The 102,322-nt window shown below is 77.1% G+C and carries 86 protein-coding genes (1 of these 86 only partly in view); 58 read left to right on the top strand and 28 right to left on the bottom strand.

Annotated elements, in window-relative coordinates; all coding sequences use genetic code 11:
* Together LO771_RS16065 and LO771_RS16060 are read left to right on the top strand one after the other, a co-directional pair.
* Nucleotides 1–1,756: 1-deoxy-D-xylulose-5-phosphate synthase N-terminal domain-containing protein (locus tag LO771_RS16065; protein ID WP_230652917.1), on the top strand; the 1,756-nt coding region annotated here is incomplete at its 5' end.
* Nucleotides 1,757–1,898: 142 nt separating this feature from the next.
* Nucleotides 1,899–3,257 carry an aspartate aminotransferase family protein gene (locus LO771_RS16060; RefSeq protein WP_230652958.1) on the top strand — a complete coding sequence of 453 codons (1,359 nt, stop codon included), beginning with the start codon at nt 1,899–1,901 and terminating at the stop codon, nt 3,255–3,257.
* 140 nt (nt 3,258–3,397) lie between these two features.
* Here the strand turns inward: LO771_RS16060 and LO771_RS16055 are convergent, their stop codons facing one another.
* Nucleotides 3,398–3,772, bottom strand: coding sequence for a hypothetical protein (locus LO771_RS16055; RefSeq protein WP_230652915.1), 375 nt, complete (start codon nt 3,770–3,772; stop codon nt 3,398–3,400).
* A gap of 403 nt (nt 3,773–4,175) precedes the next feature.
* A complete protein-coding gene (locus LO771_RS16050) occupies nt 4,176–4,646 on the bottom strand; it encodes a hypothetical protein (protein ID WP_230652913.1) in 471 nt (156 codons plus the stop codon).
* A 395-nt stretch (nt 4,647–5,041) separates the two neighbouring features.
* Between LO771_RS16050 and LO771_RS16045 the strand changes: the two genes are divergently transcribed.
* The 3 genes from LO771_RS16045 (at nt 5,042) to LO771_RS16035 (ending at nt 7,395) form a co-directional block, all read left to right on the top strand.
* Nucleotides 5,042–5,938: a glycosyltransferase family 2 protein gene (locus LO771_RS16045; protein ID WP_230652911.1), complete on the top strand. Its 897-nt coding sequence runs from the start codon at nt 5,042–5,044 to the stop codon at nt 5,936–5,938.
* Nucleotides 5,939–6,020: 82 nt separating this feature from the next.
* Nucleotides 6,021–6,449, top strand: a complete 429-nt coding sequence (locus tag LO771_RS16040; RefSeq protein WP_230652909.1) for an Hsp20/alpha crystallin family protein — start codon at nt 6,021–6,023, stop codon at nt 6,447–6,449.
* Nucleotides 6,450–6,804: 355 nt separating this feature from the next.
* The gene (locus tag LO771_RS16035; protein WP_230652907.1) at nt 6,805–7,395 is read left to right on the top strand and encodes a TIGR03086 family metal-binding protein; all 591 of its coding nucleotides are present in this window, start codon (nt 6,805–6,807) and stop codon (nt 7,393–7,395) included.
* Nucleotides 7,396–7,683: 288 nt separating this feature from the next.
* On the opposite strand, the gene LO771_RS16030 is transcribed toward LO771_RS16035, so the two are convergent.
* Complete coding sequence (locus tag LO771_RS16030) at nt 7,684–8,958, bottom strand: N-acetylglucosamine kinase (RefSeq protein WP_230652905.1); 1,275 nt, start codon at nt 8,956–8,958, stop codon at nt 7,684–7,686.
* Between the two features lie 477 nt (nt 8,959–9,435).
* On the opposite strand from LO771_RS16030, the gene LO771_RS16025 reads away from it, so the two are divergent.
* Nucleotides 9,436–9,654, top strand: coding sequence for an I78 family peptidase inhibitor (locus tag LO771_RS16025; RefSeq protein WP_230652903.1), 219 nt, complete (start codon nt 9,436–9,438; stop codon nt 9,652–9,654).
* Nucleotides 9,655–9,720: 66 nt separating this feature from the next.
* On the opposite strand, the gene LO771_RS16020 is transcribed toward LO771_RS16025, so the two are convergent.
* From LO771_RS16020 to LO771_RS16005, 4 genes are all read right to left on the bottom strand, one after another.
* Nucleotides 9,721–10,644: a phosphatase PAP2 family protein gene (locus LO771_RS16020; protein ID WP_230652901.1), complete on the bottom strand. Its 924-nt coding sequence runs from the start codon at nt 10,642–10,644 to the stop codon at nt 9,721–9,723.
* A gap of 523 nt (nt 10,645–11,167) precedes the next feature.
* Complete coding sequence (locus LO771_RS16015) at nt 11,168–11,923, bottom strand: SDR family oxidoreductase (RefSeq protein ID WP_230652899.1); 756 nt, start codon at nt 11,921–11,923, stop codon at nt 11,168–11,170.
* 46 nt (nt 11,924–11,969) lie between these two features.
* Nucleotides 11,970–12,737 (bottom strand): 3-oxoacyl-ACP reductase FabG, encoded by a 768-nt coding sequence (fabG, locus tag LO771_RS16010; RefSeq protein ID WP_230652897.1) that lies wholly within the window; start codon nt 12,735–12,737, stop codon nt 11,970–11,972.
* Between the two features lie 124 nt (nt 12,738–12,861).
* Nucleotides 12,862–13,884, bottom strand: coding sequence for a phosphotransferase family protein (locus LO771_RS16005; RefSeq protein WP_230652895.1), 1,023 nt, complete (start codon nt 13,882–13,884; stop codon nt 12,862–12,864).
* A 254-nt stretch (nt 13,885–14,138) separates the two neighbouring features.
* Here LO771_RS16005 and LO771_RS16000 point away from each other — a divergent pair, with 254 nt between their 5' ends.
* The 7 genes from LO771_RS16000 to LO771_RS31075 all read left to right on the top strand — a co-directional run bounded on the left by LO771_RS16000 (nt 14,139) and on the right by LO771_RS31075 (nt 26,292).
* Nucleotides 14,139–14,768 (top strand): TetR/AcrR family transcriptional regulator, encoded by a 630-nt coding sequence (locus tag LO771_RS16000; RefSeq protein ID WP_374228183.1) that lies wholly within the window; start codon nt 14,139–14,141, stop codon nt 14,766–14,768.
* 216 nt (nt 14,769–14,984) lie between these two features.
* Nucleotides 14,985–15,881, top strand: a complete 897-nt coding sequence (locus LO771_RS31355; RefSeq protein ID WP_308188919.1) for a MarR family winged helix-turn-helix transcriptional regulator — start codon at nt 14,985–14,987, stop codon at nt 15,879–15,881.
* A 151-nt stretch (nt 15,882–16,032) separates the two neighbouring features.
* Nucleotides 16,033–16,305, top strand: a complete 273-nt coding sequence (locus LO771_RS15985; protein WP_230652893.1) for a hypothetical protein — start codon at nt 16,033–16,035, stop codon at nt 16,303–16,305.
* A gap of 472 nt (nt 16,306–16,777) precedes the next feature.
* Nucleotides 16,778–18,691, top strand: a complete 1,914-nt coding sequence (locus LO771_RS15980; protein WP_230652891.1) for an ABC transporter ATP-binding protein — start codon at nt 16,778–16,780, stop codon at nt 18,689–18,691.
* On the top strand, nt 18,688–20,469 hold the full coding sequence (locus LO771_RS15975; RefSeq protein ID WP_230652889.1) for an ABC transporter ATP-binding protein: 1,782 nt from the start codon (nt 18,688–18,690) through the stop codon (nt 20,467–20,469). The genes LO771_RS15980 and LO771_RS15975 overlap by 4 nt, the downstream gene beginning before the upstream one ends.
* A gap of 391 nt (nt 20,470–20,860) precedes the next feature.
* Nucleotides 20,861–21,220, top strand: coding sequence for an STAS domain-containing protein (locus tag LO771_RS15970; protein WP_230652951.1), 360 nt, complete (start codon nt 20,861–20,863; stop codon nt 21,218–21,220).
* An 86-nt stretch (nt 21,221–21,306) separates the two neighbouring features.
* On the top strand, nt 21,307–26,292 hold the full coding sequence (locus tag LO771_RS31075) for a cation-translocating P-type ATPase (protein ID WP_304944817.1): 4,986 nt from the start codon (nt 21,307–21,309) through the stop codon (nt 26,290–26,292).
* Between the two features lie 67 nt (nt 26,293–26,359).
* Here the strand turns inward: LO771_RS31075 and LO771_RS15955 are convergent, their stop codons facing one another.
* Nucleotides 26,360–28,009 carry a hypothetical protein gene (locus tag LO771_RS15955; RefSeq protein ID WP_230652960.1) on the bottom strand — a complete coding sequence of 550 codons (1,650 nt, stop codon included), beginning with the start codon at nt 28,007–28,009 and terminating at the stop codon, nt 26,360–26,362.
* Nucleotides 28,010–28,114: 105 nt separating this feature from the next.
* Nucleotides 28,115–28,897, bottom strand: coding sequence for a TetR/AcrR family transcriptional regulator (locus LO771_RS15950; protein ID WP_230652887.1), 783 nt, complete (start codon nt 28,895–28,897; stop codon nt 28,115–28,117).
* Nucleotides 28,898–29,199: 302 nt separating this feature from the next.
* On the opposite strand from LO771_RS15950, the gene LO771_RS15945 reads away from it, so the two are divergent.
* Nucleotides 29,200–29,865, top strand: coding sequence for a molybdopterin-dependent oxidoreductase (locus LO771_RS15945; protein WP_230652947.1), 666 nt, complete (start codon nt 29,200–29,202; stop codon nt 29,863–29,865).
* Nucleotides 29,849–30,583 carry a cytochrome b/b6 domain-containing protein gene (locus LO771_RS15940; protein ID WP_230652885.1) on the top strand — a complete coding sequence of 245 codons (735 nt, stop codon included), beginning with the start codon at nt 29,849–29,851 and terminating at the stop codon, nt 30,581–30,583. The genes LO771_RS15945 and LO771_RS15940 overlap by 17 nt, the downstream gene beginning before the upstream one ends.
* Here LO771_RS15940 and LO771_RS15935 read toward each other — a convergent pair.
* Complete coding sequence (locus LO771_RS15935) at nt 30,556–31,074, bottom strand: NUDIX hydrolase (RefSeq protein WP_374228181.1); 519 nt, start codon at nt 31,072–31,074, stop codon at nt 30,556–30,558. The two genes, LO771_RS15940 and LO771_RS15935, sit on opposite strands and share 28 nt — an antisense overlap.
* Nucleotides 31,075–31,241: 167 nt before the next feature.
* Between LO771_RS15935 and LO771_RS15930 the strand changes: the two genes are divergently transcribed.
* The 3 genes from LO771_RS15930 (at nt 31,242) to LO771_RS15920 (ending at nt 33,599) form a co-directional block, all read left to right on the top strand.
* Entirely contained in the window at nt 31,242–31,754 is a 513-nt protein-coding gene (locus LO771_RS15930) for an NUDIX domain-containing protein (protein WP_255744397.1), read from the top strand.
* The gene (locus LO771_RS15925; protein WP_230652881.1) at nt 31,751–32,950 is read left to right on the top strand and encodes an XRE family transcriptional regulator; all 1,200 of its coding nucleotides are present in this window, start codon (nt 31,751–31,753) and stop codon (nt 32,948–32,950) included. The genes LO771_RS15930 and LO771_RS15925 overlap by 4 nt, the downstream gene beginning before the upstream one ends.
* A 64-nt stretch (nt 32,951–33,014) precedes the next feature.
* Nucleotides 33,015–33,599, top strand: coding sequence for a GNAT family N-acetyltransferase (locus LO771_RS15920; RefSeq protein WP_230652879.1), 585 nt, complete (start codon nt 33,015–33,017; stop codon nt 33,597–33,599).
* Between the two features lie 7 nt (nt 33,600–33,606).
* On the opposite strand, the gene LO771_RS15915 is transcribed toward LO771_RS15920, so the two are convergent.
* Nucleotides 33,607–34,404, bottom strand: a complete 798-nt coding sequence (locus LO771_RS15915; RefSeq protein WP_230652878.1) for a DUF1206 domain-containing protein — start codon at nt 34,402–34,404, stop codon at nt 33,607–33,609.
* Nucleotides 34,405–34,871: 467 nt separating this feature from the next.
* Between LO771_RS15915 and LO771_RS15910 the strand changes: the two genes are divergently transcribed.
* The 5 genes from LO771_RS15910 (at nt 34,872) to LO771_RS15890 (ending at nt 39,837) form a co-directional block, all read left to right on the top strand.
* Complete coding sequence (locus LO771_RS15910) at nt 34,872–35,243, top strand: hypothetical protein (protein ID WP_230652877.1); 372 nt, start codon at nt 34,872–34,874, stop codon at nt 35,241–35,243.
* Nucleotides 35,244–35,385: 142 nt separating this feature from the next.
* The gene (locus LO771_RS15905; protein WP_308188918.1) at nt 35,386–35,736 is read left to right on the top strand and encodes a metalloregulator ArsR/SmtB family transcription factor; all 351 of its coding nucleotides are present in this window, start codon (nt 35,386–35,388) and stop codon (nt 35,734–35,736) included.
* Between the two features lie 226 nt (nt 35,737–35,962).
* On the top strand, nt 35,963–36,619 hold the full coding sequence (locus LO771_RS15900; RefSeq protein ID WP_230652875.1) for a TetR/AcrR family transcriptional regulator: 657 nt from the start codon (nt 35,963–35,965) through the stop codon (nt 36,617–36,619).
* 167 nt (nt 36,620–36,786) lie between these two features.
* Nucleotides 36,787–38,280: an MFS transporter gene (locus LO771_RS15895; protein WP_230652873.1), complete on the top strand. Its 1,494-nt coding sequence runs from the start codon at nt 36,787–36,789 to the stop codon at nt 38,278–38,280.
* Between the two features lie 210 nt (nt 38,281–38,490).
* On the top strand, nt 38,491–39,837 hold the full coding sequence (locus LO771_RS15890) for an MFS transporter (RefSeq protein WP_230652871.1): 1,347 nt from the start codon (nt 38,491–38,493) through the stop codon (nt 39,835–39,837).
* A gap of 14 nt (nt 39,838–39,851) precedes the next feature.
* Here LO771_RS15890 and LO771_RS15885 read toward each other — a convergent pair whose 3' ends face one another.
* A complete protein-coding gene (locus LO771_RS15885; protein ID WP_230652869.1) occupies nt 39,852–40,583 on the bottom strand; it encodes a class I SAM-dependent methyltransferase in 732 nt (243 codons plus the stop codon).
* Between the two features lie 209 nt (nt 40,584–40,792).
* Here LO771_RS15885 and LO771_RS15880 point away from each other — a divergent pair, with 209 nt between their 5' ends.
* Entirely contained in the window at nt 40,793–41,950 is a 1,158-nt protein-coding gene (locus tag LO771_RS15880; protein WP_230652867.1) for a zinc-dependent alcohol dehydrogenase family protein, read from the top strand.
* A gap of 149 nt (nt 41,951–42,099) precedes the next feature.
* On the opposite strand, the gene LO771_RS15875 is transcribed toward LO771_RS15880, so the two are convergent.
* Nucleotides 42,100–43,137 carry a hypothetical protein gene (locus LO771_RS15875; RefSeq protein WP_230652865.1) on the bottom strand — a complete coding sequence of 346 codons (1,038 nt, stop codon included), beginning with the start codon at nt 43,135–43,137 and terminating at the stop codon, nt 42,100–42,102.
* Between the two features lie 312 nt (nt 43,138–43,449).
* Here LO771_RS15875 and LO771_RS15870 point away from each other — a divergent pair, with 312 nt between their 5' ends.
* Nucleotides 43,450–46,389, top strand: coding sequence for an AAA family ATPase (locus tag LO771_RS15870; RefSeq protein ID WP_230652863.1), 2,940 nt, complete (start codon nt 43,450–43,452; stop codon nt 46,387–46,389).
* A 108-nt stretch (nt 46,390–46,497) separates the two neighbouring features.
* Here the strand turns inward: LO771_RS15870 and LO771_RS15865 are convergent, their stop codons facing one another.
* On the bottom strand, nt 46,498–47,370 hold the full coding sequence (locus LO771_RS15865) for an SMP-30/gluconolactonase/LRE family protein (RefSeq protein ID WP_230652861.1): 873 nt from the start codon (nt 47,368–47,370) through the stop codon (nt 46,498–46,500).
* A 458-nt stretch (nt 47,371–47,828) separates the two neighbouring features.
* On the opposite strand from LO771_RS15865, the gene LO771_RS15860 reads away from it, so the two are divergent.
* The 5 genes from LO771_RS15860 to egtD all read left to right on the top strand — a co-directional run bounded on the left by LO771_RS15860 (nt 47,829) and on the right by egtD (nt 53,721).
* A complete protein-coding gene (locus LO771_RS15860; RefSeq protein WP_230652859.1) occupies nt 47,829–48,878 on the top strand; it encodes an aminotransferase class I/II-fold pyridoxal phosphate-dependent enzyme in 1,050 nt (349 codons plus the stop codon).
* A gap of 191 nt (nt 48,879–49,069) precedes the next feature.
* Complete coding sequence (egtA, locus tag LO771_RS15855) at nt 49,070–50,383, top strand: ergothioneine biosynthesis glutamate--cysteine ligase EgtA (RefSeq protein ID WP_230652857.1); 1,314 nt, start codon at nt 49,070–49,072, stop codon at nt 50,381–50,383.
* Nucleotides 50,384–50,514: 131 nt separating this feature from the next.
* Nucleotides 50,515–51,855, top strand: coding sequence for an ergothioneine biosynthesis protein EgtB (egtB, locus tag LO771_RS15850; RefSeq protein WP_230652941.1), 1,341 nt, complete (start codon nt 50,515–50,517; stop codon nt 51,853–51,855).
* Nucleotides 51,855–52,607: an ergothioneine biosynthesis protein EgtC gene (gene egtC / locus LO771_RS15845; protein WP_230652855.1), complete on the top strand. Its 753-nt coding sequence runs from the start codon at nt 51,855–51,857 to the stop codon at nt 52,605–52,607. Before egtB ends, egtC begins: the two co-directional genes overlap by 1 nt.
* Nucleotides 52,608–52,698: 91 nt before the next feature.
* Nucleotides 52,699–53,721, top strand: a complete 1,023-nt coding sequence (gene egtD / locus LO771_RS15840) for an L-histidine N(alpha)-methyltransferase (RefSeq protein ID WP_230652854.1) — start codon at nt 52,699–52,701, stop codon at nt 53,719–53,721.
* 108 nt (nt 53,722–53,829) lie between these two features.
* On the opposite strand, the gene LO771_RS15835 is transcribed toward egtD, so the two are convergent.
* The 3 genes from LO771_RS15835 to LO771_RS15825 form a co-directional block, all read right to left on the bottom strand.
* Complete coding sequence (locus LO771_RS15835) at nt 53,830–54,240, bottom strand: PPOX class F420-dependent oxidoreductase (protein WP_230652852.1); 411 nt, start codon at nt 54,238–54,240, stop codon at nt 53,830–53,832.
* Nucleotides 54,241–54,348: 108 nt separating this feature from the next.
* Complete coding sequence (gene fahA, locus LO771_RS15830) at nt 54,349–55,560, bottom strand: fumarylacetoacetase (protein ID WP_230652850.1); 1,212 nt, start codon at nt 55,558–55,560, stop codon at nt 54,349–54,351.
* Nucleotides 55,557–56,834, bottom strand: coding sequence for a homogentisate 1,2-dioxygenase (locus LO771_RS15825; protein ID WP_230652848.1), 1,278 nt, complete (start codon nt 56,832–56,834; stop codon nt 55,557–55,559). Before LO771_RS15825 ends, fahA begins: the two co-directional genes overlap by 4 nt.
* Nucleotides 56,835–57,144: 310 nt before the next feature.
* Here LO771_RS15825 and LO771_RS15820 point away from each other — a divergent pair, with 310 nt between their 5' ends.
* The 6 genes from LO771_RS15820 (at nt 57,145) to LO771_RS15795 (ending at nt 66,044) form a co-directional block, all read left to right on the top strand.
* The gene (locus LO771_RS15820; protein WP_230652846.1) at nt 57,145–58,428 is read left to right on the top strand and encodes an extracellular solute-binding protein; all 1,284 of its coding nucleotides are present in this window, start codon (nt 57,145–57,147) and stop codon (nt 58,426–58,428) included.
* Between the two features lie 141 nt (nt 58,429–58,569).
* Complete coding sequence (locus LO771_RS15815; protein WP_230652844.1) at nt 58,570–59,580, top strand: carbohydrate ABC transporter permease; 1,011 nt, start codon at nt 58,570–58,572, stop codon at nt 59,578–59,580.
* 43 nt (nt 59,581–59,623) lie between these two features.
* On the top strand, nt 59,624–60,547 hold the full coding sequence (locus LO771_RS15810) for a sugar ABC transporter permease (protein ID WP_230652842.1): 924 nt from the start codon (nt 59,624–59,626) through the stop codon (nt 60,545–60,547).
* A 128-nt stretch (nt 60,548–60,675) separates the two neighbouring features.
* On the top strand, nt 60,676–62,403 hold the full coding sequence (locus tag LO771_RS15805; RefSeq protein WP_230652840.1) for a glycoside hydrolase family 13 protein: 1,728 nt from the start codon (nt 60,676–60,678) through the stop codon (nt 62,401–62,403).
* A gap of 1 nt (nt 62,404) precedes the next feature.
* Nucleotides 62,405–63,457: a LacI family DNA-binding transcriptional regulator gene (locus LO771_RS15800; RefSeq protein WP_230652838.1), complete on the top strand. Its 1,053-nt coding sequence runs from the start codon at nt 62,405–62,407 to the stop codon at nt 63,455–63,457.
* Nucleotides 63,458–63,803: 346 nt separating this feature from the next.
* Nucleotides 63,804–66,044: a right-handed parallel beta-helix repeat-containing protein gene (locus tag LO771_RS15795; RefSeq protein ID WP_230652837.1), complete on the top strand. Its 2,241-nt coding sequence runs from the start codon at nt 63,804–63,806 to the stop codon at nt 66,042–66,044.
* Between the two features lie 163 nt (nt 66,045–66,207).
* Here the strand turns inward: LO771_RS15795 and LO771_RS15790 are convergent, their stop codons facing one another.
* Complete coding sequence (locus tag LO771_RS15790; RefSeq protein WP_230652835.1) at nt 66,208–67,077, bottom strand: hypothetical protein; 870 nt, start codon at nt 67,075–67,077, stop codon at nt 66,208–66,210.
* A 757-nt stretch (nt 67,078–67,834) separates the two neighbouring features.
* Here LO771_RS15790 and LO771_RS15785 point away from each other — a divergent pair.
* A complete protein-coding gene (locus LO771_RS15785) occupies nt 67,835–68,071 on the top strand; it encodes a DUF397 domain-containing protein (protein ID WP_230652833.1) in 237 nt (78 codons plus the stop codon).
* 182 nt (nt 68,072–68,253) lie between these two features.
* On the opposite strand, the gene LO771_RS15780 is transcribed toward LO771_RS15785, so the two are convergent.
* Nucleotides 68,254–68,784, bottom strand: coding sequence for an ATP-binding protein (locus tag LO771_RS15780; RefSeq protein ID WP_230652831.1), 531 nt, complete (start codon nt 68,782–68,784; stop codon nt 68,254–68,256).
* Between the two features lie 404 nt (nt 68,785–69,188).
* On the opposite strand from LO771_RS15780, the gene LO771_RS15775 reads away from it, so the two are divergent.
* Nucleotides 69,189–70,055: a helix-turn-helix transcriptional regulator gene (locus LO771_RS15775; protein WP_230652829.1), complete on the top strand. Its 867-nt coding sequence runs from the start codon at nt 69,189–69,191 to the stop codon at nt 70,053–70,055.
* Between the two features lie 253 nt (nt 70,056–70,308).
* Nucleotides 70,309–70,710 carry a MarR family winged helix-turn-helix transcriptional regulator gene (locus tag LO771_RS15770; RefSeq protein WP_230652827.1) on the top strand — a complete coding sequence of 134 codons (402 nt, stop codon included), beginning with the start codon at nt 70,309–70,311 and terminating at the stop codon, nt 70,708–70,710.
* 85 nt (nt 70,711–70,795) lie between these two features.
* Here LO771_RS15770 and LO771_RS15765 read toward each other — a convergent pair whose 3' ends face one another.
* The 3 genes from LO771_RS15765 to LO771_RS15755 all read right to left on the bottom strand — a co-directional run bounded on the left by LO771_RS15765 (nt 70,796) and on the right by LO771_RS15755 (nt 73,810).
* On the bottom strand, nt 70,796–71,713 hold the full coding sequence (locus LO771_RS15765; protein WP_230652825.1) for a DMT family transporter: 918 nt from the start codon (nt 71,711–71,713) through the stop codon (nt 70,796–70,798).
* A gap of 256 nt (nt 71,714–71,969) precedes the next feature.
* Nucleotides 71,970–72,920 (bottom strand): M56 family metallopeptidase, encoded by a 951-nt coding sequence (locus tag LO771_RS15760; RefSeq protein ID WP_230652823.1) that lies wholly within the window; start codon nt 72,918–72,920, stop codon nt 71,970–71,972.
* Between the two features lie 230 nt (nt 72,921–73,150).
* Entirely contained in the window at nt 73,151–73,810 is a 660-nt protein-coding gene (locus tag LO771_RS15755; RefSeq protein WP_230652821.1) for a DUF5134 domain-containing protein, read from the bottom strand.
* 440 nt (nt 73,811–74,250) lie between these two features.
* Here LO771_RS15755 and LO771_RS15750 point away from each other — a divergent pair, with 440 nt between their 5' ends.
* Nucleotides 74,251–74,793 carry a GNAT family N-acetyltransferase gene (locus LO771_RS15750; RefSeq protein ID WP_230652819.1) on the top strand — a complete coding sequence of 181 codons (543 nt, stop codon included), beginning with the start codon at nt 74,251–74,253 and terminating at the stop codon, nt 74,791–74,793.
* Between the two features lie 158 nt (nt 74,794–74,951).
* Here LO771_RS15750 and LO771_RS15745 read toward each other — a convergent pair whose 3' ends face one another.
* Entirely contained in the window at nt 74,952–76,121 is a 1,170-nt protein-coding gene (locus LO771_RS15745; protein ID WP_230652817.1) for a cation diffusion facilitator family transporter, read from the bottom strand.
* Nucleotides 76,122–76,289: 168 nt separating this feature from the next.
* Between LO771_RS15745 and efeO the strand changes: the two genes are divergently transcribed.
* The 6 genes from efeO to LO771_RS15710 all read left to right on the top strand — a co-directional run bounded on the left by efeO (nt 76,290) and on the right by LO771_RS15710 (nt 83,240).
* Entirely contained in the window at nt 76,290–77,426 is a 1,137-nt protein-coding gene (gene efeO / locus LO771_RS15740; RefSeq protein WP_230652815.1) for an iron uptake system protein EfeO, read from the top strand.
* A gap of 83 nt (nt 77,427–77,509) precedes the next feature.
* On the top strand, nt 77,510–78,799 hold the full coding sequence (efeB, locus tag LO771_RS15730) for an iron uptake transporter deferrochelatase/peroxidase subunit (protein WP_230652813.1): 1,290 nt from the start codon (nt 77,510–77,512) through the stop codon (nt 78,797–78,799).
* Nucleotides 78,800–78,861: 62 nt separating this feature from the next.
* Nucleotides 78,862–79,773 (top strand): iron uptake transporter permease EfeU, encoded by a 912-nt coding sequence (efeU, locus tag LO771_RS15725; protein ID WP_230652811.1) that lies wholly within the window; start codon nt 78,862–78,864, stop codon nt 79,771–79,773.
* A 241-nt stretch (nt 79,774–80,014) separates the two neighbouring features.
* Nucleotides 80,015–81,388: a DUF6421 family protein gene (locus tag LO771_RS15720; protein WP_230652809.1), complete on the top strand. Its 1,374-nt coding sequence runs from the start codon at nt 80,015–80,017 to the stop codon at nt 81,386–81,388.
* Complete coding sequence (locus LO771_RS15715; protein WP_230652807.1) at nt 81,385–82,146, top strand: SDR family NAD(P)-dependent oxidoreductase; 762 nt, start codon at nt 81,385–81,387, stop codon at nt 82,144–82,146. The genes LO771_RS15720 and LO771_RS15715 overlap by 4 nt, the downstream gene beginning before the upstream one ends.
* Nucleotides 82,143–83,240 carry a low specificity L-threonine aldolase gene (locus LO771_RS15710; RefSeq protein ID WP_230652939.1) on the top strand — a complete coding sequence of 366 codons (1,098 nt, stop codon included), beginning with the start codon at nt 82,143–82,145 and terminating at the stop codon, nt 83,238–83,240. The genes LO771_RS15715 and LO771_RS15710 overlap by 4 nt, the downstream gene beginning before the upstream one ends.
* Before the next feature lie 85 nt (nt 83,241–83,325).
* Here the strand turns inward: LO771_RS15710 and LO771_RS15705 are convergent, their stop codons facing one another.
* On the bottom strand, nt 83,326–84,105 hold the full coding sequence (locus tag LO771_RS15705) for a 1-acyl-sn-glycerol-3-phosphate acyltransferase (RefSeq protein WP_230652805.1): 780 nt from the start codon (nt 84,103–84,105) through the stop codon (nt 83,326–83,328).
* 314 nt (nt 84,106–84,419) lie between these two features.
* Here LO771_RS15705 and LO771_RS15700 point away from each other — a divergent pair, with 314 nt between their 5' ends.
* From LO771_RS15700 to LO771_RS15685, 4 genes are all read left to right on the top strand, one after another.
* Nucleotides 84,420–84,800 carry a TlpA family protein disulfide reductase gene (locus LO771_RS15700; protein WP_374228180.1) on the top strand — a complete coding sequence of 127 codons (381 nt, stop codon included), beginning with the start codon at nt 84,420–84,422 and terminating at the stop codon, nt 84,798–84,800.
* 371 nt (nt 84,801–85,171) lie between these two features.
* Complete coding sequence (locus tag LO771_RS15695; RefSeq protein ID WP_230652801.1) at nt 85,172–85,957, top strand: electron transfer flavoprotein subunit beta/FixA family protein; 786 nt, start codon at nt 85,172–85,174, stop codon at nt 85,955–85,957.
* 39 nt (nt 85,958–85,996) lie between these two features.
* Entirely contained in the window at nt 85,997–86,965 is a 969-nt protein-coding gene (locus tag LO771_RS15690) for an electron transfer flavoprotein subunit alpha/FixB family protein (RefSeq protein ID WP_230652799.1), read from the top strand.
* Between the two features lie 214 nt (nt 86,966–87,179).
* Entirely contained in the window at nt 87,180–88,610 is a 1,431-nt protein-coding gene (locus tag LO771_RS15685) for an AMP-binding protein (protein ID WP_230652797.1), read from the top strand.
* A gap of 65 nt (nt 88,611–88,675) precedes the next feature.
* Here LO771_RS15685 and LO771_RS15680 read toward each other — a convergent pair whose 3' ends face one another.
* On the bottom strand, nt 88,676–89,662 hold the full coding sequence (locus LO771_RS15680) for a LacI family DNA-binding transcriptional regulator (protein WP_230652937.1): 987 nt from the start codon (nt 89,660–89,662) through the stop codon (nt 88,676–88,678).
* A gap of 288 nt (nt 89,663–89,950) precedes the next feature.
* Between LO771_RS15680 and LO771_RS15675 the strand changes: the two genes are divergently transcribed.
* The 5 genes from LO771_RS15675 (at nt 89,951) to LO771_RS15655 (ending at nt 95,495) form a co-directional block, all read left to right on the top strand.
* Nucleotides 89,951–91,039 (top strand): ROK family protein, encoded by a 1,089-nt coding sequence (locus LO771_RS15675; RefSeq protein ID WP_230652795.1) that lies wholly within the window; start codon nt 89,951–89,953, stop codon nt 91,037–91,039.
* Between the two features lie 239 nt (nt 91,040–91,278).
* Complete coding sequence (locus tag LO771_RS15670; RefSeq protein ID WP_230652793.1) at nt 91,279–92,397, top strand: NUDIX hydrolase; 1,119 nt, start codon at nt 91,279–91,281, stop codon at nt 92,395–92,397.
* 172 nt (nt 92,398–92,569) lie between these two features.
* Nucleotides 92,570–93,565, top strand: a complete 996-nt coding sequence (locus tag LO771_RS31070; protein WP_308188916.1) for a DUF4184 family protein — start codon at nt 92,570–92,572, stop codon at nt 93,563–93,565.
* A gap of 270 nt (nt 93,566–93,835) precedes the next feature.
* A complete protein-coding gene (locus LO771_RS15660) occupies nt 93,836–94,270 on the top strand; it encodes a YciI family protein (RefSeq protein WP_230652791.1) in 435 nt (144 codons plus the stop codon).
* Between the two features lie 13 nt (nt 94,271–94,283).
* Nucleotides 94,284–95,495, top strand: coding sequence for an RNA polymerase sigma factor (locus LO771_RS15655; protein ID WP_230652935.1), 1,212 nt, complete (start codon nt 94,284–94,286; stop codon nt 95,493–95,495).
* Nucleotides 95,496–95,549: 54 nt separating this feature from the next.
* Here the strand turns inward: LO771_RS15655 and LO771_RS15650 are convergent, their stop codons facing one another.
* Complete coding sequence (locus LO771_RS15650) at nt 95,550–96,950, bottom strand: dipeptidase (RefSeq protein ID WP_230652789.1); 1,401 nt, start codon at nt 96,948–96,950, stop codon at nt 95,550–95,552.
* A 139-nt stretch (nt 96,951–97,089) separates the two neighbouring features.
* On the opposite strand from LO771_RS15650, the gene LO771_RS15645 reads away from it, so the two are divergent.
* Complete coding sequence (locus LO771_RS15645; RefSeq protein ID WP_230652787.1) at nt 97,090–98,283, top strand: geranylgeranyl reductase family protein; 1,194 nt, start codon at nt 97,090–97,092, stop codon at nt 98,281–98,283.
* 377 nt (nt 98,284–98,660) lie between these two features.
* Complete coding sequence (locus LO771_RS15640) at nt 98,661–100,253, top strand: glycoside hydrolase family 6 protein (RefSeq protein WP_308188913.1); 1,593 nt, start codon at nt 98,661–98,663, stop codon at nt 100,251–100,253.
* A 141-nt stretch (nt 100,254–100,394) separates the two neighbouring features.
* Here LO771_RS15640 and LO771_RS15630 read toward each other — a convergent pair whose 3' ends face one another.
* Both LO771_RS15630 and LO771_RS15625 read right to left on the bottom strand, forming a co-directional pair.
* Nucleotides 100,395–101,306 (bottom strand): SDR family oxidoreductase, encoded by a 912-nt coding sequence (locus LO771_RS15630; RefSeq protein WP_230652785.1) that lies wholly within the window; start codon nt 101,304–101,306, stop codon nt 100,395–100,397.
* A complete protein-coding gene (locus LO771_RS15625; protein WP_230652783.1) occupies nt 101,303–101,920 on the bottom strand; it encodes a TetR/AcrR family transcriptional regulator in 618 nt (205 codons plus the stop codon). The genes LO771_RS15630 and LO771_RS15625 overlap by 4 nt, the downstream gene beginning before the upstream one ends.
* A 174-nt stretch (nt 101,921–102,094) precedes the next feature.
* On the opposite strand from LO771_RS15625, the gene LO771_RS15620 reads away from it, so the two are divergent.
* On the top strand, nt 102,095–102,322 hold the start of the coding sequence (locus tag LO771_RS15620) for a TIGR03084 family metal-binding protein (RefSeq protein WP_230652781.1). It continues 567 nt past the right edge of the window; only the first 228 of its 795 coding nucleotides appear in the window; its start codon is at nt 102,095–102,097; its stop codon lies off the right edge, out of view.

Here is a 102,322-nt window from a genome sequence, read left to right as displayed (position 1 = left end):
CCCGGTGGTCGCGGTGATCGGCGACGGCGCGCTGACCGGCGGCATGGCCTGGGAGGCGCTGAACAACATCGCCGACGCCGAGGACCGGCCCGTGGTCATCGTCGTCAACGACAACGAGCGCTCCTACGCGCCCACCGTCGGCGGCCTCGCCGACCACCTCGCCACCCTGCGCACCACCCGGGGCTACGAGCGGTTCCTCTCCTGGACGCGGGAGGCGCTGGAGCGCACCCCCGTGCTGGGGCGACCGGTGTTCGACGCCCTGCACGGGGCCAAGAAGGGGTTCAAGGACTCCTTCGCCCCGCAGGGCATGTTCGAGGACCTGGGCCTGAAGTACATCGGCCCGGTCGACGGCCACGACATCGGCGCCCTGGAGTCCGCCCTGAGACGGGCCCGCGACTTCGGCGGCCCGGTCATCGTGCACTGCCTGACCCAGAAGGGCCGCGGCCACCGGCCCGCCGAGCAGCACGACGAGGACCGCTTCCACGCCGTGGGCCCGATGGACCCCGCCACCTGCCTCCCGCTCTCCCCGTCCACGGGCGCCTCGTGGACATCGGTCTTCGGCGGGGAGATGGTGGCGCTGGGCCGGGAGCGGCGGGACGTGGTGGCGATCACCGCGGCGATGCTGCACCCGGTGGGCCTGGCGCCGTTCGCGCGGGAGTTCCCCGAGCGGGTCTACGACGTGGGGATCGCCGAGCAGCACGCGGCGGTCTCGGCGGCGGGCCTGGCCACCGGGGGCCTGCACCCGGTCGTCGCGGTGTACGCGACGTTCCTCAACCGGGCCTTCGACCAGGTCCTGATGGACGTGGCCCTGCACCGCCTGGGCGTGACGTTCGTACTGGACCGGGCCGGGGTCACCGGCACCGACGGGGCCAGCCACAACGGCATGTGGGACATGTCGATCCTCCAGGTCGTCCCCGGGCTGCGGCTGGCCGCACCCCGCGACGCCGACCAGCTCCGCGCCCAGCTCCGCGAGGCCGTCGACGTCGACGACGCCCCCACCGTCGTCCGCTTCCCCAAGGCCGACACCGGCCCCGCCGTGCCCGCCGTCGAGCGGATCGGCGGTGTCGACGTGCTGCTGCGCACCGCCCCGCCCGGCGGGCCCGCCGACCGGCCGGACGTGCTGCTGGTCGCCGTCGGCACCATGGCCGGCCCCTGCCTCGACGCGGCCCGCCTGCTCGCCGACCGGGGCGTCACCGCCACCGTGGTCGACCCCCGCTGGGTCAAGCCCGTCGACCCGGCCCTGGTGCGGCTCGCTGCGGGGCACCGCACCGTGGTCACCGTCGAGGACAACGGCCGCGCCGGCGGCGTCGGCTCCGCCGTCGCCCAGGCGCTGCGCGACGCCGACGTGGACCTGCCGCTGCGCGACCTCGGCATCCCGCAGGAGTTCCTCGGCCACGCCTCCCGCGGCCAGATCCTGGAGGAGCTGGGGCTGACCGGCCCCGGCATCGCCGACCGCGCCGCCCGGCTCGTCCGCACAGCCCGGCCCCGCACCGGGCCGCGGACCGCGGACGACGGGGAGCGCGCCCGGGCGGCCGGCGCCGCGGCCGACGACGGCAGGACCTCCGCCCCAGGCCCCCGGCCCGTCCCGGTCCGCACCGCCGACCGCGCCCGCGCCGCCGAGCGCCCGCGCACCGCATCCCGCCCCCGGCCGAACGGGGCGGACGGCCCGGACGCCCCCGCGCGCGTCCCCGTCCGCAGCCCGCGCGCCGCCGGTACCGCCCGCACCCGAGGAGGGGAACCCCACCGTGGCCTCTGACACCGTCGCCCCCCGTGCCGAGGAGCCCGGCCGGCCCGGCGCCCCCACGTCCCCGGCCGGCCCGGGCCCCGCCGCTCCCGGCGCCGCGGGAACCGGTCCCGGGGCCGCCTCCCGCCCCGGCAGGGGCTTCGACCTCGCGGCCCTGATCGCCGAGCGCGGCGCCGAGCGCTACGACCTGCAGGAGCGGTACCTCAACCCGCAGCTGCCGCGGGTCCTGCGGACCATCGGCTTCGACCGGTTCTACGAACGTGCCGAGGGCCCCTACTTCTACGACGCCGCGGGCAACGAGTACCTCGACATGCTCGCCGGCTTCGGCGTCTTCGCCCTGGGCCGCCACCACCCGGTGGTGCGTGCCGCCGTGCAGCAGGCGATGGACCTCGACCTGCCCGACCTCACCCGCTTCGACTGCTCACCGCTGCCCGGCCTCCTCGCCGAGCGGCTGCTCGCCCACACCCCCCACCTGGACCGGGTCTTCTTCGGCAACAGCGGCACCGAGGCGGTGGAGACGGCGCTGAAGTTCGCCCGCTGCGCCACCGGCCGCCGCCGGATCCTCTACTGCGAGCACGCCTTCCACGGCCTCACCACCGGCTCCCTCTCGGTCAACGGGGAGGAGGGGTTCCGCAAGGGCTTCGGCCCCCTGCTGCCCGACACCGCGATCCCGCTGGGCGACCTGGACGCGCTGGAGCGCGAGCTGCGCCGGGGCGACGTGGCCGCGCTCATCGTGGAGCCGATCCAGGGCAAGGGCGTGCACGCGGCCCCGCTCGGCTGGCTGCGGGCGGCGCAGGACCTGCTGCACCGGCACGGGGCGCTGCTGGTCTGCGACGAGGTGCAGACCGGCATCGGCCGCACCGGCGACTTCTTCGCCCACCAGCACGAGGAGGGCGTGGAGCCCGACCTGGTCTGCGCGGCCAAGGCACTCTCCGGCGGGTACGTGCCGGTCGGGGCGACCCTGGGGAAGGACTGGATCTTCCGCAAGGTGTACTCCTCCATGGACCGGGTGCTGGTGCACTCCGCGAGCTTCGGCTCCAACGCGCAGGCCATGGCGGCCGGCCTGGCCGTCCTCCAGGTGATGGAGGACGAGGGGACCGTCGCCCACGCCCGCCGGACCGGGGACCTGCTGCGCGGGCGGCTCGCGGCCCTGGTGGACCGCTACGAGCTGCTGGCGGACGTGCGGGGGCGCGGACTGATGGTCGGCATCGAGTTCGGCCGGCCGCGCTCGCTGGCGCTGCGCACCCGCTGGGCCGCGCTCCAGGCGGCCCGCAAGGGGCTCTTCGCCCAGATGGTGGTGGTACCGCTGATGCAGCGGCACCGCATCCTCACCCAGGTCTCCGGGGACCACCTGGAGGTCATCAAGCTGATCCCGCCGCTGGTCGTCACCGAGCGCGACGTGGACCGCTTCGTCGACGCCTTCACCGACGTGATGGACGACGCCCACCGCGGCAGCGGCCTGATGTGGGACTTCGGCCGGACGCTGGTGAAGCAGGCGGTGGCCAACCGCTGAGGGGCCCGTCCTCCGCGGCCGGGCCCGGGGCCCGGCCTCCCGGACCCGGTCCCGGGGCCGGCGCGTCCCGGGGCCCGGACACGCGTCGGGCCGCCGACCGGCCCGGGGGCGCGGCGGACGGCCCGGCTGCCGCGGTGCGGTCAGATCTCGAGGTTCTCCTCGAGCCTGCGGATGATGTGCCTGGCCATGGCCAGGTTCGCCCGGTGCCGGTCGAGGGCCAGGTAGAGGAAGATCCCCTTGCTGGTGCGGTGCGTCAGCGGACGGATCAGGTGGTACTGGGCCGTCAGGGTGATCAGGATGTCCTCGATGGTCTCGTTGTGGAGGTTGAGCATCTCCATCGTGCGCATCTTGGCGCGGACCACGTCGGTGTTGCCCGCCGCGGCGACGTTGAGGTCGAGCTCCTTGCTGCTTCCCAGGGTGCCGAGGGCCATGCCGCTGCTGTAGTCGACCAGGGCGACACCGACGGCGCCCTCGATGCTCATCGCTTCCTTGAGTGCCGCTTCCATGTTGGTCATGGTGTGGGTGTCCTCCGTTGGTGGTGCCGGCTCGGCCGGACGGGGCCGATCCGGCGGATCGGCAGCACGGGTGATCAGCGGGTGTCAGGAGTACCCCCGCCGGTCGGGGCACTGGTGACCTTAGGGACCGCCTTGCCGGGCACATGTCGCTTGGCCTTTTTTGAACGATCAACTGTCTTTTGGTGATCGTCCGGAGTCGGAGGATGAACGAAGTGATCCGAAAGGGCGCGGCGGACGCCCGATCGGGTGAAAGGGTGGACGGGGACGCCGGGCCACCCGTATGGCCGAGTCCCCGGGGTGCCCGGGGCCGCCCGGGCACAGGCGGCGCCCCGGACGGCACGTCCGTCCGGGGCGCCGCCGCGGTGCCGCGGCCGTGCCCGCCGTGCGCCGGGTGGCGCTCCTCTCAGCGGAGGGCGGCGGCCTCCCGCTGCTCACGGCGCCTGCGGCGCCACACCGACTGCGCCACGTCCAGGGCCGCGCCCACCGAGAGCACGAAGCAGGCGATGGCCAGGCCGACGTAGACGCTCCGGCTCCCGCTGCCCACCTGCGAGGCGACGAAGGCGAAGATCGCCGTACCCACCAGCAGGATCGGCGCGAAGACGCTCGCCAGGAAGATCCGGATGTCCGACATCCCGCGCCCGCCCGGCGTGGTGGGGAGGCCGCGCCGCCTCCCGGTGATGTCGTACTTCAGGTGCGTGTCCGGCAACTGCGTGTCGGTGGCCTGCACGTGGTTGCGCCGGCCGGGCATGCCGGGCCCCTCCAGGGGCATGCCGTGGGGAGAGGTCCGGGGGGCCTCGGTCCCGCCCGCCGCGCCGCGGTCCCGGTTGGGGATGTACTGCCGCATGGTCTCGTCGCCTCCAGCGTCGTGCTCCATGGCCGGGGGCTGCCGGACCGCGCGCAGCGCGGCACCGCCGTGCCACCCACTGTCCGGATACCCGCTTCCGGTGTCCGGACACGGGACGGGGCCCGCCGTTCCGCCCTGACCGCCGCCCGGTCCGCGTCCCCGCCCGGTGCCGGCCGCCCCCGCTCCCGCGCCCCCGCCCGCCCGGGCCCCGGACGCACCCGGCCGGGTGAAGGCGCGGCCCCGGGGGGAACCGTCCCGCGCGGTACCGGCCCCCGCCGTGTCACCGTGGCCGGAGAGGCCCCTCGGAGGCGCGCGGCGACCGCGCGCCCGACCGGCCCCCCAGCACGCCGCACACCGCACCCCGCCCGGCTCTCCCGGCCTCCCGGCGCAGCCGGGCCTCCGCGGTATTCCCAGGAGGTCCGCCCATGATCCGTGCCATCGCCGTCGTCGTCCCGGCCAGGGACGAGGAGCGACTGCTCGGCGGCTGCCTCGCCTCCGTGCGCCGTGCGGCGCGCCACCCCCGGGTCGCGGGCCTCCCGGTCCGCCTGGTCGTGGTCGCGGACAGCTGCCAGGACCGCACCGCCGCCATCGCCCGCCACGCCGGCGCCGAGGTGGCGACCATCCGGGCCTGCAACGTCGGCGCCGCCCGCGCCCGCGGTACGGACCGCGCCCTCGCCGAGGTGCTGTCGCCCTCCCGCGGACCGGCGCCGGACGAACTGTGGCTCGCCCACACCGATGCGGACACCCGGGTGCCGTACGGTTGGCTGGCCCGGCAGCTCTCCTACGCGGAGCAGGGGTGGGACGCGGTGGTCGGGACCGTCCAGGTGCTCGACTGGTCCGAGCACCCCCCGGGGACCGCCGAGCGCTTCCAGCGCCAGTACGCGACCCCGGTGCGGCCCTCGGTGGAGACCGCGCCCAAGCCGACGCTGCGCGGCGGCCCGCGGGCCGAGCACCCCCACGTCCACGGCGCCAACCTGGGGGTGCGCGCCGGCGCCTACCGGTCCGCCGGCGGCTTCGCGGCCCTGGCGGTGGGGGAGGACCACGCCCTGGTGGCCGCCCTGGAGGCGCTCGGCCGTCCGGTCCGCCGGGCCGCCGACCTGCCGGTGATCACCTCCGCGCGCCGCGGGGTGCGGGCGCGTGGGGGCTTCGGGGACACCATCTCGGCCCTCTCGCTCCCCTCCGCCCTCCCCTCTGTCCTCCCCTCCGCCCTCGCCGTCGCCGGGCCGCCCGCGGGGCCTCCCGTCGGAGTGCCGTCCGGGCCGCCGCCGGTGTCCTCCGCGGCCCCCCTGCCGACCGTCCGGACGGCGATTGACAGCAGGTGATCTGCGGGCTATATACATAGGCAAGTTGAGCCCATCCGGCTCAGGATTACGCACCGCAGCCACATCAGAGGAGGAAGACACGATGCTCATGCGCACCGACCCGTTCCGGGACCTCGACCGGCTCACCCAGCAGCTCCTCGGCCAGGCGGGCCCGGCCCGGCCCGCCGCCATGCCGATGGACGCCTACCGGGAGGGCGAGCAGTTCGTGGTCCACTTCGACCTGCCGGGCGTGGACCCCGACTCGGTGGACCTGGAGGTCGAGCAGAACGTCCTCACCGTCCGCGCGGAGCGCCCCGTGCCCCGGGCGAACGGCCGCGAGTACCTGGTGACCGAGCGCCCCACCGGCACCTTCAGCCGGCAGCTCTTCCTCGGCGAGAGCCTGGACACCGAGCAGATCCGCGCCGACTACGAGAACGGCGTCCTCACGCTCGTGATCCCGGTCGCCGAGCAGGCCAAGCCCCGGCGGATCTCCATCGCCCACGGCGGGGACCGCCGCCAGATCGCGGGCTGACCCGCCCCGCACCCCCGGACCCCGGGTGCCGCCGCGCCGGACCGCGGCGGCCGGGCGGGTCCCCGCGGCACGGCCCCGGGCCTCCGCCGGTCCACCTCCGGCGGACGGTGCGGGGCCGCCCCCGTGTCCGGCCCCTGTGCCCGGCCCGCGTGCCCGGCCCGCAGCGTGCGGGCGCCGCGGGCCGGGCCGTCCGTGCCCGTCCCGCGGTTCGGCCGTTCGTGCGTCCCTCGCATCCGGCGGGTGTGCCCGCACGGGCGACGGGAAGGCGCAGGGCGGCTCCGGGGCCACCCGGACGTCCCGGGAGGCACGGCCCGCCGCCGCGGGCCCCCGGCCCAGCATCCGGAGAGGCGATTCGATGGCGCACACGCTCACCCATGAGCAGCAGGAAGTGCTGAGGATGCACGCCGAGGCGGTCGCCTCCTTCGGCCGCCGGGTGCGCGCCGTGGGGGCCGGGCAGTGGGACGCGCCGACCCCCTGCACCGAGTGGACCGTCCGCGACCTGGTCAACCACCTGACCGTCGAGCAGCTCTGGGTGCCGCCGCTGATGGAGGGGGCCACCGTCGAGGAGGTCGGCGACCGCTTCGACGGCGACCGGCTCGGCGACGACCCGGTGGGCGCCTGGCGCAGCGCCGCCACCGCCGCCCGCGAGGCCTTCACCCGCCACGGCGCCCTCGACGCCACCGTGCACCTCTCGTCCGGCGACACCCGCGCGGTGGAGTACTGCAGCCAGATGGCCATGGACGCCGCCGTGCACACCTGGGACCTGGCCCGCGCCACCGGCGGCGACACCAGGCTCGCACCGGAGCTGGTCGCCTTCGCCCGCCGCGAGGTCGAGCCCTACGCCGACGAGCTGGCCGCCAGCGGCCTGTTCGCGCCGCCGGTCAAGGTGTCCGACGACGCCGACGGGCAGACGCGGCTCCTGGCCCTCCTGGGCCGCCGCGCCTGACACCCGCCCGCCGCGCCCGACACGCGCACGCCGCCCGGCCCCGGGACGGGGTGCCCCCGTCCCGGGGCCGCGGTGCGCGGGCCCGGCCGCCGGGCGGGCTGCCGGGCCTGCCGGTCGCGCCCGTCACGAACGGCGGGCCGTCCGGGGGTGCGTCCCCCTGCCGGACAGTGCCCCGCCGATGCCCCCGGTGCCCTGACAGCAACCCCGGCAGCACCCCGGCAGAACCCCGGCAGCACCCTGGCAACCCGTCGACGCCCACGGCGCAGCCCGGTCCGGGTGCCGCGAGGCTCAGACCTGCCCGTGCCCGGCGGCCCGTGCGTCCCGTGCCTCCGCGCCGCAGGTCCCCCCGCCGTGCTCCCCCAGCAGCCGCAGGTGCAGGGAGGCCAGCGTCCCCTCGTCCAGTCCCAGCGCGTCCGCGGCCAGCAGTGCCGCGCCCGCGGCGCCGTCCCGGGCGCGGCCCACCGGCGCGCCCGGCCAGTGCCGCACGACCTCCCGGGCGACGCGGCGGGCCAGCGGGTTCGCCGTCACCAGGCAGGAGCCGGCCAGCACCACCGGGGTCCGCTCACCGGGCCTGCGCACCGCGGCCAGGGTGGCCAGCAGGTGCCCGGCCGCCGCCTCCACGATGCCCCCGGCCGCCGGGTCCCCGCGCTCCGCGGCGGCGGCCACCAGCGGCGCCAGCCGGGACAGTGCCGCGGGCCGCTCCGCGTACACGGCCGCGACCAGCCGGGCCGCCCGCCCCGCCCCCGGGACGCCCCCCGGGCCCGCCGCGGACCCCGCGGACCCCGGGCCCGGCGCGTCGGGCCCCAGCAGCTCCTCCAGCACCAGCGGGGCCAGCACCGGCGCGTGGGCCCGCCCGTCCAGCGCCTCCAGGGCCGTCCGCACGGCCTCCCGGCCCATCCAGAAGCCGGACCCCAGGTCGCCGAGGAGCCAGCCGAGCCCGTCGGCGCGGGCCGCCTCGTCCCGGTGCTCCACCCGCACCGCCACGGCGCCCGTCCCGGCGACCAGCACGCTGCCGCTGCCGGCGGCGGTGCCCGCCGCGAACGCCGTGGCCGCGTCCGGCACCACCGCCACCGGGCACCTCAGTCCCGCCTCCCGCCAGGCCCGGCCCAGCGCGGCCCGCATCCCGGACCCGCCGGGCGGCCCCTGCGCGGCCAGCCCGACCACGCCGTACCGGACCTCCGCCGGGTCGACGCCGGCCAGCGCCCCGCGCAGCACCACGGACAGGGCGGCGGCGGCCCGGTGGAGGGGGTGCGCGGCGGGGTTGCCGCCGTCGGCGGCGGCGTGGCCGTACCGGTTCCCGGCCAGGTCGCACAGGAGGGCCCGGGTGCGGGTGCCGCCCGCGTCGAGGCCGAGCACCAGGCCGCCGGGGGCCGTGTCCGCAGCCGCGCCCGCCCCCGCCCGGCTGTCCGCCGCCCGGCCGTCCACCGCCCCGGCCGCCGCCCGACCGGCCGCCGTCCGACCGTTCGGGGCTCCGACTGCGGGGGATCCGGCGGCTCCCGGGCGCGTCCCGGCGCCCGCCGGTCCGGCTGCGGTGCGGTGGGAGGCGGGCCCGGTCTGGTCCATCGCTGCGGTCCCCCCGGCTGGAAGCGGCTGGTGCGGTTGCCGTGCTGCGCCTCACTGTGCCAGCCGCCGCAGGGGTGCACCAGCGTGCGCACCGCGAATCCCCGCGTCCCGTCCCGTATTCACCGGGACGGCCGCCCCCGCCGCACCGGTCCGCGGTTTCGCGGCGGGGGCGAATGCGACGTGTACGCAGATTTCCCGGCCGGTGGAGCCGTGGTGAGGAGCCGCGGAATTCCGGAATGCGCGCGTGCGCTCCCGGCCGGTGTGCGCTATTGGCCGTCCTGGAACCGGTTCCTGCACGGCGGGGGCACAGGACATTCACGGCCGTGACGAATCCGGGACCGCCCGGGGCCCGTTCGGCGGCACTCTTCCGTGACGCCGCGGGTCGGCATAACGTGGCGGGGACGGCACCGCCCGGGAGGCGGGCGAAGGGTACGCAGGGTGCTGACCGGGCACCCCCGAACGAGTGAGGCGGAGACCGTGTCCGACACCGCGCCCGGCGGGGAGACCCCGCCCCGGGACGACCCCGAGAGCTACCTGGGACTGCCCGCGGAGGAGGCGGAGGCGGCCGCCCGGGCGCGCGGCTGGACCACGGTCCGGGTGCTGCCCCCCGGCGCGGTCACCACGCTGGAGTACCGGATCGGCCGGATCAACCTGACCGTCGACGGGGGCCGTGTGGTCCGCTGCTGGACCGGCTGAGGCGCCGTCCGGACGTCCGGCCCCGGCGGCGGCGGGATCCGGGGGAGGGGGCCCGGGGCGCCCGGTTCAGGCGCGCGCGCCGCTGCGGCGCGTGGGGCGGCGGCCGGGGCGGCCCGGTCCGGTCCCGCCCGGCGACAGGGCCGGGACGGCCGCGGCCACGCCGGCGAGCTCGTCCTGGACGGCCTCGTCCCAGGCGGACCAGTCCGTGCCGCCGCGCCCTCCGGACCCGGTCGGCCCGGCGTGCCCGCGGCCCCGGCGGCTCCACGCGGCCCGGATCCGCTCGTCGGCGGTCGCGACGACCGGCTCGAACAGCGGCAGCACGAGGAGCACCAGCAGTCCGGCGGTCCACCCCGCGATGACGTCGCTGATCCAGTGGGTGCCCAGGTAGACCGTGGTGAGGCCGATGGAGAAGGCCGTGAACCCGGCCGCCACCGAGCCGGTCCGCCGCAGGCGCACCGCCAGGTAGGCGATGACGCCCCAGGTCACGACGGAGTTGGCGGTGTGGCCGGACGGGAAGATCTGGCCGCCCGCGAACAGCTCGGGCGAGCCGATGTAGTGGGCGTAGTGCGGACCCAGCCGGCCCGTCACGACCTTCACGGCGCCCACCGTCATGTTGAGCAGCAGCAGGGCCGCCGCCATCACCAGCAGCGGCCGCAGGCTCCGGGTGCGGTTGCTGCGCCACACCAGCCAGGCGACGGCGGCGATCGCCGAGGGGCCGCGCTGGCCGACGACGATCCACACGTTGAGGTAGGGGAGCAGCTCCGGCCAGCGCTTGTAGGGCTTGGCCAGCATGGCGTCCCAGTCGAGGGTGACCAGCCAGGAGTCGGTGAGCACGCCCGCGACCACCACCACGTAGAGCGCGATGGTGGCCGCGAAGAGGACCTTGTGGGCGCGCGTCAGCGGCGGCCAGCGGCGCTCCTGCCGGGGCCGCTCCGCGACGTGGTGGTCCTGCCGCACCGGCGGTGCGGCGTCGTTCGTCTGGGTACGCACTCCCTTGACGTTACCGCCCGTGACAGGGGCGCCCGTGACCGACCTGGCCTTCGTAATGACGATGTGACCTCGCCGGCGGCTTTGCGGCGGGATAAAGCAGCAGGCCCGGGGTGCTGCGGGGCGGAAATGTGACACGCGTCATTCCGTGGCTCCGGCGGCGCTTCCGCGCCGCCGTTCGGGGAACCCCCGGCGCATCGGCCGCGGCGCGCCGCGGGGAGGGTCCACGGGAAGGGCCCCGGGCGGGCGTCCGCCATTCGGGCGGCGCCGCCGGTGCGTCGCCGCGGCATTCCCCGCGGAGTGTCCTCATTCCGGACGGCGGCGTTCCCGTGCTTTTCGGGAAACGTCACGGGGAGTTTTCCTGAATTCCTCCTCCATCGCATCCCGCGGATCCCGCGGATCCCGCGACCCGGGCCCCGCGGGAGGAGCGGCCCCGGACGCCGAAGGGCGGGAGGGCCGCGCCACCGCGGCCCTCCCGCCCTTCCGTACGGCCCTCCCGGCCCCGTGCGCCGTCGGCCGTCCGCCGTCAGCCCAGGCCGGCGCCCAGGGTGAGGCCGCCGTCCAGCACCAGGGTCTGCCCGGTGATCCAGGAGGCCTGCTCCGACAGGAGGAAGGCCACCGCGCCGCCGACGTCCTCCGGGACGCCGAGCCGCTTCAGCGGGTAGGCCGCCGTCACCTGCTCCTCGTGCCCGGCGAAGAGCGCCTCCGCGAAGCGGGTCCGCACCACGGCCGGGGCCACCGCGTTCACCCGCACCGAGGGCGCGAGCTCGTACGCCAGCTGCTGGGTGAGCTGGATCAGGGCCGCCTTGCTGGCCCCGTACATGCCGATGCCGGGCGCGGGGCCGAGGGCGCTCACCGAGGAGACGTTGACGATCGCGCCGCCGCGCTCCTCCATGGACGCCTTGTGGACCAGCTGCACCCAGCCGAGGGTGGACACCAGGTTGATGTCCAGGATCTTGCGGGCGGCGTCCAGGTCGAGGTCGACCATGGAGCCGAAGACCGGGTTGGTGCCCACGTTGTTGACCAGGGCGTCGATCCGCCCGAACCGCTCCATCGCCCGGCCGACCGCCGCCTCCCGGTGGGCGGCGTCGTGGCTCTTGCCGGCCACGCCGACCGCGTGCTCCGCGCCGCCGAGCCGTTCGACGGCCTCCTCCAGGGCCCCGGCGTCCCGGCCGGTGACCACCACCCGGTCGCCGCGGGCCACCAGGGCCTCGGCGACGGCGAAGCCGATGCCGCGGCTCGCCCCGGTGACCAGGGCGACGCGCCCGCTGTCCTCGCTCATCCGTCCGTACCTGTCTCTCGTGGGGGCTGGTTGGGGGTGCGGGCCGTCAGTCGAGCGGGCCGCCGGCGACGTAGACCACCTGGCCGGAGACGAACCCCGCGCCCTCGCTCACCAGGAAGGAGATGGTGTGGGCGATGTCCTCGGGGACGCCGACCCGCGCCACCGGGATCTGGGTGGCGGCGGCCTTCTTAAACTCCTCGAAGTCCATGCCGACCCGGGCGGCCGTCGCCGCCGTCATGTCGGTGGCGATGAAGCCGGGGGCGACCGCGTTGGCGGTGACCCCGAACTTGCCCAGCTCGATCGCCAGGGTCTTGGTGAAGCCCTGCAGGCCGGCCTTGGCCGCCGAGTAGTTGGCCTGGCCGCGGTTGCCCTGCGCCGAGGAGGAGGAGAGGTTGACGACCCGTCCGAAGCCGGCGTCCACCATGTGCTTCTGCACGGCGCGGGTCATCAGGAAGGCGCCCTTGAGGTGGACGGACATCACGGTGTCCCAGTCCGACTCGGACATCTTGAACAGCAGGTTGTCGCGGAGCACGCCGGCGTTGTTCACCAGCACGGTGGGGGCGCCCAGCTCGGCGGCGACGCGGTCGACGGCGGCCTGCACCTGCTCCGCGTCCGACACGTCGGCGCCGACGGCCAGGGCGCGGCCGCCCGCGGCGGTGATCCGTTCCACGGTGTCCTTGCCCGCGGACTCGTCCAGGTCCACCACCGCGACGGCGAGGCCGTCGGCGGCGAGCCGGACGGCGGTGGCGGCGCCGATGCCGCGGGCGGCACCGGTGACGATCGCGACACGGGGGGCGGGGGTCTGCTCGGTCATCTGGTACTCGACTCCTTCGTCGGGACGCGTCCGGACCCGTGGGGGCCCGTCGTGGCTCGGGTGGTTCGTCGTACGGTCCGTCGTGCCCCGCCGGGGGCGCGGGACCGCGAGGGGGCCGCGGCCGTCACGCCGGCAGCGACTCCAGGGCCGCCGCCACCAGCGGCGGCACCATGGCGCCCAGGTGCGAGAAGCCGTCGCCGACGGTCTTGCCCTGGGTGAAGCGGTAGTGGATGCCCTCCGCGATGATCGCCAGCTTGTAGCGGGCGAACGCGGTGTACCAGGGCAGCGGGGAGGTGTCGGCGCCGCTGCGCGCGGCGTACCGGTCCACCAGCTCCTCCACGGGCGGGAAGCCCGCCTCGGCGCTGACCGCGGAGGCGACCGGGTTGCCCGGCAGTTCGCGGGAGATCTCCCAGTAGACGCGCATCAGCCCGAGGTCGGCGAGCGGGTCGCCCAGGGTGGCCATCTCCCAGTCCAGGACGGCGGCCACCCGGTCGCCCGGCCCGACGATGACGTTGTCCAGCCGGTAGTCGCCGTGCACCACCGCCACCCGCCGGGCCTCGGGCACCGAGCCGCGCAGCCGCCTGTACAGCTCGTCCATGCCCGCGACCTCCCGGCTGCGGGACGCCTCGAACTGGCGGCGCCACCGCTCCACCTGGCGCGCCATGAAGCCCTCGGGGCGGCCGAAGTCCGCCAGCCCGACCTCGGCCGGGTCGACGGAGTGGAGCGCGGCGAGGACGTCCACCAGCTCGGCGGAGAGGGCGCGGGCCCGTTCGGGGCCGAGCCCGGCGGTGTCCGCGGCGGTGCGGTGGACGGTGCCCTGCACCTCCTCCATCAGGTAGAAGGGGGCGCCGAGCACCTCGGGGTCCTCGCAGAGGAGGTACGTCCCCGGGACCGGTACGGCCGTGCCCGCCAGCGCCGAGATCACCCGGTACTCGCGGGCCATGTCGTGCGCGGTGGCGAGCACGTGGCCGAGCGGCGGGCGGCGCAGCACCCAGCGGGAGGCGCCGTCGGTGACCCTGTAGGTCAGGTTGGACTTGCCGCCGGCGATCAGCTCCGCCGTCAGCGGGCCCGCGGCCGTGCCGGGTCGGACGCGCTCCAGGTGGGCGTGGAGCCGGTCCGGGTCGAGACCCGGGGGCTGGTCGGCCATGCGTGCCGTCCTCTCGGGGAAGGGAGGGCTGTCGGTGGTGCGGGCGGTGCCGCCGGTGCCGGTGGAGGGCGTGCCTGTGGGGAGGCGCGGACGCCGCGGCGTGCGCGGCCCGTGCCGCCCCGTCACCATACCGACCAGTAGGTATGTCCGCTAGGGTGGACCGCGGGATCCACCCGGGGAGAGGAGTCGAGGTGTCCGCCGCCCGCCGCAGACCCGTGCAGGAGGCCCCGTCCGGGCGCCCCGCCCGTGGCGTGCTGCCCGCCCCGCCGCCGGGCCGGACCGCCGGACGGTCCGCCGCGCCCGCCGTCGCCGGGCTCCCCGTGCAGGCCAGGCTGCTGGCCGTGGCGAGCGCCCTCTTCGCCGAGCGGGGCTTCGCGCAGACCTCCGTGCAGGACATCGTGGAGCGCGCCGGGGTCACCAAGGGGGCGATGTACCACTACTACTCGTCCAAGGACGACCTGCTGCAGGAGGTCTACACCCGCCTGCTGTCCCTGCAGTCCGAGCGGCTGGCCGCCGTCGCCGGCGGACCGGGGCCGGCCGCCGGCCGCCTGCGCGCCGCCGCCGCCGACGTGGTCGTCACCACGCTGGAGCACCTGGACGACGCCCTGGTCTCCATGGGCTCCCTCCACATGCTCCCCGAGGACCGCCAGGCGGCGGTGCGCGCCCTGCGCCGCCGCTACCACGAGCGCTTCCGCGCGCTGGTGGAGGAGGGGCAGCGGGACGGCGCGCTCCGGGCGGACGTCCCCGCCGACCTCGCCGTCCACCAGTTCTTCGGCGGGGTCCATCACCTCGGCACCTGGTACCGGCCCGACGGCGGCCTGCGCCCCGAGGAGATCGGCGACACCTTCGCCGACCTGCTGCTGCGGGGCCTGTCCGCCCCGTGAAGCTCCTGTGGACGTCCCGGGGGGAACCGCTGCCGGGAACGAACAGGCGTTTACCGTCCCACCGGACTCCGCAGACCAGTCGGACATTTGTATAGTGTGCGCCAGCAGCCGTCGGCTGCTCGGCGGAGCTCCCCTCGACGCTGCGGGACGCCGGCACGCCGTTACTGCGCCCCCCGACGGCCGTGAGCGCGTCGGGCGCGACATGGGGACGGACTCATGGTGCTGGGGGAGATCGAGATCACCCGAACATCGGACGGCCTGCTGCGCTCACCGGGGCATCTGATCCGGGTCGCGCAGCAGGTGCACACCCGGCTGTGGAACGAGCACGTCGGCCTGGAGATCACCGCGCCCCAGTTCGGGGTGCTGCTCGCCCTGGCCCTGGAGCCCGGCTCCGACCAGCGGACCGTGGGGGAGCGGGCGTCGCTGGACAAGGCGACCATGGCCGAGATGGTCGGCCGGCTGGTCCGGCGCGGCCTGGTGCTGCGCCGCCGCGACCCCGCCGACGGCCGCCGCAAGCTCCTCTCCCTCTCCCCGAACGGCGTCCAGCTCGTCCGCGAGGCCACCGCCGGGGTGGTGCAGGTGCAGCGGACCCTCTTCGAGCCCCTCGACGAGACGGAGCGCCACCACCTGGTCGCCACCCTGGGCCTGGTCGCCCGGCTGGAGCCCATAGCCATCGCCGCCCTCGCCGACGCCCGGCCCCTGCTGGACGCCCAGCGCGCCGTCGGCTACCTGATCCGGGTCGCCCAGCAGGTGCACACCCGGCTGTGGAACGAGCACGTCGGCGCCGAGCTGACCGCGCCCCAGTACGCCGTGATGCACGTCCTGGCGCTGGAGCCCGGCATCGACCAGCGGACCGTGGGGGAGCGGGCGTCGCTGGACAAGGCGACCATGGCCGAGATGGTCAGCCGGCTGGTCCGGCGCGGCCTGGTGCTGCGCCGCCGCGACCCCGCCGACGGCCGCCGCAACCTGCTCTCCCTCTCCCCGGACGGGCAGGACGCGCTGCGCCGGTCCGCCGACGGGGTGCGGGAGGTCCAGCGGCTGCTCCTCGAGCCCCTGGAGGAGGCGGACCGCGACCGGGCCCTGGAACTTCTCCGGAAGGCCGCCCGGCTGTGACCCCGGAGCCCTCCTTTCGCCACCCGGGGCCGCTCCCAAACGCGTCCGCAGTGTGATGTCGGCAACGTCCGGCGCAGGAATTCGCAGGTGGGAGGGGGAGGGGCCGTCCGGCCCCGTCCCGGCTGTCGGTGACGCTCCATAGAATCAGTACATGTCGTCAGTCCTGTCGAACGCCGAGGTCCTGCCGGGTCCCGGAGACCTGGGGCACCTGGAGCGCGCGGTCGAGCGCGCCAACGACGCCGTGCGCGCCTACGTCACCGAGGTGGAGGGCGAGCGGCGCCGTTCCGGCGGCGCCGGGTCCGGCACGCCGATGATCGCGTGGACCGACCGGCAGTCGGCCACCCTCGCCCACCTGCAGGGCGCCTACCTGGTGGCGTACCAGGCCCTCCAGGCCGCCTCGCGCGATCTCGGCACCGCCGCCTGAAGGGGGGCCGCGCGGCCGCCGGACGGCCCGCCGCCGTCCCCGTCGTGACCGTTGTGACCGCCCCCGGACCCCGGGGGCGGTCCTCTTCTTTCCGGAGTCCCCCGCCGGGGCCGGGGCGCTGACGGCCCGTCCGCCCACGGCGCCCCGCCGCACCCCACGGCGCCCCGCCGCGCCGTTCTGCCGCCCCTCTCACCGCCGCGCCCCGCGCACGCCGCGGCCGGACCGCCCCGCCGCCCGGAAAACCCGTTGCGGTCCCGGTCCGGGACGGGCACGCTCGGTGACCATGGCCACCCCTTGACCCCCAGCCGCCGGCGGCTCCCGCCGTACCCGCCTCCCGGCACCCTTCCGCCCCGTACCCGCAGCCCCGCCCGGCGCGCAGTCCCGTCCGGCGGCGCCCCGGCGTGCCCCGGACCGCCCACCCCGCGGCCCGGCGGCACCCCCCCTCCCGCCCGCACCACCCCCACGGAGCGTCATGTCGCTCGTCCAGCTGCCGATGTCCGACCCCGGCAGTCCCGACCTCACCTCGCCCCGCCGCTTCCTGCGCTGGCTCGGCCGCTCCCAGCGGCGCGGCCGCGTCCTGGCCGTCCTCTGGGGCGTCCTCCACATGGGCGGCCAGGCCGCCATCCCGCTCTTCGTCGGCCGCGGCATCCAGGCCGCGATCGACGGCGACCGGTCCGCGGTCCTGGCGGCCGGCGCCGGGGCCTTCGTGCTCGGCGCCGTCCAGGCCGCCGCCGCGACCATGCTGCACCGCCAGACGGTGTGGAACTGGATCACCGCCGCCTGCCAGATCCGCCAGCTGGTGGCCCGCCAGGCGTCCCGCCTCGGCGCGGGCCTCTCCGACCGGATCGCCACCGGCGAGGTCGTCGCCGTCAGCTCCGGCGACGTGGAGAAGATCGGCTGGTTCGTCGAGATCTCCGCCCGGCTGTGGGCCGCCGTCGCCGTCTGGCTCGGCGTCTCCGTCGTCGTGCTGGTCCGCCAGCCGGTGCTCGGCCTCGCCGTGCTGCTGGGCGTCCTGGTCCTCGCCGCGGCCTTCTGGCCGCTCATCGGCCCGTTCGAGCGCCGCTTCGACGAGCAGCGCTCCCTCGGCGGCAAGGCGGGCGAGCTGGCCGCCGACACCGTGGCCGGACTGCGGGTGCTGCGCGGCATCGGCGGCGAGGAGCTCTTCCTCGACCGCTACCGCGAGGCGTCCCAGAAGGTCCGCGCCGCCGCCGTGCGCACCGCCCGGGTGTGGGCGCTGATGCGGGCCCAGCAGGTGCTGCTCCCGGGCGCGTTCGTGGTCGGCGTCACCTGGTACGGCGCGCACCTGGTGGTGCGGGGGGACCTGGGCGTCGGCGACCTGGTCGCCGTGTACGGCGCCACCGCGTTCCTCGCCGGTCCGCTCCGCGTGCTGGGCGAGGCCGCCCACGCCTGGACGGCCGCCCGGGTCTCGGCCGCCCGCGCCGTGCGCGTCCTGCGGCTGGAGCGGGCCTCCGGCACGGCCGCCCCCGCCGCCCCCGCGGAGAGCCTGCCCGCGGACCGGGCCGCCCGGTCCGACCTGCACGACCCGGCCACCGGCCTCACCGCCCCCGCGGGCCTCCTGACCGCCGTGGTCTGCGGCGACCCCGACGCGGCCGGCGCACTGGCGGAGCGGCTCGGCGGCCATGCGCCGCGCGGCCGCGCCGCGGAGGGCGCCCCGGAGGCGGCTGCGGCCGGCACCGCGGCCGGTACCGCGGACGACGCCGACGGCGGGACCGGCGCGGCCGGGGGAGCCGTGGGAGCCGGCACCCCGGCAGCGCCCCCCGCGCCCTCCCCGCCCTCCGCCCGCCTGGGCGGTGTCGCCCTCGACGCGCTCCCGCTGGCCGAGGCCCGCGCCCTGGTGCTGGTCCACGACAAGGAGCCGGTCCTGCTCTCCGGCACCCTCGCCGACCTGTTCGCCGTCCCGGCCTCCGGCCGGGTCGCCCCCGCCGACGCCCTGGCCGCCGCCCGCGCCGACGACGTCCTCGACGCCCTCGTGGACGGCGCCCCGGACGCGCAGGGCGACCCCATGCGGGCCCGGATCACCGAACGCGGCCGGTCGCTCTCCGGCGGCCAGCGCCAGCGCCTCGCCCTGGCCCGCTCCCTCGTCGCCGACCCGCCGGTCCTCGTCCTGGACGAGCCCACCAGCGCCGTCGACGCCCACACCGAGTCCCGGATCGCCGACGGCCTGCGGGAGGTCCGCAAGGGCCGCACCACGGTCGTCCTCGCCACCAGCCCGCTGCTGCTGGACCGCGCCGACCGCGTCGTCCTCCTGCAGGACGGCCGGGTCGCCGCCACCGGGACCCACCGCGAACTGATGCACACCGACCCCCGCTACCGCTCCGTGGTCACCCGCGAGGAGACCGCCGACCTGCAGGAGGAGACCGCATGAGGCCCCCGGCCGACCCCGCGGCGCAGGAGCGCGAGGCGGCGACCCTGCTGCCCGTCGGCTCCCCCGCCACCGTGCGCGCCTACGTCCGACTGCTGGCCGCCCGCCACCGCCGCTCCTTCGCGGGCGTCGTCGGCCTGCACGCCGTCGGCGCCGCCGCCGGCCTCGTCGGACCCTGGGTGCTCGGCTCCCTGGTCGACGGGCTCGACGGCGGCACCACCGAGGCCCGCATCGCCCACGCCGCCCTCTGGTACCTGCTCGCGCTCGCCGTGCAGGCCGCGTTCACCGGCATGTCCCGGCTGCGCGGCGCCGTGCTCGGCGAGCAGGTCCTGGCCGACCTGCGGGAGGACTTCCTGGTCCGCTCCGTCGCGCTGCCGCCCGGCGTGCTGGAGCGGGCCGGCACCGGCGACCTGGTCTCCCGCACCACCACGGACGTCGACCGGCTGGCCCGCTCGGTGCGCGACGCCGTCCCGGAGCTGGCCGTCGCGGTCGTCTCCGTCCTGCTGGTGCTGGGCGCCCTGCTCGTCACCTCGCCGCTGCTGGCGGTGACCGCGCTGGTGGGCCTGCCGGTCCTGCTGGCCGGCTCCCGCTGGTACTTCCGGCGCGCCCCGCAGTCGTACCGGGCGGAGTCCGCCTCCTACGCCGCCGTGAACACCGTGCTCGCCGAGACCGTCGACGCCGGCCGCACCGTCGAGGCGCTGCGCATCGGCGACGACCGGGTGGCCCTCACCGACGAGCGGATCCGCACCTGGATCTCCTGGGAGCGGTACACGATGTGGCTGCGCACCCGGTACTTCCCGACCGTCGACCTGCCGTACGTGCTCGCCGTCGCCGCCACCCTCGGCCTCGGCGGGCTCTACACCCTCCAGGGCTGGATCGGCGTAGGGCAGCTCACCTCCGGCGTCCTCTACGCCCAGATGCTGATCGAGCCCGTCGACCTGATCCTGCGCTGGTACGACGAGCTGCAGGTCGGCCAGGCCTCGCTGGCCCGGCTGGTGGGGGTGCGGGAGGTCGCGGACCCCGGGCGGGACGGTTCGGTGCGGCCCGACGGGCGGCGGGTGCGGGCCGACGAGGTCCGCTTCGGCTACCGCGAGGGCGCCGACGTCCTGCACGGCATCTCGCTGGCGGTCGAGCCCGGCGCCCGGCTGGCCCTGGTGGGGCCGTCCGGGGCCGGCAAGTCCACCCTCGGCCGCCTGCTGGCCGGCATCCACGCGCCGCGGACCGGCCGGGTGACCCTCGGCGGCGCCGCGCTCGCCGACATGCCGCCCGAGCGGGTCCGCACGCACGTCGCGCTGGTCAACCAGGAGCACCACGTCTTCGTGGGCACCCTGCGCGACAACCTGCGGCTGGCCCGGCCGGACGCCGACGACGCGGCGCTGCGCGCCGCCCTGGAGGCGGTCGACGCCGGCCCCTGGGCCGACGCCCTGCCCGAGGGGCTGGACACCGAGGTCGGCTCCGGCGGCACCGCCCTCACCCCGCCGCAGGCCCAGCAGCTGGCGCTCGCCCGGCTGGTGCTCGCCGACCCGCACACCCTGGTCCTGGACGAGGCCACCTCGCTCCTCGACCCGCGGGCCGCCCGGCACCTGGAGCGGTCGCTCTCCCGGGTGCTCGACGGGCGCACCGTCATCGCGATCGCCCACCGCCTCCACACCGCCCACGACGCGGACCTGATCGCGGTGGTGGAGGACGGCCGGATCACCGAGTACGGCAGCCATCCGGAGCTGGTGGCCGCGGGCGGCCCGTACGCCGCGCTGTGGCGCTCCTGGCGGGACGAGGGCTGAGCCGCCCTCCCCGCCGCAGGGCCGTCCCGGGCCCGCGCCTGCGCGTGCGGGCGGGCCGGGGGCGGCCGGGGGGTGGCCGGGGGCGGCCGGGGCGGTCCCCGGCGGGCCGGGGGCGCTCGGGGCGGTCCGGCGGGAAAACCCGCCCCCGGGAGGCGTGGGACCGCGCCCGGCGGGGCAGCCGCCCGCACGACCCTGTGTGCCCCGGGGGGTCCGAGTTCCCCCGGGGCACTCCCGAACCCCCGGAGGAACCCCCGTGACCCCCAGGACCCCCAGCGACTCCGCGACGGCCCGGACCGGCTCCGACCCGTACGCGGCGGCGCAGGACCCCACGGACGCCGAGCCCTTCCCCGGGGCGGAGCAGGCGGACGAGACCGCCGAGGAGGCGCCCCGCCTGACGGTGGAGGTGAGCGTGCCGGACCCCGACGTGGCGGTGGTCGCCATCACCGGCGAACTGGACGTGGACACCGCCACCGAGCTGCACTTCCAGCTGGCCAACCAGCTCCACCACGGCCGCCGCCACCTGGTGCTCGACCTGGCCGACGTCCCGTTCATGGACTCCTCCGGCCTCAACATCGTCATCCGCGCCCAGCAGGAGACCCGCCGTGCGGAGGGCTCGCTCCGGCTGGCCCGCCCCACCCCGGCCGTGCGCCGGATCATCGACCTGACGGGGGTCAGCATCACCACGCCGGTCCACGACGGCCTCGACGAGGCGCTGGCGGAGCACCGCAGGGAGGTCCACGGCCGGGAGTGACGGCATTGGTGTATGAAATGTCCGTTGTGTGACCGTACGGGGTATGGCTAGCCGCGGTACCTTCCGCCGCACCCCAGGAGGCCGCGTTGGCCCGGTCGCCCGCCCTGCTCGCCGCCGCCGTCGCGCTGCTCCCCGCCCGCCCCGCCCTGACCACCGGGCTGCGCGCCGCGGCGGGCGGCGCCGCCGACGCGATCGCGCTGGCCCGGGGCGGGGCCGCCGCGGCGGCCGCGATCGGCCGCACGGGCGCCGCGGGCGCGGCCTCCCTCGCCCGGTCCGCGGCCACCGGGGCCGGCTCCCTCGGGAGGTCCGCCGCCTCCGGCGCCGCGGGCGCGGCGGCCGCCGCCGCCCGGCCGCTGCCCGACTCCGAGGCCGTCGGGCGGGGCCTGCGCGCCCTCGTCGAGGGGGAGGGCAGGCGCCGCATCTGGGCGTACGGCGGCCGCGCCCACATCCAGGTCCGCGGCCTCCCCGCCGGCGGACCCCACCACCACCGGCTGGCCTCCGCCGTCACCGCGGCCCTGAAGGACGTCGAGGGCGTCGACCTGGCCGAGGTCAACGCCGTCACCGGGCACGTCCTCGTGGCGTTCGCCGAGGACCGGGTGGACGTCGCCGACCTCGTCGAGGCGGTCCGCTCCGCCGAGGAGGCCGTCCGCCGCCCGGGCGCCCCGAGGGAGGCCGCGCCGGAGGCGGGCGGGGAGGAGCTGGGCGAGGAGGAGCTGGAGGCGTGGGAGGCCGGCGAGCCCGACCGCCCCGGACCGCCCGACGACCAGGCCGCGACCGCCGCGGCGTCGGTCGCCCTCGTGCTCGACTGCGTCGGCCTGCTCGGCGCCTCCGTCGTCCGGCTCACCCGCATCGCCCCCGCGCCCCGGGTGGTGCGGGCCGCCGTGGCCATGGCCGACTCGCTGCCCGCCGTCCGCCAGGACCTCGGTGCGCGGATCGGCCACCACCGGGCCGAGGTGCTGCTCGCGGGCGTCAACGCCGTCCTGCACGGCGTCTCCGACGGCGTCGCTCCGCTCGCCGTCGACGTGGCCCACCGCTGCCTGCAGCTGTACGAGATCGGCGCCCGCGCGGCCGCCTGGACGGCCGCCCACCCCCGGCTCTGCGCCGGCGGGGTGCCCGTGCCCGCGCACCTGCCGGAGCCGCCGCCGCGGCCGGTCCCGCTCCCGCAGGGCCCGGTGGAGCGCGCCGCCGACCGCACCGCCCTCGCGGAGGTCCTCGGCGCCGCCGTCACCGTCCTGGTCTCCCAGCACATGGAGGGGGCGGCGGACGCCCTGCTGGCCACCCTGCCGCGCGCCGCCCGGCTCGGCCGCGAGGCGTTCGCGGCCGTCCTGGGGCACGACCTCGCCCGGCGCGGCACCGTGGTCCTGGACCCGGGCGCCCTGCGCCGGCTGGACCGGATCGACGCGGTGGTGATCGACGCCCGCGTGCTCTGCGGGGAGGAGGTGCGGCTGCTGGCCGCGCGCTCCGCCCACGAGGACCTCGACGACGCGGCGGTGTGGCAGGCCGCGGCCCGCGTCCTGCACGGGCGCACGGCCGCGGACCTCGCCGACCCGGCCGCCTGGCGGCGCGGGCACTACCGCCTGCGGCCGGTGCAGGACGGGCCCGCGGCCCCCGGCGCGCCCACGGCCGACCCGTTCGCGGGCGCCGAGGCCGCACCCGCACCCGCACCCGTGCCCGTGCCCGTCCCGGGCCCCGACGCCGACCCGGCGGACCCGCGCGGCGTCCTCGCCGAGCTCCACGGCCCCCAGGGCCTCTGCGGCACCGTGCGGATCGGCGTGTGCGCGGCCCCCCTCGCCGAGGCGCTCCTCGACGTGGCGCAGCAGAGCGCCGCCCAGGTCGCGGTCACCCCCCACGCCGCCGTCCACGAACTCCTCGGCCAGGCCGAGGAGGCGGGCGACGGCGACGACGGCCTCACCGAGACGGTCCGCGCCCTCCAGGCCGACGGCCGGGGCGTGCTGCTGGTCGCCCGCGACCGCCCCCACGCGCTGCGCGCCGCCGACGTCGGCGTCTGCGTCGCCCCCGACGAGGGCGGCGCCGACTGGACGGCGGACATCGTCTGCGGCGCCGGCGGCCCGCCCGGCTCGGCCCTGGAGCAGGCCTGGCGGGTCCTGGCCGCCGTGCCGGCCGCCCACGAGCAGAGCACCAGCGCCGCCCACACCTCGGTGGCGGCCTCCGCCCTGGGCGCCCTGCTCTCCGCCTCGCGCCCCCCGGAGCGCGGCCGCGGCCCGTTCCTCGGCTGGCGGACCGCGCCGCCCGTGCACCTGGCCGCGTTCGGCGCCATGGCCACCTCCGCCCTGCGCGCCAGGGGCGTCTCCCGCCGCCCCTCCCCGCCGCCCGTCGTCCGGGACGCCTGGCACGCCCTCCCCGCCGACGAGGTGTGGCAGCGGATGCGCGAGCTCCAGGAGGCCGAACGGGCCCGGGCGGCGCGGACGGCGGCGGAGCTGGGGCAGCGCCCCGCCGCCGCGCTCCGGGACCGGGCCGCCGCCGTGCGGCGGGCCGCCTGCGCGGTGCCCGGCGTGCGGACCGCCGTCCGCCGGCTCGCCGGCCCGGCGCGGACCGCCGCCGATCTGTACCGCGCCACCCGCGACGAGCTGCACGACCCGCTCACCCCCGTCCTCACCCTCGGCGCCGCCGCCTCCGCCGTCGTCGGATCCGGCGTCGACGCCTTCCTCGTCGGCGGCGTCATGCTCGGCAACGCCGTCGTCAGCGGCACCCAGCGGATGCGCGCCGAACGCGCCCTGCACGCCCTGCTGCTGCGCCAGCGCACCCACGCCCGCCTCGTGGCGCAGCCCCCCGGCGACGCCCCCCACCCGCCCGAACCCGCGCACACCCGGGGCCGGAAGGTCCCCGCCGACCGGCTGCGCCCCGGCGACCTCATCGCGGTCCACCCGGAGGACGTCGTGCCCGCGGACGCCCGGCTGCTGGCCGCCGTCTCCCTGGAGGTCGACGAGGCGAGCCTCACCGGCGAGCCCCTCCCGGTCGGCAAGTCGCCCGAGGCGGTCCCCAACGCCCACCAGGCCGAGCGCAGCTGCATGCTCTACGAGGGCACGGTCGTGCTCGCCGGGTCGGGGGTCGCCGTCGTGGTCGCCACCGGCGGCGCCACCGAGGCCGGCCGGGCCGCCCGCGCCGCGGGCCGGGTCCGCTCCACGGCGGGCCTGCAGGCCCGGCTCGCCGAACTCACCCGCATCGCCCTGCCCGCCACCGGCGTCGGCGGCCTCGCCGTCACCGGCCTGGGCCTCCTGCGGGGGCTGCGGCTGCGCGAGGCCCTGGCCTCCGGCGTCGCGATCGCGGTGGCCGCCGTGCCGGAGGGCCTGCCCCTGGTCGCGACGGTGGCCCAGCTCGCCGCCGCCCGGCGCCTCTCCGGGCTCGGCGTCCTGGTGCGCTCCACCCGCGCCCTGGAGGCGCTCGGCCGCGTCGACACCGTCTGCTTCGACAAGACCGGCACCCTGACGGAGGGCCGGCTCTCGCTGGTCCGCACCGCCGCCCTGCACGGCCCGGTGCCGATCGCGGGCGGCACCGGCCGGCGGATCCTGCGCAACGCCGCCCGCGCCTGCCCCCCGTTCGCCGACGGCATCCGGGAGATGGCGCACGCCACCGACCGGGCCGTCGCCGAGGCGGCCCTGGACCACGACGAGGTCCCCGGCTGGAAGCTCCTCGCGGAGCTGCCCTTCGAGACCGGCCGCGGCTTCTCGGCCGCGCTCGGCGACGCAGGGGAGGGGCCGGTCATCGCGGTCAAGGGCGCGCCGGAGACCGTCCTGGAGCGCTGCTCCGAGGTCGCCGACCGCAACGGCCGGGCGCTGCCGCTCACCGAGGCCAGGCGGCACCGGGCCCGGGAGCGGGTGCAGGCGCTGGCCGGGCGCGGCCTGCGGGTCCTCGCGGTGGCCCGGATCGCGGTGGACGGGCCGGGCGAGCCAGCCGGGATGTCCGGCGAGGAGCTGGCCGGACGCGTGCGGAACGCCTGCCTGCTCGGGTTCGTGGGGATCGCGGACGCGCCGCGGCCGCACGCCTCCGCGTCGGTCGCGGGCCTGGTCCGGGCCGGGGTGCGGCCGGTGATGGTCACCGGCGACCACCCGGTGACCGCCGCCGCCGTCGCCGCCGACATCGGCATCCCCGACGCCGACCGGGTGCTGACCGGTGCCGAGCTGGAGGCGCTGCCCGCGGCCCGCCGCGCCGAGGTGGTGGCCGCGGCGGCGGTCTTCGCGCGGGTGTCGCCCGCCCAGAAGGTGCGGATCGTCCGGGAGCTCCAGCGGGCCGGACGCGTGGTCGCGATGACGGGCGACGGCACCAACGACGCCGCCGCCATCCGCCGGGCCGACGTCGGCATCGCGGTCGCCGGGCGCGGCAGCGGCTCCGCGCGCAGCGCGGCCGACCTCGTGCTGACCGCGCCCGACCCCCGGCTCATCCTGGACGCGCTCGCCGAGGGCCGCTCGCTGTGGGCGAGCGTCCGGGACGCCATCGCGATCCTGGTGGGCGGCAACGCGGGCGAGATCGCGTTCACCCTGGCCGGTACGGCGGTCAGCGGACGGGCTCCGCTGACCACCCGTCAGCTCCTGGTGGTCAACATGCTCACCGACATGCTGCCCGCCCTGGCCGTGGCCCTGACGCCCCGCCGGTCGGACGCGGAGGCGGAGGGCGTGCGGGGCGCGGAGGGCGGCGGGCGCGCGGTCACGGACGGTCCGGCGCGGGGCTTCGCCGGGCCCGAGGTGGCCCGCATGCTCGCCGTCCGCGGCAGCGCCACCGCGGCGGCGGCGCTGGTGGCCTGGCAGCTCGGCCGCGCCACCCGGGTGCTGCCCGACGGCGGGCGGCGGGCCTCCACGATGGCGCTCGCGGCCCTCGTCGGGGCCCAGCTGGGACAGACCCTCATCGGCCGCTGGCGCAGCCCGCTCGTCCTGCTCACCAGCGGTGTCTCGGCTGCGGCCCTGGTGGCGGCGGTCGAGGTGCCGGGGATCAACCGCTTCTTCGGCTGTACGGCGCTGGGACCGGTCGGCTGGGCGGTCGTCCTCGGCTGCGCGGTCGTCGCCACCGCCGCCGCGGCCCTCGGCGGACGCCTCCTCAACAGCTCCGCCGCGCACTGACCCGGAGTCCGGACCGCCGCCCCGCCCGGTCTCCGGCCGGTGCGCGGGCGGGGCCGGGCACGGGTGCTCAGGCCCAGGGGTCCCAGTCGGCCGGGGGGACCTGGACGGGGGTGCCCTTGGCGGGTGCGGCCTCCTCGGCCGGGTCCTGCGCGGCGGCCGGGGCCGGGGCGGCGGGGGCAGCGCTCGTGGTGCCGAAGGGGTCCCAGTCGGCGGGGGGGACCCGCACGGGGGTGCCCTTGCCCGGCCCGCCCTCGCCGCCGGCGGCCGCGCCCGCGGCCGGCGCCCGGGTCGGCGGCGCGGGCGCGGCCGCGGGGCCGGCGGGGGCCGCACCGGGAGGGGCGAAGGGGTCCCAGTCGGCCGGGGGGACCCGCACGGGGGTGCCCTTGCCCGGCCTGTCCGTGCCCGCCGGGGCGGCGGCCGGGGCCGCGTCCGCCGGTGCGGGAGCCGGGACTGCCGGAGCGGGCGTCGGCGCGGCGGCCGGGGCGGGAGCCGGAGCGGGCGGCGCGGCGGGAACGGGGGCGGGGCCGGCCGGGGCGGGCACGGCCGTCCCCGCCGGAGCTGCGGCGGCGGCGGGCTCCGCGGCGGGCGCGGGCGCGGGCGCGGGTGCGGGAGCGGCAGGGGCGGTGGGCGCGGCTGCCGCCTCCTCGCGTCCCTCGCGTCCCTCGGGTGCCATGGGCGCCTCGGGCGCCGCGGTGACGCCGTCCCAGGCGATCTCGATGCTCTCCAGCACCAGGGCGAAGGCGGCGCCGTACAGCTCCCAGTCCTGCTCGTGCGGCGTGCTGAGCTGCACGGCGAGCACCCGCTCCCCGTCCGGGAGGGGGACCAGGGCGACGGCGGCGGCGGTGCCGATCAGGCGGCGGCGGCCGTCGGCGGCGAGCGCCGCCGGGACTGGTGTCGTCCGGGCCTCGGTGAGGACCGTGGCCGGGCCGCAGGGCAGCTCGACCCGGTGGGCCCCCGCGTGGCCGGGTGCCGCTCCCGGATCGCCGGGCGGCTCCGCGGACGCGCCGGGGTCGAGGGGGGCGACGACGGCGGCCAGGGTGGCGGTGCTCTCGCGTCCGCCGACGTCGAGCCGGCAGAGCCCGGCGAAGAACGCGCCGTCGGCCCGGGCGGCGTCGGCACAGGACGCGGTGACCGCCGCCCAGTCGCGGCGCGCCGCGCCGCGGGCGCCGGCCAGGACCTCCTCCGCGGTCTCGACCAGGTGGTCGGCCACCCGGTCGGCGCCGCCCCGGACGAGGAGCGAGTGGAAGACCACGGGGACGGTCAGCCGGACCCGGACGCCGGTCACGTCGGCGGTGCGCAGCGGTCCGGACCGGTCGGCGGCACCGGTCAGCGGGGGGAGGGCGGGCCGGGGGTCGCCGGGGGCCGGTCCGGCGGCGACGGGGAGGTGCAGGGCCTCGGCGTCGGCCTCGCGGCCGAGGACGGGACCCGCCCCCAGGCGGTCCAGGACGCGGCGGACGGCGTCGGCGGCGACGGGCCCCTGCGCCGGTTCGGCGGAGGCCCACCCGACGACCGCCCCCGCCCCGGCCACGACCCGGCGCTCGTGCCCGGTGGCGGGCTCGCCGGGGGAGGGGAGGGCCGCGACGCGGACGGGGGTGGTGAGCGAGGCGGCGGGGTGCAGCCAGGCCCGGCCGGACAGCAGGGCCTCGGAGACCGCGTCGACGGTGGCGGCCACCCGGTTCGCGGCGGCCCGTGCGTGGGCGAGTCCGTTCTCAGACATGCGTGCCTGTTCCCCCTCGTGTACGGATCGGCCCGGCTTTTCTACCAGACGGGGACGCACCGGCGGCCTGCGGTCCGGGCCCCCGCCCGCCCGGGCCGGCCGCCGTCAGCCCTCCGCCGCCAGCCGTCCCACGGCGTCCGCGATGCCCGGGTCGGCGAGCAGTCCGCCGAGCTGCGCGAGGAGCCGTCCGGCGGGCCCGGAGGGGGACTCCTCCGCGAGGAGGCCCCGCAGGACGGGTACCAGGGAGGGCTCCCGGGAGGCGGTGACCGCGAGGGCCGCCGTGAACTCCTGGACGAGGCGCAGCTGCAGCTCCTCGCGGGACAGCGAGCGGTCCTCCAGCCAGGCGAGGGCGGTGATCTCCGCGTCGGCGATCCAGGTGCGGACGGTGAGGCGCAGCCGCGGGCCCGGGTCCTCGGCGCCCAGGTGGGCGAGGATCTCGTCGTGGGCGGCGCGGCGGACCTCGTCGATGACGGCGCCGCTCCAGGAGCCGGCGGCGACGGACCCGCCGCGCAGCAGGGCGGCGAAGCCCGGCCCGTGGCCGTCGACGAAGTCGAAGTAGCGGACCATGACGCGGTGCAGCCGTTCGGAGAGGGGGCCCTCGGCGGGCTCCCGGAAGCGTCCGGCGAGCTCGTCGGCGGCGCGGCGCAGGGCGGCCTCGTAGAGGCTCTGCTTGCCGGGGAAGTAGTGGTAGACCAGGGGGCGGGAGGCTCCCGCGGCGGCCGCTATGTCGTCGATGGACACCTCGTCGGGGGCGCAGCGGCTGAACAGGTCGAGGGCGACCTCGATCAGCTGTTCGCGGCGCTCGTCCACGCTGAGCCGGCGGCGGGGGCCGCGGTCGGGCCGCTCCGGTGCTGCGGGGGTGCTGCGGGGGCGCGTGCGCGTGGCCATGGGCCCACCCTAACGGGAGGCGGCACGCGGCATTGACGCAGTGTCATGTACACGGATAGCGTTCCTCCCCAGGGCCGCGTCCGCACCCCCCGGCGGACGCGGCCCTGGCTCCCCGGGGCGCTGTCCCCGCGGCCCCGAGGGCGCCCGCCCCCTCCCGGCCGCCCCGCCATGTGTGACGAAACGCTGACGTCCGGCCGCCGCCCCTGGCCAGGACGCGCTCCACCTGGTCGAATCGAGGGGTGGACACGACCTCCGAACCCGAGGGGCGCGGCACGCCGGTCGGCCGCCGCGTCGTCCTCGGCATGCTCGGGCTCGGCGCCGCCGGCGTCGCCGCCGGGCCCTTCCTCCAGCGCGGGGTGGACTCCTTCCTCGGGGCCGCCGCCGGCAAGGACCCCACCGGACTCACCGGACTGCTGCCCGGCGGGGGCGGCTTCCGCTACTACTCCGTCGCCGACTCGGTGCCCCACCGCGGCGAGGCCGACTACCGGCTCACCGTGGACGGCCTCGTCGACCGGCCCGGCTCCTACCGGCTGGCCGACCTGCGCGCCCTGCCCCAGGACCGGCTGGTGCGGGACGTCCAGTGCGTCACCGGCTGGCGGGTGCCGCGCACCCCGTTCGAGGGCGTGCGCCTCTCCCGCCTGCTCGACGCGGCCGGCGTGCGGCCCGGGGCGCACGCGGTCCGGTTCACCTGCTTCGACGGCGCGTACAGCGAGAGCCTCACCCTGGAGCAGGCCCGCCGCCCCGACGTCCTGGTCGCGCTGCGGATGCAGGACGCCGCCATCGGCCACGCCCACGGCGGCCCGGTCCGCCTCTACGTGGCCCCGATGTACTTCTACAAGTCGGCGAAGTGGCTCTCCGGCATCACCGTGACCGACCGGGTGCGGCCCGGCTACTGGGAGCAGTACGGCTACGACGTGGACGCCTGGGTGGGACGGTCGAACGGACGTGACGATGCCCCGACAGCCTGACGCCCCCGGGCCGGGGCCCGACGCCGCGCCGCCCGGCGGGCGGCTGCGCCGGTTCACCGCCGCCGAGCGGTGGGTCCACCGCTCCACGGCGGCGCTGATGGGCCTGTGCCTGGTGACCGCCGCCTGCCTCTACCTGCCGCCGCTGGCCGAGCTGGTCGGCCGGCGGCGGCTGGTGGTCACCGTCCACGAGTGGTCCGGGATCCTGCTGCCGCTCCCCGTCCTGGCGGGCCTGGCGTCGCGGGCGTTCCGCGCCGACCTGCGGCTCCTCAACCGCTTCGGCCCGCACGACCGGCAGTGGCTGCGGTCCGCCCTGCGGCGGCACTGGGAGCGGCCGGCCGGCAAGTTCAACGCCGGGCAGAAGCTCTACGCCTCCTGGACGGCCGGCGCCGCCCTGGTCATGGTCGGCACCGGACTGCTCATGTGGTTCCCGCACCTGGCGCCGCTGGTGTGGCGGACCGGCGCCACCTTCGTCCACGACTGGCTGGCGCTCGCCGTGGCCGCGGTGGTCGCCGGCCACCTGTGGATGGCCTCGCGCGACCCGGAGGCCCGCCTCGGCATGCGCACCGGCACGGTCTCGCCCGGCTGGGCCGCCCGCGAGCACCCGCTCTGGGCCGCACGGGAACGCGCCGCACGGGAACGGGCCGCGGCCGGGCGGGACGCCCCGGACGCGCCGGAGCGGCCCGCCCCGGATCAGCCGCGGTCCCGCAGCTCCCGGTAGCGGCGCCACGCCTCCAGCCCGTCCGCCACGAAGGGCCACTCGGCGAGGCGCCGCCCCACCTCCTCCTCGGTGAGGAAGGCGTGCCAGTCGACCTCCTCCACCTGCGGGTCGACCGGCCCGGTCCACCGCGCCTCGTGGACGTCGCACCACCAGGAGTGCTCCGGCGTCTCGAAGAGGAACTTGAACAGGTGCCGCGGCCTGATCCCCGAGACGCCCAGCTCCTCCTCCGCCTCGCGGACCGCCGCCTCCGCGTACGTCTCGCCCGCGCCGACGACGCCGCCGACGAAGAGGTCGTACATCAGCGGGGAGAAGAGCTTGGCCGCGGTGCGGCGGTGGACGAAGATCCGGTCCTCGGCGTCCCGGCAGAGCACGAACACGCAGCGGTGCGTCAGCCGCCGCTCGTACACCTCGCCGCGTGTCGCGGTGCCCGTCACGCGGTCCTGCTCGTCGACGATGTCCAGGATTTCCAGGGAGGGGTCCGCAGTCGTCATGGCCCGCATCCAAGCACACGGGCGGACCGCTGCGGCCCGTGTCCGCGTCCGGGCGGCCCCCGCCGCCGGGGTGCGGCGGGACGTGAAAGAGTCGGAGCACCCCGCCCGCCGCCCGGGTGCCCGCCCCGGGTGCCCCGCCCGGGACCCCGCCCGAGACGAGGACGCCCATGACGGCCAAGCACGCCACCGCCAGCGTCTACCTCTTCGCCCGGGTCGGCGGCGACTGGCGGCTCGGCATGATCGAGCACCCCCGCCTCGGCGGCCTGCTCGTCCCCGGCGGCCACGTGGAGCCGGACGAGACCCCCGCCGAGGCCGCCGTCCGGGAGGTGGTGGAGGAGACCGGGCTGTCCGCCCGCTTCCTCGTCCCGCCCGGGTACGGCGCGCCGGGGGAGCTGCCGGACGGCTACCCGCACCGGACGGTGCCGCCGCCCTGGTGGACGGTGGAGATCCCGGTGGGGGCGGACCGGTACTGCCCCGCGCCGCACGTCCACGTCGACCACCACTACATCGCCGTGGCCGACCGGCCCGACCGTCCCGTGGGGGAGGCCGGGCACCCCCTGCACTGGGTGGCGGCCGCCGAGCTGCCCGGGGTGGAGACGCCGCTGGACGTCCGGGTCCTCGGCGCGGAGCTGTTCCACCGGATCGGCGCCCTCCAGGGGCCCGGCGGGTCCGCCCGGTGACCGCCCCCGCGCCCGGCCCGTCCGGCCCGCCCGTGACGCCCGCCGCCCCGGCGCCCGGCGTGCCCGCCGCCTCGCGCGCCCGCTGGCTGCGCGTCCGCCGCCACCTGGACGCCCACCGGCACCGCCTCGCCCGGCTCGCCGCGGCCGGCGCCGCCCCCGGGCCCGCCGCGCCGCTGCTGGCCCGGCCGCACTGGATCCCGGCCGCGCCCGTGCCGCTGGAGCGGGTCCGGCTGCGCCCGCTCACCGACGCCCCGCCCCCGCCCGTCCACGGGCTGCGCCCCGAACTGGACCCGCTGCGGCCGCTGCGCGACGACGGAACCCCCCACGCCGCCTACGCGGACGCGCTGGCCGCCCTCGCCCGGCCCCGCCTCCTGGAGGACCGCGCCTGCTACCGCCTGCTCTCCGTCGACGACGAGGGCGGGGCGCCGGTGCTCGGCTTCGGCCGCGCCCGGTACTTCGAGGGCCTGGACGTCCACGAGGCCGCCGCCCACGAGCTCGCCGCCGCCGACCTCGGCGAGGTGCCGGGCACGCCCTTCCGCGACGCCCTCGGGGACCCGACCGACCTGGCCCGGCGGCCCGCCCTGCCCGGCGTCTCGACCCTGCTGCTGCGCCACGACCGCCGGGCCGGGACGGCGGAGTTCGTGCTGCACTGGCGCGACCCGGCCAAGGTCGCCGCGGGCGGCGGCCTGTACCAGGTGATGCCGGCCGGCATGTTCCAGCCCTCGCACGACGCCCCGTGGAACGAGGCCAACGACTTCGACCTGTGGCGCTGCCTCGTGCGCGAACTGGCCGAGGAGCTGCTCGGCGCCGCGGAGGACCACGGCACCGCCGCCGCGCCCCTCGACTACGACGCGTGGCCCCTGTACCGGGAGCTCGGCGCGGGCCGGCGGCGCGGCGACCTCTCCGTGCACTGGCTGGGCCTGGGGGCGGACCCGCTGACCTTCGCCGTGGACCTGCTGACGGTGGCCGTCGTGGAGGCCGCCTTCTTCGACCGGGTCTTCCCCCGGCTCGCCGCGGTCAACGCCGAGGGCCGCCGGGTCGGCGCCGAGGACGGCACCGGCAGGTCCGTCGGCCTGCCCTTCACCGCGGAGGCCGTCGGGCGCCTCCTGGACCGCGAACCGGTCCAGCCGGCCGGGGCCGCCCTGCTCCGCCTCGCCTCGCGGCACCGCGGAGCCCTGCTGGGCGGGGGCGCCTGAACCCGCGCGCCGCCTCCCGGGGCTGCGGAAAAGCGGTTCCGGCACGGCGGGCGGCCCTGCCAGGATGAGCGGCGTGAGGACACCGGAGAACGCCCTGGGCGTGCGGATCGAGCCCTGGTCCGAGGAGGGCCTGGAGCTGCTGCGGCGGATCAACACGCCGGAGATGAAGCGGCACGTGGGCGGCCCGGAGACCGAGGAGCAGGTCCTCGCCCGCCACCGCCGGTACCTCGGGGCGCTCGACGGCCGCATGTTCCGGGTGCTCCTGCCCGGCGGCGAGGCGGTCGGCACCGTCGGGTACTGGGCGCGGGTCTGGCGCGGCGAGGCGGTGTACGAGAGCGGCTGGAACGTCCTGCCGTCCCACCAGGGCCGGGGCGTCGCGGCCGCCGCCGTCGCCGCCGTGCTCCACCGGGCCCGGGCCGAGGGGCGCCACCGGTACCTGCACGCCTTCCCCTCCGTGGACAACCCCGCCTCCAACGCCCTCTGCCGCCGCGCGGGCTTCGTCCTGCTGGGGGAGTGCGACTTCCCGTACCCGCCCGGCAGCGGCCGCACGATGCGCAGCAATGACTGGCGCCTCGACCTCGCCGCCCGCACGGACGCGCCCGGCGGCGGACCGGAGGGGTCCGCCGCCGGGCGCGCCGACGGCTGCTGAGATCCCGTCAGACCTTGCGCCAGCGGGCGCAGGCGAAGGAGAAGACGCCGAAGAGCACCAGGCCCACGGCGACCACGACCAGCAGCCACGGCCCGGCCGGGGTCTGCGTGAAGGACCGCAGGGTGTCGTCGACGCCCTTGGCCTTGTCCGGGTCGAACTGCACGGCCGCCACGACCGCGAAGACGCCCGCCGTGGCGAAGACCACGCCCCGGGCGACGCCGCCGGCGGCGCCGAGCACCTTGACGGCGCGCTCCTCCTTGGCGCTCATCCGGCCGGTCTCCATCTTCTTCATGAACTTCCGCATCGCGGCGCGCGCCGCGATCCAGCAGCCCGCCACCACGAAGCCGATCCCGACGGCCCCGACCAGCCAGCGGCCGCCCGGCCACTCCATCGCCCGGGCGCTCAGGCCCTTGGACTGGTGGTCGCTGGACTGGGGGCCGCCCGAGCCGAGCACCAGGCCGAAGACGCCCGCCGCGACCACGCCGTAGAAGACGGCCCGGCCCAGCGCGGTCAGGCGCTTGACGGTCCGCTTGCCCTCGCCGCCGCCCGAGCCGGTGGTGGGCCCGTACACGGCCTCGGTGAGCCGCCACAGCGCCAGCCCGACGAACGCCAGGCCGATCACCCAGAGCAGGAACTCGCCGAAGGGCTGGCGGGCCACCTGCTCCAGCGCACCGCGCCGGTCCGCCTCGGCGCCCGAGTCGCCGAAGGCGATCCGCACCGCGAGCACCCCGATGAGCACGTACACCACGCCGCGGGCGGCGAAGCCCGCCCGTGCGGCGATGCGCATGGCCTTGCTGTCGGCCACCTCCCGTCCCGCCGAACGGGCCTCCCGGCCCGCCTCCGATGCAGCTGCCGATGCCGTCACGGTTCTCCACCCCTCTCAGGTCGTGCGGCGTCTGCCCCGGGTCCACCGGGCGGAAACGGCGGTCCGCCGCCGGTGGCGGGTCCGCGCCGTCCGCGGCGCGCCGTCCGGTCCCGTGCGGTCCCGTGCCGTCGCGCGAGGCGGTCCTCCGGCGGGGGGCCGTCGCGCCACGGGATGTCCGACACTGCGTCAGGAAGGACCGGGACCGGCGCCGGAAGACCGTTCGGGCACGCATTCCTTCCGCTTTCCTCCGCTTGTGCGGCCTCTTCCGGTCGGTTGCGGTCGAGTGTCCCGGCGCGCCCGGGCGGCCCCTAGCGTCGTGATCGCGACCGGTCCGCGGGCCGGACCGCCGCACGCCCGACCGCCGCACGCCCGACGGGCCGGGGACCGACGAAGAAGGGGACGCAGCCATGAACCTGGAAACCTCCCTCAAGGAGTGCATGGCCATCGACGGTGCCCTGGGCACCGCACTGGTCGACTACGGCAGCGGTATGGCGCTGGGCGTGCTCGGCGGCAATGACGAGCTCGACCTCAACGTGGCCGCGGCCGGCAACACCGACGTGGTGCGGGCCAAGATGCGCGCCATGGAGCTGCTGGACCTGCGCGGCGAGACCATCGAGGACATGCTGATCACGCTCTCCGGGCAGTTCCACCTGATCCGGCCGCTGACCAAGCGGGGCAGCCAGGGGATCTTCCTCTACCTGGTCCTGGACCGGAAGCGGGCCAACCTGGCCCTGGCCCGGCACCGCGCCCGCCAGGTCTGCGACGCCCTGGAACTCTGAACCCCTTTTTCTTGCCCACAAGTTGAAGCCTTCTTCAATTCCCGATCCGCCGGATGCTTCACTCCCCGGCAGATCGGGCCCCCCGCCCGTAGCCTTCGACCGCGGGAAACAGGGGGCGGCGTCCGGAAAGGGGTGACCGGCAGTGCAACGGGTTCCGCTGTACCAGGCGAAGGCGGAGTTCTTCCGGATGCTCGGCCACCCCGTCCGCATCCGCGTCCTGGAGCTCCTCCAGGAGGGGCCGAAGCCCGTCCGCGACCTGCTGGCGGACCTGGAGGCGGAGCCGTCCAGCCTCTCCCAGCAGCTCGCGGTGCTGCGCCGCTCGGGGATCGTGGTCTCCGCCCGCGAGGGCTCCACGGTCGTCTACTCGCTGGCCGGCGCCGACGTCGCCGACCTGCTGCGCGCCGCCCGCCGGATCCTCACCGAACTGCTCGCCGGCCAGCAGGGCCTGCTCGACGAGCTGCGCGAGGCCGAGCGCGGCGCCCGCCTCATGTGACCCCGTCCGGACACTGCCCGTCCGGACACTGCCCTGCCGGGACGCGGCCCTGCCCGGGCGCGGCCCCTCCCCGGTGCGGCTCCGTCCGGCCGTCCCGGAGGCCGCCCCCCGGGTGTGTGACGCGCGTCACACGGCTCCGTGAAATAACCGGGGAGTCCTTCCCCGTTCTTCCCATGCGAGCAACCGGGGAAGCAGTCCCCGGTTCACCGTCCGGAGGAGCAGTCCGATGAGCGTCGGCGCCGTGGAGCAGCAGGGGGCCCGCATGAGGGCGGACGCCTGCCGCAACCGTGCGCGGATCGCGGCTGCCGCCCGGGAGGCGTTCGTCGAGCACGGCGCGGACGTCCCGCTGGACGAGATCGCCCGCCGGGCCGGCATCGGCAACGCCACGCTGTACCGGCACTTCCCCGACCGGCGCGGGCTGATCCGCACGGTCACCCTCTCCGTCCTCGTCCGCACCGCCGAGCAGGCGGAGGCCGCCCGCGACGAGGAGCCGTCCGCCTTCGCGGCGCTGCGGCGCTTCGTCCACGCGGCGGCGGACGAGCGCATCGGCGCCGTCTGCCCGCTGCTCTCCGGCTGGGTCGACCCCCGGGACCCCGAGTTCGCCGCGGCCCGGACCCGCCTGGAGCGCGCCGTCTCGGACATCATCGACGCCGGCCGGCGCTCCGGCGACCTGCGCCCCGACATCGCCGCGGGGGACGTCATCGTCGCCGTCACCCAGCTGGCACGCCCGCTGCCGGGCACCGGCTGCGGCGGCGCCGACCGCTTCGTCCACCGCCACCTCGACCTGCTCCTCGACGGGCTGGGCACCCCCCGGCCCACGGAGCTGTCCGGCTCCGCCACCACCCTCGAAGACCTCCGCAGGCTCCAGGGGGAGTACCGCTGACCGAGCCGCCACCGCGGCCCCGAGCAACGGCACCGACCCGCAGCCCGACCCGTACGCACCGGCACGCCGGTGCGCCCGTCCGCCGACCGGACGGCGCACCCGTGCGTCCGATCCTGCACGCCCGACCCGTGACGACCGCCCGACCCGTGACGATTGTGAGTACCCCCATGCCGGAAACGGCCGCCCCGCACCCCAGGCGCTGGACAGCCCTGGTCTTCATTGCCCTCGCCCAGCTGATGGTGGTCCTCGACGGCACCATCGTGAACATCGCCCTGCCCTCCGCCCAGCACGACCTCGGCATCTCCGACGGCAACCGCCAGTGGGTGATCACCGCCTACACCCTCGCCTTCGGCGGCCTGCTGCTGCTCGGCGGCCGCATCGCGGACATCGCCGGCCGCAAGCGGGTCTTCATCACCGGCCTGATCGGCTTCGCCGGGGCCTCCGCCCTCGGCGGCGCCGCCCTGAACACCGGCATGCTCCTCGGCGCCCGCGCCCTCCAGGGCGTCTTCGGCGCGCTGCTCGCCCCCGCCGCGCTGTCCCTGCTCGCCGTGACCTTCACCGAGGCCAAGGAGCGCGCCAAGGCGTTCGGCGTCTTCGGCGCCATCGCCGGCGGCGGCGGCGCGCTAGGCCTGATCCTCGGCGGCGTGCTCACCGAGTACCTCAACTGGCGCTGGGCGCTCTACGTCAACGTGCCGATCGCCGCCGTGGCCGCCTTCGGCGCCGCCGCCGTCGTGCACGAGCCCGCCGGCAGCCGCAACCGCAACCGCCTCGACATCCCCGGCGTCATCCTGGCCACCCTCGGCCTGGTCACCCTGGTCTACGGCTTCACCCGCGTCGAGAGCGACGGCTGGACCGCCCCCGCCCCCCTCGGCCTCTTCGCGACCGCGGTCGTCCTGCTGGCCGCCTTCGTCGCCGTGGAGGCCCGGGTGAAGGCCCCGCTGCTCCCGCTGCGGGTCGTCACCGACCGCAACCGCGCAGGCGTGTACCTCTCGCTGGGCCTCGCCATCATCGGCATGTTCGGCCTCTTCCTCTTCCTCACCTACTACCTGCAGGTCGTCAAGGGCTACTCCCCGGTCGTCACCGGCCTGGCCTTCCTGCCGATGGTCGCCGGCATGATCACCGGCTCCACCCAGATCGGCGCCCGCCTGATGAACCGGGTCCCCCCGCGCCTGCTCATGGGCCCCGGCTTCCTGCTGGCCGCGCTCGGCATGCTGCTCCTCACCCGGCTGGAGGTCGGCAGCCCCTACGCGGGGCTGATCCTCCCCGCCGAGCTCATGCTCGGCCTCGGCATGGGCACCTCCTTCATGCCGGCGATGAGCCTGGCGACGTACGGCGTCCAGCCCCGCGACGCCGGTGTCGCCTCCGCCATGGTCAACACCTCCCAGCAGGTCGGCGGCTCCATCGGCACCGCCCTGCTGAACACGGTCGCGGCGAGCGCCACCACCCACTGGCTGGCCTCCCACGGCGGCGACCTGCGGCTCGTCAACCAGGCCGCGGTGCACGGCTACGCCACCGCCATCGGGTGGGCCGCCGGCATCCTGGCCACCGCGTCGGCCATCGCCTTCACCTTCATCACCACCGGGCGCCAGGACGGCGGCGCCGCGGTCGCCTCCGGGAAGGGCGCCGCTGACGAGGTCCCCGTCCCGGTCGTCGCCCACTGAGGCACGCCCACCGGCGCGGCCCGGCCGCGCCCCTCCCGTCCGGGGCCCGCTCCACGCGTGGAGCGGGCCCCGGCGCGTGCCCGGGGCCCGCCGTCCGCGGGCCGAAGTGGCCCACGCGGACGGCGGCGGAGCGGCCCTGGGCGGACGGCCCTCCCCGCCCTACGGTGGTGCGGCGCACCCCTCCCCATCGCCGGACGACCGAGGAGCCGCATGCCCAGCCGGACCCCCCGGACCCTCCGGACTCCCCGGACCTCCCGGACCTGCCGCCCTGAGCGCCTGTCGCGCCCCGCCCGTCCCGGCGGTCCTGCCCGTCCCGGCGGCCCCGGCCGACCCGCCCGTCCGGAGCGGGGGCTCGCGCTCGCCCAGACGGCCAACTCCGTCGGCGACGGCGCCTACCTCGTCTGCTCCGCCCTCTTCCTCGTCCGCGTCGCGGGCCTCTCCCCGGCCCTCATCGGCCTCGGCCTCGGCCTCTCCTGGGCCGTCGGCACCCTGGCGGGCATCCCGCTGGGGCACCTCGCCGACCGGCACGGGCCGCGCGGCACCTCCGCCCTGCTCGCCCTCGCGACTGCCGGCGCCCTCGGCGCCCTCCTCCTCGTCCGCTCCTTCCCTCCGTTCCTGGCGGTCGCCTGCCTCTACGCGTCCGGCCAGTGCGGCCTGGCCGCTGCCCGCCAGGCCCTGCTGGCGGGGCTGGTCGGCCCCGACCGGCGCACCGCCGTGCGGGCCCGGCTGCAGTCCTGCGGCAACGCCGGACTCGCCGCGGGCGCGGCCCTCGGAGGAGTGGCCCTGCACCTCGGCACCCGCCAGGCGTTCCTGGGGGCGCTCGCCCTCGACGCGGCCGCCTTCCTGGCCTGTGCCGCCCTGCTGCTGCGGGTGCCCGCCGTCCCGGCAGCCCCGCCCGCGCCCGGCGGCGGTCCGGCCCTCGCGGTGCTGCGCGACCGGCCGTACGCCCTGCTCACCCTCCTCAACGCCCTGATGCTGCTGCGGATGCCGCTGCTCAGCCTCGCCCTCCCGCTCTGGACCGTGCAGCGGACCGCCGCACCGCCCTGGACCGGGTCCGCGCTGCTGGTCCTCAACACCCTGGGGGTGGTGCTCTTCCAGGTGCGGGCCGCACGGGGCGTCCGCGGACCGGCCGCCGCCGTCCGGGCCGTCCGGCGGTCCGGCCTGCTGGTGCCGGCCTCGTGCGTCGTCCTCGCGCTCTCCGGCGGCGCCGTTCCTGCCCCGACGGCCGTGGCGCTGCTGCTCGTGGGCGTCGCCCTGCTGACCGCGGGCGAGACGGTGCAGTCCGCCGGCGGGTGGGAGCTGGGCTCCTGCCTCGCCCCCGACCACCGGCAGGGCCAGTACCAGGGCTTCTACGGCAGCGGGGTCGCCGTCGCGCGGACGCTCGGGCCGCCGCTCCTCACCGGACTCGTGGTGGAGGGGGGCACGTCCGGCTGGCTGCTGCTGGGACTCCTCTTCCTCGGCGCCGGGCTCGCCACCGGCCCGGCCGCCCGCTGGGCGGTGCGCACCCGCCCGGACACCGTCCCGGCCGCCGTCCCGGCGGCCGCCCTGCCGGGCTGACCGGACCGCCGGGCTCAGACGTCCTTGCGGAGTGCCACCAGGCGGTACACGGGATCCGGCCGGGGGCGGTCCTGGTCGGGCAGCGCGGCCAGCGACGCCGCGAGGGAGGCGGCCTGACGCTCCGTCACCCGGATCGCGGACGGGTAGGCGCCGTGCGCCAGTCCGGCGGCGGCCGACCGCGGCGACCGCCCCTGGCCGTGCCCGGTGAAGGACGCCCCGCCGCAGGGCCGCAGCCCGTGCCGTGCGGCGTGCCCGGCCACCAGGGCGCGTCCGTCGGACGCGTCCGGCCGCCGGAAGGGCGCGAGCAGCGCGTCGATGTCGCTGCCCACGTCGTGCGATGCGTCCTTGTCGACGGTCGCGACCAGCACCCCGCCCGGCCGCAGCACCCGGGCGCACTCGGCGACCACCGGTGCGGCGTCGGGCAGCAGGTGCAGCAGCCAGACGGCGCTCACCGCGTCCAGGGTGCCGTCGGCGAACGGGAGGCGCCGGGCGTCCGCCAGCACCACCGCCCCGCCCAGGCGGGCCGCCGCCAGCCGGAGCATGCCGGGGGAGGCGTCCGCGCCCGCCACCCGCAGGCCCGGCCGGGAGATCCGGGCGCTGACCAGGCCGGTGCCGCAGCCGACGTCGAGGAGGGTGCGGACGTCCGGCGGCAGCAGCCCCAGGACCGCCCGCGCGGCGGCCCCGGCGCGCGGCACCCCGCCCCGGCTCGCGTCGTAGCGGTCGGCCTCGGTGTCGTAGTCCAGCATGGCCCGCACCCTATGCCCGCGGTCCGTCCCCGCCCGCCGCCCTGTCCGCGGCCCCCCGCCCTCCCCGCCCTTTCCGCAGCCCGCAGCCCCCATCCCGCAGCCCGCACCCCGCGGCCCGCCCCGCAGTGCCGCGTGCCCCGCCGGTCACGCCCTGCGCCGGGCCGCGGGCGGCGGTAGCGTCGAGGGGCCACCGCGGGAGGAGTCCGACCGTGCCGACAGCACACCAGCCGACGACCACCACGGCCTGGGTCGTGGACCGGCCCGGCCCCGCCGCGGACGGCCCGCTGCGCCGGGTCGAGCGGGAGCTCCCGCCCCCGGGGCCCCACCAGCTGCTCGTCGAGGTCTCCGCCTGCGGCGTCTGCCGCACCGACCTGCACCTCGCCGAGGGCGACCTGGTACCGCACCTGCCGCGCTGCACGCCCGGCCACGAGGTGGTGGGCCGGGTCCTGGCGGCCGGTCCTGGCGCGGAGGGGCCCGGCACCGCCCCGGACGGCTCCGCCGGTGACCCGGAGGGCTCCGCCGACGACCTCGAGGGCTTCGCCGGTGACCCGGAGGGCTTCGCCGGTGACGCGGAGGGCTTCGCCCCGGGCGACCGGGTGGGCGTCGCCTGGCTGGCCGGCACCTGCGGGCACTGCCCCTGGTGCCGCAGCGGACGCGAGAACCTCTGCCCGCACTCCCGCTACACCGGCTGGGACGTCCACGGCGGCTACGCCGGCCACCTCCTCGCCGACGCCCGCTACGCCTACCGGCTGCCCGAGGACGCCCCCGCGTGGCGGGGCTGGGCCGACGAGGAGATCGCCCCGCTGCTCTGCGCGGGCATCATCGGGTACCGCGCGCTGGAGCGGGCCCGGCTGCCCCGCGGCGGCCGCCTGGGCGTGTACGGGTACGGCGCGTCGGCCCACCTGACGACCCAGCTGGCGACCGCCCGCGGCGCGGTCGTCCACGTGCTCACCCGCTCCGAGGAGGCCCGGCGGCTCGCCCTGGACCTGGGCGCGGCCTCGGCGGGCGGCGCCTACGACGCGCCGCCCGAGCCGCTGGACGCGGCGATCCTCTTCGCCCCCGTCGGCGACCTGGTGCCGACCGCCCTCGCCGCCCTGGACCGCGGCGGCACGCTGGCGGTGGCCGGCATCCACCTGAGCGACATCCCGCCGCTGCGGTACGCCGACCACCTCTTCCAGGAGCGGACGCTGCGCAGCGTCACCGCGAACACCCGGGCGGACGGCCGGGCCTACCTCGCCGAGGCGGCCCGGCTGCGCCCGCAGGTGCACGTGACCCGCCGCCCGATGGCCGAGGCCGACCGGGTGCTGGCCGACCTCGCGGCGGACCGGGTCACCGGCGCCGCGGTGCTCGTCCCCGGCCCGGCCTGAACCCCACCGGGGACCGCCCGTACCGCGCCCGGACCCGCATCCGGACCGGCGCCCGTACCGCGCCCGTACCCGGACCCGGGCCGTCCCCCGGAACCGCGCCCGGGCCGGGCGGGTCCGGCCTGCCGCGGCCCGGACCCGCGCCCGCACCGTCAGGCGTGCGGCCCGCCCGGGGCCCGGCCGGTCGCCTCCAGCAGCTCCCGCCCGTCGGGCACGGCGTGGGAGCGGTACCGGCCGGTCTCCCGCGACCAGGCGGCGTGGCCCGCCATCCAGTGCCCCAGTCCGTCGACCGTGCCGAGCAGCGCCCGGGCCTGGTCGTCCGGCAGGCCCCGGCAGAGGTCGCGGACCGCCGCGGCCGCCTCACAGAACCGTTTCACCTCGGCGTCGATCCGCATTACCACCTCCCGGGCGGCCTCCTCCAGGGGCACGCCGAGCTGCCGGTGGAGGACGGTCACGTAGTTGCACAGGTCGCCCACCGAGATCTCCTTGGGCGCCGAGAAGAGGTCGTTGGTCCAGCCGATGGCGTTGACCGCGGACTCCCGCAGGGCCGCCACCTCCGGGCGGGCCAGCAGGTGCTCGGGCACCGGGCGGCCGGTGCCGTACTCGATGAGGTCCGCCCCCGTGTACATCGCGACCGTCGACGACCGGTGGGCGCTGTACGCGGCCTCGTCCAGCACCGCGCGCGACCCGTTCACCGAGGCCTGGCGGCGGTAGGAGTGCAGGAAGTCGACGACGTTGCGGGTGAACCGCGCGTTCCACTCCGCGGGCATGGCCCGGGTGATCCGCCGCCGCAGCCGGGCCAGCGCGTCGCGGGAACGGGCCACCTCGCGGCTGGGGGCCGGGGGTCTGCGGAGGGTCCGCCGCCCGCGGCAGACCGGCTCCATGCAGGCGATGACGCGCTCCACGAACTCCGCGTCACGCCCCTCCGGCGTGTCGTCCAGGAGGTCGTCGAAGGCGAAGATCCAGCCGGTCCAGTCGGCGAGGGTGAGCAGCCGCCCGTACTCCGCGTCCGCGTAGACGCGGGCCGCGAACCGGCCGAAGAGCATGGAGTCGAAGGCGTCGGCGGCCGCCCCGGGGGCGACGATGCGCCTGCTGCGGGCCCAGCCCCGCAGGTGCTCCTCGGCCTGCGCGGCGTACGGGCTGATCACGGAAGGGAAGGGGAATTCGGGCAGCGGGAGGGTGAGTTCCACGGTCTTCTCCGGATTCTTCGTCCAGTCGCCTCGACGGCGCCGGAGGCCTCTGCGGCGCACGGCCGCCCACCGGTGGGGGCACGGCGTCTCCTCCTCCGGGACGGCGCATGCCGGGGTGCGGGGGCGCACGGCCGGACTGCGCGCGGGGTCGCCTCACGGTGATCCTCGTTCCGGAGACCTCAGCGGTAAACACCCTTCCCGGCCAACCTGTCCGGTTCCGCGCGGCCGATGCGCCCCCGGACCCGGCCGCCACCGGATAGCCTCGTGACGGGAAGTCATGTCGGCGGCGCAGACGACACAGAGAGGCCGGCCGTGACCGATCGGGACGACAACCGGGGCCCGGGGCCCGAGGGCGGGGCCCCGGCCGTGCTGCTGGAGCGCGAACAGGAGGTCGCGGCCGCCGAGCGCGCCGTCGACGACCTCTGCCGCCGCGCCGCCGCGGGCGGCGGCCGGCCGGGCGGGACGCTGCTCGTCAGCGGGTCCGCCGGCACGGGCAAGACCGCCCTCCTCACCGAGGTCCGCCGCATCGCCTCCGCGCGCGGGGACTGCCGGGTGCTCTTCGCCCGCGGCGGCGAGCAGCAGCGCTCCCTCCCCTTCCACGTCGTCAGGCAGCTGCTGCAGCCGGTCCTCGTCGGCCGCAGCGAGGCGCAGCAGCGCGAGCTCTTCGGCCTCTGGTACGGGATCACGGGCCCGGCCGCCGGTCTGTTCGCGCCGCCCGACGGGGCCCTGGCCGACCCGCAGGGCGTCCGCGACGGCCTGGACCAGGTCTTCACCCGCCTGGCGCGGCCCGGGAGCCCGCTGGTGCTGGTGGTCGACGACCTGCACTGGGCCGACCCGGAGTCGGCGGGGTGGCTCGCGTCGTTCCGGCAGCGCGTCCGCGAGCTCCCGGTCCTGCTGGTCCTCGCCCACCGGCCCGACGACCTCCCCCGGGAGGACCCCTTCCCGCGGCTGGTCGAGGACGGCGCCGGACGCCCCCTCGTCCTGCGCCCGCTCGGCCCCGCCGCGGTGGCGGAACTGGTGCGCGCCACCCTCGGGCGCGACGCCGACGACGCCTTCTGCCGTGAGTGCTGGACCGTCACCGCCGGCAACCCGTACGAGGCGGTGGAGCTGCTCGCCCGGGCCGAGGAGCGCGGGATCGCCCCCACCGCGGACAGCGCGGAGCTCCTGCGGGACCTGGGCGCCGCGGTGCGCGGCGCCGGACTCGTCGCCGAGCTGGAGAAGCTCGGCCCGGAGACCCTCCGCTACGCCTGGGCCGCCGCCGTCCTCGGCGACGGCACCCCCGCGCCGCTGGCCGCCCGGCTCGCCGCCATGGACCCGGCCGAGGCCGGGCAGGCCGCCGAGCGGCTGCGGGAGGCCCGCGTCATCAAGGGCGGGCCCGTCCTGGAGTTCGTCCACCCTCTGATCGCCACCGCCGTCTACCGGGCCGTCCCGCCGGCCGCCCGCACCGCGATGCACGGCGTCGCCGCCCAGGCCGTGCGCGACGCGGGCCTCGGCGTCGCCGTCGCCGCCCGCCACCTGCTGGAGGTCCACCCCGACGGCGACGACGACCTCGTCGAGGTCCTCCGCGAGGCGGCCCGCGAGCACGTCGCCGTCGGCGCCCCCGACGCCGCCCGCCGCTGCCTGGAGCGGGCCCTGGCCGAGCCGCCCGCCGACGGCGACCGCGCCGACGTGCAGTACGAACTGGGCTGCGCCACCCTGCTCACCCAGCCCGCCGTCACCGTCAACCACCTGACCGCCGCCCTCGCCCGGCCCGGCCTGACCTCCTCCCGGCGGGAGAACGCGGCGCTGCGCCTGGCCCAGGCCCTCGGCCACCTGGACCGGCTGGACGAGGCCGTCGGCGTGCTCGCCGCCGAGGCGGCCCGCACCCCGCCGGGCCCCGCCCGCACCCGGCTCCTCGCGGGGCGCTTCATCTGGTCCGCGCTGCAGACCGACGACCGCGGCCGGGCGGACCGCTCCCGGCAGCTCGCCGACCTCGCCGGGGAGCTCGACGGCCGCGACGACGCCGCCGCCCGCGTCGTGCACGTGCTGCGCGCCTGGGACCTCACCCTGCGCGGCGAGCCCGCGGCGGAGGCCCAGGCCCTGGTGGACCGGGCGCTCGACGCCGGGAGGCTGCCCGCCGAGCTGGGCTGGACCAACCGCACCTGGGGCTTCGAGGTCCCCACCATGCTCGGCATGACCTGCACCTACACCGACCGGCTGGACCTCGCCGAGGAGCTGTTCGGCGACGCGGTGCGGGAGTTCGAGGTCGCCGGGTGGAGCGGGTCCCACCTGGGCTTCGCCTACTTCCTGCTCGGCCTGGTGCGCTTCCGCGGCGGCCGCCTGAGCGAGGCGGAGGACTTCCTGCGCAGCAGCCTGCGCACGGCCGAACGCCTGGGCCGGGGCGTCCCCCTGCAGTGGGACGCCGTCGGCGTCCTCATCGAGACGCTCCTGGCCCGCGGCCGGGCGGACGAGGCCATGGCCCTCGCCGAGCAGTACCGTTTCGGCCCGCCCTACCCCGCGGCCCTGCTGCTGCCGGACGCGCCCACCCTCCACAGCAGGCTGCTGCTCGCCCACGGCCGCACCGAGGAGGCCGCCGCCGAGCTCTCCGCGGTCGGCGCCCGCCTCGACGCCCGCGGCTGGCGCAACCCGGTCTGGTCGCCCTGGCGGTCCCTCCTCGCCCTCGCCGTGGCCGGCGACGACCCCGCCCGCGCCCGCTCCCTCGCCCGGGACGCGGTCCGCGACGCGGAGCGCTACGGCACCGGCACCGCCGTCGGCCAGGCCCTGCGGATGGGCGCCGCCGTCGCCGAGAGCCCCGACGAGTCCGAGGCGATGCTGGAACTGGCCGTCGCCCGGCTGGGCTGCTCCCCGTCCGCGTACGAGTACGCCCTCGCCCTCGTCGACCACGGCGCCGCCCTGCGCCGGGTGGGGCGCGCCTCGGACGCCGCCGAGCAGCTGCGCCACGGCGTGCAGCTGGCCAACCAGTGCGGGGCCGAGGCGCTGGCGGCGCGGGCCGCGGGGGAGCTCTCCGCGGCCGGGCTGCGCCCGCGCGGCCTGTACATGCTCGGCGCCGAGGCGCTGACGGACCGGGAGCGCAGGGCCGCGGAGCTGGCGGTGCGCGGCGTGCCGTCCGACCGGATAGCGGTGGAGCTGGGCACGGGGGTGCGGATCGTCGACCGGCTGCTCGCGGCCGTCCACCGCAAGCTGGGCACCGGGCGGGAGGGCCTGCCTTCGGCGCTGGGCCTGCCGCCGGAGGACCCGCGCGACGGCGGGTGAGCCGGCGGGGCCGCTCCGGCGGCCCCGTCCCGCGACGGGGACGGGCGGGGCCGCCGCCCGTCCGGGACGCGGCCGACGCGACGCGGACCGGCGGTGCAGGGGCGGGCGTCAGGCGGACGGCCCGGCCCAGGGCACGGCCGGGAGGCCGCGGACCGGGGCGTCGCAGCGGAAGAGCGCGCCGTGCGGGGCCGGGTCGTCCGGGTCGGTGCCGCGGGCGGCGGTGGTGATCCACAGCGTGTCCAGGGCGTCGCCGCCGAAGGCCACGCTCGTCACCTGCGGCACCGGCAGCTCCACCGTCTCCAGCACCCGCCCGTCCGGCGCGAGGCAGCGCACCGCCGAACCGCCCCAGAACGCCACCCACAGGTTGCCCTCGGCGTCCAGCGCCATGCCGTCGGGGTCGCCGGAAAGGTCCGAGGTGTCGATGCTGCGGACGAGCGGGCCCACCGGCCCGTGCTCGGGATAGACGTGGAGGCCGATCCGCCGGGTCGGGCTGTCGATGTGCCAGAGCCGGTCCGGCTCCGGCCACGCCAGGCCGTTCGGGACGAGCAGCCCGTCGAGCACCGGCACCGCGCGCGGCGCACCGCCGCCGGTCTCCAGCCGGTACAGCGGGCCCGGCTCCGGCGTGCCGGAGAGCGCCGTCGTCCCGGCCAGCATCCGCCCGTACGGGTCGCACGCCCCGTCGTTCATCCGGCGGTCGGGCCGGTCGGCCTCCGCCGCGGCGACCGGTCCGAGGCGGCCGGAGGCCGTGTCCAGCACCTCGAAGCCCCGGTCGGTGGCCAGCAGCACCCGGTCGCCGTCGTACGGGGCCAGGGTGCCGGGCATGGTGTCCAGGTCCGTGCGGCCGGACTTCCCGGTCGCCGGGTCCAGCCACAGCACCGCGCGGTCCTCGATGCCGACCCAGCGGAGGCGCCCGGCCGCCGCGTCCCAGCGGGGGCTCTCGCCGAGCACGAGGCGGTCGGGGGAGACGAGGTCGGCGCGCACGGGGACTCCAGGAGGGTGCGGACGGGACCCGCGGGCCCCTCCGGTCCACGGGCGGGCCCGCGGTCGGGCGGGCGCCCGCGGCGGCTCCGGCCGGGGGCGGGACGACGCTAGCCGACGCCCGCCCGCCGGACCAGACCGCCTCCGCCCGCCCGCCCGCCCGTACCGGCCCCGCCCCGCCCCGGCGCCGCCGCCCACCGTCCGCCGCCGGCGTCGCGGTCCGGTCGCGCGGGTAGGGAGAGGGACGCCCGCCCGCGCGACCCCGTGGAGGAGCCCTGGACACCGACGACCGGCCCACCGACGACCGGCCCACCGACGACCGGCGCACCGCCGGCCCGCCCACCGACGCGCCGCCCACCGGCTTCGACCTCCCCTTCGACCGCTCCGGCACCGGCAGCAGCAAGTGGGCCGCCGCCGGTGCCGACGGCCGCCCCGGCCGGATCGCGCTGGGCCTCGCCGACATGGACCTCCCCGGCCCGCCCGCCGTCGCCGAGGCCCTGGCCTCCCGCGCCGCGCACCGCGCCTGGGGCTACACCGTCTGCGACCCGCGCGGCCGCGACCTGGTCGCCGCCTGGTACCGGGCCCGCCACGGCGCCGCCGTCGACCCCGACTGGGTGCTGCTGCTGCCCTTCGGCCCGCGCACCGCCGTCCGCCTGCTCCTGGAGGTGCTGCGCGCCGCGGGCCGCGGCGGACCGGTGCTGGCCCCGGTGCCCGAGTACGGCGGCTTCGCCCCCACCTGCCGGGCGGCCGGGCTGCCGTACGAGGAGGTGCCGCTGGCCCTGGAGGCGGACGGCTACCGCCTGCCCGTCGGGGGGTTCGCGGGCCGCCCGCTGTCCGCCGTCCTGCTCAGCAGCCCGCACAACCCCACCGCCCGGGTGTGGCCGCGCTCCGCCGTGCGGTCGCTGGCCGAGGCGGCGGCCGACGCGGGCGGGGTGCTGGTCTCCGACGAGGTCCACTCCGACCTGGTCCACCCCGGCGTGTCCCACCCCGTCGCGGTGGACGCCGCCGGCGACCTCGCCCCCTCCGTCGTCACGCTCAACTCCGTGGGCAAGACCTTCAACACCACGGGCCTCCCCAGCGCCTTCGCCCTCGTCCCCGACCCCGTGCTGCGGGAGCGCCTGCGGGAGGCGATGGCCGGATACGGCCTGTGGGAGGGCGGCCTGACGGCCCAACTGGTGCAGAACGCCGCCCTGGAGCACGGCGGGCCGTGGCTGGACGGCCTGCTCGGGTACCTGGCCGGCAGCCGCGACCTCGCCCTGGACGCCCTGCGCCGGGCCGCCCCGGGCGCCGTGCCCTCCCCGCCGCAGGCCTCCTACCTGCTCTGGCTGGACGCCGCCGCGCTGGGCCTGCCCGCCGCCGGGGCCTGCCGGCTGCTGCTGGAGGAGCGCGGACTCGGCCTCCAGGACGGTGCGGACTTCGGCGCCCCCGGCTTCCTGCGGCTGAACTACGCGCTGCCCCGCCCGCTCCTCGCGACGGCGCTCGACCGCCTCACCCGTCCGGCGCAGTCCTGAACCCCGCCGCCCACACCGCCCCGACCTGCGCAGACACCTCGGCGCCGCGGCGGTTTGCCGCCGCGCGGGCATGCTTCGGTGCAGACTGGGCAGTGAGCCCCGGGCCGCAAGACCGAGGGACGGTGAGCCGAGTGAAACCCGTACGCCCCCCGATACAGACCGACGCCGGGCCGCCGCAGGCACCGCCCACCGTGACCCCGCTGACCGAGTCGCAGGCCGAGGCGTACGTCGCCAGCGTCTGCTTCAAGATCGGTCCGCCGCGCCGGGTCGGCGTCGAACTGGAGTGGATCGTCCAGGACGCCCGCGACGCCGCCGCCCCCGTGGACCCGGCCCGCACCGACGCCGCCGTCGAGGCCCTCGGCCTCCGGCCCGGACCCCCCGCCCTCCCCGGGGGCTCCCTCCTCACCCGCGAACCCGGCGGGCAGGTCGAGCTCAGCTCCCCGCCCGCCGAATCCCTCGCCGACTGCGCCGAGACCGTGCTGCGCGACCTCGCCGTCCTCCGCGGCGCCTTCGCCGCCCGCGGCCTGAACCTCGCCGGCACCGGCACCGACCCCCACCCGCGCGGCCGCCGCATGGTGGTCCGCGCCCCCCGGTACGCCGCCATGGCGGAGTTCTTCGGACGCGGAGGCCCCTGGGGCCGGGTCATGATGTGCGCCAGCGCCTCCGTGCAGGTCTGCGTGGACGCGGGCACCGACGGACCCGGGCCGCACGGCTTCCGCGACCGCTGGCGGCTGCTGCACCTCCTCGGGCCCGTCCTGGTGGCGGCCTTCGCCAACTCCCCGCTGCTGGACGGGCGGCCCACCGGCCGCCGTTCCACCCGCCAGGCCGTGTGGGAGCGGATGGAGCCCACCCACACCCTCGCCCCTGCCCCGCTGGCCGGCGACCCCCGCGCCGCCTGGGCCCGCGCCGCCCTCGACGCCGAACTGCTCTGCGTGCGCCGTCCCGGCGGCCGGCCCTGGACCGCCCCGAGCGGCCTCACCTTCCGCGACTGGCTGCGCGGCGCGGGGGAGCGGCCGCCCACCCTGGACGACCTCGGCTACCACCTCACCACCCTCTTCCCGCCCGTGCGGCCCCAGGGGCACTTCGAACTGCGCATGATCGACGCCCAGCCCGGCGACGGCTGGCTCGTCCCCACCGCGCTGGTCACCGCCCTGCTGGACGACCCCCGCGCCGCCGACGCCGCCCTCGCGGCCCTGGAGCCCCTCGGCGACCCCGACCGGGACCTCCCGGCCCCCCGGGGCTCCCTGTGGACCAGGGCCTCCACCCACGCCGTCGCCGACCCCGCGCTGCGCCGCGCCGCCCTCGCCTGCTTCGCCGCCGCCGACGGCGCGCTGCCCCGGCTGGACGCCCCGCCCGCGGTGCGGAACGCCCTCGCCGCCTTCGCCGACCGCTACACCGCCGCCGGGCGATGTCCCGCCGACGACCAGCTGGACGCCCTGGCCGGCCGCTCCCGGCGGGGCCCCGGCACCGACACCGCGACGACGCAGGAGACCGCCCCGTGCTGAACACCGAGCCGAACACGCCGTCGGGCACGCCGTCGGGCACCCGGCCGGGCACCGCCCCGGGCGGCGCGACGGAGGCCGCGACGGACGCCGCCCGCGCCTCCCTCCCCGCCGGGCCCCCGCGCCCCGAGGCGCTGCCCGCCGAGGCGCTGCGCGAGCGCATCGCCGCCGAACTGCTCGCCGCCCGCGCCCGCACCGCGGTCCTCACCGGCAGCGTCGACGACCGCGACCTCACCGCCCAGCACTCGCCGCTGATGTCGCCCCTGGTCTGGGACCTCGCCCACATCGGCAACCAGGAGGAGCTCTGGCTGCTGCGCACCGTCGGCGGCCGCGACCCCCTGCTCCCCGGCATCGACTCCCTCTACGACGCCTTCGAGCACCCCCGCGCCGAACGCCCCTCCCTGCCGCTGCTGCCGCCCGCCGAGGCCCGCGCCTACGCCCACGACGTCCGCGGCCGGGTCCTCGACGTCCTGGAGGCCGCCGCCCTGGACGGCGACCCGCTGCTGCGCGGCGGCTTCGCCTTCGGCATGGTCGCCCAGCACGAGCAGCAGCACGACGAGACCATGCTGATCACCCACCAGCTCCGCCAGGGCCCGCCCGTCCTCGACGACCCGGCGCCGCCCCCCGCGCCCGCCGACGCCGCCGCGCTCCCCGCCGAGGTGCTCGTCCCCGGCGGCGACTTCACCATGGGCACCTCCACCGAGCCCTGGGCGCTGGACAACGAGCGCCCCGCCCACACCGTGCACGTCCCCGCCTTCCACCTGGACACCGTCCCGGTCACCAACGGCGCCTACCAGCGGTTCGTCGCCGACGGCGGCTACGACGACCCCCGCTGGTGGACCCCGGAGGGGTGGGACCACCGGCAGCGGGCCGGCCTCACCGCCCCCCTCTTCTGGACCCGCGACGGCGCGACCTGGCTGCGCCGCCGCTTCGGCCGCACCGAGGAGGTCCCCGCGGACGAGCCGGTCGTGCACGTCTGCTGGTACGAGGCCGACGCGTACGCCCGCTGGGCCGGGCGCCGCCTGCCCACCGAGGCCGAGTGGGAGAAGGCGGCCCGCCACGACCCCGCCACCGGACGCTCCCGCCGCTACCCGTGGGGCGACGCCGACCCCACCCCCGAGCACGCCAACCTCGGCCAGCGCCACCTGCGGCCCGCCCCCGCCGGCAGCCACCCCGCCGGCGCCTCCCCGCACGGCGCCCGCCAGCTGATCGGCGACGTCTGGGAGTGGACCTCCAGCCGCTTCACGCCCTACCCCGGCTTCCGCGCCTGGCCCTACCGCGAGTACTCCGAGGTCTTCTTCGGCGGCGACTACCGGGTGCTGCGCGGCGGCTCCTTCGGGGTCGCGCCGGTGGCCTGCCGGGGCACCTTCCGCAACTGGGACCACCCGGTGCGGCGCCAGATCTTCTCCGGCTTCCGCACCGCCCGCGACGCCGAGCCCCGCACCGCCGGCCGCACCGCCCCCGGGGCCGCCTGATGTGCCGCCACCTCGCCTACGTCGGCGAGCCCCGGGCGGTCCGCGACCTGGTCACCGCGCCCCCGTACGGGCTCCACCAGCAGTCCTGGGCGCCGCGCATGCAGAAGTACGGCACCGTCAACGCCGACGGCTTCGGCATCGGCTGGTACGCCGACGGCGACCCCGTGCCCGCCCGCTACCGCCGCTCCGGACCGATCTGGGCCGACCCGTCCTTCGCCGACCTCTCCCGGGTCGTGCGGACCCGCGCCCTGCTCGCCGCCGTGCGCTCCGCCACCGACGGCTGCGCCCCCGGCGAGGCCGCCGCCGCCCCCTACGCCGCCGACCGCTGGCTCTTCAGCCACAACGGCGCCCTGCCCGGCTGGCCCGCCGCCTTCGCCGACCTGGCCGCCGCCCTGCCGCCCGCCGACCTCCTCTCCATGGAGGCCCGCTGCGACTCCGCGCTGGTCTGGGCCCTGGTCCTGCGGCGGCTGCGGGACGGCGCCGCGCCCGGCGACGCCCTCGCCGCGACCGTCGCCGACGTCGCCGCCCGCGGCGACGCCCGCCTCAACCTGCTCCTCACCGACGGCACCGCCATCGCCGCCACCACCTGGGGCGACACCCTCTTCCACCGCCTGGAGCCGGGCCGCTGCGCCCTGGTCGCCTCCGAGCCGGGCGACGACCTGCCCGGCTGGACCGCCGTCCCCGACGGGTCGCTGCTGCTCGCGACCGCCGACGCCGTCACCGTCCGCCCCCTGGCGGGACCGCCGGGCTGACCGGCCCGCGCCGGCCGTCCCGCCCCGGCCGGCGCGCACCGCCGCCCGACCCCGACGGCACCCCACCCTTCCCGTGAGAGGAGGCCCCGCCATGGCCGCACCGTTCGACCTCACCCGCCTGCTGCCCGCCGACCACTTCGACGCCGCCCTCCGCCACGACGTGCGCACCGGGCTGACGGCGGATCCGAAGTGGCTCCCGCCCAAGTGGTTCTACGACGCCCGCGGCAGCGAGCTCTTCGAGCAGATCACCCGGCTGCCCGAGTACTACCCCACCCGCGCCGAGCGGGCCATCCTCACCGCCCGCGCCGCCGAGGCCGCCGCGGCCACCCGGGCCCGCACCCTGGTCGAGCTGGGCTCCGGCTCCTCCGAGAAGACCCGGCTGCTGCTGGACGCGCTGCGCGACCTCGGCACCCTGGAGTCCTACGTCCCCGTCGACGTCAGCGAGAGCGCCCTGCGGGAGGCGGGCGACGCCCTGGCCGCCGAGTACCCCGGCCTCGCCGTGCACGCCCTGGTCTCCGACTTCACCGCGACCCTGGCGCTCCCGCCGACCCGCGGCCCCCGCCTCGTCGCCTTCCTCGGCGGCACCCTCGGCAACCTGCTCCCCGACGAGCGGGCCGCCTTCCTCGCCGCCCTGCGGCGGGAGCTGGAGCCGGGCGACTCCCTCCTCGTCGGCACCGACCTGGTGAAGGACCCGGCCGTCCTGGTCGCCGCCTACGACGACGCGGCCGGTGTCACCGCCGCGTTCGACCGGAACGTCCTGCACGTCGTCAACCGCGGGCTCGACGCGGACTTCGACCCCGACGCCTTCGCGCACGTCGCCCACTGGAACGCCGCGAACGAGTGGATCGAGATGCGGCTGCGCTCCCTCCGCGAGCAGACCGTCAAGATCCGCGACCTGGACCTGGCCGTCCCCTTCGCCGAGGGCGAGGAGCTCCGCACCGAGGTCTCCGCGAAGTTCCGCCGCCGCGGCATCACCGCCGAACTCGCCGCCGCCGGACTGGAGCTGGTCCACTGGTGGACCGACCCGGAGGAGCGCTTCGGCCTCTCGCTGGCCACCCCCGCCGACCGCGACGGCGCCGCCCGGGACGCCGCGGCCCCGGGCGGCGATTCCTGACGCTCCGTCACCGGGGGCGCCGCCGTGCCGCGGCGCCCCCGGTCCGGCCGGCCCGGCCGGTTGGACCGAACCGGTCGGCCCGGCCGGCCCGGCCGGTTCGACCGGCCGTCAGGGGGTCCGGGGCTCCCGCAGGGTGATGCGGATGCCCACCGTGCCGGCCCGGCCGCGCCGCAGCCGGCTGCCCAGCATCGTCAGCCGCCCCAGCAGCCCGTACTTGCGTGCCAGCAGGGCGCGGTAGCGCTCGGTGCCGTCCGCGTCCAGGAGCTCGGCGGTCGCCGGGACGTCCTCCCCCTGGCGCCCGCCGCGGACGTCGCAGGGCGCGACCAGCACGTCCGCCCGGTTGCGGATGCGCTTCACCTTCCAGGAGTCCGCCGCGGTCCACACCCCGAGCGCGTCGCCGTCCCGCACCACCCACACGGGGGTGGGCACGGTGGAGCCGTCCTTCTTGTAGGTGGTGACCAGCAGGTACTTCCCCGCCCCGAGCCGGTCCAGCGCCGCGGCGCCGTCGTCAGTCGTCATGGCGTCAGGGTACGGCGGGACCGGCCCCCGCCCGTCCGCGCCCCGCGGCGCGGACGGGCGCGGCGGGCGCGGACGGGCCTGCGGACGGGGGCCGGGCCGCCCGGTGCCTCAGGACGGGCCGGGCAGCACCGTCCCGGCCACCTCGCCGAAGCCGATCCGCACCCCGTCGGCGCCGGGCGCGGTCGCGCTCATCACGACCGTGTCGCCGTCCTCCAGGAAGGTCCGCTCCGTGCCGTCCGGCAGCCGCAGCGGCTCGCGCCCGTTCCAGGTCAGCTCGATCAGCGAGCCGCGCTCCTCCGGCAGGCGGCCCGAGACGGTGCCCGAGGCGTACAGGTCGCCGGTGCGCAGCGAGGCGCCGTTCACCGTCATGTGGGCCAGCATCTGCGCGGGCGACCAGTACGTGCCGCGGAACGGCGGCCGGGAGACCACCGCGCCGTTCAGCCGCACCTCCAGGGCCAGGTCCAGCCCCCAGGGCTCCTTCTCCTCCAGGTACGGCAGCGGGGCCGGGTCCTGGGGCGGCACGGGGACGCGGGCGTGCTCCAGCGCGGCGAGCGGCACCACCCAGGGCGACACCGACGTGGCGAAGGACTTGCCGAGGAACGGCCCGAGCGGCCGGTACTCCCAGGACTGGATGTCGCGGGCGGACCAGTCGTTCACCAGCACCGCCCCGAAGACGTGGTCGGCGAAGGCGCCGACCGGCACCGGCTCGCCGAGCCGGGAGGGCGCCCCGACCACGAAGCCGACCTCCGCCTCGACGTCCAGCCGCTCCGTCGGGCCGAAGAGCGGCGCGCCGCCGGGGCCGGACCGCTGCCCGGCGGGCCGCCGCACCCCCGTGCCGGAGACCACGACGGTCCCCGCCCGGCCGTGGTAGCCCACGGGCAGGTGGCGCCAGTTGGGCAGCAGCGGCTCGCCGTCGGGCCGGAAGATCCGGCCCACGTTGGAGGCGTGCTCCTCGGAGGCGTAGAAGTCGACGTAGTCCGCCACCTCGAACGGCAGGTGCAGCCGCACCCGGTCCAGCGGGTACAGGTGGGCCTCGGCGAACCGGCGCTGCTCCTCCCCGGTGAGCAGCTCGGTGATCCGGCGGCGGACGTAGGCCCACTCGCCGGGGCCGCGGCGCAGGAAGCGGTTGAGGGAGCCGGTGGCCAGGTCGGCGCCGAGCGGGGTGCCCGCCCACACCGCGGAGGCGTCGAGCACGTGGCCGCCGATCGCCACGCCGACCCGGGGGGTGCCGCCGGGCGGGGTGAAGACGCCGTAGGGGAGGTTCTGCACCGGGAAGGGCGAGCCCTCCGGCACGGGGACCCAGCTGCGCGGCGCCGTCACCCGGCACCGCCCGGCGTCCCCGGAGCGCCCTGCACGTCCTGCACGTCCTGCACGTCCTGCGGGCCCAGCGGCCCCTGCGGCCCGCGGCCGCTCCAGCTCCACGCGTACCGCCCGTCGTCGGCCGCCCGGCCGCCCTCGGCGATCTCCAGCGGGCGGAAGGTGTCGACCATCACGGCCAGCTCGTCGAAGAACTCCGCGCCGATGGAGCGCTCGTAGGCGCCGGGCTGCGGGCCGTGGGTGTGGCCGCCGGGGTGCAGCGAGACCGAGCCCTGGCCGATGCCGGAGCCCTTGCGGGCCTCGTAGTCGCCGCCGCAGTAGAACATCACCTCGTCGCTGTCCACGTTGGAGTGGTAGTAGGGGACGGGGATGGAGAGCGGGTGGTAGTCCACCTTGCGGGGGACGAAGTTGCAGACCACGAAGCCCGCGCCCTCGAAGACCTGGTGCGCCGGCGGCGGCTGGTGGATGCGCCCGGTGATCGGCTCGTAGTCGCGGATGTTGAGGGCGTACGGGTAGAGGCAGCCGTCCCAGCCCACCACGTCGAAGGGGTGGTGCGGCAGCACCATCACGGTGCCGGCCACGCCGTCGCCGCCGGACGCGCGGTGCTTGACGTGCACCTCGACGTCCTCGCCCTCCTCCAGCAGCGGTCCGGACGGTCCGCGCAGGTCCCGCTCGCAGTAGGGGGCGTGCTCCAGCAGCTGCCCGAAGCGGGAGAGGTAGCGCTTCGGCGGCGTGACGTGGCTGTTGGCCTCGATCGCGTACAGCCGCAGCGGGGCGTCCCCGGCGGGCACCCAGCGGTGGGTGGTGGCGCGGGGGAGGACGACGTAGTCGCCGTCGCCGACCTCGATCGACCCGAAGACGGTGTCGACACGGCCCGTGCCGGACTCCACGTACACGCACTCGTCGCCGATGGCGTTGCGGTAGAGGGGGGAGGGGCGGCCGGCGGCGACGTAGGCGATGCGCACGTCGGCGTTGCCGAGCACCACCCGCCGGTCGGTGACCGGGTCGGCCTGCCGCCAGGACTCCCCGGGGAAGAGGGAGTGCAGCCGGAAGTGGAAGGGCTTCAGCGGATGGTTCGGCTCCGCCTTGGCCTCGGTGAGCTGCCACACACGGCTGTCGACCAGCGCGGAGGGGATGTGGCGGTGGTAGAGGAGGGAGGAGTCGGAGGAGAAGCCCTCCTCGCCCATCAGCTCCTCGAAGTAGAGCCCTCCGTCGTCCCGTCGGAACTGGGTGTGCCTTTTGGGCGGCACCGTGCCGAGGGTCCGGTAGTACGCCACCTGCGCCTCCTGAGCGACTGTCGCGGCCTGCCGTCCGGGGTCGGGACGGCAGTTCTCATGACAGTGGCGCCGGTCACGCCTGTCAAGGAAGGCCGGGGGGCGGCGGTCGCGTTACCGCAACCGGCAGGACACGCGGGCGTAACGAATCGCATATCCTTGCAGAAACTTGCTGCAAGGACTTTCCGAGCTGCTCACGCCGCTGTTACGTTCCTCCCCAAGCCCGACGGCCGCAACGGCGCAGTCGGACCCCCGGGACAGCCATTATGCGGTGTCCCGACCCTCTCGGGCACCCACCCTTCTAGGAGTTCTCATGCGGCGTGGTATTGCGGCCTCCGCACTTGTCGCGGCCCTCGCGGTCTCGATGGCGGCCTGCAGCAGCAGCGGCGGCGGCAGCGGTTCGGACAAGGCGGCCTCCGGTCCGGTCACCATCACCTGGTGGGACACCTCCAACGCCACCAACGAGAAGCCGACCTACGAGGCCCTGATCAAGGAATTCGAGCAGGCCAACCCGAAGATCACGGTCAAGTACGTCAACGTCCCGTTCGACCAGGCGCAGAACAAGTTCCAGACCGCCGCCGGCAGCAAGGGCGCTCCGGACGTCTTCCGCTCCGAGGTCGGCTGGACCGCCGCCTTCGCCAAGGCCGGCTTCCTGGCCCCGCTGGACGACACCGCCGCCCTGGACAACCGCGCCGACTTCCAGCCCAGCCTCCTGGAGCAGGCCAAGTTCGACGGCAAGACCTACGGCGCCCCGCTGGTCACCGACACCCTGGCCCTGCTGTACAACAAGGACATCCTCAAGAAGGCCGGCATCGCCAAGGCCCCCGCCACCTGGGACGAGCTGAAGACCGACGCCGCCCAGATCAAGAAGAAGGCCGGCGTCGACGGCTTCACCCTCCGCGCCGACGCCTACTACGCGCTGCCCTTCATGTACGGCGAGGGCACCAACATGGTCGACGCCGCCAACAAGAAGATCACGGTCAACTCGCCGCAGGCCGTCAAGGCCATCGACACCGCGAAGTCGATCCTGGCCACCTCCGGCGTCACCAAGCTGGACATCACCGCCGACGGCTACGCCCACATGCAGGACGCCTTCAACAGCGGCAAGACCGCGATGATCGTCCAGGGCCCGTGGGAGCTCACCAACATCTTCAAGGGCTCCGCCTTCACCAACAAGGACAACCTGGGCATCGCCCCGGTCCCGGCCGGCTCCACCGGCAAGGCCGGCGCCCCGACCGGCGGTCACAACCTGGTCGCCTACGCGGGCTCCGACAAGGCCCACCTGGAGGCCTCGGAGAAGTTCATCGGCTGGATGACCTCCGCCGAGACCCAGGCCAAGATCGCGGTGAAGAACGGCACCCTGCCGACCCGCGCCTCCGCCTACACCGCCGAGGTCAAGGCCGCCCCGGGCGTCGCCGGCTACCAGGCCGTCCTGAGCGTCGCCCAGCCGCGGCCGGAGCTGCCCGAGTACAGCTCGCTCTTCGCCTCCCTCGCCACCAACTACAACAAGATCCTCTCCGGTGGCGAGAGCACCCAGGCCGGCCTCGACGCCACGGCGGCCGACTACCAGAAGCTCCTCCCCGGCTTCTCCAAGTAATCCCCAGGGCCGCCCGGCCCGCCCCGCACGGGGCGGGCCGGGCGGCCCCTGTGGCGTCCCCGGTGCGGGCCCGCACCGGGGAGGCCCTCCCGCACAGCCCCCCGCAGCCCGATCTGCGAACCTCTCGAAAAGGTGTCGAAGATGACCGTCGCCGTCCAGGGTGGAAGCCCCGGAGGCCGCAGCGACCGCGCGTCGCGACCCGGCCTCGTCAGCCGTATACGGCAGTCGTACAACCGGAACTGGTACGCCTGGGCGATGGTCGCCCCGGTCGTGCTGGTGATCGGCGCGCTGGTGCTCTACCCCCTGGGCCGCGGCATCTACCTGTCGCTGACCAACGCCAACAGCCTCAACGTCGGCCGGACCATCGGGGTCAACCACATCCCCGACTCGTTCAGCTGGGTGGGCTTCGACAACTACAAGGACATCCTCTTCGGGGACGGCTCCTACGACCGCTTCTGGTCCCACTTCGTGTGGACCATCGTCTGGACCGCGGTCTGCGTCGGCCTGCACTACGGCATCGGCCTGGGCCTCGCCCTGCTGCTCAACCGCGACAACCTGCGGGGCCGCACCTTCTACCGCATGATGCTGATCCTGCCGTGGGCCGTCCCGACCTTCGTCACGATCTTCTCCTGGCGGCTCATGCTGGCCGACGACGGCGGCATCGTGAACTCGGCGCTCGACTGGTTGCACCTGCCGACCCAGGCCTGGCTCACCGACCCGTTCTGGCAGAAGGTCTCCGCGATCCTCGTCAACACCTGGGTCGGCGTCCCCTTCATGATGGTCTCCCTGCTGGGCGGCCTCCAGGCGATCCCGGCCGAGCTCTACGAGGCCGCCGAGACCGACGGCGCCACCCCCTGGCAGCGGTTCCGGCACGTCACCCTGCCCGGCCTGCGCTCCGTCAGCAGCACGGTGATCCTGCTCGGCATCATCTGGACCTTCAACCAGTTCAACGTGATCTTCCTGCTCTTCGGCCAGTCCGGCGCCCCGGACGCGCAGATCCTGGTCACCTGGTCCTACCGCCTGGGCTTCGGCCAGCAGCCGCGCGACTACGCCGAGTCCGCCGCCTACGGCGTGATCATCCTCTCCATGCTGATCGTCTTCGCCTCCTTCTACCAGCGGTGGCTGAAGCGCAACGAACTGGCCAACGGCTGACGGGCGCGACCGTCGCGACGCAAGAGAGAGGGCAGGAGAAGCCATGAGCACCACCGCAGACCTCCCGGTGACGGGAGCCCCCGACCACGAGCCGGTCCCCACCGCCGGCACCGCCAAGCCGCGCCGCCACCGCGGACGCGGCCAGCGCAGCAGGGGCCAGACCGCCCTGCTGCACACCCTGCTGGGCATCGCCAGCCTGGTGGCCTTCTTCCCGGTCGCCTGGATCGTCTACGTCTCGCTGGGCCCGGACAAGAGCGACTACCTCCACCCGGACAAGATCGCCGGCAAGATCAGCTTCAGCAACTACACCGACGTGCTGCAGAACACCGACTTCCTGAAGTGGTTCGGGAACTCGGTCCTCATCGCCCTGTCGGCCACCCTCATCGGCGTGCTGCTCTCGGCCAGCGCCGGCTACGCGGTGTCCCGCATGAAGTTCCCCGGCCACCGGCCGCTGATGTGGACCTTCCTCATCACCCAGATGTTCCCGGTCGCGATCCTCATCGTGCCGCTCTACAACATCCTGGCGAGCCTGGACCTCCTGGACACCTACCAGGGCCTGGTCATCGTCTACCTCACCACCGCGATCCCCTACTGCGCGTGGCTGATGAAGGGCTACTTCGACACCATCCCGGTCGAGATCGACGAGGCCGGCCGGGTCGACGGGCTCAGCCCCTTCGGCACCTTCTGGAAGCTGGTCCTCCCGCTGGCGCGCCCCGGCCTGGCCGTGGCCGCCTTCTACTCGTTCCTCACCGCGTGGGGCGAGGTCGCCTACGCCACCCAGTTCCTCCTCTCCAGCGAGAAGTACACCCTCGCGGTCGGCCTGCAGACCTTCGTCAGCGAGCACGACGCCCAGTGGAACCTGATGGCGGCCACCTCGGTGATGATCGCCCTCCCGGCGGCGCTGTTCTTCTACCTCGTCCAGCGCCACCTGGTCACCGGCCTCACCGCCGGCGCCTCCAAGTCCTGACCCCGCGGGCGGGGCGCCGTCCGCCTGCGCCCGGCGCCCCGCCCGCACCCGCTCCACCTCCCCACGCTGCGCACCGCCGGCCCACGCCCGGACCGGCGGGACGACACCGAGTCCCTGAGGGATCCGCCATGACCCAGTACCTGACCGACGCCTCCCGGCCCGTTGCCCCCGCCGCCGACACCGCCCCCGGTGCGGCCGCCGCGTCCGCAGCCGAGCCCAGAGGCTGGTGGCGGGACGCGGTCATCTACCAGGTGTACCCGCGCAGCTTCGCCGACTCCGACGGCGACGGGATGGGCGACCTGCCCGGCATCCGCTCGCGCCTGCCGTACCTGCGCGCCCTCGGCGTCGACGCGGTCTGGCTCTCCCCCTTCTACGCCTCCCCGCAGGCCGACGCCGGCTACGACGTCGCCGACTACCGCGCCATCGACCCGATGTTCGGCGACCTGCACGACGCCGACGCGCTGATCCGCGACGCCCACGGCCTGGGCCTGCGCGTCATCGTCGACCTGGTGCCCAACCACTCCTCCGACCAGCACGAGTGGTTCAAGCGCGCGCTGCGCGAGGGCCCCGGCTCGCCGCTGCGGGAGCGCTACCACTTCCGCCCCGGCAAGGGCGAGGACGGCGAGCTGCCCCCGAACGACTGGGAGTCGATCTTCGGCGGGCCCGCCTGGACGCGTACGAACAACCCGGACGGCACCCCCGGCGAGTGGTACCTCCACCTCTTCGCCCCCCAGCAGCCCGACTTCAACTGGGAGAACCGGGCCGTCGCCGACGAGTTCCGCTCCATCCTGCGCTTCTGGCTCGACATGGGCGTCGACGGCTTCCGCATCGACGTCGCCCACGGCATGGTCAAGGCCGCCGGCCTGCCCGACATCGGCGGCCACGACCAGCTCAAGCTGCTCGGCAACGACGTCATGCCCTTCTTCGACCAGGACGGCGTCCACGCGATCTACCGCGAGTGGCGCAAGATCCTCGACGAGTACCCGGGCGAGCGCATCGGCGTCGCCGAGGCCTGGACCCCCACCGTCGCCCGCACCGCCAACTACGTGCGCCCCGACGAGCTCCACCAGGCCTTCAACTTCCAGTACCTGGGCACCGACTGGGACGCCGCCGCCCTGCGCGAGGTCATCGACGTCTCGCTCGACGCCATGCGCCCGGTCGGCGCCCCGGCCACCTGGGTCCTCTCCAACCACGACGTGACCCGGCACGCCACCCGCTTCGCCAACGAGCCGGGCCTCGGCACCCAGCTCCGCACCCCCGGCGACCGCGCGCTCGGCCTCCGCCGCGCCCGCGCCGCCTCCCTGCTGATGCTGGCCCTGCCCGGCTCCGCCTACGTCTACCAGGGCGAGGAGCTCGGCCTGCCGGACGTCACCGACCTGCCCGACGAGGCCCGCCAGGACCCGGCGTTCTTCCGCGGCGCCGGCCAGGACGGCTTCCGCGACGGCTGCCGCGTGCCGATCCCGTGGTCCGGCACCGAGGCCCCCTACGGCTTCGGCCCCGAGGGCGGCGCGAGCTGGCTGCCCCAGCCGGCCGAGTGGGCCGAGCTGAGCGTCGAGGCCCAGACCGGTGACCCGAACTCCACCCTGGAGATGTACCGCAGCGCGCTCGCGGTCCGCCGCGAGCACCCCGCGCTGGGCGCCGGCACCGCGGTGACCTGGGTCGACGGCCTGCCCGAGGGCGTCCTGGCGTTCCGCCGCGACACCGCCGAGGGCTCCTTCGCCTGCACCGTCAACCTCACCGCCGAGGCCGTCCGCATCCCGGCCCCGGGCCGGGTCCTGCTGTCGTCCGCCCAGGCCGAGGTCGTCGACGGCGCCGTCGAGCTGCCGTCGGACTGCACGGTCTGGTGGGCCGTCTGACATGGGTGCAATAGGCTCAGGAGCTGTGACTACGGCGCGACTGGCGGACATCGCGGCGCAGGCGGGGGTAAGCGAAGCCACCGTCTCACGCGTCCTCAACGGCAAGGCGGGGGTGTCGGCTGCCACCAGGCAGACGGTGCTCGCCGCTCTCGACGTGCTCGGCTACGAGCGGCCGGTGCGCCTGCGGCAGCGCAGCGCCGGCCTCATCGGGCTGATCACCCCTGAGCTCAGCAACCCGATCTTCCCTGCCCTGGCCCAGGTGATCGAGCAGGTCCTCAGCCGGCACGGGTACACGCCCGTGCTGTGCACCCAGACGCCCGGCGGGTCCACCGAGGACGAGCTGGTCGACATGCTGGTGGAGCGCGGTGTCTCCGGCATCGTCTTCGTCTCGGGCCTGCACGCGGACACCACCTCCGACCCCGACCGCTACGCCAAGCTGTCGGGCCGTCAGGTGCCGTTCGTACTGATCAACGGCTACAACGAGCGGATCTCCGCGCCGTTCGTCTCGCCCGACGACCGGGCGGCCATGCGGATGGCCGTCCAGCACCTCGTCGAGCTGGGCCACGAGCGGATCGGCCTCGCGGTCGGCCAGCGCCGGTACGTGCCGGTCCTGCGGAAGATCGAGGGCTTCACCGCGGCGCTCCGCGACATCCTCGGGTGCACCCCCGAGGAGGCGGACGCGCGGGTGCGGCACACCCTGTTCAGCGTCGAGGGCGGCCACGCGGCCGCCGGAGCGCTGCTGGACCAGGGCTGCACCGCCATCGTGTGCGGGAGCGACATGATGGCGCTCGGCGCGATCCGGGCCGTCCGGCAGCGCGGTCTGACCGTGCCGCAGGACGTCTCGGTGGTCGGCTTCGACGACTCGCCGCTGATCGCCTTCACCGAGCCGCCGCTCACCACCATCCGCCAGCCCGTGGAGGCCATGGCCACCGCGGCCGTGGACGCCCTGCTGGAGGAGGTCGGGGGGAACCCGGCGCAGCGCGCCGAGTTCGTCTTCGAGCCCGAGCTGGTCGTCCGCGGCTCCACCGCGGCGGCCCCGGCCCGCCGGGACTGACGGCCCAACGGGATTGACGGTCCGTCGGGAACGCCGGTCCGCCGGGAATGGCGGCTTGTCGGGAACGCCGGTCCGCCGGGAACGCCGGGCCGTCGAAGCCGACGGCACGCCCCGAGGGGCGGCCGGCCCGGCCCGGGCCGACCGCCCGCCACCGGCAGCCGCCGGTACCGCACCACCCGCCCGCGCCCCCGGGCGTCCGCACGCCGGACGCCCGGGGGCGCGGGTGTGTCCGCACCCGTGCGCCGACGGCCGTCGTACGGACGGTTCCGGACAAACGGCGGCACCGGCCGCGGCCCTCTGCCTAAGCTGGCGCCAGCTGGAGCGCAGTCGTCTGGGGGGACGCAGCATGGGCCGGGACCAGAACCCGCCGGGTCGGCGGCCGACGGAGCAGCCGGAGCCGCCGGAGCAACCGAAGGGCCGAGATGGCCGGGAGGGTCCGGAGCGGGCCGGGGGGCCGCAGCCGGGCGAGGCCGCACCGGGGGAGCGCCGGCCCGCGACGGACGGCCCGGGAGGCGGGCCGCCGCGGCGCACCGCGCTGCGCTGGGCGGCGGCCGGAGCCGTCCTCGCCACCGCGGCCGGCGGCGGGGAGCTGCTGCGCCGCACGCTCGCCGACGGCAGCCCGCACGGGGCGCGGGCGGCCGGACCCGCGCCCTCCGCGCACCCCGGTCCGCACCCCGCCCGCCCCGGCGCCTCCGCAGTGCCGCCCCCGCCGCCCGCGGACGCCCGCGGCGGCCGCCCCTGGTCCGATCCGGCGGGCTGGGGCGGCCGCGTCCCCGGCCCCCGCGACACCGTCCGCGTCCGCGACCACGTCGTGCTCGACACCGACGCCGCCGTCGCCGGACTGGTCGTCGAACCCGGCGGCGCCCTCGTCGCCCGCCCCGACCGCTCGGTCACCCTCACCGCCGCCGGCAGCGTCGTCGTCCACGGCACCCTCGCCCTGGCGCCCGCCGACGCGGCCGCCGTCCACACCCTGCGGTTCACCGGCATCGACGAGGGCCGTCTGCGCGGCGGCGGCATGGGCGTCGTCGAGGGCGACACCGGCCTGTGGGTCACCGGTGAGGGCTACCTGCGCCTGGACGGCGCCGTCAGGACCGCCTGGGTGCGGGCCGCCTCCGACCTGCGGCCGGGCGACCGCACGGTCGTCCTCACCGCGCCCCCCGAGGGCTGGCGGCCCGGCGACGAGCTCGCGGTGACCCCGACCGCGCCGCCCACCGGCGACGGGTTCTCCACCGCGTACGACCTGTGCACCGTGCGGTCCGTCAGCGGACGCACCGTCACCCTCGCCGCGCCGCTGCGGCACGCCCACCCCCGGGTCGCCCCGGGCGGCGGTGCGCCGCTCGGCGCGGAGGTCCTCAACCTCACCCGCAACGTCCGCGTCGAGGGCACCCCTGACGGCCGGGCCCACGTCCACCTCACCAGCTCCCGCCGCCAGGACGTGCGGCACGCCGCGCTGCGCTGGCTCGGCCCGCGCCGCGCCACCGGGGAGACCTGGGAGTCGCCGCAGGGCACCGCGCCGGTCACCGAGCCCGTCCTCGGCCGGTACGCGCTCCACTTCCACCTGCTGGGCGACACGAGCCGCGGCACCACCGTGGAGGGCGTCGTCGTCCGGGACGCGGGCAACCACGCCTTCGTCCCGCACGGCAGCCACGGCATCACCTTCCGCAGCTGCGTCAGCCACGACACCCAGGAGGACGCCTACTGGTGGGACGGCGCCCCGGACACCCGCACCCCCCAGGGCCCCTCCGACGACATCCTGTACCAGTCGTGCGTGGCCTCCCGCACCCGGAGGGAGCCGGGCTTCCGCGCCTACCGGCTGACCGGCTTCAGCCTCGGCGCCGGACACGGCAGCAGGGCGCTGGACTGCGTCGCCGTGGGCGTCCAGGGCGCCGAGGGCGCCTCCGGCTACGAGTGGCCGGAGGGGGGCGAGGGCGTCTGGACCTTCGAGCGGTGCCTGGCCCACAACAACCTCGAGGACGGCGTCTTCGTCTGGCTCAACACCTCACGCCGCCACGTGGTCAGCGACTTCGTCGCCTACCACAACGGCGGCTGGGGCATCGAGCACGGCGCCTACCTCAACGACTTCACGTACCGCACGTGCGTGCTCCACGGCAACGCGGCCGGCGGCATCGCCGTCCACTCCCTGGGGCGCGGCCGCGGCACCCTCTTCGAGGGCATCCTGGTCGACGCCGCCGGGATGTCCGACTTCGCCGTCGCCACCGCGAAGCACCAGCTCGCGGGCGGTCCGGTCACCCTCGGCCGGTGCCGCTTCACCGGCTACCGCCGGGCCGGCGTGGGCCTCCGGGCGACCCGGGACGGGGCGCCCGACAACGTGGAGGTGCTGGACTGCTCCTTCGGCGGCAACGAGCTGTGGCTGGACCCGGAGGCCCCCGCCCCCCGCAGCGTCGTCTTCCGCCCGGTCGGGGGCGGCGCCGTCACCGTCCTTGACCGGGGCGCCGCGGGCACGGCCGTGCCCGCCTGGAACGCCGCCACCCGGCCCGCCGCCGTGTCCGCCCCGGCCCGGCCCCCGGTCACCCCGGCGGTCCGGCTCGCCGGCGCCGCCGCCCGCACGGCGCGCCTCGGGGCCTGAGCCGGACCAGGCCGGGAGCGCCGCCGCCCGCAGGTCCGGGGGCGGGCCGTCCGGCGGGCGCCGGGCACGACGCGGAGGCCGTCCGCGGGAACCCCGCGGACGGCCTCCGCACGGCTCGGCGACGCCTCCGGCGGCCCGGGCCGGGACCGCCGGACGCGGTCCGTCAGAACGCCGGGACCGGCCGGTCCGGCTGCCCCTGGGACACGCCCAGCGCCGAGAGGTAGGCCGAGACGACCAGCCGGCCGATGGCCGGGTACGCGCCCAGCGGCGCCGCCGCCGGGCAGTCCGCCTCCTCGGCCACCGACGCCACCAGCTCCGCGTCGACCTCCGGGCCGACGACGAACGGCGCCAGCGCGGGACGCGACACGCCCGTCTCCCGCAGGTGGGCGGCGGCGGCCTGCACCGAACCGGGCACGTCCAGCGCCGCGGCCACCACCGGGACGGCGAGCCGCGCCGCGAGCAGCACGCCCGTGATCCCGGCGGCCTGGGCGGCCTCCTCGCCGCCCGCCACGGCCAGGACCACGCCGTCGGCGGCGGTGTTGATGGTGAACAGGCGCGCGCGGTCCGCGCGGGCCAGCCCCGCCTCGGACAGGCGCACGTGCACGGCCTCGGCCAGCAGCGGGTGCGGGCCGAGCGCGTCGGTCACCACCGCGCCGGTCTCGGCCGCGGCCCCGTGCAGGGCCGCGAGCGCGTCCTGGTGCGGGCCGGGGAGCAGCGGCACCACGACCGGGGCCGGCAGGCCCGCGGCGGCGGCCTTCGCCAGCAGCTCGGACACGCCGGAGCCCTCGGAGCCCTCGGCGGTCGCCAGGTACGCGGCGGTGACGTCGATGCCGGGCTGCTCGCCCCGCACGATGGAGACGATCTCGTCGGCGACGAACCGGGCCTCGGCGCTGTCGGCGGACGGCACGGCGAGCAGCAGCGCCGGTGCGCCCTCGGGTATCTCGGGACGCTCCGGGCGGCGGTGGCGTCCCCGGGCGGGGGAGCCGGGAGTACGGACGGGCAGCGGGGTGCCCGGGGTGGCGGCAGAGCTCATGGCGACCGATCGTAGGTCATTCGGGTGATGCTGCGGCAGCGGGCTCCCGCAACCGGCGTGCCACAGGCGGGGACAAGTGGGACAGGCGGTCGAAAAGGGTCCGAAACAGTCGATCGCCGGTCGGCCTTGCCTGCTTCACGGTCCCCTTCGGAGCGTCCCCGTCCCCGCGATGACCTGCTGTCACTCACCCGTACGGGGTGTCCGGCGCGCTGCCGGGGCCGCCGGGCCGCGCCGGCCCCGGAGCCGGAGGTTCCGGGGCCCGGTGCCGGCGGAGGAGAAGGGGCGGCGGGGGGAGGCAAGAGGGGGAGGGGGAGGGGCGGGGAGGTGGTGCACCGGCCGCCGCTCGGTGCCGCCCGCCGCCGCCCCGTCCCGCGCGCGGCCCTGCGGGGTCCGGGTGACCAGAGTCACACCGTGCGCCGGTGACGTTCCGTGTGCCGCGCCCTCGGCCCTCCCGCCCGCCCCTCGCACCCTGCGCCCACGGGCCGTGCACGGAGTGTGGCCGCGGAGCGGCGGATTCCGCTCTGGTATGTCCGCTTACGAAACGTCAATCCGCTTGTCCTGTGGGCTTTTCGTCACGGGATGCACACTAACGTGCACAGGCAATTGCCTGTGCGGATGCACGTGCACAGCGGCTATCATCACGTCCAGTGAGGCGGGTGCCCGATCTCCCGCAAGGCGGGCGGAGCCTGCCGGTCGCACGGCCGCGACGCCGAGGAGTACGGCGTCACGCGCAGGAACCGCATTCCGGGAGCTTTCTATGGGCCACACGTACAACGGCATGGCGGCCGCGGAGATCCGTGACGTGGTCTGGCAGAAGAGCCGGCACAGCAATTCCCAGGGGAACTGCGTGGAACTGGCGAGACTGCCCGGCGGCGACGTCGCCGTGCGCAACTCCCGCTTCCCCGAGGGGCCCGCCCTCATCTACACGCGCGCGGAGATCGAGGCGCTGCTGCTGGGCGCCAAGGACGGGGAGTTCGACCACCTGGTGGGCTGAGTGCGGGTCGTGCGGCCGCCGCCGGGTGCTCCGGCGGCGGCCGCCGCCGTCTCCGGCGCCCGGTCCGCGGAGGGCGGCCGCCGCCGCGTACGGCGAGGGCCGGGCGCCGCGGGGCCCGCCGCGGGTCCGGGTCCGGGTCCGGACGCGCCGTGCCGGGGCCCGGCGCGTCCGGGGCCGCCGCATCAGGGCCGGCGGTGCCGGCCGGAGTGGTCCTGCATGCCGAAACCGCCCTGCGCCGGGGCCTCGTGGGCCTCGAACAGCGCCCAGACCACCTTCCCCGCCCCGGCCAGCGGGTGCCATCCCCAGGACCGGCTGAAGGAGTCGACCAGGTGCAGCCCCCGGCCCGACTCCGCGATGTAGTCGGCCTCCCGCGTCACGGGGCCCGCGCTGCTGGGGTCGCTCACCGCGCACACCACCTGCGGGGCGCGGTGCACCAGGCTGATCCGGATGGGCAGGTGCCCGTCGGCTCCCTGCCGTGCCTGCTGCGGGAGGTGGGCGGCGGCCTCGGCGGCCCGCAGCCGCAGGGCGTGCCGCAGGGCGTTGGTCACCAGTTCGGACGCCACCAGGGCGACGTCGTCGAAGAGTTCGCCGAGCCCCCAGCGCTGGAGCGAGCTCCGGGTGAAGTCGCGGGCCGTCCCCACCGACTCGTAGCGCGGCGTGAGCGTGCACGTGACCACGTCCGGATCGGCCGTGACCGCCGGAGCGGCGCCCATGAACAGCTCCTCCCATAAGGGACTTGACACAGCGGGACCCGCCGGGGTCATGCGGGACACCTCCGACTCGGTCGGCCGGGGCGTCCGCGCGCGCAGGACGCCGCCGGCCGGATGCACGGTGGCGCTTCGGACGGCTGACGCTGCCTCGCGTGGGGTGATGCGGTCCCCGCGGGGTTGCCAGTGGGTGTGCATGTGCACGTGCACCATGGTCCTCTCTGCTCACGGCAGATGCAAGGGTCGATTCACGTGCAGGAGTGCGAATGGCATATGCGAGCAACGGATGCACGTGCATCAGGTTCTGCATGCGCAAGAATTCCCAGAGATCCGCATGCCTGTGCGGGCACCGTTCGGAGCCGGACAGTGGCAGACTGTGCCCTGTTTTCGTCGGGTGGAGGTAAGACCGCATGACCACAGTTCAGCCGGGGGGCGGCTCGATGGTGCGCCGGATCCTCCTCGGCTCCCAGCTGCGACGGCTCCGCGAGGGCCGGGGCATCACCCGCGAGGACGCGGGCTACACGATCCGGGCCTCCGAGTCCAAGATCAGTCGCATGGAGCTCGGACGTGTCAGCTTCAAGGAGCGGGACGTCGCCGACCTGCTCAGCCTGTACGGCGTGGACGACGAGGCCGAGCGGGAGGCGCTGCTCGGACTCGTCCGGGAGGCCAACAAGTCCGGCTGGTGGCACAGCTTCAGCGACGTCCTGCCCGGCTGGTTCCAGACGTACGTCGGCCTCGAGGAGTCCGCGGCGCTGATCCGCACCTACGAGCTGCAGTTCGTCCCCGGCCTGCTGCAGAGCGAGGAGTACGCGCGGGCGGTCTTCGGCCTCGCCAGGCCCGCCATCGGCGAGGAGGAGATCGAGCGCCGCGTCGGCCTGCGGATGCGCCGCCAGAAGCTCCTGGCCGGCGGCGACTCGCCCCGGCTGTGGGCCGTCGTCGACGAGGCGGCGCTCCGCCGCCCGGTCGGCGGGCCGGAGGTGATGCGGGGGCAGGTGCAGCACCTGATCGACATCGCCGAGCAGCCCAACGTGGTGCTCCAGGTGATGCCGTTCCGGTTCGGCTGCCACGCGGCGGAGAGCGGCGCCTTCACCATCCTGCGCTTCCCCGAGCAGGACCTGGCCGACGTCGTCTACCTGGAGCAGCTCACCAGCGCGCTCTACCTCGACAAGCGCGACGACGTCGACTGCTACGTCCAGGTGATGGAGCGGCTCTGCGTCGACAGCCTGACGCCGGAGCAGACCACGGACCTGCTGCGGTCGATCCTCGCCGAAGGCTGACCCGGCCGGCGGGGCGGCGGTCCGCCGCCCCGCCGGCGGCCGGCCGCCGCGTGCCCTCCGGCGCGTGGGCGGTCCGGCGCCCGGGCGGTGGACCGCCGGAACGGCGGGGTGCTCCGTGCGCCGCGGGTCCCGGCCTGCGGGCCGCGCCTCCCGCCGCACGCCGGACCGCCCGCCACCCCGGGGCGGTCCGCGGGCCGCCCCGCCTGTTCCTGTGCACATGCATGCATTCCGGCGGCGCTGTTAGCATGGCGCGATGCCCGACCTGGACCCCGCCGCCGAGCGGACGCTCGTCGAGGAGTGGCGCGGCCTGCTCGCCCGCCACGCCGCCACCGCCTGCGCCCTCGACCGTGAGCTGAACGACCGCCACGGCCTCGGCATGAGCGACTTCGAGGTCCTGGACCGCCTCGCCGAGAGCGCGGGCGGCGGCAGCGAGAAGCTCCGCGTCCAGGAGCTGTCCGGCGCCGTCCACCTCAGCCAGAGCGCCCTGTCCCGGCTCCTCGGCCGCCTGGAGCGGGACGGCCTCGTCCAGCGCGCCCTGTGCAGCGCCGACCGCCGCGGCGTCTACGTCTCCCTCACCCCCGAGGGCCGCGCCCGCCACCGCGAGGCGCTCCCCACCCAGCGCGAGGTCCTGGCCCGCACCCTCACGTCCCCCTGACCCCGGGCCGCACCCGGCCCCCGCCGCCCCGGACCGGCCCCCTGCCCCGCACCGGCCCTGGTCACCCCCGGGGACCCCGGGCCGGTCAGCCGGGGCGGCGGCCCTCCGCCTCCTCCATCGGCTCCGGCAGCGGGACGCCGCCCGGCTCCTGCGGGCAGGCGTCCGGCAGCGCCGGGTGGCGGCCGATCACCACCACCCCCAGCACGATGCCGAGCAGCCCCGCCGCCTCCCACGCCATCGCCCCGGGTGTGAGGCGCAGCCGGTCGCCCAGGAACCCGACCCCGCAGGCGATGCCCGCCAGCGGCTGCGCCGCGGTCAGCGCGGGCAGCGACATCCGCAGCGGCGCCGCCTCGAAGGCGCTCTGCACCAGGATCAGGCCCACCACACCGATCGCCGCCACCGCGTACGGCTCCCAGGCGCGCAGCGCCGCCGCCACGCCGTGCGCGCCGATCTCCTGGGCGGTGGTCCGGGTGAGGGCGTCCTGCACCCCGTACAGCAGGCCCGCGGCGAGGGCCAGCGGCGTGGCCTCGGCGAGCAGCGGCATCCGCCGGGCCGTGCCCACGAGCAGCAGCGCCAGGCCCGCCACCACCCCGAAGACCAGCCAGTGCCGCAGCGCCCCGGCCTCCGTCCCGCCCCCGCGGGGGCGGCCCGCCACGATGAACACCGCCACCCCCGCCGCGAGCAGCAGCACCCCGCCCCACCCGGAGCGCCCCAGGCTCTGCCGGGTGAGCGCCCGGGCGAGCGCCATGGCGAAGAGCAGGCTGGTCGCCAGCAGCGGTTCCACCAGCGACACCTCGCCGCGGTCCAGCGCCGTCGCGCTCAGCGCCTGACCGCCGATCATGAAGGCGATGCCGAGGAGCCACTCGCCGTCGCGCACCAGGTGCAGGAGGAGCCGCCAGGAGAGGAAGTCGGCGCGCGACGCGCGCTGCGCCGCATGCTGCTGGAGGACGAAGCCGAGGCCGAGGCAGCAGGCCGCGCCGACACCGAGAACGAAGACGACCACGGACGAATCACCCGTACGAACGCCCGGCGCGGCCGTCGGCCGGCGGGCGGCTGGAGGACACCTGCCGGAAGGGTAACCCGGACTGACGGCGCCACAGGTCCGTGTCGCCGGGACCGGCAGGTCCGGCCCGCGTGGCGCCCCGCCCACGGGTCCGTCGCCCGCCGGTGCGCGGCCCGTCCGGCCCGGGGCCGCGCCGCACCGCTCCGGTCCGCGCCGTCCCGCCCGGGGCCGCGCCGTCCCGCTCCGGTCCCCGCCGTCAGAGCAGGGCGTGCAGCCCCGGCGCCAGCGCCAGCAGCAGCGGGACGGCCAGCGCCGTCAGCCCGGCCGCCGTCAGCCGCACCCGGTGGCGCACCGGCAGCCGCGGCTCGCCCGCCAGCAGCCGGTCCACCCGCCGCGGCACCTCGGCCCGCTGCGCCGGGCACGTGCCGAAGACGCCGCGCCCGGAGTTCAGCTCGACCAGGGCCAGCGCGGTGGCCAGCCGGCCGTGACGGCGGGAGGCGGCGTCGTCCGCGGCCAGCTCCACCAGGCGGCCCACCTCGTCCCGGAAGGCGGCGAACACCGCCACCCCGGGGAAGCCCGCCGCCAGCGCCTCGCCGCACTGCAGCAGCCAGTGGTGGCGCGCCCGCACGTGGCCCCGCTCGTGGTCCAGGACCGCCGCCAGCTCGCGGTCGCTCAGCCGGCGCAGCGCCCCCGTGGTCACCACCAGCCGGGCCGCCGGGCCGGGCAGCGACCACGCCTCCGGCTGCAGGCTCTCCAGCACCACCAGCCGCTCCCGCGCGCCGTCCCCTCCCGCTCCCGCACCCGGGGGCAGGTCGGGGGCGAGCCGGGCCAGCTCGGCCTGGCGCAGGCTGCGCGCGGCCCGGGCCGCCCGCACCTCGCGGGCCAGCGCCACCGCGGTGTGCAGCCCCCCGTACGCCAGCAGCAGCGCGGCCGCCGCGCCCCAGAGCCCGGCGTCCGCGAAGCCGTAGGCGTCGACGACCTGACGCGGCGCCGACCGGAACAGGGCCTCCCGTACGGCGGGCACGGCCGCCGAGGCCGCCAGCACCAGTCCCAGTCCGCAGCAGAGCAGCACCGAGACGACCAGGCACTGCCACACGCCGAGCGCCAGCACCGGTTCCCGCTCCGGCCACGTCGCCCGTACCAGCAGCCGGGGCATCGCCGTGGACAGCAGGAGGCAGAGCAGCATCAGGCCGAGCAGGGCTGTCATGGCAGCGGTCTCCCGGTGGGGTCGGCGCGCGACGGTGCGCGCGGCTCCAACCTAGGCGCAGCGGCGCCCCCGTGGAACGGCTTCCGGCGAGGCGTGACCAAGGACACGGCGCCGTGCGCCGCACGGGTCCCCGCGGGGTGCGGACCCGCCCCGGAGCCGCCGTGCCCGCCGTCCGCCCCGGCGCCCGCGCGGGTCCGGCCGGCGCGTACGGCCCGCCCGGCCGGTCAGGCTCATCCGGTGAGGAGCATGGCGAACATGCCGATCCCCATCACCAGCCTGCACGCCCCCGCGAGCCCCGGCGCGTGCGCCGCCGGGGCGCCCCCCGGGACCGCCGGGGCGCCGGCTGCGACCGCCGGACGCAGCAGCCGCCCGCCCGCCCAGAGCGCGTACCCGCCGAAGTAGAGCAGCAGGAGTCCTCCCAGCAGCGGGAGCGGCGGCCCCCCGGCCGTCCCGGGGTGGGCGGTGTGGACGGCGTGGGCCGCACCGTGGCCGGCGCCCCCCGCCATCGCCGCCGCCGTGTACACCATCGCGCCGGCGCCCACCGCGTGGTGCAGCCGGTGCGCACGCTCCCGGACCCGCGCCCGGCGCAGCGCGGCGGTGGCGAACCAGGCCGCGACCAGGCCGAAGGCCGCCGCCCAGGCGGCCGGCGGCAGTCCGGCGTGCCGGGCGGGCGGCAGCGCCATCGCCGCCATGCCGAGGCCCATCAGGGCCTCCGCGGCGTCCGACTCCCGGTCCCCTGCCCGACCGGGAGGGGCGGCGGGCCCCGCGGCGGCCGCGCCGGGGGCGCAGCCGCCCCGCGCCGCGCCCGTGCACAGCCGCACCAGACAGTTGAGGCCCGCGGCACCCGTGAGCGCCGCGAGCAGCCAGCCGAGAAGAGGGGCCCCGTGCATCCGCGTCCCCTCCGGTCGGCGGCGGTGATCACTCCCCACGGTCGCGGGCCGGGCGCCGCGCCAGCAGGGCGCGCGAGGGGGCGCACGGGTGTACCGCACGGTGCGGGCCGGGGGCGGACCGGCCCCGCCCGGCCCCTCCTGCGGGACCCCCGGTGCGGCGCCCCGAGGCCGGACCGCCGGTGCCTGACCGCCGGTGCGGGGACGGCCCGCCCCCGGCCCACCCGCGACCCCGGCCCACCCGCGACCCCGGCCCGGCCCGGCCCGGCCCGGCCCGGCACGGTCCGGCCCGCGCCCGGCCCCGGGAGGCCCGCCCCCGGCGCGCCCGCCCCCGGCGCGCCCGCCTGCGGCGGCCCGCTCCCGCACGGGTACCCTCGGGCCCCGGAACGCCCCCGGGCCCCCGCCCGTGCGGCGTCCCGCCGGACCCAGAGAGGAACCGAACCGTGCAGACCGCCGACTCCGCATCCCCGCTGGCCTTCCGCACCGCCGGCCTGGCGGACGTGCCCGCCGTGGTCGCCCTGGTGGAGTCCGCCTACCGCGACGAGGGCGCCGGGGGCTGGACCACCGAGGCCCACCTGCTCGGCGGCCAGCGCACCGACCCGCAGGGCGTGGCCGAGGCCGTCACCGCCGAGGGCGGCCGCCTGCTCGCCGTGGAGCGGGACGGCGAGCTGCTGGCCTGCTGCCTGCTGGAGCGGCGCGGCACGTCGGCCTACTTCGGGATGTTCTCGGTGCGCCCCGACCGCCAGGGCGGCGGCATCGGCCGCGCGGTGCTGGCCGAGGCCGAGCGGATCGCCCGCGGGGAGTGGGGCGCCGCCGTGATGGAGATGACGGTCATCGTCCAGCGCGAGGACCTCATCGCCTGGTACGAGCGCCGCGGCTACCGCCGCACGGGCGAGATCCTGCCGTTCCCGTACGGGGACGAGCGGTTCGGCGTCCCCCGGCGGCCCGACCTGCGCTTCGAGCGCCTGGTCAAGCCCCTCGCCTGACCGTCCCCCGGGGCCGTGCGGCCCCGCACCCGGCCCCCCGCCGCCCCCCGCCGCCCCCTCCGCACACGCCGACGGGCGGACGGCGGGTCCTCCCCGCCGTCCGCCCGCCGTCCGCCCGCAGACCCCGCCGTCCGCGGGTCAGCCCCCGGCTGTGCCCGTCAGGCCCCCGCGTCGGCCTCCCCGCCCGCGCTGCGCGCCACGGCCCGGTCGAGGTCCTCCCGCCGCCGCTCGGCGCGCTTGCGCTCGGCGTGGTCGGCGTCCGTGATGTCGAGGAAGACCTGCTCGAACCCGGGGCACTGCTCGCGCAGCTCCCGCTTGATCCGCACCGCGACCTCCTCCACCTGCTCGCTGTCCAGACCCGCCCGCAGGTCCACCCGTGCCGCCAGCAGCGCCGAGTCCATCCCCAGCTGCATCGTGAGCAGCTGCGTGACGGTGTCGATCTCCGGCTGTGCGTCCAGGAAGCGGTGCGCCTCCTGCTGGAGGCCGGGCTTGACGGCCTCGCCCACCAGGAGGTCCTTGGCGTCCCGGCCCAGCCGGTAGGCGACGTACATCAGCAGCACGGCGATGGCCAGCGATGCGGCGGCCTCCCAGGCGGAGCTGCCGGTGACCTCGTGCAGCACGACGCCGACGACGGCGAGGACCACGCCGAGCACGGCGGTGGAGTCCTCCGCCAGGACGGTCCGCACGGTCGGGTCGTCGCCCTCGCGGACCTCGGTGAGGAAGCCGCGGCCGTGCTCCCGCGCCGCCCGGCGGACCTGGAGGACCGCCTTGGCCAGCGAGGTCCCCTCGGCCACCAGGGAGACCGCCAGCACCACGTAGACCACCGCGTAGGCGCCGGTCTCCTCGGAGCCGGGGTTCAGCAGCGCGTGCATGCCCTGGTAGAAGGAGAAGCAGCCGCCGGTGACGAAGATGCCCACGGCGGCGAGCATCGACCAGAAGTAGCGCTCCTTGCCGTAGCCGAAGGGGTGGCGCGCGTCCGGCCTGCGCCGGCTGCGCTTCACCGCCGCCAGCAGGAAGACCTCGTTGAGGCTGTCGGCGACCGAGTGGGCGGCCTCCGACAGCAGCGCGGGGGAGTGCGCGATCACACCGCCCACCACCTTGGCGACCGCGATCACCACGTTGGCCAGCAGGGCCACCAGGACCGTCCCCCGGGTCTCGCCGTCCCCGGACTTCCCCCGGCCCTGTCCCTCCTGGTCCTGCCCCTCCCGGCCCTGTCCCTCCCGGCCGTGCCCTCCCCGGCCCGGTTCCGTCCCCTGCCCGTGGGAGCTCTCGCGCTCCTGCTCGTTGTCCGCCACGGGCCGCGTCTGCCCCTGGGGGCGTCCGCGCATGCCTGCACCGCAGGGGGCGCGCAGGGGGCGCGACGGGGGCTGGCGCGCCCTGTGCGTGGCGAGGATCACCCACCCGGGGGGATGCACTCAGGTAAGCCTCATATAACTTAGGACTGCCTTCCTTGTTCGGCCGCGCGGCCGGACGGCCGACCTAGCCCGGGAGCCCGCATGCCCGCCCGCCGCCTGACCGCAGTCTCCGTGCTCGCCCTCGCCGCGATGTGCACCGCCGTCGCCGGGTGCGCGGAGAAAAAGGCGTCCTCGTCCTCCGACGACGCCGTGGCGGTCGACGCGGGCGACAGCGCCTGCAAGGTCTCGCGGACCTCCTTCCCCGCCGGCCCGGTGGACCTGGCGGTCCACAACACCGGCTCCAAGGTCACCGAGGTGTACGTCTACGGCCCGGGCGACCGCATCGTCGCCGAGCGGGAGAACATCGGCCCCGGCACCCGGGCCGTGGTCACCGCCCAGCTCGCCGCCGGCACCTACGAGATCGCCTGCAAGCCCGGCATGAAGGGCGACGGCATCCGCCAGAAGGTCACCGTGACCGGCGCGGCAGGCGCCGCCGCCCAGGCCGACCCGCGGCTGGCCTCCGCCGTCGCCGCCTACCGCGCGTACGTGCAGCAGCAGGCCGACCTGAGCGTCCCGGCGGTCCGCGCCTTCGCCGACGCGGTGAAGGCGGGCGACGTGGCGAAGGCCAAGGCGCTGTACGCGCCCTCCCGGGTCGGCTGGGAGCGCACCGAGCCGGTGGCCGAGTCCTTCGGCGACATCGACCCGAAGACCGACCTGCGCGAGGACGGCCTGGAGCCCGGCCAGCAGTGGACCGGCTGGCACCGCCTGGAGAAGGCGCTCTGGAAGGACGGGAAGGCCGGCGCCGAGGAGAAGGCCCTCGCGGACCGGCTCGTCGCCGACGTCCAGGACTGGCGCGCCCGCGTCGGCAAGGCCGACATCACCGCCACCAGCATGGCCAACGGCGCCAAGGAGCTGCTGGACGAGGTCGCCACCGGCAAGGTCACCGGTGAGGAGGACCGCTACAGCCACACCGACCTGTACGACGTCAACGGCAACGTCGAGGGCGCGCAGAAGGCGTACGAGCTGCTGAAGCCGGTCGCCGCCGCGAAGGACCCGCAGCTCGCCGCGACCCTGGACCGCGAGTTCGCGACGCTGCGCTCCCTGCTCGCCGGCTACCGGCAGGGCGACGGCTACCGCTCCTACGACAAGGTCACCCAGCAGGAGCGCAAGCAGTTCTCCGACGCGGTGAACGCCCTGGCCGAGCCGCTCTCCCGGCTCGCCTCCGCCGTCGCCCGCTGACCGCGCCCCGCCCCCGCCGCCGACCCGCCGCACCCCCCGCCGCCGCGCACCGCGCGCCCCGGACCAGAGAGGCCACCGCCGCCATGGACGCCCCGCAGGCACCCGCCGCCGACCCCGCCGGCGCCCCGGGCCGAGACGCCCCCCGGCCGAGCCGCCGCGCCGTCATCGGCTGGGCCGGCGCCGGCGTCGCGCTGGGCGCGGCCGGCGCCGGCACGGTCGCGGCCGCCGCGCGGGGCGGCGACGCCCCCGCCCCGGCCGCCTCCGCCGGCACCGTCCCCTTCCACGGCGAGCACCAGGCCGGCATCGCCACCCCGGTCCAGGACCGGCTGCACTTCGCCGCCTTCGACGTCACCACGGACGACCGGGCCGCCCTGGTCGCGATGCTGCAGCGGTGGACCCGGGCCGCCGCCGCGATGACGGCCGGCCGGGAGGTCGGCGGCGGCGCCGTCGACGGGCTCGCGGAGGCGCCGCCGGACGACACCGGCGAGGCCCTCGGCCTGCCCGCCTCGCGGCTCACCCTCACCGTGGGCTTCGGCCCCACCCTCTTCGAGAAGGACGGGAAGGACCGCTTCGGCATCAGGGCCCGGCGGCCCGAGGCGCTGGTCGACCTGCCGCACTTCCCCGGCGACAGCCTCGACCCGGCCCGCAGCGGCGGCGACCTCTGCGTGCAGGCGTGCGCCGACGACCCGCAGGTGGCGGTGCACGCCATCCGCAACCTGGCCCGCATCGGCATGGGCACCGTCTCGGTCCGCTGGTCCCAGCTGGGCTTCGGCAAGACCTCCTCCACCACCCCCGAGGCGCAGACCCCGCGCAACCTCATGGGCTTCAAGGACGGCACCCACAACGTCGCCGGCACCGACGCGAAGGCCCTGGCCGACCACGTCTGGGCGGCGCCGGGCGACGGCCCCGCCTGGATGGACGGCGGCTCGTACCTGGTGGCGCGGCGCATCCGGATGCACATCGAGACCTGGGACCGCTCCTCGCTCAAGGAGCAGGAGGACGTCTTCGGCCGCACCAAGGGCGAGGGCGCCCCGTACGGGCGGCGCCGCGAGCACGACGCCCCGGACCTGTCCGCGATGCCGGCCGACTCCCACGTGCGCCTCGCCCACCCCGACAGCAACGGCGGCCTGATGATCCTGCGCCGCGGCTACTCCTTCACCGACGGCACGGACGGCCTCGGCCGCCTCGACGCCGGACTCTTCTTCCTCGCGTACCAGCGCGACACCCGCAGGGCGTTCGTCCCGCTCCAGCGGCGGCTGGCGGCGCACGACGCCCTCAACGAGTACATCCAGCACGTCGGCTCGGCGCACTTCGCGTGCCCGCCCGGCGTGCGCAAGCCCGGCGAGTGGTGGGGCCAGGCCCTCCTCGGCTGACCCGTCCGCCGCCTGCCCGTCCCCCGTCCCCGTCCCTGCCCGTCCCCTCCCCAGGAGCCCCGGTGTTCGGCAACTACCTGATCGGCCTGCGCGAAGGCCTCGAGGCCAGCCTGGTCGTCTGCATCCTGATCGCCTACCTGGTGAAGACCGGCCGCCGCGACCGGCTGGCGCCGGTGTGGACCGGCGTCGCGGCGGCCGTCCTGGTCTCCATGGCCTTCGGCGCGGTCCTGCAGTTCGGCTCCTCCTCGCTCACGTTCGAGGCGCAGGAGGCGCTCGGCGGCACCCTGTCGGTGGTCGCGGTCGGCCTGGTCACCTGGATGGTCTTCTGGATGCGGCGCACCGCCCGCCACCTGAAGGCCGAGCTCCACGGCCGGCTGGACGCGGCCCTCGCCATGGGCACCTTCGCCCTGGTCGCCACCGCCTTCCTCGCGGTGGGCCGCGAGGGGCTGGAGACCTCGCTCTTCATCTGGACGGCCGTGCAGGCCACCGACGACGGCGTGCGGCCGCTGGTCGGCGCGGTGCTGGGCCTGCTGACCGCCGCCGTGCTCGGCTGGCTCTTCTACCGCGGCGCCCTGCGGATCAACCTGGCGAAGTTCTTCACCTGGACCGGCGCCATGCTGGTCGTCGTGGCCGCGGGCGTGCTCGCGTACGGCTTCCACGACCTGCAGGAGGCCGGCTGGCTGCCGGGCCTGCACAGCACGCTCTTCGACGTCAGCTCCACGATCCCGCCGGACAGCTGGTACGGCACCCTCCTCAAGGGTGTCCTCAACTTCCAGCCGGACCCGACGGCGCTCCAGGCGGCCGTCTGGGCGCTCTACCTGGTCCCGACGATGGCGTTCTTCCTCCGCAGGCCCGCGGCGGCCCCCGCGCCGCGCCCGCAGCAGGCCGCCCCGGCCGCCGACGCCCCCGCCGCGGACGCGCCCGCCCGGGCCGCCGGCCCCGCCGCCGCCGACGCCCCCGCCGCCAACGGCTGAACCGCCCCGGCACCGTCCGGCACCCGCGGCACCCCCGGCCCCCCGGCCGGGCCCGAGAGCTCCCTCGGGCCCGGCCGGGGGGCCTTCCGCATGCGCCCCGCGTGCCGCGCACGCCCCCGCGCCGCACAGTGGGAGCAGGTGGCCACCGCCACTGTTCCTGCGGTCGGTCTCCCCTTGAACGAAAGAAGCTCCGCGCATATCGTGTCCATGCTCCAGTTATTTCACTCCAGGTGGGGAAGAGATGAATAATCTTTCGCCGAAGACCGCTCCCGTCGACGACCCGGCCTGGCTGCGCCTCAAGGGCGCCGTCGAGGCGATACGCCCCCTCCAGGCGAAGGACGGCTCCATCGACCTCGCGGCCGCCGACCGCGCCGGGGTGGACGCCCTCCTCGACACCGTCCTCGACGCCCTCACCGACCTGGCCCCGCGCTTCCCGCACGACGAGGCGTACCTGGAGGCCGTCGCCAAGGACCTGCGCCGCTGGGCCGACTCCGGCTACGCCGTGCCGGACTTCCTCGACTCGCTGCTCGCCTTCCGGCCCGCCGACCAGCGGGTGGACGGGCTGGAGCACCTGGTGCTGTTCCCCATGTACACCCAGAACGGCAACCCGGACCGCAACCTGGAGGCGGTCCTGCTGCGCGTGGTGTGGCCCGACTGGCTGGCCGAGCTGGAGCGCACCCGCTTCGACAACCCCATGTTCGTGCCGATCACCTTCACCGACTTCACCTCGGGCTACGACACCAACTCCGCGGTGCTCTTCCCCGAGACCGTCGCCGTGCGCGAGGCCCCGGAGCGCTTCACCTGGGGCGGCATCTTCTGCGACCGCGAGGCCGCCCGCTTCCGCGCCGTCTCCGGCGCCGCCGTCGAGATCCTCGGCCTGGACATCCCCGCCGACGCGGAGCGCCTCGTCGCCGACCAGGAGCTCGCCCAGCAGACCTTCGTCCTGTGGGACCTGGTCCACGACCGCACCCACAGCCACGGCGACCTGCCGTTCGACCCCTTCATGATCAAGCAGCGCAGCCCGTTCTGGATGTACGGGCTGGAGGAGCTCCGCTGCGACCTCACCGCCTTCAAGGAGGCCGTGCGTCTGGAGGCCGAGGGCTACGAGCAGGGCCGCCACGTCCAGTACGCGATCCTCTTCGACCGCCTCTTCCGCTTCCCCGTCACCGGCGACCGGGTCCGCAACTACGACGGCCTGGGCGGCCAGCTGCTCTTCGCGTACCTGCACAAGCACGACGCGCTGCGCTGGACCGACAACCGGCTGCGGATCGACTGGGACCGCGTCGCCGAGGTCACCAACGCCCTCTGCGCCGAGATCGAGACCCTGTACCGCGAGGGCATCGACCGGCCCAAGACCGCCCACTGGCTCGCCGCCTACGGGCTGGTCTCCCGCTACCTCACCCCGCACCCGGCCTCCACCTGGGCCAAGGGCGCCGACGCGCTGCCCTTCGACCGGGCGGACGGCAAGGCCCTCAACAAGGCGCTCTGCGACGCGGTGCTGCCGGACGAGTTCCCGCTCTCCATGTTCTACGAGGCCCTCGCCAAGAAGCTGCGCGACGTGATCGCCGCCACCCGCGGCATCACCGGCGCCGACCGCACGGAGGCCGCCGCGTGACCGCCACCGCCCCCGACGGCCCCCTCCGGGGCCGCACCGTCGCCGTCGCCGGGGCCACCGGCCCCGCCGGGCGCGCCGCCCTGCACCGCCTGGCCGCCGACGGCGCCACCGTGGTCGCCGCCGGCACCGACGCCCCCCGCCTCGACGCCGCCCTGGACGCGGTGCGCTCCGCCGTCCCCGGCGCCCGGGTCAGCGGCCAGATGGTCGACCTGCTCGACCCGCAGGCCGCCCGCGACTGGGCCGACCACATCGAGGCGGAGCACGGCGGGGTGGACGGCCTGTTCCACCTCGTCGGCGGCTGGCGCGGCTCCAAGCGCTTCTCCGACACCGACCTCGACGACTGGGACTTCCTCCACGACCGCGTGGTGCGGACCCTCCAGCACACCACCCTCGCCTTCCAGCCGGCGCTGCTGCGCAGCCCGGCCGGCCGGTTCGCCATGGTCTCGGCCACCGCCGCGCACCGCCCCACCGCGGGCGGCGCCGCCTACGCGGCCGCCAAGGCCGCGAGCGAGGCCTGGACGCTCTCCCTCGCCGCCTCCTTCACCAAGGAGGTGCCCGGGGAGGGCGCCGCGCCCACCGCGGCGGCTGCGATCCTGGTCATCAAGGCGCTGGTCACCGAGGAGATGCGGCGGCAGCGCCCGGAAGCGACCTTCGCGGGCTTCACGGACACCGCGGACCTGGCCGGGACCCTGGCCGGGCTCTGGGACCGGCCCGCCGACGAACTGAATGGACAGCACCTGTGGCTGACGCCGCGATGACCGACACCTCCACGACCGGCACCTTCCCGACCGCCACCGACGCGGTCCGCCGCCACGACCCCTCCGTGCGGGGCTTCGCCAGCGACAACTACGCCGGCGTGCACCCGGAGGTCCTGGCCGCCCTCGCGCTCGCCAACGGCGGCCACCAGGTCGCCTACGGCGAGGACGACTACACCGTGCACCTCCAGGAGGTCTTCCGCCGCCACTTCGGCGACCGCGCGCAGGCGTTCCCGGTCTTCAACGGGACCGGCGCCAACGTCGTCGCCCTCCAGGCCCTGCTGCCCCGCTGGGGCGCGGTGGTGGCCGCCGAGACCGCCCACGTCAACGTGGACGAGGGCGGGGCCCCCGAGAAGATGGCCGGCATCAAGCTGCTGACCGTCCCCACCCCCGACGGCAAGCTCACCCCCGAGCTCATCGACCGCCAGGCGTGGGGCTGGGGCGACGAGCACCGGGCGCAGCCGCTCGCGGTCTCGATCACCCAGAGCACCGAGCTCGGCACCTGCTACACCGCCGAGGAGATCCGGGCGATCTGCGACCACGCCCACGAGCGCGGCATGCTGGTCCACGTCGACGGCTCCCGGCTGGCCAACGCGGCCGCCACCCTGGGGCTGCCGCTGCGGGCCTTCACCACCGACGCGGGCGTGGACGTGCTCTCCTACGGCGGCACCAAGAACGGCCTGCTCCTCGGCGAGGTCGTCGTGGTGCTGAACCCCGACCGGGTGCAGGGCCTGACGTACCTCCGCAAGACGTCCATGCAGCTCGCCTCGAAGATGCGGTTCCTCTCCGTGCAGTTCGAGGCGCTGCTCGGCGGCGACCTGTGGCTGCGCAACGCCTCCCACGCCAACGCCATGGCGAAGCGCCTGGAGGCCGCCGTGCGCGGGATCGAGGGCGTGGAGGTCGTCCGCCCGGTGCAGGCCAACGCCGTCTTCGCGCTGCTGCCCCGCGAGGTCAGCGAGCGGCTGCAGAAGCGCTACCGCTTCTACTTCTGGGACGAGCACACCGGCGAGGTCCGCTGGATGGCCGCCTTCGACACCACCGAGGACGACATCGACGCCTTCGCCGCCGCGATCGCGGAGGAGATGGGCCGCGCCTGACCCGCGGCCCCTCCCGCACACGGCTCCGGCCCGCACCCCCCTCGCCGGGGGTGCGGGCCGGAGCCGTGTGCCGTGCGGCCGCCCGTCAGCTGGCCGCGTCGCGGGCGGCGCGGCGGGCGGCGCGCTCCTGCGACTCCTTCTCGTCCTCGGCCTCGGCTGCCTCCAGGGTCGGCGCGGAGCCGCCCAGGTGGGCCGGGAGCCACCAGGTGTCGTCCGGGCCCGAGGGCTGGTCCGGGTAGGTCCGCTGCGCGCGGTCCAGGAGCTCGGACATGGCCTGGCGCAGGCGCCGGGTCACCATCACCGGCCGGTCCTCCGGGGTGAGGTGGATCGGCTCGCCGATCTCGATGGTGACCGGGGTGTGGCGGCGGGTCAGGTTCTTCGGCCGGTCCTTGGTCCACAGCCGCTGGGTGCCCCAGAGCACCATCGGCAGCAGCGGCACGTCGGCGTCGGCGGCCATCCGGGCGGCGCCGGTCTTGAACTTCTTCAGCGTGAACGAGCGGCTGATCGTCGCCTCGGGGAACACCCCGACGACCTCGCCCGCGCGCAGCGCCCGCACGGCGGCGTCGTAGGCGGGCTGACCGTCCGTCCGGTCCACCGGGATGTGGCGCATGCCGCGCATCAGCGGCCCGGAGATCCGGTGGCGGAAGACGTCGTCCTTGGCCATGAACCGGGTGCGGCGGCGGGCCGACTTCCAGGCGCCCAGGCCGGCGAAGAGGAAGTCCAGGTAGCTGACGTGGTTGCTGACGAGCACGGCGCCGCCCCGCTCCGGCACGTGGTGGGCGCCCTCCACCTCGATGCGCAGATCCAGTGCGCGGAAGGCCGTGCGAGCGGCTCCGATCACGGGCGGGTACACGAACTCGGCCACGGTCAGCCCTACTTCCCACGGGCTCTCGCCCGGTCCGGCGGTGCCCGCGGCGTACGGGGCGGCCGGCCGGAGCGGCAGGCTCGTCCCGGCGCCGGCGGGCGATACAGCCACGATCGTGCCCCGAAGGGGTGGCCTGTGTCACCTGCGGTGCACTGCGGGAGGCGGAGATAGTCGTCACACCGCCTGCGGGAACCCGTCCGGGGGGCCGTCCGCGCCCTGCCGCATGCTGGTGTGCGGGCCGGCCGGCGGCCCGGCGCCGGGACGGCGCGGCGGGGTGCTGCGTGGTCCGGCGTGGTGCTGAGGGAGGACGCGGGATGCGGGAGCAGGACCCCGTGCGGGAGGGCGGCGGCGCGCACGGCCGCGGAGGGGCGCCGGAGCGCGCCGGGGGAGCGTGTCCGGTGGCGGACGTGCTCGGTGCGCCGCTGGGGGAGCGGGCGACGCTGGTGCAGTTCTCCAGCGCCTTCTGCCGGCCGTGCGCCGCCACCCGCCGGGTGCTGGCCGACGTCGCCGCCATGGTCCCCGGTGTGGTCCACGTGGAGGTCGACGCGGAGTCCCGGCTGGAGCTGGTGCGCGCGGCCGGCGTCGAGCGCACCCCGACCGTCCTGGTGCTGGACGCCGCGGGCCGGGAGGTGCGCCGGGCCGAGGGGCAGCCGCGGCGGGCGGACGTGATCGCCGCCCTGGGCGCTGCGCTCTGAGACCCGCGACCGGGCCCGGCGGCCGGGCCGCCGGGCCGCGCGGCCGCCCCGGTCGGCCCTGCGCGGCCGCGTCCGCCGCAGCGCCGCCGCCCGTCCGCCGCGCCGCCGTCCTTCCGCCGTGCGGGCAACGTCACAGCCGCGGGTCCGCCACGCAGGGTGACGGATGGCCCCGGGTGGGGAAGGATGAGCGGCGGAGCCCGGCACCCCGACTACGACGGACATCACAGTTCCGGCGAGGCCGGAGCGGCAACAGGAGGGAGTGCGGAGCGTAAGCTACTGGCGAGTAGCCCCCGTGAGCTACTGGCGAGTATGCTGCCGGGAGTGCGACGCACTCCGCACCCGCCGGACGTGACCAGTACAGGAGACAGGCCGTGAGCTTGAGGATCGTTGTCTGTGTGAAGTACGTGCCCGATGCGACCGGCGACCGGCGCTTCGCGGACGACACCACCACCGACCGTGAGTCCGTGGACGGACTCCTGTCGGAACTGGACGAGTACGGCGTGGAGCAGGCGCTCCGCATCGCCGAGGCCTCCGGCGACGCCGAGGTGACCGTCCTGACCGTGGGCCCCGACGACGCCAAGGACGCCCTGCGCAAGGCGCTGTCCATGGGTGCCGACAAGGCCGTCCACGTCAACGACGACGACATCCACGGCACCGACGCCCTCGGCACCTCCGCCATCCTGGCCAAGGCCCTGGAGAAGACCGGCTACGACCTGGTCGTCTGCGGCATGGCCTCCACCGACGGCACCATGGGCGTCCTCCCGGCCCTGCTCGCCGAGCGCCTGGGCGTCCCGCAGGTCACCCTCCTGTCCGAGGTCTCCGTCGAGAACGGCACCGTCAGGGGCCGCCGCGACGGCGACGCCGCCACCGAGGAGCTCGAGGCCGCCCTCCCGGCCGTCGTGTCGGTCACCGACCAGTCCGGCGAGGCCCGCTACCCGTCCTTCAAGGGCATCATGGCCGCCAAGAAGAAGCCGGTGCAGTCCTACGACCTGGACGACCTCGGCATCGAGGCCGACGAGGTCGGCCTGGCCGGCGCCTGGACCGCCGTCGACGCCATCACCGCCCGGCCGCCGCGCCAGGCGGGCACCATCGTCAAGGACGAGGGCGAGGGCGGGAAGCAGCTCGCGGAGTTCCTGGCCGCGCAGAAGTTCGTCTGATCCGTCCCGACCACGACATCCTTTCTGGAGACAAGAGCAATGGGTGAGATCCTCGTCCTGGTCGACCATGTGGACGGCCAGATCCGCAAGCCGGCCCTGGAGCTGCTGACGCTGGCCCGCCGCATCGGCGAGCCCTCCGCGGTCGTCCTCGGCGCCGGCGCCGCCGCCGCCGACATCGCCGCCAAGGCCGGCGAGTACGGCGCCGCCAAGGTGTACGTCGCCGACGGCGCCGAGTTCGCCGACTACCTCGTGGTGCCCAAGGTCGACGCGCTGACCCAGGTCGCCAAGGCCGCCGGGGCGGCCGCGGTCCTGGTCACCTCGTCCGGCGAGGGCAAGGAGATCGCGGCCCGCACCGCGCTGCGCCTCGGCTCCGGCATCATCACCGACGCCGTCGACCTCCAGGCCGGCGACTCCGGCCCGGTGGCGACCCAGTCGGTCTTCGCCGCGTCCTTCCAGGTGAACTCCCGGGTGTCCACGGGCACCCCGGTCATCACCGTCAAGCCGAACGCCACCTCCCCGGAGGCCGCCCCGGCCGCCGGCGCGGTGGAGCAGGTGGAGGTGCAGTTCTCCGCCACCGCCACCGGCACCAGGGTCGTCTCGCGCACCCCGCGCGTCTCGACCGGCCGCCCCGAGCTGACCGAGGCCGCCATCGTGGTCTCCGGCGGCCGCGGCGTCGGCGCCGCCGACGGCTTCGGCGTGGTCGAGGAGCTGGCCGACGCGCTCGGCGCGGCCGTCGGCGCCTCCCGCGCCGCCGTCGACGCCGGCTGGTACCCGCACACCAACCAGGTGGGCCAGACCGGCAAGCAGGTCTCGCCGCAGCTGTACGTCGCCAATGGCATCTCCGGCGCCATCCAGCACCGGGCCGGCATGCAGACCTCCAAGACGATCGTCGCGGTCAACAAGGACCCCGAGGCCCCGATCTTCGACCTGGTCGACTTCGGCGTCGTCGGCGACCTCTTCGCGGTGCTGCCGCAGCTCACCGCCGAGGTGAAGGCCCGCAAGGGCTGAGCCCCGCACAGGCGCCCCGCCGGGCCCCGGACCGCTCCCCGCGGCCGGGGCCCGCGGTGCGTCCGGGGCCGTCCCGCGCCCGCTGCCGTCCCGCACCCGGGCCCCGTGGCGGGCCCGGGGGAGCACACCAGGCGTGCGGCACGGGGGCGTAGGGTCTCCGCACGGCCCGCCGGACCTCCCGGCACGGCCCCACGGCGCACACGGAGGGACCCGGATGCCGACGACCCGGCTGCTCACGGCACTGCACAGCGGACCCGGCGCCGCCCCGGACGCCCCGGACGCGCTCCGGATCGACGGCACGCCCCTCTCCCGGGAGCGGCTGCTCGCGGCGGCGACCGCCGTCGCCGACCGGGTCGCCGGCGCGCCCGCCCTCGCCGTCCTGGCCCGCCCCACCGCCGCCACCGTCACCGCCGTCGTCGGCGGGCTGCTGGCGGGCGTCCCCGTGGTGCCGCTGCCGCCCGACGCCGGCCCCAAGGAGCGCGACCACATCCTCGGCGACTCCGGCGCCGCCCTGCTGGCCGTCGGCGCGGGCGAGGAGGCGCCCGACGGCACCGCCGTCCCCGTCCTGCCCGTCGACCCCGCCGCGCGCTCCGCCGCCACCCACCCCGAGCCCGACCCGGCGGCGCCCGCGTTCGTGCTCTACACCTCCGGCACCACCGGCGCCCCCAAGGGCGCCGTCCTCGGCCGGCGGGCCGTCGCCGCCGACCTGGACGCCCTCGCCGCCGCCTGGGACTGGACCGCCGGGGACACCCTCGTCCACGGCCTGCCGCTCTTCCACGTGCACGGGCTCGTCCTCGGCGTCCTGGGAGCGCTGCGCACCGGCTCCCGCCTCGTCCACACCGGGCGGCCGGCCCCGGCCGCCTACGCCGCGGCCGGCGGCAGCCTGTACTTCGGCGTCCCCACCGTCTGGTCGCGCCTGGCCGCCGACGCGCCGGCCGCCCGCGCCCTCGCCGGGGCCCGTCTGCTGGTCTCCGGGAGCGCCCCGCTGCCGGTGCCCGTCTTCGAGCGGCTGCGGGCGCTGACCGGGCACCTCCCGGTCGAGCGGTACGGGATGACCGAGACCCTGATCACGGTCTCCGCCCGGGCCGCGGGCGAGCGGCGTCCCGGCAGCGTCGGACTGCCCCTGGACGGCGTGGAGACCCGGCTCACGGCCGAGGACGGCACGCCCGTGCCGCACGACGGCGAGGCCGTCGGCGAGCTCCAGGTCCGCGGCGCCACCCTCTTCGAGGGCTACCTGAACCGCCCCGACGCGGACGCCGACGCGTGGACGGGCGACGGCTGGTTCCGCACCGGCGACGTGGCCGTCGTCGGCCCCGACGGCTTCCACCGCATCGTGGGACGCGCCTCGGTCGACCTCATCAAGAGCGGCGGGTTCAGGATCGGGGCCGGGGAGGTGGAGGCGGCCCTGCGCGACCACCCGGCGGTGGCCGACGCCGCGGTCGTCGGCGCCCCCGACGCCGACCTCGGCCAGGCCGTCGTCGCCTACGTCGTCGCCGACGGCGCGGTCACCGGGGACCAGCTCTCCGCCTTCGTCGCCGACCGGCTCTCGGTGCACAAGCGGCCGCGCCGCGTCGTCCTCGTCGACGACCTGCCGCGCAACGCCATGGGCAAGGTCCTCAAGAAGCAGCTCCTCGCCGGGGGCTGACCCGCCCCCGCCCGGAGTCCCCGCCCGGCCGTCCCCGCCCGGCCGTCCCCGCCCGGCCGTCCCGGTCAGGCCGGGGGGACCTCGCCGGACCCGCGGACGACCAGGCGGGTCGGGAGCTCCACCAGCCGGGCCGGGCCGGTCTCGCCCTCGAGGCGGGAGAAGAGCAGCCGGGCGGCGGCGCGGCCGAGGCCGGCCGGGTCCTGGGCGACCACGGTCAGGCCGGGGGAGAGCAGGTCGGCGAACTCCAGGTCGTCGAAGCCGACCAGTGCCACCGGCCGGTCCAGGGCGCGCAGCCGCCGGACCGCGGCCAGGGTCGCCCGGTTGTTGCCGGTGAGGAGCGCGGTCGCCGGTGCGGGCCCGGCCAGGGCGGCGGCGAGCGCCGCGCCGACCCGGTCCGGGCCGGTCGGCCCCATGGACACCCAGGACGGGTCCACCGGCAGTCCGGCCTCCGCCATCGCCTCCCGGTAGCCGCGCAGCCGCTCCTCCGCCGTGTGGATGCCGGGCGAGTCGCCGAGGAAGGCGATCCGCCGGTGGCCCTGCCGGATCAGGTGGGCCGTCCCCGCGCGGGCGCCGGCGGCGTTGGCGGTGAGCACGGTGTCGGCCTCCAGGCCGGCCGGCGGCCGGTCGACGAAGACCGCGGCGATCCCCGCGTGCACCTCGGGCGCCAGGTAGCGGTGGTCGGCTCCCGCCGCCGGGACGACGACGAGGCCGTCCACCCGGCGGGCGCAGAACGCCAGCGCCAGCTCCTCCTCCCGCGCCGGGTCCTCGTCGCTGGAGCCGGTGAACAGCAGCGAGCCGTGCAGCCGTGCGACCTCCTCCACGGCGCGGCTGAGGGCGGAGGAGAACGGGTCGGCGATGTCCTCCAGCACCAGTCCCACGCTGGCCGTGCGCCCCTTGCGCAGGATGCGGGCGCTGTCGTTGCGCCGGAAGCCCAGCGCGGTGATGGCGTCCTGGACCCGCTCGGCGGTGTCCGCGGTGACCCCCGGCTCCCCGTTGACCACCCGGGAGACCGTCTTGAGGGCGACCCCGGCGCGGGCCGCCACGTCCTTCATGGTGGGCCGGTGGCCGTAGCGCCGCGGCGGCGCGGCGCGGCCGTCGGTGCCCGGGGTGGCCTGCGGCTGGCTCGGCACGGCGCTCCTCCTCGGCGGCCCCCGTGGGACGCGGGGGTCCGACGATCGTACGGATCCGGCGGCCGCGGCGCCACGGACTGGACAACGTTGTCAGGGATGCGGAACATTACACCGGTCGGCGGCGGAGCGCCGCGGCGGCCGGCCGCCGGGACCGGTCCGCCCGGCGGCGCCGTGCGGGTGAGTCCCGTACGGGTGAGTCCCGTACGGGGCGTGCCGTTCGGGGACGTGCCGTACCAGGAGGCGAGCGAGCGGATGCAGACGGAGCGCACCGGGACCGCAGCGGGTCCCGCCACCACCCCGGCCGGCCCGGCCGCGGGGGACGCCCCCGGCGGCCGGGACGGCGGGGGCGGCCTGGTCGCCGCCCTCGACATCGGCGGCACCAAGATCGCCGGCGCGCTGGTCGACCTCCGCGGCGCGCTCGTCGCCCGCTCCCGGCGCCCCACCCCCGCCACCGGGCCCGGCGAGGCCGTCATGGGCGCCGTCGCCGAGGTCCTGGAGGACCTGGCCGCCGCCCCCGGCTGGGAGCGGGTCCGCGGCGTCGGCATCGGCAGCGCGGGCCCGGTCGACGCCGCCCGCGGTACCGTCAGCCCGGTCAACATCGGCGGCTGGCGGGACTTCCCGCTCGTCGAGCGGGTGCGCCGCCACCCCGCCTGCGGCGGCCTGCCGGTGGTGCTCGTCGGCGACGGCGTCGCCATGACCGCCGCCGAGCACTGGCAGGGCGCGGCCCGCGGCCACGACAACGCGCTCTGCATGGTGGTCTCCACCGGCGTCGGCGGCGGCCTCGTCCTCGGCGGCGCCCTCCACACCGGCCCCAGCGGCAACGCGGGCCACATCGGGCACATCAGCGTGGACCTCGACGGCGAGCCCTGCCCGTGCGGCGCCCGCGGCTGCGTCGAGGGCATCGCCAGCGGCACCGCCATCGCCCGGCGCGCCCTGCGGGACGGCTGGCGGCCCGCGGGGGCCGACGCCACCGCGGCGGCCGTCGCCGCCGCCGCGCGGACCGGCGACCCGGTGGCGCTCGCGGCCTTCGACCGCGCCGCCCGGGCCCTGGCCGCCGGCATCGCCGCCACCGCGACCCTCGTGGAGGTCGACGTGGCGGTGGTCGGCGGCGGCGTCGCCCAGGCGGGCGAGGTGCTCTTCGCCCCGCTGCGCGAGCGGCTGGCCGAGTACGCGGTGCTGCCGTTCGTCCGGCACCTGGAGGTGCGGCCCGCGCTGCTCGGCAACGACGCCGGACTGGTGGGCGCGGCCGCCGCCGTCCTGGGCGCCCTCGGCCTGCGGACGGCCGCCGCCCCCGGCTGACCCCCCGGCCCGGCGCCCGGACGCCCCCGGACGCGCCCGCGCGAGCCGGTGGGCCGCCGCAGGCGTGGGAGGCGGGGGCGGGCGGGTAATGAAGAGCAGGGGGCGGTGCACGACCGCCGCCGAGCACCTCGAAGCACCTCGAACCGCCGGCCGCGCCTGCGCGCGCGGCCGGACGCGGAGCCGGAAGGGCCGCCCGAGGGGGCGGGCCCGGGCCGGACGGGCCGACCGCAGGGGGCTGCGTGATCGTCTGGGTCAACGGGACCTTCGGCGCTGGCAAGACCGGCGCCTGCAGGGAACTCACCGCGCTGCTCCCCGGCAGCGTGCTCTTCGACCCGGAGCTCGTCGGGTCGGGCCTGCTCGCGGTGCTGCCGGGGCACCGCACGGCGGGCGTCGCCGACGTCCGCGACCTGCCGTCGTGGCGGCTGCTCGTCCCCGAGGTGGCCGCGGCGCTCCTCGCCGAGGTCCCCGGGCCGCTCGTGGTGCCGATGACGCTGCTGCGGCAGGACCAGCGCGACGAGGTCTTCGGCGCGCTCGCCTCCCGGCGCATCCCGGTCCACCATGTGCTGCTGCATGCCGACGAAACGGTTCTGCGCGCCCGCGCCGAGGCCAGTGCCGAGGCACGCGCCCGGCAGCCCGGCCCCCTGCCCGGCGGACCCCCCTCCGGGCCCGCACCGTCCTGCCCCCCGTCCCCGCCGCGGTCCCCCGCCGGCGTCGCGGAGCACCTCGCGGAGTACCGGGCGGCCCTGTCCTGGCTCACCGCCGACGCCGCCGTCGTCGACACCACCGGCCTCACCCCGCGTGCCACCGCCGAGCGGATCGCCGCCCTCGTCCGCGACGGTGCCGGACGGCGGCCCATCGTCCAGACCCCCGTCCCCGAGACCGACACCGTCGCCGCCGCCGTGCTGCTCTTCGACGAGCAGGACCGCGTGCTCCTCGTCGACCCCGTCTACAAGCCCGGCTGGGAGTTCCCCGGCGGTGTGGTCGAACGCGGCGAGGCGCCCACCCTCGCCGGGGTCCGCGAGGCCGCCGAGGAGCTCGGCACGGACCTCGACCAGCGGACCCTGCGCCTCCTCGTCGTCGACTGGGAGCCCCACACCGGCCCCCGGCACGGCGGCGTGCGCCTGGTCTACGACGGCGGCCGGCTGGACGCGGCCGGACGCGCCCGGCTGCGGCTGCCCGCCGAGGAGCTGCGGGGCTGGCGGTTCGTCACCCTGGAGGAGGCCGGGTCCCTCCTCGCCCCGGGCAAGCTCCTCCGGCTCGCGGCGGCGCTCCGCGCCCGCGCCACCGGCGAGGTGCTGGCGCTGGAGGCGGGCGTCCCGGTGGGGGAGGGGGCGGCCGAGGCCGTCGCCGAGGGGTGAGCCGGGCGGGCCCGCGGCCGCACGGCGCCGCCGGGCTGCAGGCCCTCCAGCCTCTGATCCGCCACCCCGTCGGCCCGCCACCCCTCCGACCCGCCACCCGGGCGGCCCGCCGCCCCTCCGACCCTGCCGGACACCGCTCGCGGCGGCCCGCGCCGTCCGGCAGGATGGCCGCGTGCCGTTCACCCTCAGCCACCCCGCCGCCGTCCTGCCCTTCCTGCGGCGCGGACGGTCCCGCGGTGTGCTGGTCGCCTCCGCGCTGGTCGCCGGGTCCATGGCCCCCGACGTGCCGTACTTCGCCGACTCGCTGCTCCCCGGCGCCTTCGCCTGGGGCGCCGCCACCCACCGCCCCTGGGCCGTCCCCACCCTGGACGTGGCGGTCACCGCCGGGCTCGCCGCCGCCTGGCACGGCCTGCTCCGCGAGCCCCTCGTCGCCCTGCTGCCCGACCGCTGGGCCGCCGCCGCCCACGACCTGACGGCCCCCCGGCGCGACGGCCTCTGCCCGGCCGACGCAGGCTGGTTCGCGCTCTCCGCCGCCGTCGGCGCGGCCACCCACGTCGGCTGGGACGCCTTCACCCACCACGGCCGGGCGGGCGTGCGGCTGTTCCCGGTCCTCAACGAGACGGTCGTCGGACAGCCCCTGCACCACGTGCTCCAGTACGGCAGCTCCGCCGTGGCGCTGGTCTGGCTCGCCGCGTCCTCGGTCCGCGCCCTGCGCGCCGCCCTCCCCGGGCCGGGCGCGGGGCCGGGCGCAGCCGCGGACGCCGGACCGGTACCGCCGTCCGGGCCCGCCGCCGCGCGGCCGGGCACGCGCTCCGACGCCGGTACGCCCGCCGGCGCCGCCCCGCCCGCCCGGACGGCCACCCGCACCGCCGTGCGCCCCGTGACCCGCCCCGGATCCCGCCCGCAGGCACGCCCCGCGCCGCCGCGCCGCGCACCGCTCCGCCTGCCGCCCCTGGCGCGCCGGGCGGCGCTCGGCCTCCTCGCCGCCTCCACCGCGGCGGGCACGGCGCACCGCCTGCTGCGCTGGGCCGCCCAGGCCCCGCCCGGCGCGACCCCCGCCGACGCCGTCCCCACCGCCTGTTTCGGCGCCGGCGCGGGCCTCGCCGTCGGCCTCACCGCCTACGCGCTCGCAGCCCGGGCCGCCGGTGTACCCCGCCCGCCGGCGTGACGGGCGTCCCGGGCGGCCGTGTCCCGGGCGGCCGTGTTCCGAGGGCCCCGGCGGAGGGGCGGTGACGGGCCGCGATCCGGTCCCCGTCCGGGCAGGGCCCCGGCTCCGGGGCCCCGCCTCCCGGGTGCGGCCTGCCGCACCGGCGCCTGTCCGTAAGATCTTCCGGAAATCTCCGCCGGGGACGTCGAGAGCGGGGCGCCGGCTCCGTCCCAGGGGTGGAAGCGGGCCCGACCCGGGCGCCGCGCGGCACGGAACGACGAAGGAGCCACGATGCCCCGATATCTGCTGGCCGTGACGTTCGAGGACGGCGAGGGCATGCCCCCGATGACGGAGTGGAGGCCGGAGGAGATCACCGCCCACCTGGACTACTACGCGGTGCTGCACCGGGAGCTCGTCGCCAGCGGTGAGCTCGTCGACTCGACGATCCTCACCGGGCCCGAGCTCGCGGTCGTCGTCACCTCGGACGGGGCGGGCGCGCCGGTGCGCACCGACGGCCCGTTCGCGGAGTCCAAGGAGTGGATCGCCGGATACCAGATCGTGGACGTCGAGTCCGAGGAGCGGGCGGTCGAGATCGCCGCGCGGGTCTCGGCGGTCCCGGGCGTGGGGGGCCTGCCGACCCGTCAGCCGGTCCACGTGCGCCGGGTGATGGACCAGGGGCCCGCCGACGCGGCCGCCATGGGCGAGTACCTGCGGTCGGGGTCGTGACCGCACGGTGGAGCTGACCCCCGAGGCCGAGGGCCTGCTGCGCGCACTGGCGCCGCAGGTCCTCGGCACGGTCGCCCGCCGGTGCGGCGACTTCGACGCCGCCGAGGACGCCGTGCAGGAGGCCCTGCTCGCCGCGGCCCGGCACTGGCCCCGGGACGGGACGCCGGACAGCCCCCGCGCCTGGCTGGTCCGGGCCGCGCTGCGGCGGGTGACCGACCAGGTCCGCAGCGACCGGGCCCGGCGGCTCCGGGAGGAGTCCGCCGCCCTGCGCGAACCGGCCCCGGCGGAGGTCCCCGGACAGGACGACTCGCTCGCCCTGCTGTTCCTGTGCTGCCACCCCTCGCTCACCCCGCCGTCCGCCGTCGCGCTCACCCTGCGGGCCGTCGGCGGCCTGACCACGGCCGAGATCGCGCGGGCGTTCCTGGTGCCCGAGGCGACCACGGCCCAGCGCGTCAGCCGCGCCAAGCAGCGGATCAGGGCGTCCGGGTCCCCCTTCCGCATGCCCGCGCCCGACGAGCGGCCGCAGCGCCTGCGGTCGGTCCTGCACGTGCTGTACCTGATGTTCAACGAGGGGTACACCGCCGCGTCCGGCCCCGGACTGCACCGCGTCGACCTGGCGGACGAGGCCGTCCGCCTGGCCCGGCTCCTGCACCGTGCGCTGCCCGGCGACGCCGAGGCCGCCGGGCTCCTCGCCCTCATGCTGCTCACCGGCGCCCGGCGCGCCGCCAGGACGGGCCCGGACGGCCTCCCGGTCCCCCTGGCCGAGCAGGACCGGTCGCTCTGGGACCGGGCGGCGGTCGCCGAGGGGACCGCCCTGCTCGCCGCGGCCATCGCCCGGGGCCCGGTCGGCGCGTACCAGGTCCAGGCGGCGGTCGCCGCCCTCCACGACCGGGCCCCCCGGGCCGAGGACACCGACTGGCCGCAGATCCACGCCCTGTACGGCCTGCTGGAGCGGCTGACCGGGAACCCGGTGGTCACCCTCAACCGGGCCGTCGCCGCGGGCATGGCCGACGGGCCTGCGGCCGGTCTCGCCGTCCTGGACGGGCTCGGCGGCCGGCTGGCGGGCCACCACCGCCTCGACGCCGTCCGCGCCCACCTCCTGGAGGCGGCCGGCGACACCGGGGGCGCGGCGGCGCACTACGCCGCCGCGGCGGCCCGCGCCACGAACCTCCCCGAGAAGCGCCACCTCACCCTCCGGGCCGCCCGGCTCCGGGACCGGGCCTGACGCACCGGCACGGTGCCCCCGCGGCCGCCCGGCCCTTCCCCGGCGGCGCGCCCCTCAGCGCGCCGCGTGCCAGGCTGCGGCGTAGCCCCGCAGGAAGAGCGCCTCGGCGAGGGACATCCGCTCCAGCTCCACCGGGTCCACGCTCTCGTCGATGCCGTGGATGGCCGTCAGCGGCTCCTCCACGCCGACGAGCACCAGCTCCGCCCGCGGGTACAGCCGCCGCAGGGTGTTGCAGAGCGGGATCGAGCCGCCCTCGCCCGCCAGGACCATCTCCCGTCCGTACGCCTCCCGCAGGGCCGCGCCCATGGCCGCGTAGGCCGGGCCGCCGGTGTCGGCCCGGAAGGGGTCGCCGGTGCCGCCGCGGACGACCTCCACCCGCGCGCCCCAGGGGGCGGCGGCCTCCAGGTGGGCGACGAGGGCGTCCTGCGCCGCCCGGGCGCCGACGCCCGGCGGGACGCGCAGGCTCACCAGGGCGCGGGCCCGCGCCTGCACCGACGCCGTGGCGCCCACCACGGGCGGGCAGTCGATGCCGAGCACCGTCACCGAGGGCCGCGCCCACAGCCGGTCCGCCACCTCGCCGGTGCCGACCAGCCCCACCCCGTCCAGCACCCCGGCGTCGGCCCGGAACTGCTCCTCGGAGTAGGCGACGCCGTCCCAGCGCTGGTCCGCGGCCAGTCCGGCGACCGTCGTCGCGCCGTGCTCGTCGTGGAGCGTCCCCAGCAGCCGCACCAGGGCGGTGAGCGCGTCGGGCGCGGCGCCGCCGAACTGGCCGGAGTGCAGGTTGCCCGCCAGGGTGGAGACGGAGACCTCCACGGTGGTGCTGCCGCGCAGGGAGGCGGTGGCGGTGGGCAGGCCGGGGGCGAAGTTGCCGGTGTCGCCGATGACGACCGCGTCGGCCGCCAGCAGCTCCGGGTGCGCCTCGGCGTACCGCTCCAGGCCGCCGGTGCCACGCTCCTCCGAGCCCTCCACGACCACCTTGAGCCCGACCGGCAGGCCCGCGCCGGCCGCGCCGTCCCCCGCGCCCCCGTGCACGGCCCGCAGGGCGCGCAGCGCGGTGAGGTGCATGAGCACGTTGCCCTTGCAGTCGGCGGCGCCGCGCCCGTACCAGCGGCCCCCGCGCTCGGTGAGGGTGAACGGCGGGGAGGTCCAGGCGGCCTCGTCCAGCGGCGGCTGCACGTCGTAGTGGGAGTACAGCAGGACGGTGGGCGCGCCCTCCGGGCCGGGCAGCTCCCCGTACACCGACTGCGTGCCGTCGGGCGTGTCGAGCAGCCGGACGTCCCGCAGCCCCTCGGCGGCGAACGCGTCGGCGACCCAGCGGGCGGCGCCCTCGCACTCCTCGACCGGGTACTGCCGGGGGTCGGCGACCGAGGCGAACGCGACCAGTTCCGCCAGGTCCGCCCGGGCCCTGGGCATCAGCTCCCGCACGGCGTCGGCGAGGTTCTGCTGCGGGGTCATGTCGGCCTCCGGGGCGGGTACGGGGGAGTGCGACGGGGGTCCGGTAGATCGTCGCACACCCGACCGTGCGCCTCCCGCGCACCGCCGCGCCGGTGCCGGGCGGTCGCCCGGTCGGCGGCGGCACATAGGATGGCGCAACGTGACGGACAAGATCGAGGACGTCTGGGACGTCGTGGTGGTCGGGGCCGGACCGGCGGGCTCCTCCGCCGCGTACGCGGCCGCTGCGGCGGGACGCAAGGTACTGCTGGTCGACAAGGCCGAGCACCCCCGCTACAAGACCTGCGGGGGAGGGATCATCGGCCCGTCCCGGGACGCGCTGCCGCCGGGCTTCGCCCTGCCGCTGCAGGACCGGGTGCACGCGGTCACCTTCGCGCTGGACGGCCGCTGGGAGCGCACGCGCCGCTCCCGCCGGATGATGTTCGGCCTGGTGAACCGGGACGAGTTCGACCATGCGCTGGTCAAGGCCGCCCAGCAGGCGGGCGCCGTGCTGGAGACCGGGGTCACGGTCACCGGCGTGGAGCAGGGCGGCGAGGACGCGCCCGACCGCCGCACGGTGGGGGTCACCACCCAGGACGGGCGCACCCTGCGGGCCCGCGCCGTGGTCGGCGCCGACGGCAGCGCGAGCCGGGTCGGCCGCCACGTCGGGGTCGCCTTCGACCAGATCGACCTGGGCCTGGAGGCCGAGATCCCGGTCCCCGAGGACATCGCCCGCCTCTGGGCGGGCCGGATCCACCTCGACTGGGGCCCCCTGCCCGGCTCGTACGGCTGGGTGTTCCCCAAGACCGCCTCCCGCAGCCTCACCGTCGGCGTCATCTCCGCCCGCGGGCAGGGCGAGCGGACCAAGCAGTACCTGGCGGACTACATCGCCCGGCTCGGCCTGGCGGGCTTCCCGCCGTCCGTGGAGTCCGGGCACCTGACGCGCTGCCGCACCGAGGACTCCCCGCTCTCCCGCGGCCGCGTCCTGGTGGCGGGCGACGCGGCCGGGCTGCTGGAGCCGTGGACCCGCGAGGGCATCTCGTACGCGCTGCGCTCCGGGCGGCTGGCCGGCGAGTGGGCCGTGCGGGTCGCGGAGGCGGCCGAGCCCGCGGACGTGCGGCGGCAGGCCCTCAACTACGCCTTCGCCGTCAAGGCGGGGCTCGGGGTGGAGATGCGGGCGGGCCGACAGCTGCTCGCCGCGTTCGAGCGGCGGCCGGCGGTGTTCCACGCCGGGGTCGTCTCCATGCCGCCGATCTGGCGGGCGTTCGTCCAGGTCACCCAGGGTGCGACCACCTTCGGCGAGGCGCTGCGCAGGTACCGCGGCGTGCAGCGGCTGGCGGCCCTCGCCGGCCGCTGACGGAGAGCCCGGGGCGGGCGGCGGGGCGGGCGGCGCGAGGAGGTGCCGCCCGCCCCGCCGCCCGTCGGGGCTCCGCCCGTCGGGGCTCCGCCCGCCGGGCAGGACCCCCGCTCCGGGACGGCCGCCCGTGCGGGCCGGGCGGCCTCCTGGGCCGCCCGGCCCGCCGCCCCCCGCGCGGAGGTTCTTCCCCTCGGCGTGCGGGAGCGCTCCCACGGAAGTGGAATTCGCACCGTCACAGGGATTACATGACCGCGTCATGCGGGGTTACGCTCGACTCGGCCTGTGCGGGAGCGCTCCCACGCGCTCACCGCCCACCCACCCAGGCCCTCTCCCACCCAGAGAGCGCGCTCTTCCACCCAGAGAGCACGGAGGACGATGTGACATCCCGCGCCACCCCCGGGCGCTCCGCCGCCCCCGCCGGCGGACCGCCGTCCGCACACCCGCCCGTACCCGCGCCCGGACACCGTCCGGAGCACCTGCCCGCCGGGCCGCCGGAGGGCCTGCCGGAGCACCCGTCCGGCCGCCCGCACCCGTACACGCACCCGTCCCACCCGCACCCGCACCGGGCGCCGCGCCGCCGGCTCCGCGCGGTCGCGCTCGCCCTCGCCGCCGCCGGCACCGCGGCGGCGGGCCTCGTGCTCGCCGGGCCGACCAGCGCCGGAGCCGCCGTGCAGGGCGCCCTCCCCGCCGGGACGCAGTTCTACCGCGACCCCGCCTCCCAGGTCGTCAAGTGGTCCGCCGCCAACCCCGGCGACTGGCGCCAGCCGGTCGTCTCCCGGCGGATCGCGAGCCAGCCGCAGGGCATCTGGTTCGCGAACTACCGGCCCGACACCGTCACCTCCGACGTCCGCAGCATCACCTCGGCCGCCGCCTCGGCCGGGCAGGTGCCGGTGCTGGTCGTGTACGAGATCCCCAACCGCGACTGCGGCGGGGCCTCGGCCGGCGGCGCGCCCGACCTGGGGTCGTACGACGCCTGGGTGCGCGGCTTCGCCGCCGGGCTCGGCAGCGGCCGTTCGCTCGTCCTGCTGGAGCCGGACTCGCTGGCGCTCACCAGCTGCCTCTCCTCCCAGCAGCAGGCCGACCGGTTCGCCTCGCTCTCCCGGGCCGCCGCCGCCATCCGCTCCGCCGCGCCCGCGGCCAAGGTGTACCTCGACGGCGGCCACTCGGCCTGGAACAGCGCCGCCGAGCAGGCCTCCCGGCTCCGCGGCGCGGGCGTCCTGGCCAACGCGGACGGCTTCTTCACCAATGTCTCGAACTTCAACACCACCGCGAACGAGACGTCCTACGCCAAGGCGGTCCTCGGCGCGCTGGGCAACCCCTCCCAGCTGCACGCCGTCGTCGACACCAGCCGCAACGGCAACGGGCCGGCGGGCGGGGGCGCCTGGTGCGATCCCTCCGGGCGGTCCATCGGCGCCTACCCGACCGCGGACACCGGGGACCCGGCGATCGACGCCTACCTGTGGGTGAAGCCGCCCGGCGAGGCCGACGGCTGCGCCGCGGCCGCGGGCACCTTCAGCCCGGACATCGCCTACGCCCTGGCCTCCGGGGCCCAGGACCCGCCGACCTCCACCAGCCCCCCGACGACCCCGCCCCCGACCACCCAGCCCCCGACCACCCAGCCCCCCACGACCGCCCCGCCCACCGGCTCCGCCGCGTGCGCGGTCACGTACCGGGTCACCAACTCCTGGGCGGGCGGCTTCACGGCCGACGTCACCGTGAAGAACACCGGGAGCAGCCAGGTGAACGGCTGGCGCCTCGCCTGGACCTTCCCCGGCGACCAGCGGATCACCAACGCCTGGAACGCCACGGCGTCCCAGTCCGGCGCCTCGGTGACCGCCGCCGACGCGGGCTACAACGCCGCCCTGGCGCCGGGCGCCTCGACGACGCTCGGCTTCCAGGCCACCGTCGGCGCGGCCAACCCCGCGCCGACGTCCTTCACCCTCAACGGCGCACCGTGCAGCGCGTCCTGACGCGCTGAGCGCCCCACCGCGTGCCGCCGGCCGGAGTCCGGGCCGGCCGGCGGCACTTCCTCCCGACCCCCCACGCGCCTCCCGACCCCCCACGAGCCTCCCGCCCCCCGGCGCCCCTCCCGGCCCCCGCAGCCTCCGGCGTCAGAGCGGGTCGCCGAGCGGCCCGTGCTCCGCCTCCAGGGTCTCGGCCCAGTGGGCGGCCCAGTCCGGCTGCGTGCCGTCCGCGTCGGTGAAGCCGTACTCCCGGTACAGCCCCCAGGTGGCCAGCGCCCGGCCCGACCGCGCCATGACGTCCGGGTCGGCGGCGAGGGCGGCGACGGCCCGTCCGAGGTAGACGGGGCTCTCGGAGTGGGCGAAGTGCGGGTCCTTCGCCGCGCCCTCCCGCCAGGTGGCCTCGGTGACGCCGAAGTGGTCCAGCATCGCCTCGGACCGCAGGAAGCCGGGGGTGAGCGCCACGGCCGCGACGCCGTGCGGCCGCAGCTCGGCGGCCTGCGCGACGGCGAGGCGGATCACCGAGGACTTCGCGAGGTCGTAGAAGAACGACCCGCGGTACCGGGCGGTGTTGCCGTCGGTGACCTCCACCACCAGGCCGCTCCGGCGGGCCACCATCAGCGGCAGCGCGAACCGGCTGGTGACGACGTGCGTCTCCACGGCCTGCCGCAGCAGCCGCAGCCCGGTGCCGAGGTCCTGCTCCCACAGCGGGTGCGCCCAGTCGGTGAGCGGGTCGCCGCCCCACACGCAGTTGACCAGCACGTCCAGGCGGCCGTCCTGCTCGGCAGCGATCCGGTCCACCAGGGCGCGGACCTCCTCCGGGCGGCTGTGGTCGGTGCGGACGGGGACGCCGAGGCCGCCGGCGGCGGTGACCCGCTCCGCGGTCCCCTCGACGGTCTCGGGGCGGTCCATGGCGGAGCGTCCGGCCGTGCTGCTGCGTCCGGTGACGTACACCGTCGCGCCCGCGGCGCCGAGCCCGACGGCGATGCCGCGTCCGCCGCCCCTGGTCCCGCCGGCCACGAGGGCCACCTTCCCGGCCAGCGGCCGGCTGCCGTCGTTCACGCGTCCTCCAGGGTGGTGCCGTCGGATGAGGGGAGGTGGGGGCCGAGCAGGGCGGCGAGTTCGCGGCGCAGGCGCTCGGGCAGGGTGCCGTGCCGGTCCAGGGCCCAGGTCAGGCCGGTGCCGGCGACGACCGCCCGCACGGAGGAGGCCAGTGCCGCGGTGTCCGTGCCGGGCCGCAGCTCCCCGGCGTCCGCCGCCTCGGCCAGCAGGGCCGCGACCGCCCGCCCCTGCGCCTCGTGGACGGCCAGGGCGTGGGCGCGCAGCACGGGGTCGGCGAGGTCGGCGCAGAGGAACGCCAGATGGTTGGCGTAGGCCTCGGGCGCGGCGATCCCGGTCGTGGACTCCACGGCGAGCGCGACCAGCGCCGCGAGGGCCGAACCGTGCCCGGCCCGGACCCGCCCGGCCAGCGCCTCCGCGTCCCGCGCGGACTGCTCGGCCAGGGCCAGGAGCAGGCCCCGCTTGGACCCGAAGCGCTGGACGAGGGTGGCGGGGGCGAGCCCCGCCTCGCGCGCCACGGCCGCGAGGGTGAGGCCGGCGGGGCCGGTGCGGCCCATCACCTCGGCGGTCCGGGCCAGGACCACCGCGTCGTCGACCCCCCGGGGGCGCCCTGCCACCGCGCTCTCCTCTCTATAAATGAACGTTCATTTATTAAACCTCCCGCCCGGCACTCCCGCAAACGGGCGGCGGACGGAGAAAAAGAAGCAAGCATGCTTGTTTCTTTCGGGCGATGCTGCAAGGCTGCCGGGGGAGACGGCAGTGACGCCCTTTCAGGCGGAGGGAGTGCCCCCATGGTGGATCCCCGTACGGTGCTGGACGACCTGCGCGCGGAGAGCGACGAGGTCGACGCCCTGGTCTCCGGACCCGGCGAGCGGCACTGGCACGACCCCACCCCCGCACCCGGCTGGACCCTCGCCCACCAGGTCGCCCACCTCGCCTGGACCGACGAGCAGGCGCTGCTCGCCGCCACCGACCCCGACCGCTTCGCCCGCCTGCTGGAGCGGGCCGCCGCCGACCCC

This window comes from Streptacidiphilus sp. ASG 303, assembly GCF_020991365.1.
Lineage (GTDB): Bacteria > Actinomycetota > Actinomycetes > Streptomycetales > Streptomycetaceae > Peterkaempfera.
The sequence above is the reverse complement of the archived record's forward strand: the minus strand, read 5'-3'. Positions and strand labels throughout refer to the sequence as shown.

Bases quoted from the DNA above. Each gene is read 5' to 3' on its own strand.
- LO771_RS16055 (WP_230652915.1), bottom strand. From the start codon at position 3,772: ATGACCAACATGGAAGCGGCACTCAAGGAAGCGATGAGCATCGAGGGC.
- LO771_RS16050 (WP_230652913.1), bottom strand. From the start codon at position 4,646: ATGGAGCACGACGCTGGAGGCGACGAGACCATGCGGCAGTACATCCCC.
- LO771_RS16045 (WP_230652911.1), top strand. From the start codon at position 5,042: ATGATCCGTGCCATCGCCGTCGTCGTCCCGGCCAGGGACGAGGAGCGA.
- LO771_RS16040 (WP_230652909.1), top strand. From the start codon at position 6,021: ATGCTCATGCGCACCGACCCGTTCCGGGACCTCGACCGGCTCACCCAG.
- LO771_RS16035 (WP_230652907.1), top strand. From the start codon at position 6,805: ATGGCGCACACGCTCACCCATGAGCAGCAGGAAGTGCTGAGGATGCAC.
- LO771_RS16030 (WP_230652905.1), bottom strand. From the start codon at position 8,958: ATGGACCAGACCGGGCCCGCCTCCCACCGCACCGCAGCCGGACCGGCG.
- LO771_RS16015 (WP_230652899.1), bottom strand. From the start codon at position 11,923: ATGAGCGAGGACAGCGGGCGCGTCGCCCTGGTCACCGGGGCGAGCCGC.
- fabG (WP_230652897.1), bottom strand. From the start codon at position 12,737: ATGACCGAGCAGACCCCCGCCCCCCGTGTCGCGATCGTCACCGGTGCC.
- LO771_RS16005 (WP_230652895.1), bottom strand. From the start codon at position 13,884: ATGGCCGACCAGCCCCCGGGTCTCGACCCGGACCGGCTCCACGCCCAC.
- LO771_RS31355 (WP_308188919.1), top strand. From the start codon at position 14,985: ATGGTGCTGGGGGAGATCGAGATCACCCGAACATCGGACGGCCTGCTG.
- LO771_RS15985 (WP_230652893.1), top strand. From the start codon at position 16,033: ATGTCGTCAGTCCTGTCGAACGCCGAGGTCCTGCCGGGTCCCGGAGAC.
- LO771_RS15980 (WP_230652891.1), top strand. From the start codon at position 16,778: ATGTCGCTCGTCCAGCTGCCGATGTCCGACCCCGGCAGTCCCGACCTC.
- LO771_RS15975 (WP_230652889.1), top strand. From the start codon at position 18,688: ATGAGGCCCCCGGCCGACCCCGCGGCGCAGGAGCGCGAGGCGGCGACC.
- LO771_RS15955 (WP_230652960.1), bottom strand. From the start codon at position 28,009: ATGTCTGAGAACGGACTCGCCCACGCACGGGCCGCCGCGAACCGGGTG.
- LO771_RS15950 (WP_230652887.1), bottom strand. From the start codon at position 28,897: ATGGCCACGCGCACGCGCCCCCGCAGCACCCCCGCAGCACCGGAGCGG.
- LO771_RS15945 (WP_230652947.1), top strand. From the start codon at position 29,200: ATGCTCGGGCTCGGCGCCGCCGGCGTCGCCGCCGGGCCCTTCCTCCAG.
- LO771_RS15940 (WP_230652885.1), top strand. From the start codon at position 29,849: ATGCCCCGACAGCCTGACGCCCCCGGGCCGGGGCCCGACGCCGCGCCG.
- LO771_RS15935 (WP_374228181.1), bottom strand. From the start codon at position 31,074: ATGACGACTGCGGACCCCTCCCTGGAAATCCTGGACATCGTCGACGAG.
- LO771_RS15930 (WP_255744397.1), top strand. From the start codon at position 31,242: ATGACGGCCAAGCACGCCACCGCCAGCGTCTACCTCTTCGCCCGGGTC.
- LO771_RS15920 (WP_230652879.1), top strand. From the start codon at position 33,015: ATGAGCGGCGTGAGGACACCGGAGAACGCCCTGGGCGTGCGGATCGAG.
- LO771_RS15910 (WP_230652877.1), top strand. From the start codon at position 34,872: ATGAACCTGGAAACCTCCCTCAAGGAGTGCATGGCCATCGACGGTGCC.
- LO771_RS15900 (WP_230652875.1), top strand. From the start codon at position 35,963: ATGAGCGTCGGCGCCGTGGAGCAGCAGGGGGCCCGCATGAGGGCGGAC.
- LO771_RS15895 (WP_230652873.1), top strand. From the start codon at position 36,787: ATGCCGGAAACGGCCGCCCCGCACCCCAGGCGCTGGACAGCCCTGGTC.
- LO771_RS15890 (WP_230652871.1), top strand. From the start codon at position 38,491: ATGCCCAGCCGGACCCCCCGGACCCTCCGGACTCCCCGGACCTCCCGG.
- LO771_RS15885 (WP_230652869.1), bottom strand. From the start codon at position 40,583: ATGCTGGACTACGACACCGAGGCCGACCGCTACGACGCGAGCCGGGGC.
- LO771_RS15860 (WP_230652859.1), top strand. From the start codon at position 47,829: ATGGACCTCCCCGGCCCGCCCGCCGTCGCCGAGGCCCTGGCCTCCCGC.
- egtC (WP_230652855.1), top strand. From the start codon at position 51,855: ATGTGCCGCCACCTCGCCTACGTCGGCGAGCCCCGGGCGGTCCGCGAC.
- egtD (WP_230652854.1), top strand. From the start codon at position 52,699: ATGGCCGCACCGTTCGACCTCACCCGCCTGCTGCCCGCCGACCACTTC.
- LO771_RS15835 (WP_230652852.1), bottom strand. From the start codon at position 54,240: ATGACGACTGACGACGGCGCCGCGGCGCTGGACCGGCTCGGGGCGGGG.
- LO771_RS15820 (WP_230652846.1), top strand. From the start codon at position 57,145: ATGCGGCGTGGTATTGCGGCCTCCGCACTTGTCGCGGCCCTCGCGGTC.
- LO771_RS15815 (WP_230652844.1), top strand. From the start codon at position 58,570: ATGACCGTCGCCGTCCAGGGTGGAAGCCCCGGAGGCCGCAGCGACCGC.
- LO771_RS15810 (WP_230652842.1), top strand. From the start codon at position 59,624: ATGAGCACCACCGCAGACCTCCCGGTGACGGGAGCCCCCGACCACGAG.
- LO771_RS15805 (WP_230652840.1), top strand. From the start codon at position 60,676: ATGACCCAGTACCTGACCGACGCCTCCCGGCCCGTTGCCCCCGCCGCC.
- LO771_RS15800 (WP_230652838.1), top strand. From the start codon at position 62,405: ATGGGTGCAATAGGCTCAGGAGCTGTGACTACGGCGCGACTGGCGGAC.
- LO771_RS15795 (WP_230652837.1), top strand. From the start codon at position 63,804: ATGGGCCGGGACCAGAACCCGCCGGGTCGGCGGCCGACGGAGCAGCCG.
- LO771_RS15790 (WP_230652835.1), bottom strand. From the start codon at position 67,077: ATGAGCTCTGCCGCCACCCCGGGCACCCCGCTGCCCGTCCGTACTCCC.
- LO771_RS15785 (WP_230652833.1), top strand. From the start codon at position 67,835: ATGGGCCACACGTACAACGGCATGGCGGCCGCGGAGATCCGTGACGTG.
- LO771_RS15780 (WP_230652831.1), bottom strand. From the start codon at position 68,784: ATGGGCGCCGCTCCGGCGGTCACGGCCGATCCGGACGTGGTCACGTGC.
- LO771_RS15775 (WP_230652829.1), top strand. From the start codon at position 69,189: ATGACCACAGTTCAGCCGGGGGGCGGCTCGATGGTGCGCCGGATCCTC.
- LO771_RS15770 (WP_230652827.1), top strand. From the start codon at position 70,309: ATGCCCGACCTGGACCCCGCCGCCGAGCGGACGCTCGTCGAGGAGTGG.
- LO771_RS15760 (WP_230652823.1), bottom strand. From the start codon at position 72,920: ATGACAGCCCTGCTCGGCCTGATGCTGCTCTGCCTCCTGCTGTCCACG.
- LO771_RS15755 (WP_230652821.1), bottom strand. From the start codon at position 73,810: ATGCACGGGGCCCCTCTTCTCGGCTGGCTGCTCGCGGCGCTCACGGGT.
- LO771_RS15745 (WP_230652817.1), bottom strand. From the start codon at position 76,121: ATGCGCGGACGCCCCCAGGGGCAGACGCGGCCCGTGGCGGACAACGAG.
- efeO (WP_230652815.1), top strand. From the start codon at position 76,290: ATGCCCGCCCGCCGCCTGACCGCAGTCTCCGTGCTCGCCCTCGCCGCG.
- efeB (WP_230652813.1), top strand. From the start codon at position 77,510: ATGGACGCCCCGCAGGCACCCGCCGCCGACCCCGCCGGCGCCCCGGGC.
- LO771_RS15720 (WP_230652809.1), top strand. From the start codon at position 80,015: ATGAATAATCTTTCGCCGAAGACCGCTCCCGTCGACGACCCGGCCTGG.
- LO771_RS15710 (WP_230652939.1), top strand. From the start codon at position 82,143: ATGACCGACACCTCCACGACCGGCACCTTCCCGACCGCCACCGACGCG.
- LO771_RS15700 (WP_374228180.1), top strand. From the start codon at position 84,420: ATGCGGGAGCAGGACCCCGTGCGGGAGGGCGGCGGCGCGCACGGCCGC.
- LO771_RS15690 (WP_230652799.1), top strand. From the start codon at position 85,997: ATGGGTGAGATCCTCGTCCTGGTCGACCATGTGGACGGCCAGATCCGC.
- LO771_RS15685 (WP_230652797.1), top strand. From the start codon at position 87,180: ATGCCGACGACCCGGCTGCTCACGGCACTGCACAGCGGACCCGGCGCC.
- LO771_RS15680 (WP_230652937.1), bottom strand. From the start codon at position 89,662: ATGAAGGACGTGGCGGCCCGCGCCGGGGTCGCCCTCAAGACGGTCTCC.
- LO771_RS15660 (WP_230652791.1), top strand. From the start codon at position 93,836: ATGCCCCGATATCTGCTGGCCGTGACGTTCGAGGACGGCGAGGGCATG.
- LO771_RS15650 (WP_230652789.1), bottom strand. From the start codon at position 96,950: ATGACCCCGCAGCAGAACCTCGCCGACGCCGTGCGGGAGCTGATGCCC.